The 113074-nt window shown below is 57.5% G+C and carries 114 protein-coding genes and 2 pseudogenes (1 of these 116 cut by a window edge); 48 read left to right on the top strand and 68 right to left on the bottom strand.

Features of this window, described 5'->3' with window-relative positions:
• A protein-coding gene (locus ACIQV9_RS17755) for an exonuclease domain-containing protein (RefSeq protein ID WP_403103940.1) crosses the window boundary here: on the top strand, positions 1 to 200 show its final stretch. 349 nt of this gene lie to the left of the window's left edge; only the last 200 of its 549 coding nucleotides appear in the window; its start codon lies off the left edge, out of view; its stop codon occupies positions 198 to 200.
• Positions 201 to 261: 61 nt separating this feature from the next.
• On the top strand, positions 262 to 546 hold the full coding sequence (locus ACIQV9_RS17750; protein ID WP_403103937.1) for a pyrimidine/purine nucleoside phosphorylase: 285 nt from the start codon (positions 262 to 264) through the stop codon (positions 544 to 546).
• A 74-nt stretch (positions 547 to 620) separates the two neighbouring features.
• Here the strand turns inward: ACIQV9_RS17750 and ACIQV9_RS17745 are convergent, their stop codons facing one another.
• Positions 621 to 1427 carry an MOSC domain-containing protein gene (locus tag ACIQV9_RS17745; RefSeq protein ID WP_403103935.1) on the bottom strand — a complete coding sequence of 269 codons (807 nt, stop codon included), beginning with the start codon at positions 1425 to 1427 and terminating at the stop codon, positions 621 to 623.
• Positions 1428 to 1557: 130 nt separating this feature from the next.
• On the bottom strand, positions 1558 to 2493 hold the full coding sequence (locus ACIQV9_RS17740) for a chemotaxis protein CheV (protein ID WP_131060074.1): 936 nt from the start codon (positions 2491 to 2493) through the stop codon (positions 1558 to 1560).
• Between the two features lie 462 nt (positions 2494 to 2955).
• Between ACIQV9_RS17740 and ACIQV9_RS17735 the strand changes: the two genes are divergently transcribed.
• From ACIQV9_RS17735 to ACIQV9_RS17725, 3 genes are all read left to right on the top strand, one after another.
• Positions 2956 to 3426, top strand: coding sequence for a hypothetical protein (locus ACIQV9_RS17735; RefSeq protein ID WP_403103932.1), 471 nt, complete (start codon positions 2956 to 2958; stop codon positions 3424 to 3426).
• 425 nt (positions 3427 to 3851) lie between these two features.
• On the top strand, positions 3852 to 4745 hold the full coding sequence (locus tag ACIQV9_RS17730; protein WP_403104002.1) for a sensor histidine kinase: 894 nt from the start codon (positions 3852 to 3854) through the stop codon (positions 4743 to 4745).
• A complete protein-coding gene (locus ACIQV9_RS17725; RefSeq protein WP_403103930.1) occupies positions 4742 to 5401 on the top strand; it encodes a response regulator in 660 nt (219 codons plus the stop codon). The genes ACIQV9_RS17730 and ACIQV9_RS17725 overlap by 4 nt, the downstream gene beginning before the upstream one ends.
• Here the strand turns inward: ACIQV9_RS17725 and yegS are convergent.
• Positions 5385 to 6302: a lipid kinase YegS gene (yegS, locus tag ACIQV9_RS17720; RefSeq protein ID WP_403103927.1), complete on the bottom strand. Its 918-nt coding sequence runs from the start codon at positions 6300 to 6302 to the stop codon at positions 5385 to 5387. The two genes, ACIQV9_RS17725 and yegS, sit on opposite strands and share 17 nt — an antisense overlap.
• 322 nt (positions 6303 to 6624) lie before the next feature.
• On the opposite strand from yegS, the gene ACIQV9_RS17715 reads away from it, so the two are divergent.
• Complete coding sequence (locus ACIQV9_RS17715; protein ID WP_403103925.1) at positions 6625 to 6933, top strand: hypothetical protein; 309 nt, start codon at positions 6625 to 6627, stop codon at positions 6931 to 6933.
• A 66-nt stretch (positions 6934 to 6999) separates the two neighbouring features.
• Here ACIQV9_RS17715 and glp read toward each other — a convergent pair whose 3' ends face one another.
• A complete protein-coding gene (gene glp, locus ACIQV9_RS17710; protein ID WP_403103924.1) occupies positions 7000 to 8226 on the bottom strand; it encodes a gephyrin-like molybdotransferase Glp in 1227 nt (408 codons plus the stop codon).
• A complete protein-coding gene (gene moaB / locus ACIQV9_RS17705; RefSeq protein ID WP_403103922.1) occupies positions 8210 to 8749 on the bottom strand; it encodes a molybdenum cofactor biosynthesis protein B in 540 nt (179 codons plus the stop codon). Before moaB ends, glp begins: the two co-directional genes overlap by 17 nt.
• A gap of 81 nt (positions 8750 to 8830) precedes the next feature.
• Between moaB and mobA the strand changes: the two genes are divergently transcribed.
• On the top strand, positions 8831 to 9433 hold the full coding sequence (mobA, locus tag ACIQV9_RS17700; protein ID WP_403103920.1) for a molybdenum cofactor guanylyltransferase MobA: 603 nt from the start codon (positions 8831 to 8833) through the stop codon (positions 9431 to 9433).
• A gap of 76 nt (positions 9434 to 9509) precedes the next feature.
• Complete coding sequence (locus ACIQV9_RS17695; protein ID WP_403103917.1) at positions 9510 to 9731, top strand: YgdI/YgdR family lipoprotein; 222 nt, start codon at positions 9510 to 9512, stop codon at positions 9729 to 9731.
• A 69-nt stretch (positions 9732 to 9800) separates the two neighbouring features.
• On the opposite strand, the gene ACIQV9_RS17690 is transcribed toward ACIQV9_RS17695, so the two are convergent.
• From ACIQV9_RS17690 to ACIQV9_RS17680, 3 genes are all read right to left on the bottom strand, one after another.
• Positions 9801 to 10691 (bottom strand): pseudouridine synthase, encoded by an 891-nt coding sequence (locus tag ACIQV9_RS17690; protein ID WP_403103915.1) that lies wholly within the window; start codon positions 10689 to 10691, stop codon positions 9801 to 9803.
• A 71-nt stretch (positions 10692 to 10762) separates the two neighbouring features.
• The gene (locus ACIQV9_RS17685; protein ID WP_403103912.1) at positions 10763 to 11080 is read right to left on the bottom strand and encodes a transcriptional regulator; all 318 of its coding nucleotides are present in this window, start codon (positions 11078 to 11080) and stop codon (positions 10763 to 10765) included.
• Between the two features lie 168 nt (positions 11081 to 11248).
• A complete protein-coding gene (locus ACIQV9_RS17680; RefSeq protein WP_403103910.1) occupies positions 11249 to 11485 on the bottom strand; it encodes a glutaredoxin family protein in 237 nt (78 codons plus the stop codon).
• 206 nt (positions 11486 to 11691) lie between these two features.
• Between ACIQV9_RS17680 and ACIQV9_RS17675 the strand changes: the two genes are divergently transcribed.
• Positions 11692 to 13404: a cation:proton antiporter gene (locus tag ACIQV9_RS17675; RefSeq protein WP_403103907.1), complete on the top strand. Its 1713-nt coding sequence runs from the start codon at positions 11692 to 11694 to the stop codon at positions 13402 to 13404.
• Position 13405: 1 nt separating this feature from the next.
• Here ACIQV9_RS17675 and ACIQV9_RS17670 read toward each other — a convergent pair whose 3' ends face one another.
• Positions 13406 to 14614, bottom strand: coding sequence for an ammonium transporter (locus tag ACIQV9_RS17670; RefSeq protein WP_403103904.1), 1209 nt, complete (start codon positions 14612 to 14614; stop codon positions 13406 to 13408).
• Positions 14615 to 14919: 305 nt separating this feature from the next.
• Between ACIQV9_RS17670 and ACIQV9_RS17665 the strand changes: the two genes are divergently transcribed.
• The 9 genes and pseudogenes from ACIQV9_RS17665 (at position 14920) to ACIQV9_RS17625 (ending at position 26764) form a co-directional block, all read left to right on the top strand.
• Positions 14920 to 15234 carry a YqjD family protein gene (locus ACIQV9_RS17665; RefSeq protein ID WP_109633587.1) on the top strand — a complete coding sequence of 105 codons (315 nt, stop codon included), beginning with the start codon at positions 14920 to 14922 and terminating at the stop codon, positions 15232 to 15234.
• 1 nt (position 15235) lies between these two features.
• A complete protein-coding gene (locus tag ACIQV9_RS17660; RefSeq protein WP_094468343.1) occupies positions 15236 to 15625 on the top strand; it encodes a phage holin family protein in 390 nt (129 codons plus the stop codon).
• Positions 15622 to 15963 carry a hypothetical protein gene (locus ACIQV9_RS17655; RefSeq protein WP_403103901.1) on the top strand — a complete coding sequence of 114 codons (342 nt, stop codon included), beginning with the start codon at positions 15622 to 15624 and terminating at the stop codon, positions 15961 to 15963. Before ACIQV9_RS17660 ends, ACIQV9_RS17655 begins: the two co-directional genes overlap by 4 nt.
• A gap of 126 nt (positions 15964 to 16089) precedes the next feature.
• Complete coding sequence (locus ACIQV9_RS17650; protein ID WP_403103898.1) at positions 16090 to 17253, top strand: EAL domain-containing protein; 1164 nt, start codon at positions 16090 to 16092, stop codon at positions 17251 to 17253.
• 67 nt (positions 17254 to 17320) lie between these two features.
• A complete protein-coding gene (locus ACIQV9_RS17645) occupies positions 17321 to 18652 on the top strand; it encodes a deoxyguanosinetriphosphate triphosphohydrolase (protein WP_219095302.1) in 1332 nt (443 codons plus the stop codon).
• 186 nt (positions 18653 to 18838) lie between these two features.
• Complete coding sequence (locus ACIQV9_RS17640; protein ID WP_403103895.1) at positions 18839 to 19231, top strand: response regulator; 393 nt, start codon at positions 18839 to 18841, stop codon at positions 19229 to 19231.
• Positions 19232 to 19487: 256 nt separating this feature from the next.
• Complete coding sequence (locus tag ACIQV9_RS17635; protein WP_094468347.1) at positions 19488 to 20114, top strand: response regulator transcription factor; 627 nt, start codon at positions 19488 to 19490, stop codon at positions 20112 to 20114.
• Between the two features lie 8 nt (positions 20115 to 20122).
• Positions 20123 to 23766 (top strand): annotated as a pseudogene (locus ACIQV9_RS17630) (transporter substrate-binding domain-containing protein).
• Between the two features lie 49 nt (positions 23767 to 23815).
• Positions 23816 to 26764: an HD domain-containing phosphohydrolase gene (locus ACIQV9_RS17625; RefSeq protein WP_403103891.1), complete on the top strand. Its 2949-nt coding sequence runs from the start codon at positions 23816 to 23818 to the stop codon at positions 26762 to 26764.
• On the opposite strand, the gene ACIQV9_RS17620 is transcribed toward ACIQV9_RS17625, so the two are convergent.
• Together ACIQV9_RS17620 and ACIQV9_RS17615 are read right to left on the bottom strand one after the other, a co-directional pair.
• Positions 26765 to 27247 (bottom strand): GAF domain-containing protein, encoded by a 483-nt coding sequence (locus tag ACIQV9_RS17620; RefSeq protein WP_403103889.1) that lies wholly within the window; start codon positions 27245 to 27247, stop codon positions 26765 to 26767.
• Positions 27244 to 28134 carry an ATP-binding protein gene (locus ACIQV9_RS17615; RefSeq protein WP_403103887.1) on the bottom strand — a complete coding sequence of 297 codons (891 nt, stop codon included), beginning with the start codon at positions 28132 to 28134 and terminating at the stop codon, positions 27244 to 27246. The genes ACIQV9_RS17620 and ACIQV9_RS17615 overlap by 4 nt, the downstream gene beginning before the upstream one ends.
• A gap of 168 nt (positions 28135 to 28302) precedes the next feature.
• On the opposite strand from ACIQV9_RS17615, the gene ACIQV9_RS17610 reads away from it, so the two are divergent.
• Positions 28303 to 30624, top strand: a complete 2322-nt coding sequence (locus ACIQV9_RS17610; RefSeq protein WP_403103884.1) for a response regulator — start codon at positions 28303 to 28305, stop codon at positions 30622 to 30624.
• Here the strand turns inward: ACIQV9_RS17610 and ACIQV9_RS17605 are convergent.
• From ACIQV9_RS17605 to msrB, 3 genes are all read right to left on the bottom strand, one after another.
• Complete coding sequence (locus tag ACIQV9_RS17605) at positions 30608 to 31069, bottom strand: MarR family winged helix-turn-helix transcriptional regulator (protein ID WP_403103882.1); 462 nt, start codon at positions 31067 to 31069, stop codon at positions 30608 to 30610. The two genes, ACIQV9_RS17610 and ACIQV9_RS17605, sit on opposite strands and share 17 nt — an antisense overlap.
• Entirely contained in the window at positions 31066 to 31551 is a 486-nt protein-coding gene (locus tag ACIQV9_RS17600; protein WP_403103880.1) for a glutathione peroxidase, read from the bottom strand. The genes ACIQV9_RS17605 and ACIQV9_RS17600 overlap by 4 nt, the downstream gene beginning before the upstream one ends.
• A gap of 187 nt (positions 31552 to 31738) precedes the next feature.
• Entirely contained in the window at positions 31739 to 32134 is a 396-nt protein-coding gene (gene msrB, locus ACIQV9_RS17595) for a peptide-methionine (R)-S-oxide reductase MsrB (RefSeq protein WP_403103877.1), read from the bottom strand.
• 226 nt (positions 32135 to 32360) lie between these two features.
• Between msrB and ACIQV9_RS17590 the strand changes: the two genes are divergently transcribed.
• Together ACIQV9_RS17590 and htpX are read left to right on the top strand one after the other, a co-directional pair.
• The gene (locus ACIQV9_RS17590; protein ID WP_008030363.1) at positions 32361 to 33572 is read left to right on the top strand and encodes a pyridoxal phosphate-dependent aminotransferase; all 1212 of its coding nucleotides are present in this window, start codon (positions 32361 to 32363) and stop codon (positions 33570 to 33572) included.
• Between the two features lie 316 nt (positions 33573 to 33888).
• Positions 33889 to 34776 (top strand): protease HtpX, encoded by an 888-nt coding sequence (gene htpX, locus ACIQV9_RS17585; RefSeq protein WP_109633611.1) that lies wholly within the window; start codon positions 33889 to 33891, stop codon positions 34774 to 34776.
• A 205-nt stretch (positions 34777 to 34981) separates the two neighbouring features.
• Here the strand turns inward: htpX and ACIQV9_RS17580 are convergent, their stop codons facing one another.
• On the bottom strand, positions 34982 to 35635 hold the full coding sequence (locus ACIQV9_RS17580; protein ID WP_403103873.1) for a thiopurine S-methyltransferase: 654 nt from the start codon (positions 35633 to 35635) through the stop codon (positions 34982 to 34984).
• 103 nt (positions 35636 to 35738) lie between these two features.
• Here ACIQV9_RS17580 and ACIQV9_RS17575 point away from each other — a divergent pair, with 103 nt between their 5' ends.
• Positions 35739 to 36506 carry a DODA-type extradiol aromatic ring-opening family dioxygenase gene (locus ACIQV9_RS17575; RefSeq protein ID WP_403103870.1) on the top strand — a complete coding sequence of 256 codons (768 nt, stop codon included), beginning with the start codon at positions 35739 to 35741 and terminating at the stop codon, positions 36504 to 36506.
• A gap of 237 nt (positions 36507 to 36743) precedes the next feature.
• On the opposite strand, the gene ACIQV9_RS17570 is transcribed toward ACIQV9_RS17575, so the two are convergent.
• Complete coding sequence (locus ACIQV9_RS17570) at positions 36744 to 38417, bottom strand: DEAD/DEAH box helicase (protein ID WP_008146183.1); 1674 nt, start codon at positions 38415 to 38417, stop codon at positions 36744 to 36746.
• Positions 38418 to 38851: 434 nt separating this feature from the next.
• Here ACIQV9_RS17570 and ACIQV9_RS17565 point away from each other — a divergent pair, with 434 nt between their 5' ends.
• Positions 38852 to 39643: a crotonase/enoyl-CoA hydratase family protein gene (locus tag ACIQV9_RS17565; protein ID WP_403103866.1), complete on the top strand. Its 792-nt coding sequence runs from the start codon at positions 38852 to 38854 to the stop codon at positions 39641 to 39643.
• Positions 39644 to 39780: 137 nt separating this feature from the next.
• Here ACIQV9_RS17565 and ACIQV9_RS17560 read toward each other — a convergent pair whose 3' ends face one another.
• Positions 39781 to 40536: a spermidine synthase gene (locus tag ACIQV9_RS17560; protein ID WP_403103864.1), complete on the bottom strand. Its 756-nt coding sequence runs from the start codon at positions 40534 to 40536 to the stop codon at positions 39781 to 39783.
• 149 nt (positions 40537 to 40685) lie between these two features.
• On the opposite strand from ACIQV9_RS17560, the gene ACIQV9_RS17555 reads away from it, so the two are divergent.
• Entirely contained in the window at positions 40686 to 42032 is a 1347-nt protein-coding gene (locus ACIQV9_RS17555; protein WP_403103861.1) for a class II 3-deoxy-7-phosphoheptulonate synthase, read from the top strand.
• Between the two features lie 89 nt (positions 42033 to 42121).
• Here ACIQV9_RS17555 and ACIQV9_RS17550 read toward each other — a convergent pair whose 3' ends face one another.
• Together ACIQV9_RS17550 and ACIQV9_RS17545 are read right to left on the bottom strand one after the other, a co-directional pair.
• A complete protein-coding gene (locus ACIQV9_RS17550) occupies positions 42122 to 43351 on the bottom strand; it encodes a winged helix-turn-helix domain-containing protein (RefSeq protein ID WP_403103858.1) in 1230 nt (409 codons plus the stop codon).
• 64 nt (positions 43352 to 43415) lie between these two features.
• Positions 43416 to 43631: a DUF1127 domain-containing protein gene (locus tag ACIQV9_RS17545; RefSeq protein WP_133838411.1), complete on the bottom strand. Its 216-nt coding sequence runs from the start codon at positions 43629 to 43631 to the stop codon at positions 43416 to 43418.
• 96 nt (positions 43632 to 43727) lie between these two features.
• Between ACIQV9_RS17545 and ACIQV9_RS17540 the strand changes: the two genes are divergently transcribed.
• A complete protein-coding gene (locus ACIQV9_RS17540; RefSeq protein ID WP_131060042.1) occupies positions 43728 to 44582 on the top strand; it encodes a LysR substrate-binding domain-containing protein in 855 nt (284 codons plus the stop codon).
• On the opposite strand, the gene ACIQV9_RS17535 is transcribed toward ACIQV9_RS17540, so the two are convergent.
• A complete protein-coding gene (locus ACIQV9_RS17535) occupies positions 44572 to 45321 on the bottom strand; it encodes a sulfite exporter TauE/SafE family protein (RefSeq protein WP_403103853.1) in 750 nt (249 codons plus the stop codon). The genes ACIQV9_RS17540 and ACIQV9_RS17535 overlap by 11 nt on opposite strands.
• Before the next feature lie 109 nt (positions 45322 to 45430).
• On the opposite strand from ACIQV9_RS17535, the gene ACIQV9_RS17530 reads away from it, so the two are divergent.
• From ACIQV9_RS17530 to ACIQV9_RS17515, 4 genes are all read left to right on the top strand, one after another.
• A complete protein-coding gene (locus tag ACIQV9_RS17530; protein WP_403103850.1) occupies positions 45431 to 46387 on the top strand; it encodes a LysR family transcriptional regulator in 957 nt (318 codons plus the stop codon).
• Positions 46388 to 46456: 69 nt separating this feature from the next.
• A complete protein-coding gene (locus tag ACIQV9_RS17525) occupies positions 46457 to 46918 on the top strand; it encodes a MarR family winged helix-turn-helix transcriptional regulator (RefSeq protein ID WP_403103999.1) in 462 nt (153 codons plus the stop codon).
• Positions 46919 to 47257: 339 nt separating this feature from the next.
• Positions 47258 to 47677, top strand: a complete 420-nt coding sequence (locus tag ACIQV9_RS17520) for an organic hydroperoxide resistance protein (protein WP_010461312.1) — start codon at positions 47258 to 47260, stop codon at positions 47675 to 47677.
• A gap of 33 nt (positions 47678 to 47710) precedes the next feature.
• Complete coding sequence (locus tag ACIQV9_RS17515) at positions 47711 to 48724, top strand: alpha/beta hydrolase fold domain-containing protein (RefSeq protein WP_403103847.1); 1014 nt, start codon at positions 47711 to 47713, stop codon at positions 48722 to 48724.
• 171 nt (positions 48725 to 48895) lie between these two features.
• Here ACIQV9_RS17515 and ACIQV9_RS17510 read toward each other — a convergent pair whose 3' ends face one another.
• Both ACIQV9_RS17510 and earP read right to left on the bottom strand, forming a co-directional pair.
• A complete protein-coding gene (locus tag ACIQV9_RS17510; protein ID WP_028619992.1) occupies positions 48896 to 49465 on the bottom strand; it encodes an elongation factor P in 570 nt (189 codons plus the stop codon).
• Between the two features lie 48 nt (positions 49466 to 49513).
• Positions 49514 to 50671, bottom strand: coding sequence for an elongation factor P maturation arginine rhamnosyltransferase EarP (gene earP / locus ACIQV9_RS17505; protein WP_403103844.1), 1158 nt, complete (start codon positions 50669 to 50671; stop codon positions 49514 to 49516).
• A 124-nt stretch (positions 50672 to 50795) separates the two neighbouring features.
• Here earP and ACIQV9_RS17500 point away from each other — a divergent pair, with 124 nt between their 5' ends.
• Both ACIQV9_RS17500 and ACIQV9_RS17495 read left to right on the top strand, forming a co-directional pair.
• Positions 50796 to 51206, top strand: coding sequence for a hypothetical protein (locus tag ACIQV9_RS17500; protein ID WP_403103841.1), 411 nt, complete (start codon positions 50796 to 50798; stop codon positions 51204 to 51206).
• A 2-nt stretch (positions 51207 to 51208) separates the two neighbouring features.
• Entirely contained in the window at positions 51209 to 51691 is a 483-nt protein-coding gene (locus ACIQV9_RS17495; RefSeq protein ID WP_403103838.1) for a GreA/GreB family elongation factor, read from the top strand.
• Positions 51692 to 51697: 6 nt separating this feature from the next.
• On the opposite strand, the gene cysB is transcribed toward ACIQV9_RS17495, so the two are convergent.
• The 5 genes from cysB to ACIQV9_RS17470 all read right to left on the bottom strand — a co-directional run bounded on the left by cysB (position 51698) and on the right by ACIQV9_RS17470 (position 55655).
• Entirely contained in the window at positions 51698 to 52672 is a 975-nt protein-coding gene (gene cysB / locus ACIQV9_RS17490; RefSeq protein WP_008148549.1) for an HTH-type transcriptional regulator CysB, read from the bottom strand.
• A gap of 114 nt (positions 52673 to 52786) precedes the next feature.
• The gene (locus ACIQV9_RS17485; protein ID WP_403103834.1) at positions 52787 to 53290 is read right to left on the bottom strand and encodes a universal stress protein; all 504 of its coding nucleotides are present in this window, start codon (positions 53288 to 53290) and stop codon (positions 52787 to 52789) included.
• 94 nt (positions 53291 to 53384) lie between these two features.
• Positions 53385 to 54290: a 5'-nucleotidase gene (locus ACIQV9_RS17480; protein ID WP_403103831.1), complete on the bottom strand. Its 906-nt coding sequence runs from the start codon at positions 54288 to 54290 to the stop codon at positions 53385 to 53387.
• A gap of 25 nt (positions 54291 to 54315) precedes the next feature.
• Entirely contained in the window at positions 54316 to 55272 is a 957-nt protein-coding gene (locus ACIQV9_RS17475; protein ID WP_403103828.1) for a putative 2-dehydropantoate 2-reductase, read from the bottom strand.
• Positions 55269 to 55655 (bottom strand): thioredoxin family protein, encoded by a 387-nt coding sequence (locus tag ACIQV9_RS17470; protein WP_403103825.1) that lies wholly within the window; start codon positions 55653 to 55655, stop codon positions 55269 to 55271. Before ACIQV9_RS17470 ends, ACIQV9_RS17475 begins: the two co-directional genes overlap by 4 nt.
• Here ACIQV9_RS17470 and ACIQV9_RS17465 point away from each other — a divergent pair.
• Positions 55654 to 56097 (top strand): PilZ domain-containing protein, encoded by a 444-nt coding sequence (locus ACIQV9_RS17465; protein ID WP_403103822.1) that lies wholly within the window; start codon positions 55654 to 55656, stop codon positions 56095 to 56097. The genes ACIQV9_RS17470 and ACIQV9_RS17465 overlap by 2 nt on opposite strands.
• A gap of 161 nt (positions 56098 to 56258) precedes the next feature.
• Complete coding sequence (locus ACIQV9_RS17460) at positions 56259 to 57335, top strand: 3-deoxy-7-phosphoheptulonate synthase (RefSeq protein WP_017339811.1); 1077 nt, start codon at positions 56259 to 56261, stop codon at positions 57333 to 57335.
• A 65-nt stretch (positions 57336 to 57400) separates the two neighbouring features.
• Here the strand turns inward: ACIQV9_RS17460 and ACIQV9_RS17455 are convergent, their stop codons facing one another.
• On the bottom strand, positions 57401 to 57688 hold the full coding sequence (locus ACIQV9_RS17455; RefSeq protein WP_109633645.1) for a GNAT family N-acetyltransferase: 288 nt from the start codon (positions 57686 to 57688) through the stop codon (positions 57401 to 57403).
• Between the two features lie 643 nt (positions 57689 to 58331).
• On the opposite strand from ACIQV9_RS17455, the pseudogene ACIQV9_RS17450 reads away from it, so the two are divergent.
• Positions 58332 to 58582: pseudogene (locus tag ACIQV9_RS17450) on the top strand (Lpp/OprI family alanine-zipper lipoprotein).
• 122 nt (positions 58583 to 58704) lie between these two features.
• On the opposite strand, the gene ACIQV9_RS17445 reads toward ACIQV9_RS17450, so the two are convergent.
• The 3 genes from ACIQV9_RS17445 to ACIQV9_RS17435 form a co-directional block, all read right to left on the bottom strand.
• Complete coding sequence (locus ACIQV9_RS17445; RefSeq protein WP_403103817.1) at positions 58705 to 59676, bottom strand: L,D-transpeptidase family protein; 972 nt, start codon at positions 59674 to 59676, stop codon at positions 58705 to 58707.
• Between the two features lie 102 nt (positions 59677 to 59778).
• Positions 59779 to 60072: a hypothetical protein gene (locus tag ACIQV9_RS17440; protein WP_003226812.1), complete on the bottom strand. Its 294-nt coding sequence runs from the start codon at positions 60070 to 60072 to the stop codon at positions 59779 to 59781.
• 56 nt (positions 60073 to 60128) lie between these two features.
• Entirely contained in the window at positions 60129 to 60734 is a 606-nt protein-coding gene (locus tag ACIQV9_RS17435; RefSeq protein ID WP_403103814.1) for an arylesterase, read from the bottom strand.
• A gap of 10 nt (positions 60735 to 60744) precedes the next feature.
• Here ACIQV9_RS17435 and ACIQV9_RS17430 point away from each other — a divergent pair, with 10 nt between their 5' ends.
• From ACIQV9_RS17430 to greB, 3 genes are read left to right on the top strand one after another with little or no spacing between them, the layout of a single operon-like run.
• Positions 60745 to 61428: an ABC transporter ATP-binding protein gene (locus tag ACIQV9_RS17430; protein ID WP_109633656.1), complete on the top strand. Its 684-nt coding sequence runs from the start codon at positions 60745 to 60747 to the stop codon at positions 61426 to 61428.
• Positions 61428 to 63932, top strand: a complete 2505-nt coding sequence (locus ACIQV9_RS17425) for an ABC transporter permease (RefSeq protein ID WP_403103810.1) — start codon at positions 61428 to 61430, stop codon at positions 63930 to 63932. The genes ACIQV9_RS17430 and ACIQV9_RS17425 overlap by 1 nt, the downstream gene beginning before the upstream one ends.
• Positions 63933 to 63966: 34 nt before the next feature.
• Positions 63967 to 64464 carry a transcription elongation factor GreB gene (greB, locus tag ACIQV9_RS17420; RefSeq protein ID WP_095196793.1) on the top strand — a complete coding sequence of 166 codons (498 nt, stop codon included), beginning with the start codon at positions 63967 to 63969 and terminating at the stop codon, positions 64462 to 64464.
• Between the two features lie 4 nt (positions 64465 to 64468).
• On the opposite strand, the gene ACIQV9_RS17415 is transcribed toward greB, so the two are convergent.
• The 3 genes from ACIQV9_RS17415 to ACIQV9_RS17405 all read right to left on the bottom strand — a co-directional run bounded on the left by ACIQV9_RS17415 (position 64469) and on the right by ACIQV9_RS17405 (position 66984).
• Positions 64469 to 64777 carry a hypothetical protein gene (locus tag ACIQV9_RS17415; protein ID WP_010461613.1) on the bottom strand — a complete coding sequence of 103 codons (309 nt, stop codon included), beginning with the start codon at positions 64775 to 64777 and terminating at the stop codon, positions 64469 to 64471.
• A 247-nt stretch (positions 64778 to 65024) separates the two neighbouring features.
• Complete coding sequence (locus tag ACIQV9_RS17410; RefSeq protein ID WP_403103805.1) at positions 65025 to 65459, bottom strand: DoxX family protein; 435 nt, start codon at positions 65457 to 65459, stop codon at positions 65025 to 65027.
• 103 nt (positions 65460 to 65562) lie between these two features.
• Positions 65563 to 66984 carry a transglycosylase SLT domain-containing protein gene (locus ACIQV9_RS17405; protein ID WP_403103802.1) on the bottom strand — a complete coding sequence of 474 codons (1422 nt, stop codon included), beginning with the start codon at positions 66982 to 66984 and terminating at the stop codon, positions 65563 to 65565.
• 235 nt (positions 66985 to 67219) lie between these two features.
• Here ACIQV9_RS17405 and ACIQV9_RS17400 point away from each other — a divergent pair, with 235 nt between their 5' ends.
• From ACIQV9_RS17400 to ACIQV9_RS17390, 3 genes are all read left to right on the top strand, one after another.
• Positions 67220 to 68029, top strand: coding sequence for a TatD family hydrolase (locus tag ACIQV9_RS17400; protein ID WP_403103799.1), 810 nt, complete (start codon positions 67220 to 67222; stop codon positions 68027 to 68029).
• 207 nt (positions 68030 to 68236) lie between these two features.
• Positions 68237 to 69718 (top strand): methyl-accepting chemotaxis protein, encoded by a 1482-nt coding sequence (locus tag ACIQV9_RS17395; RefSeq protein WP_403103796.1) that lies wholly within the window; start codon positions 68237 to 68239, stop codon positions 69716 to 69718.
• 209 nt (positions 69719 to 69927) lie between these two features.
• The gene (locus tag ACIQV9_RS17390; protein WP_403103793.1) at positions 69928 to 70293 is read left to right on the top strand and encodes a terminase; all 366 of its coding nucleotides are present in this window, start codon (positions 69928 to 69930) and stop codon (positions 70291 to 70293) included.
• Here the strand turns inward: ACIQV9_RS17390 and ACIQV9_RS17385 are convergent, their stop codons facing one another.
• From ACIQV9_RS17385 to ACIQV9_RS17375, 3 genes are all read right to left on the bottom strand, one after another.
• On the bottom strand, positions 70294 to 71091 hold the full coding sequence (locus ACIQV9_RS17385; protein WP_403103790.1) for an acyl-CoA thioesterase: 798 nt from the start codon (positions 71089 to 71091) through the stop codon (positions 70294 to 70296).
• A gap of 226 nt (positions 71092 to 71317) precedes the next feature.
• The gene (locus ACIQV9_RS17380) at positions 71318 to 72085 is read right to left on the bottom strand and encodes a CHAD domain-containing protein (protein ID WP_403103788.1); all 768 of its coding nucleotides are present in this window, start codon (positions 72083 to 72085) and stop codon (positions 71318 to 71320) included.
• A 43-nt stretch (positions 72086 to 72128) separates the two neighbouring features.
• Entirely contained in the window at positions 72129 to 72407 is a 279-nt protein-coding gene (locus ACIQV9_RS17375; protein ID WP_403103785.1) for a hypothetical protein, read from the bottom strand.
• Positions 72408 to 72630: 223 nt separating this feature from the next.
• Here ACIQV9_RS17375 and ACIQV9_RS17370 point away from each other — a divergent pair, with 223 nt between their 5' ends.
• Entirely contained in the window at positions 72631 to 73677 is a 1047-nt protein-coding gene (locus ACIQV9_RS17370) for a patatin-like phospholipase family protein (RefSeq protein ID WP_403103782.1), read from the top strand.
• Between the two features lie 141 nt (positions 73678 to 73818).
• Here ACIQV9_RS17370 and ACIQV9_RS17365 read toward each other — a convergent pair whose 3' ends face one another.
• The 6 genes from ACIQV9_RS17365 to kdpF all read right to left on the bottom strand — a co-directional run bounded on the left by ACIQV9_RS17365 (position 73819) and on the right by kdpF (position 81960).
• The gene (locus tag ACIQV9_RS17365; protein ID WP_403103996.1) at positions 73819 to 74517 is read right to left on the bottom strand and encodes a response regulator; all 699 of its coding nucleotides are present in this window, start codon (positions 74515 to 74517) and stop codon (positions 73819 to 73821) included.
• Positions 74518 to 74553: 36 nt separating this feature from the next.
• Entirely contained in the window at positions 74554 to 77205 is a 2652-nt protein-coding gene (locus ACIQV9_RS17360) for a DUF4118 domain-containing protein (protein ID WP_403103780.1), read from the bottom strand.
• A gap of 138 nt (positions 77206 to 77343) precedes the next feature.
• Positions 77344 to 77889, bottom strand: coding sequence for a potassium-transporting ATPase subunit KdpC (gene kdpC / locus ACIQV9_RS17355; RefSeq protein ID WP_403103777.1), 546 nt, complete (start codon positions 77887 to 77889; stop codon positions 77344 to 77346).
• A 210-nt stretch (positions 77890 to 78099) separates the two neighbouring features.
• On the bottom strand, positions 78100 to 80157 hold the full coding sequence (gene kdpB, locus ACIQV9_RS17350; protein WP_403103776.1) for a potassium-transporting ATPase subunit KdpB: 2058 nt from the start codon (positions 80155 to 80157) through the stop codon (positions 78100 to 78102).
• 10 nt (positions 80158 to 80167) lie between these two features.
• Positions 80168 to 81862 carry a potassium-transporting ATPase subunit KdpA gene (gene kdpA / locus ACIQV9_RS17345; protein ID WP_403103773.1) on the bottom strand — a complete coding sequence of 565 codons (1695 nt, stop codon included), beginning with the start codon at positions 81860 to 81862 and terminating at the stop codon, positions 80168 to 80170.
• 8 nt (positions 81863 to 81870) lie between these two features.
• Entirely contained in the window at positions 81871 to 81960 is a 90-nt protein-coding gene (gene kdpF / locus ACIQV9_RS17340) for a K(+)-transporting ATPase subunit F (RefSeq protein ID WP_007899818.1), read from the bottom strand.
• Between the two features lie 349 nt (positions 81961 to 82309).
• On the opposite strand from kdpF, the gene rfbC (ACIQV9_RS17335) reads away from it, so the two are divergent.
• The 3 genes from rfbC (ACIQV9_RS17335) (at position 82310) to ACIQV9_RS17325 (ending at position 84761) form a co-directional block, all read left to right on the top strand.
• The gene (gene rfbC, locus ACIQV9_RS17335) at positions 82310 to 82855 is read left to right on the top strand and encodes a dTDP-4-dehydrorhamnose 3,5-epimerase (protein ID WP_403103771.1); all 546 of its coding nucleotides are present in this window, start codon (positions 82310 to 82312) and stop codon (positions 82853 to 82855) included.
• A 250-nt stretch (positions 82856 to 83105) separates the two neighbouring features.
• Positions 83106 to 84470, top strand: coding sequence for an ethanolamine permease (gene eat, locus ACIQV9_RS17330; RefSeq protein ID WP_403103769.1), 1365 nt, complete (start codon positions 83106 to 83108; stop codon positions 84468 to 84470).
• Between the two features lie 123 nt (positions 84471 to 84593).
• The gene (locus ACIQV9_RS17325) at positions 84594 to 84761 is read left to right on the top strand and encodes a DUF2897 family protein (protein ID WP_007931351.1); all 168 of its coding nucleotides are present in this window, start codon (positions 84594 to 84596) and stop codon (positions 84759 to 84761) included.
• Positions 84762 to 84806: 45 nt separating this feature from the next.
• On the opposite strand, the gene ACIQV9_RS17320 is transcribed toward ACIQV9_RS17325, so the two are convergent.
• Positions 84807 to 85658 (bottom strand): urea carboxylase-associated family protein, encoded by an 852-nt coding sequence (locus ACIQV9_RS17320; protein ID WP_403103766.1) that lies wholly within the window; start codon positions 85656 to 85658, stop codon positions 84807 to 84809.
• 15 nt (positions 85659 to 85673) lie between these two features.
• A complete protein-coding gene (locus tag ACIQV9_RS17315) occupies positions 85674 to 86327 on the bottom strand; it encodes a GntR family transcriptional regulator (RefSeq protein ID WP_403103763.1) in 654 nt (217 codons plus the stop codon).
• A gap of 176 nt (positions 86328 to 86503) precedes the next feature.
• Between ACIQV9_RS17315 and ACIQV9_RS17310 the strand changes: the two genes are divergently transcribed.
• Positions 86504 to 87061, top strand: coding sequence for a TetR/AcrR family transcriptional regulator (locus tag ACIQV9_RS17310; RefSeq protein ID WP_403103760.1), 558 nt, complete (start codon positions 86504 to 86506; stop codon positions 87059 to 87061).
• On the opposite strand, the gene fabF is transcribed toward ACIQV9_RS17310, so the two are convergent.
• From fabF to ACIQV9_RS17295, 3 genes are all read right to left on the bottom strand, one after another.
• Positions 87058 to 88332, bottom strand: coding sequence for a beta-ketoacyl-ACP synthase II (gene fabF, locus ACIQV9_RS17305; RefSeq protein WP_403103757.1), 1275 nt, complete (start codon positions 88330 to 88332; stop codon positions 87058 to 87060). The two genes, ACIQV9_RS17310 and fabF, sit on opposite strands and share 4 nt — an antisense overlap.
• A 32-nt stretch (positions 88333 to 88364) precedes the next feature.
• Positions 88365 to 89159 (bottom strand): SDR family NAD(P)-dependent oxidoreductase, encoded by a 795-nt coding sequence (locus tag ACIQV9_RS17300; RefSeq protein WP_403103754.1) that lies wholly within the window; start codon positions 89157 to 89159, stop codon positions 88365 to 88367.
• Between the two features lie 201 nt (positions 89160 to 89360).
• The gene (locus ACIQV9_RS17295; protein ID WP_403103752.1) at positions 89361 to 89696 is read right to left on the bottom strand and encodes a ComEA family DNA-binding protein; all 336 of its coding nucleotides are present in this window, start codon (positions 89694 to 89696) and stop codon (positions 89361 to 89363) included.
• Positions 89697 to 90155: 459 nt separating this feature from the next.
• On the opposite strand from ACIQV9_RS17295, the gene ACIQV9_RS17290 reads away from it, so the two are divergent.
• Genes ACIQV9_RS17290 through ACIQV9_RS17280 form a run of 3 tightly spaced genes read left to right on the top strand, consistent with a single transcriptional unit; the run spans position 90156 to position 92920 of the window.
• The gene (locus tag ACIQV9_RS17290; RefSeq protein WP_403103749.1) at positions 90156 to 91637 is read left to right on the top strand and encodes a hypothetical protein; all 1482 of its coding nucleotides are present in this window, start codon (positions 90156 to 90158) and stop codon (positions 91635 to 91637) included.
• Positions 91638 to 91641: 4 nt separating this feature from the next.
• A complete protein-coding gene (locus ACIQV9_RS17285; RefSeq protein WP_403103746.1) occupies positions 91642 to 92568 on the top strand; it encodes a glycosyltransferase family 2 protein in 927 nt (308 codons plus the stop codon).
• Positions 92540 to 92920, top strand: a complete 381-nt coding sequence (locus tag ACIQV9_RS17280; protein WP_403103744.1) for a GtrA family protein — start codon at positions 92540 to 92542, stop codon at positions 92918 to 92920. Before ACIQV9_RS17285 ends, ACIQV9_RS17280 begins: the two co-directional genes overlap by 29 nt.
• A 296-nt stretch (positions 92921 to 93216) precedes the next feature.
• On the opposite strand, the gene ACIQV9_RS17275 is transcribed toward ACIQV9_RS17280, so the two are convergent.
• From ACIQV9_RS17275 to ACIQV9_RS17180, 20 genes are all read right to left on the bottom strand, one after another.
• Positions 93217 to 95211, bottom strand: coding sequence for a polysaccharide biosynthesis protein (locus tag ACIQV9_RS17275; protein WP_403103994.1), 1995 nt, complete (start codon positions 95209 to 95211; stop codon positions 93217 to 93219).
• A 415-nt stretch (positions 95212 to 95626) separates the two neighbouring features.
• Positions 95627 to 96565: an NAD-dependent epimerase/dehydratase family protein gene (locus ACIQV9_RS17270; RefSeq protein WP_403103741.1), complete on the bottom strand. Its 939-nt coding sequence runs from the start codon at positions 96563 to 96565 to the stop codon at positions 95627 to 95629.
• Between the two features lie 53 nt (positions 96566 to 96618).
• The gene (locus tag ACIQV9_RS17265) at positions 96619 to 97416 is read right to left on the bottom strand and encodes a Wzz/FepE/Etk N-terminal domain-containing protein (RefSeq protein WP_403103739.1); all 798 of its coding nucleotides are present in this window, start codon (positions 97414 to 97416) and stop codon (positions 96619 to 96621) included.
• A 305-nt stretch (positions 97417 to 97721) separates the two neighbouring features.
• Positions 97722 to 98849 carry a hypothetical protein gene (locus ACIQV9_RS17260; RefSeq protein ID WP_403103736.1) on the bottom strand — a complete coding sequence of 376 codons (1128 nt, stop codon included), beginning with the start codon at positions 98847 to 98849 and terminating at the stop codon, positions 97722 to 97724.
• Positions 98846 to 99760, bottom strand: a complete 915-nt coding sequence (locus ACIQV9_RS17255; RefSeq protein ID WP_403103733.1) for a glycosyltransferase — start codon at positions 99758 to 99760, stop codon at positions 98846 to 98848. The genes ACIQV9_RS17260 and ACIQV9_RS17255 overlap by 4 nt, the downstream gene beginning before the upstream one ends.
• Before the next feature lie 475 nt (positions 99761 to 100235).
• The gene (locus tag ACIQV9_RS17250; RefSeq protein ID WP_403103731.1) at positions 100236 to 101276 is read right to left on the bottom strand and encodes a glycosyltransferase family 4 protein; all 1041 of its coding nucleotides are present in this window, start codon (positions 101274 to 101276) and stop codon (positions 100236 to 100238) included.
• A gap of 266 nt (positions 101277 to 101542) precedes the next feature.
• A complete protein-coding gene (locus ACIQV9_RS17245) occupies positions 101543 to 102442 on the bottom strand; it encodes a glycosyltransferase (protein ID WP_403103728.1) in 900 nt (299 codons plus the stop codon).
• Positions 102443 to 102592: 150 nt separating this feature from the next.
• Entirely contained in the window at positions 102593 to 103858 is a 1266-nt protein-coding gene (locus ACIQV9_RS17240) for an O-antigen translocase (RefSeq protein WP_403103725.1), read from the bottom strand.
• 80 nt (positions 103859 to 103938) lie between these two features.
• Positions 103939 to 105039: a DegT/DnrJ/EryC1/StrS family aminotransferase gene (locus tag ACIQV9_RS17235; RefSeq protein ID WP_403103722.1), complete on the bottom strand. Its 1101-nt coding sequence runs from the start codon at positions 105037 to 105039 to the stop codon at positions 103939 to 103941.
• Positions 105032 to 105874, bottom strand: a complete 843-nt coding sequence (locus tag ACIQV9_RS17230) for a GNAT family N-acetyltransferase (RefSeq protein WP_403103720.1) — start codon at positions 105872 to 105874, stop codon at positions 105032 to 105034. The genes ACIQV9_RS17235 and ACIQV9_RS17230 overlap by 8 nt, the downstream gene beginning before the upstream one ends.
• A 92-nt stretch (positions 105875 to 105966) precedes the next feature.
• The gene (locus ACIQV9_RS17225) at positions 105967 to 106884 is read right to left on the bottom strand and encodes a hypothetical protein (protein WP_403103717.1); all 918 of its coding nucleotides are present in this window, start codon (positions 106882 to 106884) and stop codon (positions 105967 to 105969) included.
• Positions 106885 to 106895: 11 nt separating this feature from the next.
• Positions 106896 to 107570, bottom strand: coding sequence for an acetyltransferase (locus ACIQV9_RS17220; RefSeq protein ID WP_403103714.1), 675 nt, complete (start codon positions 107568 to 107570; stop codon positions 106896 to 106898).
• Positions 107557 to 108537 carry a dTDP-4-dehydrorhamnose 3,5-epimerase gene (rfbC, locus tag ACIQV9_RS17215; RefSeq protein ID WP_403103711.1) on the bottom strand — a complete coding sequence of 327 codons (981 nt, stop codon included), beginning with the start codon at positions 108535 to 108537 and terminating at the stop codon, positions 107557 to 107559. The genes ACIQV9_RS17220 and rfbC (ACIQV9_RS17215) overlap by 14 nt, the downstream gene beginning before the upstream one ends.
• A complete protein-coding gene (gene rfbA, locus ACIQV9_RS17210; RefSeq protein ID WP_403103708.1) occupies positions 108534 to 109427 on the bottom strand; it encodes a glucose-1-phosphate thymidylyltransferase RfbA in 894 nt (297 codons plus the stop codon). Before rfbA ends, rfbC (ACIQV9_RS17215) begins: the two co-directional genes overlap by 4 nt.
• Positions 109424 to 110317: a dTDP-4-dehydrorhamnose reductase gene (gene rfbD / locus ACIQV9_RS17205; RefSeq protein ID WP_403103705.1), complete on the bottom strand. Its 894-nt coding sequence runs from the start codon at positions 110315 to 110317 to the stop codon at positions 109424 to 109426. Before rfbD ends, rfbA begins: the two co-directional genes overlap by 4 nt.
• Positions 110314 to 111393: a dTDP-glucose 4,6-dehydratase gene (rfbB, locus tag ACIQV9_RS17200; protein ID WP_403103992.1), complete on the bottom strand. Its 1080-nt coding sequence runs from the start codon at positions 111391 to 111393 to the stop codon at positions 110314 to 110316. The genes rfbD and rfbB overlap by 4 nt, the downstream gene beginning before the upstream one ends.
• Before the next feature lie 229 nt (positions 111394 to 111622).
• Positions 111623 to 111862, bottom strand: a complete 240-nt coding sequence (locus ACIQV9_RS17195; protein WP_403103702.1) for a lipopolysaccharide assembly protein LapA domain-containing protein — start codon at positions 111860 to 111862, stop codon at positions 111623 to 111625.
• 11 nt (positions 111863 to 111873) lie between these two features.
• Positions 111874 to 112182, bottom strand: coding sequence for an integration host factor subunit beta (ihfB, locus tag ACIQV9_RS17190; protein WP_054051920.1), 309 nt, complete (start codon positions 112180 to 112182; stop codon positions 111874 to 111876).
• Between the two features lie 143 nt (positions 112183 to 112325).
• Positions 112326 to 112604, bottom strand: a complete 279-nt coding sequence (locus ACIQV9_RS17185) for a hypothetical protein (RefSeq protein WP_403103699.1) — start codon at positions 112602 to 112604, stop codon at positions 112326 to 112328.
• 216 nt (positions 112605 to 112820) lie between these two features.
• Positions 112821 to 113074 (bottom strand): S1 RNA-binding domain-containing protein (locus tag ACIQV9_RS17180; RefSeq protein WP_403103697.1); only part of this gene is annotated, 254 nt, incomplete at its 5' end.

Genomic DNA, 113074 nt, shown 5'->3' with positions numbered 1-113074 from the left:
TGGTCAGCGTTCTGGGTAGCGTGCCTCACATGAATCTCAAACAGCGCTTTGCCAAGGCCCTACGCCTGGAGCGCCCGCTGGGACTCAACGGGGCCCTGCAACTGGTGGGCATGCAGTTCAATGGCCAACAGCATCGGGCACTGGAGGACGCGCGCAATACGGCGCGTTTGTTGCCACAGGTTTTCCCCCAGGAGAGGTGACGGCATTCGAGGCCTTGTGCATACTGGCCGGCCCTTTTCAGCCCTTTTCGAGGAATCGCCCATGTTTAAAGTCAACGAGTACTTCGACGGCACCGTCAAGTCGATCGCCTTTGGCACCGCTGAAGGTCCTGCGACCATCGGCGTCATGGCTCCGGGCGAATACGAATTCGGCACCAGCCAGCGCGAAATCATGCACGTGGTGACCGGCGCCCTGAGCGTCAAACTGCCTGACAGCACCGATTGGGAAACCTTCGCCGCCGGCAGCCAGTTCAACGTACCTGCCAACAGCAAGTTCCAGCTGAAAGTGGCCGTCGACACCGCTTATCTGTGTGAATACCGCGGCTAAACCCCCGGGTTTTCACAGCGACAAAAAAATGCCCGGGTCCTTTTGGGACCCGGGCATTTTTTCATCCGGCGGGTTTATTCCAGGAGGGTCACTGGCATACCGACTTCAAGTTGGCCATTGCTGTCGTTGACCAGGTTCTGCCCGAACATCGCGCCGTCGGCTTCTGAACGGTATTTCTGCAACGTTGCCAGAGGTTCGCGATCATCGCTGCGCAGACCGGTTTGCGGGTCGATGGTGGTCAGGATGCAGCGCGAACAGGACTTGACTACACGGAACTCGACATCGCCAATACGGATACGCTTCCAGCGGTCTTCGGCATACGCCTCGCTGCCCTCAATCACCAGATTCGGTCGAAAGCGCAGCATTTCCAGCGGACGCCCGACCTTTTGCGACAAGTCTTCCAGGGACGCCTGGCCGATCAGCAACAGCGGGAAGCCATCGGCGAACGCCACTTGATCGTCATCCCTGCCGTAGCCCGCTTGCGTGGTGCGCGCGCGATCCAGTGGAATTTGCACCAGGCGCGTCGGCTTCCCAATGAATTCACTGACCCAGGTGCCCGCCTCATCGCCGGCATCGGGTACGCGCAGACTGTCTTTGAAGATCGTCACGCCCCGCAGTTCTGCATCGCTGGCGGGTAACGCAATGTCGATGGGGGAGCGGCCGGGAGCACTGAGGGTCAAGCCACCGTCGGCATTCCACAATGCCGACAACTGACTCATCTGCCCCACCACGCGCTGGGTCAGGAAGCGCCCGCTAGCCTCGTCCACGAGCATCCAGCGTCGATCACCGTCCAGACCGAGTTTGTCGAGGCTGGCCTGCTGCAGGGGCTCGGCCTTGCCGGATTTCAACGGATAACGGTAAAGCGCGCTCAGACGCAACATGGCCAGCTCCCTGATGGGCAAAAAATGCCACCCTATACGACCTTGGGCGCCGAATCAAAGGCTGAAAACCGATCTCTGTTTACCTTGTGGGAGCGGGCTTGCTCCCACAGGCTGGTTGCTCAGGTCGTGATCAGGCCGGCACTTCGTCGAGCATCAGGCGCTGGCGCACCACGTCGACGAGTTTGTCCGGCTGGAACTTGGAGAGGAAGTTGTCGCAGCCGACCTTCTTGACCATCGAATCGTTGAAGCTGCCCGACAGCGACGTGTGCAGCACCACGTAAAGTCCGCGCAGACGCGGGTCGTTACGGATTTCGGTGGTCAGGCGATAGCCGTCCATTTCCGGCATTTCCGCGTCGGTAAAGACCATCAGCAGTTTGTCGGTCATCGACACGCCCGTATCGGCCCAGGCCTTGAGCATGTTCAGCGCCTTCAAGCCGTCGCTGGCGATGTGCATCTTCACGCCCAACTGGCCCAGGGTGTCGCGCAATTGCGATAAGGCGACGTTGGAGTCGTCCACCAGCAACACTTCACGACCACGGGCGCGTTCCAGCACCGGGTCGTCGAGTTTTTCGCGCGAGACCTTGGCGTTGTACGGCACGATTTCGGCCAGGACTTTTTCGACGTCGATGATTTCAACCAACTGGTCGTCGACCTTGCTGATGGCGGTCAGGTAATGCTGGCGGCCGGCGCTGGTGGGCGGCGGCAGAATAGCTTCCCAGTTCATGTTGACGATGCGGTCTACGCCGCCGACCAGGAACGCCTGCACCGAACGGTTGTACTCGGTGACGATGATCGTACTGGTAGGGCTAGGCACCAGCGGACGCATGCCGATGGCCTGGGACAGGTCAATCACCGGCAACGTCTGCCCACGCAAGTTGACCACGCCGCAGACAAACGGATGGCGCTGGGGCATCAGGGTCAGCTTTGGCAGTTGCAGCACTTCCTGCACTTTGAAGACGTTGATCGCGAACAATTGCCGACCGGCCAGCCGGAACATGAGAATTTCCAGGCGATTCTCACCCACCAGTTGCGTGCGTTGGTCTACCGTGTCGAGAATGCCGGCCATTAATGACTCCTGGGCTAGTACTGATGAATTCACTAAAGAGGGTTATCGGCTGTTTTTGCCAGACCTTGACCCTGAGACAAAATGCCACGACCGGGCATTGATGTCACATTAACATCATGCTTTACTGGCGCCGTGATTTCATCTGCTTCACTCCCTGCGGCGCGACCTCGGTTTGCACGTTAGGTTCCCCTGTGTAAGGGATTCCCCTAGTAACAATCAGGCCCAACCTGATATTCGCAATATCCAATAGCCATTAATGTGACGCCATTCTCATTGCATGAACGGAGTCAGGCTTTTGTGTGCGATCGCAGGTAAGTGGCCATCCACCCTCTCGAGTTCCCCAGCCTGCGCCCAGGCCTGCCGGAGCGCGATCTCATGCCGGCACGGCAGCGTCGGGATGCTGGACGTCTTCGTCGACACACACGACATCCCCTCATTTGACATGACGTTGTGGAGATAAGCATGCCGAACGACCCTAAACAGTGGGCCCAGCGTTTACCGGAATTTCTTGTCGAAGCTGAAACACTCCTGGCCAAATCGGAGGAGTGCCTGAGCCATCTGCAGCTCATCAGCAATGACAAGGACGCAATCGATTGCATGCTCAGCAGTCTGCTCAAATTGGCCAGCAGAGCCGATGCCCTGGCGCTGGAAGCGGTGTCCGAATTTTCGCTGCACATCCACGGCTTGCTGAACCACGCCCAAAGCCACATGCAACTGCACGACCAGGCCTTGGGTGCACTGAAGGACTGCTTTACGTTGATGGCCTGGCAACTTGAACTCATCGACCAGACCACCGGCCAACTCAGCCTGGATGACAGTGAACAGACTTCCCTGATTGAAGCCTTTGCGTTTCAGGTCGGACAAAGTCATTTTCAGTTAGCGGTTAATTCCAAACCGTTCACGCTCGTTTCCTATTCTGAGCGACAGGCTTAATTCATCCGACAACTAGACCAGCGTTGCGTATTCTTATTGCCATGATGCCGCTCATCAACTTGGGTGCGCTCATGTCGCAATTGAATATTTCATACCTGTCAACGACAGTTCGATACAAACAATTACCCCATCCGTAAAACTTTTTCCATTGTGGAACTATCGTCCAGAGCTTTTAATTCCTGACCAAACAGACATATATAGCAAACGCGACCGACGGTACCTTAAGTGGTATTATGCCGACCATTAGTTGACGCCAATTAATGGCAGAGTGATTCCAGATGAGAGCAGTCCAATAAGTTGAAGGTTGTAGTTTCAACCCTGGACTGCACCCTGCTAAAGACGAGTCACTACAGATTTTCAGACAGAGACCCGTCAGCCACCATGGCCGGTCTGCCCGCAGCGAACATCCATTGGCTCCATCCGCTATGTACGCCAGTCTCAAGTCAATCACCCTATGGCCACCCTCTCAAACAAACGCGCGACGGTTCACGCTTTTGCTGTGCACCAGCTCGGCACTTGGCAGCTTGCTGGCCTTCAGCCTGTCTGTCCCACTGCCGGTTAGCCTGCTGGTACTCAATATGGCGGCACTCGCCTGCGTCTGGGCGCAACATTGCCTCTCGCGCAAGTCGATAAAATTTCAGCCGCAAGAACTGGCCGACCGTCTGCTGGAAGTACAGGAAAACGAACGTCACCGGCTCAGTCGTGAATTGCATGACGACATCGGCCAGTTGCTGACCGCTGCAAAACTTCAAAGTGAATGGCTCAAACGCCGGATGCCTGAAGACATGCAAGGCCAGTGCTCGGTGCTCTGCGACACACTGGACGAAACCCTGGCCAAGGTTCGTGATGTCTCGGCCATTCTCAATCCCAGGCAGTTGGCCAGTCTCGGGCTGGAAGCCAGTTTGCGTGCGCATTTGCTCAAGACTCTGGCCAATACATCGATGCACTGGAGCCTGGAATGCCATCAACGGCTGACCGGCATACCGGAAGAAATGGCGGTGGCCGCCTTTCGAATCACCCAGGAAGCGGTCACCAATATTCTGCGCCACGCCGAAGCAAACAATCTGTTGATCCGCCTGCAACGCACGCCCAAGGGTTTGGCGCTGTTGATCAGCGACGACGGCCTGGGGTTCGCGCCAGCCGCAGACCCCGGTCGAGAGGGACAACGCGGGATGGCCGGGATGGTGGAGCGGATCGATCAACTGGGCGGTACCCTGGTCGTGACCAGCGAGCCAGGCAAAGGCACTCAAATCGAAGCACTCTTTCCCTGGGCGCCCCGTGCGCTCGAACGGGCCAGTACGAATAAGGTTATGCATTGACTTGTAACTTACTTCTGGTGGATGACCACTCGCTTATCAGGGCAGGCGTGCGCGCTCTGGTGCTGGATATTCCCGGCTACGCGGTCATTGGTGAGGCCAATGACGGCTCGCAGCTACTCGAGATGGTCGAGAAGCTGTCCCCTGACATCGTTCTGCTGGATATCTCCATGAAGGAGACCGGCGGCCTTGAAGCCTTGCAGCGACTCAAGCGGGTCCGCCCGCAAAGCAAGGTGCTGATCCTGTCGATGCACACCGACCCGGGCCTGATCATGCAGGCGCTTGAGTCCGGTGCTCATGGCTATTTGCTCAAAGACACCACGGCCACCGAGCTGGAACATGCCCTGGATGCCTTGCGCAATAACGAACGCTACCTGAGCCCGGCCATTGCCCACACGGTCATCAATCAGGCACTGATCCGCAACCAGAAGCATCAGCCCGAGCCTGCGGACTCGCACAACCTGACGGCCCGCCAGCTGGAAATCCTGCGACTGATTGTTCGCGGCAAATCCACCCGGGAAATAGCCAATGGCCTGGGCCTCAGCATCAAAACCGTTGAAACCCACCGCTCGCAAATCATGAAGCGCTTGCAAATCTACGATGTGGCCGGCCTGGTGCTGTTTGCCGTGCGCGAGCAAATCATCAGTCTGGATGACTGACCGTTTTCGAAGCGCTCAGCAGTGGCGAGTTCTCCGGTAAATGCACGCGCAATGCCGCTGGACGGGCCGAGAATCGCAGGTTCTCGCTCTCGATAGGTTCGCCATCCAGATTGATGTAGAGGCCTTCCGCAACCTTGATCTCGACCCATGGCAGGCGAGCTCGCACAAACATATTGTCGATGCCGAAGCCATCGGCCAGCAGCGTTTTCAACGTACCGACCACTTCCTGCGGCGCAGGCAAAATGCTGATATCCAGCAGCCCATCGTCAGCCAGCGCCTCCGGGCACAGTACGTGACCACCACCAGCCTGCCGGCCATTGCCGATACCCAACGCCAATAGCTCACCACTCCATTGAAAGTCCGGCCCCTGCAACTCGCCGTAGGCGGCATGCAGCTCGCTGAAGCGCGATAACCCGGTGAACAGATAAGCCGCGCCCCCGAGGACTTTCTTCAAGTCTTCCGAGGTATTCGCCGTGACCTGACTGCCAAAGCCTCCGGTGGCCATGTTCAGAAAGACTTGACCGCCGACCTCTCCCAGATCGATAGCGTGCGGCGCGGCCTCCAGAAGGTCCAGCGCCAGAGCGGGCTCGAGCGGCACGCCGGCAGCACGCGCAAAATCGTTGGCGGTGCCCAACGGCATCAGCACCAGGCTGGCCTGCGTCGAATGCGCAGCCATGGCCTCGGCGATATCACGCAAGGTGCCATCACCGCCGCCGGCAACGAGTTGCGTATAGCCTGCGTTCAGCGCTTCTTCCACCATCCGCTGCGCGTCACCCGCCTCCCAGGTCACTCGGACCGCCAACTCCCAGCCTTGCTGGCGCTTCACGTCGACGGCCGCGCGGACCTCCTCGTTGAGTGCCTGCTTGCCATGCAGAATCAACAGCGCCTTGCGCTCACTCATCATTGTCGCTCCCATGTTTGGAATCCGTATGGGAGATATTGACCTCACCACCTCCTATAAAAGTCGCAAGGATTTGAATTTTTTTGACGCGTGCAGCTTTGCGGTCCTACAGCGCGGGAAATTTTCCTACAACATGTGCGGAATCGGCTCAATTGACCAACCTTGGCGATTGGTACACCTTGGTGTCCGCGGCATCAGTCATCAACATTAAATACACAGGGATGTGCAAACCATGAGTAGACCTTCTTCAAGGGCCACACAAAGCGCTATCAACAAGAGTGTCGGCCAACCAAAGGGCTTTAAGGCAAGGAGCATTTAGTCCATGCAAAGTCATGACATCAGGTTGCCGATCAGTCAGGTCGCGCCATTGGCAGAAAATCGCGCCAATCATCAGGCTGAATTCAATAACAGCGCAAAGCCCGCCGGAGGAGTTGATATGGAACCTCGCGTCATTGAACTAGAGACACACCTCAAATACATCCGAAGAGACATGGAAGAGGTCCGTGGCGATGTTAAATCCATCAAACACAGGCTGGCCTATTCTGCGGGTGGAACAGCCGTGGTCCTGGGGCTGCTGGGCTGGGTGGCCAACAGCCGCTTTGATCAGGTCGTGTCACTTCTGGTTCGTTAGTCGCTAGCCATGGACGCAAGCTCCGGCACGATCAACCGGGCTTGCGTGGCAAGACTTTCGCCAGAATCAGCTCAGGACTTCGCTCAGCGGAATGAAGTTCACGTAATCACCTTCGATCAACGTGCGGTCTTCCAGTACTTCAACCAGACCATCGGCCCACGCGGCACTGCGGAGCACCCCGGAGCTCTGATTCTTGTAGATGATTGCCCGACCATTCTCCAGGCGTCCACGCAAATACTCTCGGCGATTACCCGCCTTCGGCCAGTCGAACCCAGCAGGCACCTGAAACTTTAATGGCTCGACCTCCCTCACACCCTGGCGGCGCAAGAGATAGGGCCTGGCCAACAAGGCAAATGTAACCAGTGTCGATGCAGGGTTGCCGGGCAAGCCAATCACAGGCACGCCTCGAAAATGACCGAACGTCAGCGGCTTGCCTGGTTTGATGGCGAGTTTCCACAGGGTCAACTCGCCCTCTTCGCGCAAGGCAATGCCCAGAAAATCGGCCTCTCCCACCGACACGCCACCGGTAGAAAGGATCAAGTCGACATCCTTCAACTCGCCAAGGCGGGCACGAGTGGTCGCTAGATCATCGGGCAGAATACCGGCATCGATCACTTCACAACCCAAGCGCTGCAACCAACTGCACAGCAACACACGATTACTGTTGTAAATCTGCCCTGGCCCGAGGGGCTGGCCCGGCTCTATCAACTCATCTCCGGTTGACAGGACCGCGACACGAACCTTGCGAACCACGTTCAGCTCAGCACATCCCAGCGACGCCGCCAGGCCCTGCTCGATAGGTCCCAGGCGGGTGCCAGCCGGCAAGACAAGTTCGCCAACGGTGGTTTCCTGGCCTTGAGGGCGAATATTTTGACCCGGGGTCATCGTCTCGATGAAACGGACGCGCTCGTCCGCGTGGACCTCGGCGTTCTCTTGCATCTCGACGCAATCGGCACCTGCCGGTACAGGCGCGCCAGTAAAGATCCGGGCGCAGGTACCGGGCTTCAACGGTTCGGGTGCCTGGCCGGCGAAAATCTTCTGACTGACCACCAACGGTACTCCCGTCCAGTCAGCCACTCGCAAGGCATAGCCGTCCATGGCACTGTTCGGCCAGGGCGGCAGATCAAGCGTCGAGACCAGGTCATCGGCCAGTATGCGACCTTCAACCCGCGCCAACGGCAAGCGCTCACGCTCACCTATCGTTGATGCCTCAGCCATTTCCAGCAAACGCGCCAGAGCCACTTCGACAGCCATCAAGCTGCCAGTTTTGCCGGGCTTACCCACGGGATTCACAGGGGGCCGCCTGTTTCAGGTGAGCCACGAAATTGCAGGGACGGTGCCGCGAATCCAGCTGTTCGGCGAGGATGCCATCCCAGCCAGTGCGCACAGCGTTGGTCGAACCCGGCAAGCAGCAGACCAGCGTGCCATTGGCCAAACCCGCGAGAGCCCGGGACTGAACAGTTGAGGTGCCGATGTCCGCAACCGAAATTTGCCGGAACAGTTCGCCGAAACCGTCGACCTGCTTGTCCAACAGGCAGCTCACCGCTTCCGGCGTGCTGTCGCGGCCCGTGAACCCGGTACCGCCGGTGATCAACACCACTTGCACGACGTCATCGGCAATCCAGTTGGCGACTTGCGCGCGAATTTTGTAGAGATCATCTTTAAGCAAAACCCGAGCGGCCAGGTTATGTCCGGCAGCGCTCAAGCGGTCGACAAAAAGTTGTCCTGACGTATCACTTTCCAGGGTGCGGGTATCGCTGACCGTCAACACCGCAATGTTTAGCGGCGCGAAAGGTACTTCAGCCTTGGCTTTCATAGGCTCGTCCAGTTGTAGGATAAACAGCCCGGTGTTATATCACAGCGCCCCGTTTTTTCGCCGCCCCCATGGAGACATGGCATGACCTCGAATACACATTTGCCGCCCTGCTCCATTCTGCTCCTGGCCGGTGGCCGAGGCCAACGCATGGGCGGCCAGGACAAGGGTTTGCTGGAATGGCATGGCGAGCCGCTGATTGCCCATCTGCATCGCAAGACCCGTGAGCTGAGCGATGACCTGATCATCTCCTGCAACAGGAACCTGGAAAAATACGCGCCTTATGCCGACCAGTTGGTCCATGACGATCAAAGCGACTTCCCGGGGCCCTTGGCCGGTATTCGCGCCGGCCTCAAGGCCGCCCGCCACCCCTATCTGCTGGTGTTGCCGTGCGATGTGCCGCGCATCGATGCGGCACTGCTCCAGAGCATGCGCGAAACCGCCCGCCAGCATCCGGACAAACCGCTGATGCTGCGCCATGACGAACACTGGGAGCCGCTTCTGTGCATTATCCCGGTGGCGCTCTCGGCAGCGTTCGAAAGTGCCTGGAATGACGGCGAACGCAGCCCGGGTCGCCTCATGCGTAAACTGGGCGCTACCGCCCTGCAATGCCCCGATAACGATCCTCGCCTGGCCAACCTCAACACGCCAGAGCTGTTAAGTGCACACAACACTGTGTCAGACTGACACGAGAAGGAACTTGCGCGCGTTGTATACGTCTCAAGCTCAGTAACTAAAAGAATTCATATTCGGAGACACACTCATGACTCAACGGACCCTCGCCACTTTCATGCTCGCACTGGGCCTTGCGACCCTCGCCGGTTGCGCATCGCCTACAGTGATCACCTTGAATGACGGTCGCGAAATCCAAGCCGTCGACGCGCCGAAATACGATGAAGAATCGGGTTTCTACGAGTTCCAACAGCTGGACGGCAAACAAACCCGCATCAACAAGGATCAGGTTCGTACCGTTAAAGAGTTGTAATCTTTACGGCACCACCGGATACAGAAAAGCCCGCTTATAGCGGGCTTTTTCGTGCCTGAAGTAATGTGATCACCATTGCAGGGTGATGGTGCTCTCGAATTCACGTTGCTGGCCGGTGACCGGATCGACAAACCGCAAACCCTGAGCCAGCAGCTTCAAGGGATTGGCATAGTCGTCCTCGACATCCTTGAGCACCTGCGGGTAGAACGGGTCGTTGCAGATACTGGCGCCCAAAGCAGTCATGTGCACCCGCAACTGATGTTTCTTGCCGGTCACCGGATAAAGTCCATAACGCCAGAGATCGCCGTTCTTCTCACGAACCTCGACTGCCGTCTCGGTGTTGCTGGCACCCGGACCTTCCTGCATGCGAAAGAATGGCTCGCCATCGACCAGCCGACTTTTATGAACCAGTGGAAAGGTGAGTTCAGGCAATGCGCGGGCGATTGCTTCGTAGCGTTTTTCGATATTCCGTGTAGGAAATAATGACTGGTAAGCCGAGCGACTCTCAGGGTTCGCCGAAAACAACACCAGTCCTGCCGTATGCCGGTCAATGCGATGCAAAGGCACAAGATTCGGGTTATCCAGTCGACGGATCAACCGGCGCAACAACGTCTGCTCCACGTATTCACCAGCAGGCGTCACCGGCAGAAAATGCGGCTTGTCCGCCACCACCAGGTGTTCGTCGGCGTACAGGATCGACTCGACCACCGGGATCGGTTTTTCGTCCGGCACCTCACGGAAGTAATGAATCCTCAGGCCTTCCTTGTAACGCAGATCAAGGGCAATCGGTTGACCTTGCCCGTCTAGCACGCGACCGCGAGCAATTCTGTCCAGCCATTGTTCACGCCCGATGGCGCTGAAATGTTCGCACAGGCAATCGAGCACGGTCTGCCACGGACCCGGCGGCAAATAGAGCGTGCTGGCCTGGTTGTGGGCAGCAGAAAAAGATGAAGTGGACATACGAACGCTCTGACCCTCAATGCAGGACAGCATTATCCAACAGTGGCGGGAACGAACCTAGAAGAGAATCCTCACGCCGGTACCTGCTCGCGCGTCGCCGCCTCGGTGAACTCCTTGAGCCAGCGCAGCACATCGACCGCTTCCCAGCGGCCTGGATCATAAAGCGCATACAACAAGCCCTGATAACCCACGACATCGAGCTGGCGGTGATAACCCGCGCGCTGGAACAACGCTTCGATTTCGGCAAAACAGGTGTTGAAGTGCAGTTTGTTGAAGGGTGTTTTTCCTTCCGTGACCAGACCATCCAGACGCAATTCGAGGACCGCCTCGCGTACAACATCGACCGACATCCGGTTCACGCTGTTTTTCAATTGTTCGACATTGACCACGGTTTTCCCCTCTTACGCCCGAAACTGCCAGCTCGAACCTGAAAATCAGGAGCGAATGACAACATTACGAATAACTGTATACGCATACAGTATCCGAAGAGCATCGGTTAAGCCAAGGGGATCCTTCGCAAAGTTCGACAGACGGGACATCGTTACCAGAAAAGCCGCTTAACGCAGGAACGCTACCACCTCGTCGGCACTGAATGGCCAACCCAGCTCAGCGCCGGTATCAACCCGGCGCAGCACCGGGATACGCAGGCTGTAAGCCTCAAACCACGTCTCATCGTCAGCGATGTCTACCAGCTCCACCAGCAGACCACGCTCGACAAACTCCATCAGCATGGCTTCGGCCACTTCACAGAGATGGCACCCAACGGTACCGAACAGCTGACATTCAGGAGGCATGAGCGCTTACCCTAAAAAATTAAGAGACTATTCTAGGCCCGCCCCGAAAAACCGTCGAGCCGTTGAATTTTCTGCCCTAGAACATGAACGCATTAGCGACGGTAAAACCCTGATGCATATCAGCGGCCTCAAATCCCATTTACGCGATGCTCAGGTTTTTTTTACCTCTACGCTTGAGTAGCCAGAGCCCATCACCGGAGTTTTTTGTGTTTGCCAACCTGTTGATCATCCTCGCCTCCTCCCTCGTGGTCATTGCACTGTTCCAGCGCCTGCGTTTACCGCCAGTGCTGGGCTATCTGTGCGTAGGGCTGATGATCGGGCCGACGGCGTTCAACTGGGTGAATGAAAGCGAAGAGTTACCGGATCTTGCCGAGCTGGGTGTGGTGTTCCTGCTGTTCTCCCTTGGGCTGGAGTTTTCCCTGTCGAAGATGATCGCATTGCGTCGGGTGGTGTTCGGCCTTGGCAGCCTGCAAGTATTGGTGTCCGGAATTTTGATGGGCGCATTGCTGATGCTATTCGGAATGCCGACGACGCCCGCATTGTTACTCGGTGCCGGTCTGTCGCTGTCTTCCACTGCGATCGTCAGCAAGGAGCTGAGCAGCCTCGGCGAGATTTTCAGCAGCCACGGCCAGAATGCCATCGCCGTGTTGCTGTTTCAGGATGTGGTGGCGGTGCTGTTGCTGACCCTGGTGCCGGTGTTCGCCGGCAACAGCGATCAAGCCTGGTATTGGGCACTGCCGTTGACGCTGGGCAAGACCCTGGTGCTGTTCGGTGGCTTGCTCCTGGCCAGCCGATGGTTGCTGCCCCGCCTGTTCCATGAAGTCGCCGCCGCCCGCTCCCCGGAGCTGTTCGTGCTGCTGGCGCTGGTCATCGTTTTGCTGACCGCGTGGTTGACTCACCTGCTCGGCCTCTCCCCTGCCCTGGGTGCATTTCTCGCCGGCATGTTGCTGGGGGAAAGCCACTATCGGCACCAGATCGAGGCGGACATCCGGCCGTTCCGCGACATCTTGCTCGGGTTGTTTTTCGTCAGCATCGGCATGCTGATCGACTTGCAGCTGTTTGCCAGCCACGGCCTGCTGGTTCTCGGCCTGACGCTTGGGTTACTGCTCATCAAGGGCACCGTGGTCGCGCTGCTGGTCAAATGGCGCGGCAGCGACGGCGAAACCGCCTGGCGCAGTGGCCTGGCCTTGGCTCAGGGTGGCGAGTTCTGCTTTGCGCTGATGGCGCTGATGCAGCAAAACAAACTGATGCCCGCCGACTTCGGAGGTCTTCTGCTGGCCGCGACATTCTGCTCGATGCTGGTGACTCCGTTGCTGCTGCGCGCCGCCCCCCACGTTGCGACACGCCTGCATCGCAAGCCCAACGAAGAAGCGAAACTGGCGGAAATCAGCGCGCTCAACGCCGACTTGCACGACCATGTCGTGATCTGTGGCTACGGTCGCGTGGGTCAGTCCATCGGCCGGGCACTGCGCAATGCGCTGCAACCTTACATTGCACTGGACACCGATCCGGTACGTGTCCAGGAAGCCGCCGTGGGTGAAACCTGTGTGCATTACGGCGACTCGCGACGCGGTGAATTGCTGCTCGCGGTCGGGCTGGCGCGGGCCAGGCTGCTGGTGATTGCCGTGGACCAGACCGACATCGCGCTACTGATACTTGAGGAGGCACGCCGATTGAACGCGACGATTCCGATCCTGGTACGCACCCGGGACGACAGCCAATTGGCCGAGTTGAAGGCGGCCGGCGCCAGCGAAGTCGTGCCCGAGCTGCTGGAGTCGAGCCTGATGCTCGCCTCCCACGCACTGATCATGCTGGGCTTACCCGCGCATCAGGTACAGGAACGGGCCGACCAGATACGGCATGACCGCTATCGTCTGCTGCACGGCTTTTATCCCGGAAGCGACGATGAAGAAAAGTGAATCAGTCCTGGCTCACGGCACCGATCTTGTGCACCGACAAGTCCGCGCCGTAATACTCCTCTTCCTGGCTCAGGCGCAGACCATGCAACGCCTTGATCACGCCGTACACCACAAAACCACCGAGCAGCGCCACGATCACACCCAACGAGGTGCCGATCACCTGGCTGATCAGGCTCACCCCACCCAGACCACCCAATGCACTCTGGCCGAAGATGCCGCAGGCGAGTCCTCCCCAGACACCGCACAAACCATGCAACGGCCAGACACCCAGCACATCGTCGATGCGCCATTTGACTTGAGCCGCGGTAAAGCACCAGACGAACAAGGTCCCGGCGATCACCCCCGTGACCAGTGCGCCCACCGGGTGCATCAAGTCGGAACCGGCGCAGATCGCCACCAACCCGGCCAGCGGGCCGTTATGCAGAAACCCCGGGTCATTGCGTCCGACGATCAGTGCCGCCACGGTGCCGCCGACCATGGCCATCAACGAATTCACTGCGACCAATCCGCTGACGCCTTGCAGCGTTTGTGCGCTCATGACGTTGAAGCCGAACCAGCCGACAATCAGGATCCACGAACCCAATGCCAGAAAAGGGATGCTCGACGGTGCGAACGCCACCAGCCGCCCTTCGCGATAACGCCCCTGCCTTGGTCCCAGCAACAACACCGCCGCGAGCGCCAGCCATCCGCCCATGGCGTGCACCACGACCGAGCCCGCGAAGTCATGGAAGCTGGCGCCAAACTGCTCCAGCAACCAGGCCTGCAACCCAAAATTGCCGTTCCAGATCATGCCTTCAAAGAAGGGATAGATGAACGCCACGATCAGCGCCGTCGCACACAACTGCGGGACGAATCTGGCACGCTCGGCAATGCCTCCGGAAATGATCGCCGGAATCGCCGCCGCGAAGGTCAGCAGAAAGAAAAACTTCACCAGCCCGTAGCCATGGTCGGCGTTGATCACCGCCGCCGGTTGCATGAAGGTGACCCCGTAGGAAATCCAATAGCCTATAAAGAAGTAAGCCAAAGTCGAAATGGCGAAGTCGCTGAGGATCTTCGACAAGGCGTTGACCTGATTCTTTTGTCGAACCGTGCCGACCTCAAGAAAGGCAAAACCGGCGTGCATGGCCAGAACCATGACCGCACCGATAAGGATGAACAGCGTGTTGGAGCTATGGACCAGACTGTCCACAGCGCTTTGCAGATTTTCCATGGGGTTGGCAGACCTGAAGGCTAAAAAAAGCACCAAAGCGGTTCGCACAGAGAGTTTGTGCACCAAGTTGCGGCCCACAGGATCAAGACGTTGATCCCGACGGACCGCTTTGGCGCACAAGACTGAAACCCTGACGCGAGTTTTAATTGTTTGAATCAGGGTTTTCCTGAAATCATGCCCGGCAACAGCGCAACGGCGCGGGCTGATGCACCATGTCATAGCAAAAGTTGTACCAGTCATTTGTACTGAACCTTCACACAAGGCTCATACTCGAACGCTTCAGAAGCCACTTACGGAGATCACCAATGGCCAGCATCAAAGCAAAGACTGCTCAAGAAATCCTGATGAACGATTTTCAGACTCTGGTTAGCGACACCGAACGGTTGCTGGAACACACCGCAACCCTGGCTGGCGATCAGGCCGATGAGCTGCGCAGCCAGATCCACGACAGTCTGCTGCGTGCCCGGGAAACGTTGAAGCTGACCGAAGACTCCCTGCGCGAACGCGGCCAGGCCGCCGTTACGGCTGCCGAAGATTACGTCCAGACCAATCCATGGCAATCGGTCGGAATCGCCGCGGGTGTCGGCTTTCTGATTGGCCTGCTGGCCACTCGGCGCTGATATGTCTATCGGTGAATCCAGCTCGTCCGCGACGGGCACAAGCTCTTCATCGCGGCGCCTGGGTGCCGCTTTTCTTGGACTGTTGCACAGCCATGTCGAACTGTTCGGCATCGAGTTGCAGGAACAAAAAGCGCGCACCGTAAGCCTGTTGCTGTTTGCAGGCCTGGCGCTGGTCTTTGCGTTGCTGTTGCTGGTGGGCTTGTCGACGCTGGTGCTGATCCTGTTTTGGGACACCTACCGTCTGCCAGCGATCATCGGGCTCTGTGTGTTCTACACCCTGGCTGCAATATTCTGTGCCATGCGCCTGAAAGCGGCGATTTTCGATGAGTCCTCGCCCTTCCACGGCACCCTGGAAGAATTGGCCAACGACAGGGAGCGCCTGCTGCCATGAGCCTGCCTGAATTGCCCCATAACAGCTCGCGCACCGAAATGCGCAAGGCGCTGATCCGCCTGCGCATGGAAATGCATCGCCAGGAAATTCGCCACGAGTCCGCGCAACTGCTGCGACCCTTGCAGCGGGTACGCGGGATGACGCAAAACCTGCACGATGGCTTCGGCATCAAGCACGCCCCGCTCTGGGGCATGGCCGCCGTGACGCTGCTCGGTTTTCTGACCGGTAAAGGCGCCAAGAGCGGCGGCACCAGCAGCCTGACCCGGCTGGTTCGCCTGGGTACAACGCTGGGGCCCTTGATCAAACTGGTCATGCAGGGTTCTTCGCGCAGAGACTGAACAGCCGCTATCTGGCTGCATTCTTGCAACACCACCGGGATTAACCTCTTTATCGAGAGGTTCAATCCTGTGTGCCTACCCGGCGTACAGGTCAATCCAAAAACAAGACCTTACTAAGGAGGCCTCGTGATCGACGGGCAACCGCTCGCCTGCTTTCAGCCATTTATCGATACCGCCACGGGCCGTATCGCGGGTGTGGAAGCGTTGGGTCGACTGCGACAGGCCGACGGTCAACTGGCTTCGGTGGGTCCGTTGTTCGCCGACTCGCGAACGCCCGCCATCGCCCTTCGTCGTCTTGACCGGCAGATCCGCGACAACGCTCTGAGCCGTTTGCATGAAGCGCCATCGGACTGGTTTCTGAGCCTGAACATATCACCGCGATGGATCAACCGCTTACGGCCGGACCAGGCTCTGCCGAGCCTCAAGCAATTGAGCCGGCACACTGTCGACCCGCAACGCATCGTCTTCGAGATCACCGAATTGGGGGGCGATATCCAGCGCCTGGCCGACGTCGTGGCACGTTATCGACAAGCCGGGGCACGGATTGCCATCGATGATTTCGGTGCCGGTTACTCGCAACTTGATCGCGTGCTGGCCCTGCAACCGGACATTCTCAAGCTCGATATGCGACTGTTCCAGGCCGCGGCATTGGGCGGCCCCAGCGGCGACGTGGTGAAAGCCCTGGCGCAAATGGCCGAGAAAACCGGTTGCTGGATCATCGCCGAGGGGGTGGAAACCGACGCTCAACTGAATTTCGCCCTGGAGTGCGGTTCACGTTACGTACAAGGGTTTCTGTTTGCCCAGGCGCAAGCGGACTTCTTTGCGACCGACGCCTTTGTCGAACGGTTCGCGCAACTGCGCCAGCGTTATGTTCAGCAGAAACTGGGCGAACGCGGTCGACTGATGATCATGCGCCAGCAACTCTGCGAATTGATGGCGATCCTGCAAGCCTGGGCCCTGGCCCGAGCGCCACTGAGCGCCTTGCCACAATTGCAGGCGTTTCCCTGGCTGTTGCGCTTCTATCAATGCGACCGTCACGGCACCCAGTTGACGCCCAATCTGGAATGGCGCAACAACGGCTGGGAGGCCGATAACCGCTACCTGGGCCATAACTGGTCGTGGCGGCCCTATTTCTATCACTTGCTGGCCGAAGGCTGGGAAGAGCGGCGCCTGACACTGTCCACAACCTACCGCGATGCCACCAGCAATCAGTACTGCCTGACTGCCGGGCAATTTTTCGACAACGGCGAGCGACTGCTGCTCATCGACATCGACGCCGCGGGGCTTTAGTTCCGCTTGCAGGCGCAGGCCTGAACCCGGAAGCTAGGGGCACAGTCACCTGACGGAGAGTCCAGCCTTGGATTGGCAAACCCTGCTTACCCGCGAACGCCTCGGAAAGCCTCTGCACAGCCCGGAAGAACTCGGCCGCAGCCCTTTTCACAAAGACCACGACCGCATCATTTTCTCGGGTGCCTTTCGCCGCCTCGGGCGCAAGACTCAGGTCCATCCGGTCACCAGCAACGATCATATCCACACGCGCCTGACCCACTCGCTGGAAGTCAGTTGCGTCGGTCGATCGCTGGGCATGCGCGTCGGTGAAACCATTCGCAGTGCCTTGCCTGACTGGTGCGAGCCGAGCGACCTGGGGATGGTGGTGCAATCGGCTTGCCTGGCCCATGACATCGGCAATCCACCCTTCGGGCATTCCGGCGAAGACGCAATCCGTCACTGGTTCCAGCAGGCTGCCGGCCGTGGCTGGCTCGATGCCATGAGCGAAGTCGAACGCAATGACTTCCTGAATTTCGAAGGCAACGCTCAAGGCTTCCGGGTGCTCACCCAGCTTGAGTACCATCAATTCGACGGTGGCACCCGGCTGACCTACGCCACGCTGGGCACCTATCTGAAATACCCGTGGACGGCAAAGCACGCCGATTCATTGGGCTACAAGAAGCACAAGTTCGGCTGCTATCAGAGCGAACTTCCGCTGCTGGAGCAGATCGCCCTTAAACTCGGTCTGCCGCAGCTGGAGGAACAGCGCTGGGCGCGCCATCCACTGGTGTACCTGATGGAGGCCGCCGATGACATCTGTTACGCGCTGATCGATCTGGAAGATGGCTTGGAAATGGACCTGTTGGAGTACGCCGAAGTCGAGTCTTTGCTGCTCGACCTGGTGGGTGATGATCTCCCGGAAACCTATCGCCAACTGGGCCCACTGGATTCGCGTCGGCGCAAACTGGCGATCCTGCGGGGCAAGGCCATCGAGCACCTGACCAATGCCGCCGCCCGAGCCTTCGTCGAGCAACAGGACTCGCTGCTGGCCGGCACGCTGCCCGGCGACCTGGTGGAGCACATGCATGGTCCGGCCAAACGCTGCGTCTTGAATGCCAAAGACATGGCGCGCAAAAAGATCTTCCAGGACAAGCGCAAGACGCTGCACGAAATCGGCGCTTATACCACCCTCGAAATCCTCCTCAACGCGTTCTGCGGTGCGGCACTGGAACAACACAACGGTCGAACACCGTCCTTCAAGAGCCGGCGCATCCTCGACCTGCTAGGCAACAACGCGCCCGATCCACATGGTCCGTTACACACTTCGTTCCTGAGAATGATCGACTTCATCGCCGGCATGACCGACAGCTATGCCAGTCAAATGGCACTGGAAATGACCGGTCGCTCAAGCCACGGATAACCGTGTATCGATCAGCCGCGTCAGGGCTTCCTGACCGGCTGATCGACGTTCTGCGCATTTCTCGTTTCAATCCGCGCGTCAACAGAATCGCCCTACACCTTGTGCAGAGCCGACTGATCGAATGAACGGTCTGATCGCGAAATAATCATCGCCCCTCTGCTCGACAGATGAAGCATGAAAAATCCTATGTCTGAACACGATTGGCGTATCTTGCTGGTGGAAGACCATCCCTTCCAGCTCAGGGCAACCCTATGCCTGCTGGAGAGTTACGGTTTCACTCAACTGACCGCCACTGACAGCGCCGAAGCCGCCTTGCAGCAAATGCTCAAAGCATCGCAACCCTTCGACATCCTTTTGTGCGATCAATGCCTGCCCGACCTCCCCGGTCTTGATCTGATCGAATTCGCCAGCCAGCGGGGACTGATCAGACAGGCAATTCTACTGAGTAGTCTGACATCCATTGAACTGGACGGACTTGAAAGAATAGCCGGCGAACACGGGCTGCCCTTGTTGGGCTATTTGATCAAACCCCTGAAACAATCAGACTTTAGAAACTTATTGACCTTGGCTTCACTATAAAAACACTCCAACAAAGACACACTAAAAAAACATTCAAACACCTATCTAATGCTCTTCAAATAAACCTGTCCGGCCCGCCAAACACACATACAACACCTTCACTGATCCTCATGCAAAACCTAGTTGATCCGTAGTCCGATTCTTCTTCCACTGTAGGAATTATCTTATATTGCCACTACAGGCCTGTCAGTTCATACCCCCCTCAACTATCTGAGCTAAGGTGCGCGCTTTATTTGAGCGCGTATGGGATTTGATTATGAACTCCGTTTTTATTGTCGACGATCACCCCGTCATCCGTCTTGCCGTCCGAATGTTGCTCGAACATGAGGGTTACAAAGTCGTCGGTGAGACTGATAATGGGGTCGATGCCATGCAGATGGTTCGTGAATGCATGCCAGACCTGGTCATTCTTGACATCAGCATCCCCAAGCTGGATGGGCTGGAAGTTCTCTCCCGATTCAACGCAATGAGTACCCCCCTCAAAACGCTGGTGTTAACGGCCCAGTGTCCGACACTTTTCGGTATTCGCTGCATGCAATCCGGCGCGTCCGGGTATGTATGCAAACAGGAAGACCTTAGTGAACTGGTGAGCGCAATTAAAGCGGTACTATCAGGTTACAACTATTTCCCCAGCCAGGCCTTGAATCCTGTCCGTGCTGACGATGAGCGATACGCCGACCTCGAACTGTTCAAGTCAGTCAATGACCGAGAGTTGATGGTATTGCAACTTTTTGCCCAAGGCCGCACTAACAAGGAAATTGCCAAGGGCATGTTCCTGAGCAACAAGACTGTCAGCACTTACAAAAAACGTCTCATGCAAAAACTCAAGGCCAAATCACTCGTTGAACTCATTGATATGGCAAAACGCAACGCGTTAGTGTGAGAAACAGGATGCCCAGTCGTTTAATGGATTATCTGATACCGCTGACCGCGGGTTTATGCCTGAGCACCTCAGCGCACGCGGCACAGACGGCGAGCGAGCATTACACCCTGCTCAGTCGTTCAATGACCGGACACATGGAAGTCCGACTGGATAAATCGCAACAACAATGGCTTAACAATAAGCGTGAATTGATTCTGGGCACCTCTGCCCCCGACTACCCTCCTTTCGACCTGACCATCAGCGGCCGCGACTACGAAGGTTTCACTGCTGATTACGCGGGCATCCTGAGCAAGGCCACCGGCCTGCCAGTCAAGGTCCAGCGCTACGTTTCCCGGGGAGACGCGATCGAGGCCCTGGAAAAAGGCGAGGTCGACATGCTCGGTAGCGCCAATGGCTTTGAAGCCCGCAATGCCGACATCGTGCTGTCCTTGCCCTATGCCGTAGATCAACCGGTTCTGGTGACACGGGAAGGCGAAACCCGATCCCTGAGCGACGGCCTCGCCGGGCTGCGGTTGAGCATGGTGTATCACTACTTGCCGCTGGACGAAGTCAAAGCCCTGTACCCGAAAGCGATCATCACTTCCTACCCCTCCTACCAGAACGCAATCAATGCGGTGGCTTTCGACCAGGCCGATGTTTTTCTGGGCGACACCATTTCAACCCATTACATGATCAACAAGGGCTACCTGAACAACATCCGCATGGCGAACTTCGGTAAACACGAGGCCCACGGTTTCAGCTTTGCCGTGCATAAGGACAACCCGGCTCTGCTCGGGATCATTAACGCAATCCTCAAAGCGACCCCTGGCAGCGAGCGAGAAAACATCGCCAAACGCTGGAGTGCGGGCAGTGACATGCTTCTCACCGATCAGAAACTGCAACTCACCGACCGTGAACAACGCTGGCTGGCGCAACATCCAGTCGTGCGCGTCGCGGTCAACGAAGCGTTGGCGCCGCTGACTTTTTTCGACAGCGACGGCAACTTTCGGGCGTATCCGCCGACTTGCTCGAGCTGATCAGATTGCGCACCGGTTTGCGCTTCGAGATCCATCGCAGCCGCAACGATGACGAGATGATCGAGCAGGTCAACAGCCATCAGGCCGACCTGATTGCCGCTCTGCTCCCCAGCGCCCAACGTGAAACGCTGCTGAACTTCAGCCGTCCTTATCTGGAAAACTCGGTTGTCCTGCTCACCCGCAAAGCTGCCGACAGCCCGTCAAACCTGACACAACTCACGGACAAGCGCCTGGCCATCGCCCAAGGCAATCCAATGGTGGAATACCTGCGCCGCGAGTTCCCGCACATCCATCTGATCGAAACGCCGGACACCTTCAGCGCAGTAGAATTGCTCGCCGAAGGTCAGGCTGAAGGTGCCGTGAGCTCTTTGGTGATTGCCAACTACTTCATCTCATCGCGGGTTTTCGAGCACACACTTCAAATCAGCACCACCATCGGCACCCGGCAAGCCGCGTTCTCCCTGGCGACCGGGCGCGACGCCAAGGAGCTGGGTTCGATCCTCGACAAGGCACTGCTGAGCATCGCGCCGGAAGAGCTGGGCATTATCAACAGCCGCTGGCGAGGCTACTCGTCGGCCTCGCAAAATACCTGGCGCAACTATCACCGGGTGTTCTATCAGATCGTTCTGGGAGTCGGCGTGCTGCTGCTGATTTCCATGACCTGGAACGCTTACATGCGTCGCCAGATCAACCAGCGTCTGGCCGCCGAGCTCGCCCTGAACGACCAACTCGAATTCATGCGATCGCTGGTCAACGGCACGCCTCATCCCATCTACGTGCGTGATCGCCAGGGCTTGCTGCAAAGCTGCAACGACAGTTACCTGGAGGTCTTCTGCGCCAAACGCGAAGACGTGATTGGTAAAAACGTCATGCAGGGCAGCATGAGCAACTCATTTGAAGCGCAGGAATACCAGGCGGATTACCAACGCGTCGTGACCGAAGGGACGCCGCTGATTCTCGACCGGCCATTGCATATCGGTGGCCGCACGCTGACGATTTATCATTGGATACTTCCCTACCGGGACTCCAGCGGTGAAGTACAAGGCATCATTGGCGGCTGGATCGACATCAGCGAGCGGCGGCAACTGTTCGATGACTTGCGTGCCGCGAAAGAGCGTGCGGATGAAGCCAACCGTGCCAAAAGCACCTTTCTGGCGACCATGAGCCATGAAATCCGCACTCCCATGAACGCCATCATCGGCATGCTCGAACTGACCCTCAAGCGTATCGATCACCGCCACCCGGATCGCCCGGCCATTGACGTGGCCTACCACTCGGCGAAAGACCTGCTGAACCTGATCGGGGACATTCTTGATATTGCGCGAATTGAATCCGGACGACTGAGCCTGAGCCCGGAGCGCGTCAACCTGAGAGAAACCGTGGCGTCGGTGGTACGGATCTTCGACGGACTGGCCCGCCAGAAAAATCTGCGCCTGCGGCTGGACTTCAACCCGGCAGAACCACCCTCCGATGTCCTGCTGGACCCGATGCGCTTCAAGCAGGTGCTGTCCAACCTCGTCAGCAACGCCATCAAGTTTACCGAACAGGGTCAGGTCCGGATCGTGGTCGAGCTGCATCCGACCGACGAACCCGACCGGGTGCTGTTGCAGGTGCTGGTTCAGGACAGCGGGGTCGGGATCAGTGAACAGGATCAACGGCGTCTGTTCGAGCCTTTCGCCCAGGCCGATCAGTCCGGGCAGGCGGCCAGAGGCGGCGCGGGTCTAGGTCTGGTGATCAGCCGCAATCTGTGCGAGATGATGGGCGGCAACCTGCAATTGAGCAGCCAGGCCGGTATCGGCACTCAGGTCCGGATCTCGCTGAACCTTGCAACACTGCCAGCCGAGCGGGTGTCGAAAACCGCTGAACCGTCCCTCCAGACGACCTCGGCTGTACTGAACGTCCTGGTCGTCGACGACCATCCCGCCAATCGCTTGCTCATGTGTCAGCAACTGGAGTTCCTGGGACATCGCTCCAGCGCCGCACCGGATGGCGAAGCGGGGTTGAAGGCCTGGAAGGACGAGGTGTTCGATCTGGTGATCGTCGACTGCAACATGCCGATCATGGATGGATACGAACTGGCTCGCACCATTCGCCAACACGAACAGCAAACGCAGTGCCTGCCTTGTACCGTGCTGGGCTTCACCGCCAACGCACAACCGGAAGAAATACAACGCTGCAAACAAGCCGGAATGGACGACTGCCTGTTCAAACCCCTGAGCCTGACAGCCTTGAGTCAATGGGTTGAAGGCGTTGTGCCGACGGTCCGCGCCCCGGCCTTCAGCCTTGAAGGGCTGCATCTGCTAACGGGTGGCAGCCCGACACTGGACCAGCGCCTGTTGTCCGAACTGCTGAACAGCAACCGTCTGGATCGGCAAGAGTTGCTGGCGTTGTCCCCCACAAAAGATCGGCAGGCTTTCATCGAGGTTGCCCACAAAATCAAGGGTGCTGCACGAATCGTCCAGGCTTGCCGATTGATCGACAGCTGCGAGGCGCTGGAAAACGCCTGCCATCAAGTGTTCCACCCTGACGTAGTCGTCAACTGCACCAGGGCCATGGACCGCGCGATGCTCGAGCTGGAGCAGGCATTGGAGCAACAGATAGGCCACAACGACAAAAGCAGAATGATGGAGCCTTAACTATGCTTGGACGCTGAGCAGTGTGTTAACCATCATGGAGAGAACCGCAATGCCCAGCCCACTGCGCCCGGATCAACGCCGGTTTCCCCTGCACATCCATATCAGTGTGATGTTTACCTTCCTGCTTTTGCTGACCGGCGTGGTGTTGGGCATTTTCCACTACGGACAAACCACGCAGATCATTCTTTCGAGCAGTGAAAAGCTCTTCAACCGCATCGAGCAGGATGTCCGCCTGGACCTGCAAGGCACCTATGAACCGATTCGCCATCTGCTGAGCCTGCTGGCGGACTACCCGGCGACCCGGGCACCGAATCTGGAGCAGCGACTGGCGTTGCTTCAGCCCTTCAGCCAGTCGCTCAAGGACAACCCCAATCTGGCATCGTTGTACCTGGGCTACGGCAATGGGGACTTCTTCATGGTTCGCCCGCTGCGAACCACTGCCCTGAGAACCGAGTTAAAAGCCCCGGATTCAGCGGCGTTTCAAGTCTGGAGCATTGAACACGACGGCAGCAGTGGTCAGATCCGCTCTCAATCGCTGTTTTTTGATCAATCCCTGACACTCATCAACCGTCAGGACAATTCCGACGAAACCTATGATCCCCGCACCCGCGCCTGGTTCTCCAGCGCGCGCGGCGATGTGGATCAGATCACCACCGAACCCTACGTTTTTTTCTCCACCCGCAACGTCGGCACCACCCTGGCCCGGCGCAGTGGTGAAAACGCGGTGATCGGTGCCGACCTGACCCTGGCCGAATTGTCGGCCACCCTGGCCAAACATGTGGTGACGCCCCATACCGAAATCGTGCTGTTCGATGCCCAAGGCAATGCCATTGCCTACCCTGACAGCAGCAAACTGATTATTGATGACCAGACCGCTCACCTGAACAAGGCTGCCGACCTGAGCCCCGGCCTCGGCGCCCTGCTCACCCATCCTCCGGCCGGTAATCGGCTGGACGCCGCCGGTCGTCAATGGATTGTGGCGCGCAGCAGCATGTCGGAGGGCGGGCCTCAGGGGCTGCAACTGGCGTTGCTGGTGCCAGAGGACGAATTGCTCGCCGATGCCTACCGCATGCGTTGGCAAGGCGCGCTGATTACCCTGGCGACATTGCTGCTGTGCCTGCCCGTGGGATGGTTGACCTCCAGAGTCCTGGTCAAGCCCCTGCGCGCGCTGGTGCAGGAAGCCGATGCGGTGCGCAGTTTCAATTTCAACTTTCCGGTCGGCCGCAGTTCGCCGGTGCTTGAAATCGATCAACTCAGCGTGTCGATGGCGCGGATGAAGGACACCCTGGGCAGTTTTTTCCAGATTACCGACAGCTTGAGCGCCGAGACCCGTTTCGCGCCGTTACTGCAGCGGGTGCTGTTTGAAACGGTGAAGATCGGGCAAGCCCAGGCCGGTCTGATTTACCTGCGCGAACGTGACAGCGATCGCATGGAGCCCCAAGGCCTCGTCATCAATGGCACGTCACAGGCATTGCCCTCATTCGGTGTCCAGGCACACGATCTCCAGGATCCGCAGAGTCCTCGGTGGTTGCAGCAATTGTCGAACGCTGACAATGTCGTTATCAATCTGGGTTTCGAACAGGCGGGGGATTTGCAGAAGGTAATGCTCGCGATGGAATGCCCCCGAGCGCACCTTATCGGCATCCGCTTGCACAATCGGCACAACGAAACCGTGGGCCTGCTGATCCTGCTTTTGACCGACAGTGGCACCCAAAGCGACCTGGAAAAACTGCGCCCGGACCGCATCGCGTTTCTCCAGGCTGTATCCGGCGCCGCTGCCGTGAGCATTGAGAGCCAGCGCCTGCAAGCCAAACAGAAACAACTGTTGGACGCCTTCATTCAACTGCTGGCCGGTGCGATCGATGCCAAGAGCCCCTATACCGGAGGTCACTGTCAGCGAGTGCCGGAGCTGACCCTGATGCTTGCCCAGGCGGCTGCCGCCAGTCAGGCGCCGGCCTTCAGCGACTACCACCCCACCGAAGATGAGTGGGAAGCCCTGCACATTGCGGCCTGGCTGCACGACTGCGGTAAGGTCACGACGCCTGAATACGTGGTCGACAAAGCCACCAAGCTTGAGACCCTGAACGACCGCATTCATGAAATTCGCACCCGTTTCGAAGTCCTTAAGCGCGATGCCTGGATCAACTTTTGGCAGGCCATCGCCCTGGGCGGTGACGAGCAGCACCTGGCCCAATTGCGCAATGCCAACCTGGCCGGGCTGGATGATGATTTCGCCTTCGTCGCCCGCTGCAATCTGGGCGCAGAGGCCATGGCCGAGGCCGATCTGCAACGGCTGCGCAGCATTGCCCAGCGCAACTGGACCCGAACCCTGGATGATCGAATCGGCGTGTCCTGGGAAGAAAACCGCCGCCAGACACGAACCCCGGCCCCGACCTTGCCGGTCAGCGAGCCGCTGTTGGCGGATAAGCCCGAGCATTTGTTCGAGCGCGCCGAAAGCGAGCTGATCCCGGAAGACAACCCCTGGGGTTTCAAGCTCGATGTGCCGCGCTACAAATACAACCGGGGCGAGCTCTACAACCTGAGCATCGCCCGCGGCACGCTGACCCGCGAGGAGCGTTACATCATCAATCACCACATGGTGCAGACAATCCTGATGCTCAGCCACTTGCCCTTCCCCGGCCACCTCAACAACGTCGCGGAAATCGCCGGCGGCCATCACGAGAAAATGGACGGCACCGGTTACCCCAAACAGTTGAAGCGCGAAGAAATGAGCCTGCCGGCGCGGATGATGGCGATTGCCGATATTTTCGAGGCGTTGACCGCCGCCGATCGCCCCTACAAGAAGGCCAAGACCTTGAGCGAAGCGCTGGGCATCATGGCCACCATGTGCCGTGACGCCCATATCGATCCGGAGTTGTTCGGCCTGTTCATCAACGCCGGCATCTATCTGCAATACGCCGACCGATTCCTCGATCCACGACAGATCGATGCGGTCGACCCGTCAAGCCTGCTGGTCAAGGCCGGCTTGGGGGCGTGATCAGCAATCCGTCAGACGCAGGAAAATCGCCGCCAGTTGCTCGATACCGGCCTGATCCTCAGCGGTAAACCGCGCCAGGCTCGGGCTGTCGAGGTCCAGCACGCCGATCAGGCGACCGTCCTTGACCAGCGGCACGACCAGCTCGCTGTTCGAGGCACTGTCGCAAGCAATGTGCCCGGGGAACGCGTGAACGTCTTCGACCCGCTGGGTCTGTAAAGTCGCTGCCGCTGTCCCGCACACGCCGCGACCGAACGGAATCCGCACACAGGCGATCTGCCCCTGAAACGGGCCAAGCACCAGTTCTTCGTTGCGATTGAGGTAGAAACCGGCCCAGTTCAAGTCGTCGAGCTGGCTGTACAGGAACGCCGAAAACTGCGCGGCATTGGCGATAAAGTCACGTTCGTCTGCCAGTAACGACTCCAGCTGCGCCCATAACATGCCGTAACCGTCCAGGCCTTGGCCGCTCTTCTGTAAATCGATCATGCTTTGTGCTCCAACAGCTTCAGCCCGACCCAATAGCGGGCAAATTGATACGCGCAGCGTCCATTGCGGTTGCCCCGGCCCGTCGCCCAGCGCACGGCGAGGATGTCCAGTTCTTCGGTACGCTGCCACTCAAGGCCGGATTTTCCGGCCAATTGCCCGATCCAGTGCTCGACGACGTCAAGGAAGTGCTCTTGAGTAAACGGATAGAACGACAGCCACAATCCAAAACGGTCCGACAGCGCGATCTTGTCTTCCACCGCCTCGCTGGGATGCAGTTCGCCGTCAACCCGTTTCCAGTTTTCGTTATCGCTTTCCTTCTCCGGCACCAGGTGGCGACGGTTGGAGGTGGCGTACAGCAAGACGTTATCCGGCGCCTGCTCGAGCGAGCCATCGAGCACGCTCTTGAGCACGCGATAGTCGCCTTCGCCCGATTCAAACGACAGGTCATCGCAGAACAGCACGAAACGCTGAGGCAGCCTGGCGATTTGTTCGACCACGCGCGGCAGGTCCGCCAGGTGATCGCGCTCGATCTCGATCAACCGCAGGCCGGCCTTGGCGTGCTCGGCCAGCAAGGCGCGCACCAAAGACGATTTGCCGGTGCCGCGCGAACCCCAGAGCAGTGCGTGGTTGGCGGGCATGCCGTCGAGGAACTGCTGGGTGTTTCGCCCCAGTTGCTCCACTTGTCGGTCGACACCGATCAGGTCGGACAACCGCGTATCGAGGCTGACATGCAGTGGCAGCAGAAAACCGCTGCGGCCTTCGCGCTGCCAGCGCGCGGCCAGGCATTGCGTCCAGTCGATGGCTTGCCGAGGTGCAGGCAAGAGCGGTTCGATACGGGCCAGGACGGCATCGGCGCGTTCAAGAAAAGCATTCAATCGGGAATCCACGTCTTCTCCTCGGGCACGTTCACAGTGATGATGGCACTACAGCGACGCAACACAGCATTCGGCGCCCGGTTCATCCCTTGTTGCACAAGGGGTCGCGAGAACATCGGTATCCATGCATGATCGACTATGCTTGAGCAGCGAAGGGAAACGGAAGTGGTTCAACACCCCATGGATATCAAATTCACCCACCGGCTGTCATACAAGCAAGCCAGGCTGACCGTGCTTGTCGGTTTCATTCTGGGCACGCTGCTCAGTCTGCTGCAAATAGGCATCGATTATGCCAGCGAAGACGCCTCCATCAACCGCGAAATTCTGTCTTTACTGGAAATCAGCCATAACCCCGCGTCCCGCATCGCCTACAACATCGACGCCGAACTCTCCCAGGAACTGACCATGGGCCTGTTGCGCTCACCGGCGATCGTCGGTGCGCAACTGACTGACAACAACGGCACCGTCCTGGCCAGCGTCAAACGCCCGACCCTGCAAAGCAACTATCGGATGATCAGCGACTTCCTGTTCGGCGCCAACCGCCAGTTCGAAGACCGCCTCTACCTCGACAACTTGCCGGACGAATCCCTCGGCACCTTGCACCTGGAAGTCGATACGTACGCCTTCGGCAGCCGTTTCCTGCGCCGGGCCGAGGTGACGCTGCTCAACGGCTTTGCTCGCAGCCTGATCCTCACCGGCATCCTGTTGGCGCTGTTCTACGTGATGCTGACAAAACCGCTGGTGCGGGTCATCCGCGAACTCAGCGGGCGCGATCCGCGTAGCGCGGAACCGACCTGGCTGGAGTACCCGAAAGGGCATAAAAAGGATGAAATCGGCGTCCTGGTCAAAGTGGCCAACCAGCAATTTGAAAACATCGCCACCGAAATCCAGCAGCGACGCAACGCTGAAAACCGCCTGACCGACTACCTCGGGCAACTGGAAAACATCGTCTCGGCCCGTACCGCGGAACTCAAGGCGATCAATGCCCGGCTCGGCCAATCCAACCAGGAGCTGGAAGTCGCACGAAGCACCGCCCTGGATATGGCCGAAGCACGTTCGGTGTTTCTCGCCAATATGAGCCATGAAATCCGCACACCGCTCAACGGCCTGTTGGGCATGATCGCGCTCTCGCTGGACGGCCCGCTCAACGCCGAACAACAGCAACAGCTGTCCATCGCCCATGACTCGGGCAAAGTGCTGGTGGAACTGCTCAACGATATTCTCGACCTGTCGAAATTCGATGCCGGCCAGCTCGAACTCGAACACATTCCGTTCGACCTCGGGTCGCTGATCGAAGACACCGCCAACCTGCTGTCGCAGAACGCCGCGCCCAGCGTCGAGTTGACCTGCCTGATCGACCCGCACTTTCCGGCGTTGGTGCTGGGGGATCCGACCCGCGTCCGGCAGATCGTCAGCAACCTGTTGTCCAACGCCCTCAAGTTCACCCGATTCGGTCGGGTCGATGTGCGCCTTTCAACCTTTGAAGACGGCGTCAGAGTCGAAGTCTGCGACACCGGCATCGGGATTGCCCAGGATGCCCAGGTCAAAATCTTCCAGCCTTTCACGCAGGCCGGTGCCGGCATTACCCGACAATTCGGCGGCACCGGGTTGGGCCTGGCGCTGACCTATAACCTCTGCGAAGCCATGCAGGGGCGGCTGACCATCAGCTCGGAAGCGGGTTTCGGCAGCCAGTTCTGCGCCGACCTGCCGTTGCCCTGCCACACCCGAGCCATCCCCCCGCAGCCGTTACCGGGCAAGGTCATTGCCATCACCGCGGCCAACAGCGGCCTGGCGGAACTGTTGAAAAACCTGTTGCCCGGCTGGGGGCTCGAGTATCAGCAACGGTCCATCGACGACTCGTTCATCGGCCTCGATCCGGATGTGTTGATCACCGACTGCCCCGAATGCCTGTTTGGCCTGCGCCCGACCCTCGACGCTCCTATCTTGCTGGTAACCGCCTATGGCAGCTTCATGCCCAGCGAAGAAGCGAGCGCCCTGGCGCCCCTGCAACAACAGGCACGTCCTTTGGCGCGCAATGCGCTTTACCAGACATTGCGCCGGGTGCTGTTGCCTGAAAGCAACCTGATCAACGGTGCCCGGGTCGAAGCCCTTACCCCCCAACGGCGCGGACGTGTCCTGCTGGTCGAGGACAACCCGGTCAATCAATTGGTGGCCAAGGGCATGCTCGGCAAACTCGGTTGCGAGGTGATCGTTGCCGCTCACGGTGCCGAAGCCCTGGATCAGCTTGAGCACAGCGAATTCGATCTGGTGCTGATGGACTGCAACATGCCGGTGATGGATGGTTATGAAGCCAGTCGGCAAATCCGGCGCAGCGGGCGCTGGCCACAATTGCCCATCGTGGCCTTGACCGCCAACGCCATGTCCGAGGAACGCGAACGCTGCCGTGTGGCGGGCATGAGCGATTACCTGGCCAAGCCCTTCCGCCGTGAAGAACTGGCTGCCCTGCTCGACCTGTGGATACCGACTACGACAGCGCTTTGATTTGCCCCAGCAGGTGATCGAGACCGTCGCGCAGATCATTCAGGCGATCCAGATCGACGCCGCTGTCGCACAGCAACCGGGCCTTGAGCGGCCCGACCTGATCACGCAAGGCCTTGCCGGTTGGCGAAAGACTCAGGTGCACTTCTCGCTCATCGCGCGCCGAACGCTGGCGCAGCACCAGTTGCAGCTGCTCAAGACGCTTGAGCAACGGCGTCAGGGTGCCGGAATCCAGCGCCAGGCGTTCGCCCAGCGCCTTGACCGTCGGCTGCTCCGGCGCCGTCTCCTGCCATTCCCACAACACCAGCATCGCCAGGTATTGCGGGTAGGTCAGGCCCAGTTGATCGAGCATCGGCTTGTAGGCGCGGACCACCGCCCGAGAAGCGGCGTACAGCTTGAAGCAGAGCTGGCTGTCGAGCTTCAGCGAATCGACGGACAAGGTGTTCATTTGAGCAGGGCTTCGATCTCGCGCCTCAGGTCCTGCGGCTTGGTCGCTGGAGCGAAGCGCTTGACCAACTGGCCGTCTTTGCCGATCAGAAACTTGGTGAAGTTCCATTTGATGCCCTGGGAGCCCAGCACGCCCGGTGCGCGTTTCTTCAACTGCACAAACAGCGGATGAGCGCCGGCACCATTGACGTCAATCTTCTTGAACAGCGGGAAGCTGACACCGAAGTTCAATTCGCAGAACTCGGAAATCGCCCCTTCGTTACCCGGTTCCTGCTTGCCGAACTGATTGCAGGGAAAGCCGAGCACCACCAGGCCTTGATCCTTGTAGGTCTGCCACAACGCTTCGAGGCCTTTGTACTGTGGGGTGAAACCGCATTTGCTGGCGGTGTTGACCACCAGAACGGCTTTGCCGGCGAAATCGGCCAGGGTTTTTTGTTCACCTTTGATGGTGGTCACCGGGATGGTCAGCAGGTTGTCGCTCATGGGTTTGGCTCGAATTGAAGGAACAAGCCATGAACATAGCGAGCAATTGAATTGTGTGCAATTTAAATTGTTGAGCGCTGATCTTCTGTAGGAGCGAAGCTTGCTCGCGAAGGCGTCTTAACATTCAACGCAGATGTTGACTGACCGGGCGCCTTCGCGAGCAAGCTTCGCTCCTACAAGGCTCGCATTACTCGCGCGGCACCAGGTCCAGGCACACCGAGTTGATGCAATAACGCAGGCCGGTCGGCGGCGGGCCATCCGGGAACACGTGCCCCAGGTGCGCCTCGCACTTGGCGCAGACCACTTCAGTGCGGATCATGCCGTGGCTGACATCACGGATCTCGACCATGGCGCTGTCGCCGATCGGCGCGTAGAAGCTCGGCCAGCCGCAGCCGGAGTCGAATTTGGTCTTGGAGTCGAACAGCGGCTCGTTGCAGCAGATGCAGTGGTAAACACCGTCAGTCTTGGTGTCGTTGTATTTGCCGGAGAACGGCCGCTCGGTGCCCTTGAGACGGCAAACGTTGTACTGCTCTGGATCGAGCATCGCCTTCCATTCTTCCAGGGTTTTTTCCAACTTTTCCATCGTCACACCTCAGCAGCTGAAAAAGCCCGATCTGTACCTTTTCCACGGATCGGGGGGCACGTATGATTGCGCCTCGTCAAACGCCAGTCTGGCAGCCAGTCCACGCGCATTCAAACGGATTTATGGGTGCTGCATCTCAAGGCGTCAGGCCTGTGTGAATACGCAGGATTCCCAGTACGGTAGTTCATACGCCGCCTGGATCGTTCATTTTCGGGAACACATCGCCATGCAGGTCAGCAAATCGAACAAGCTCGCCAACGTCTGCTACGACATTCGCGGCCCAGTGCTCAAGCACGCCAAACGCCTGGAAGAGGAAGGTCATCGCATCCTCAAGCTGAACATCGGCAACCCGGCGCCCTTTGGTTTCGAAGCGCCGGACGAAATCCTCCAGGACGTGATCCGCAACCTGCCGACCGCTCAGGGCTACAGCGACTCCAAGGGCTTGTTCAGCGCGCGCAAGGCCGTCATGCAGTACTACCAGCAAAAGCAGGTGGAAGGCGTCGGCATTGAAGACATCTACCTGGGCAACGGCGTTTCCGAGCTGATCGTGATGTCGATGCAGGCACTGCTGAACAATGGCGATGAAGTGCTGGTGCCAGCCCCGGACTATCCGCTGTGGACCGCTGCCGTGAGCCTGTCCGGCGGCAACCCGGTGCATTACCTGTGCGACGAGCAGGCCAACTGGTGGCCGGACCTGGCCGACATCAAGGCCAAGATCACCCCGAACACCAAAGCGCTGGTGATCATCAACCCGAACAACCCGACCGGCGCCGTGTACTCCAAAGAAGTGCTGCTGGGTATGCTGGAACTGGCTCGCCAGCACAACCTGGTGGTGTTCTCCGACGAGATCTACGACAAGATCCTGTACGACGATGCCGTGCACATCTGCACCGCGTCCCTGGCGCCGGACCTGCTGTGCCTGACCTTCAACGGTCTGTCCAAGTCTTATCGCGTGGCCGGTTTCCGCTCCGGCTGGATTGCCATCTCCGGCCCGAAACACCACGCCCAGAGCTACATCGAAGGCATCGACATGCTGGCTAACATGCGCCTGTGTGCCAACGTGCCGAGCCAACACGCGATCCAGACCGCACTCGGCGGTTATCAGAGCATCAATGACCTGGTATTGCCGCAAGGTCGCCTGCTGGAACAGCGCAATCGCACCTGGGAACTGCTCAACGATATTCCGGGCGTGAGCTGCGTCAAGCCGATGGGGGCGTTGTATGCGTTCCCGCGGATCGACCCGAAAGTCTGCCCGATCCACAACGACGAGAAGTTCGTGCTTGACCTGCTGCTCTCCGAGAAGCTGCTGGTGGTCCAAGGCACGGCCTTCAACTGGCCTTGGCCGGACCACTTCCGAGTCGTGACATTGCCACGGGTGGACGACCTGGACATGGCCATTGGCCGGATCGGCAACTTCCTCAAATCCTACCGCCAGTAAGCTGACTGTCACCGTGCGACGCGCACATATGTCGCACGGTGATTAATTCAGCAACATATCTTCGCACCCCGCCAGACATCACGGCTTGTATCGCTGACTGATGCCACGTTTCGTGGCCGCGCCTAACAAAGACGGGGCCTGTGACGCGAATTGGCTGTCAAACGCGTCCGGCATCCCCGTCGGAAATGCCCTGCAAGCAGCTAGACTGTTGCCGTAGGACACAGTTTGAAATAGTCACTCGGTTGAATAGCCCGGTGCAGCACCTTATATACCCCGCAGTACGCTACATCTTTAGCATGAGGAGATTTCTACAACCATGATGCGCATCCTGCTGTTTTTGGCCACTAACCTGGCGGTCGTGCTGATTGCCAGCATCACCCTGAGCCTTTTCGGCTTCAACGGGTTCATGGCGGCCAACGGGGTTGATCTCAACCTCAATCAGCTGCTGATTTTCTGTGCGGTCTTTGGTTTCGCCGGTTCCCTGTTCTCGCTGTTCATCTCCAAGTGGATGGCGAAGATGAGCACCAGCACCCAAATCATCAGCCAGCCGCGCACCCGTCACGAGCAATGGCTGCTGCAAACCGTCGAGCAACTGTCCCGCGAAGCCGGGATCAAGATGCCCGAAGTCGGGATTTTCCCGGCCTACGAGGCCAACGCGTTCGCCACGGGCTGGAACAAGAACGACGCACTGGTCGCGGTCAGCCAGGGTCTGCTCGAGCGTTTTTCGCCGGATGAAGTGAAGGCCGTCCTGGCTCACGAAATCGGTCACGTGGCCAATGGCGACATGGTGACCCTGGCGTTGATCCAGGGCGTGGTGAACACCTTCGTGATGTTCTTCGCGCGGATCATCGGCAACTTTGTCGACAAAGTGATCTTCAAGAACGAAGAAGGCCAGGGCATCGCCTACTACGTGGCGACCATCGTCGCCGAACTGGTCCTGGGCATTCTGGCCAGCTCCATCGTCATGTGGTTCTCGCGCAAACGCGAGTTCCGCGCAGACGAAGCCGGTGCACGTCTGGCAGGTACCAGCGCGATGATTGGCGCCTTGCAACGCCTTCGTGCAGAACAGGGTCTGCCGGTGCACATGCCGGACACGCTGAATGCCTTTGGCATCAACGGTGGCATCAAGCAAGGGTTCGCTCGTATGTTCATGAGCCACCCGCCGCTGGAAGAGCGTATTGACGCGTTGCGTCGTCGGGGCTGAGAGGTTCCGCACTAAAGAAAAGGCCCGCAGTGAATGCGGGCCTTTTTTTGGTCTGCTGATTGATACGGTGCTCTTCATGGCCTCATCGCGGGCAAGTCGAATCGTCGCACCGCCGCTCCCACAGGGGAATGCGTTCCAATGTGGGAGCGGCGGTGCGACGATTCGACTTGCCCGCGATGAAGCCAGCACAAACAACACACATCTATCAGCTGGAAACCCGATAAACCCGCTCTTCAAGCCGAGTGACACCGCTCTCGACAAATTTCCAGCTCTCGCCCAGCACGTCCTGGTCTTCCAGAATCTTCAGCTCCCAGGTTGCCCCGAACAACCGTTGCACTTCTTCATCCAGCACAGCGAATGGCGGCCCGTCCATTTGCGCCTGATCGTAATCCAGCGTAATCAACAGCCCCAGAGAGTCCTTCGGCACAATCCGCTTCAGATGCTCGGCATAATCCTCCCGCATCTTCGGCGGCAAGGCGATCAGCGCCGCGCGGTCGTACAGCGCACTGCAATCAGCGACATCGCCAGCGGTCAACGCGAAGAAGTCACCGCACCAGATCTCGATCGAACCTGCCCGATAAACAGTGAAGGGCCCCTGATCACTGACGTCCGGGTCAAATTGGTGCTCGTGAAAAAAGTCCTCCACGGCTTTTTCCGACAACTCGACACCCAGCACCTCATGACCGCATTTCGCCAGCCACAGCAGATCCAGGCTTTTCCCACATAACGGCACCAGTACGCGCGCGCCCTCCTCCAGGCCGAGCTGCGGCCAGTACCGTTGCAGATATGGATTCACTTCCGGCAGATGAAAGCCGATCTGATTCGACGTCCACCGCTTGTGCCAAAACTCCGGCTGCATAATTAATCCCGAAAATTCGATCAAAAGACCCTAAAACTTATATTAGATTTAGATCAATGATCTGACTGAAGATGCTGCCATCTTACCCCTCAGGAGCTCTTTCATGTTCCCCAGCCTGTACATATCCCATGGCTCTCCCATGTTGGCACTCGAACCAGGCGCCAGCGGGCCAGCCCTCGCTCGCCTCGCCGCAGAAATGCCGAAACCGAAAGCCATCGTGATTGTGTCGGCGCACTGGGAAAGCAACGAGCTGCTGGTCAGCGGCAATCCCCGGCCTGAAACCTGGCATGACTTTGGCGGTTTTCCCAAGGCCTTGTTCGAGGTGCAATATCCGGCGCCGGGCGATCCGCAACTGGCGGCAGAGGTAGTCGAACAGTTGAAAGCCGACGGCCTGCCTGCACGCATTGATGCCAAGCGGCCGTTCGATCACGGGGTGTGGGTGCCGTTGTCATTGATGTATCCGCGGGCGGACATCCCAGTGGTGCAAGTCTCGCTGCCCACCCGTGGCGGCCCTGCCCTGCAAACCCGCGTCGGCCATGCCTTGGCCAGCCTGCGTGAGCACGGTGTGTTGTTGATAGGCTCCGGGAGCATCACCCACAACCTGCGTGAACTGGACTGGCATGCCGGCCCGGAAAGCGTCGAACCGTGGGCCCGGACGTTCCGCGACTGGATGATTGAAAAACTCGCGGCCAACGATGAAGTTGCGCTGCACGATTATCGTCAGCAGGCGCCGAATGCGGTGCGCAACCATCCCAGCGATGAGCATTTGCTGCCGTTGTACTTTGCCCGCGGGGCTGGGGGTGAGTTCAGCATTGCCCATCAGGGTTTCACCATGGGTGCGCTGGGGATGGATATCTACCGTTTTGGCTGACAGGTAAACCGAGTCGCCCCAATCGCGAGCAAGCTCGCTCCCACAGTAGATTTTGATCGTTCCCACGCTCTGCGTGGGAATGAATCAACGGACGCTCTGCGTCCGCTTTTGGGACGCGGAGCGTCCCGGGCTGCATTCCCACCCAGAGCGTGGGAACGATCAGCCAACAGCAGTCCAAAAAAAATCCCCGAACCAGTCGGGGATTTTTTATGTTCGATCAATCAGCCCGAGAGCAGATCAATCTTCGCGATAGCGACGCAGCTTCAACTGCTTACCGGCAACGCGAGTGTCCTTCAGCTTGGTCAGCAGACGCTCCAGACCATCTTCCGGCAGCTCGACGAGGCTGAAGCTGTCACGCACCTGGATACGACCGATTGCTTCGCGAGCCAGACCACCCTCGTTGAGGATAGCGCCCAGCAGGTTCTTGGCAGCGATACCATCACGCGCACCCAGCGCGGTACGGCAACGAGCACGACCTTCGGCCAATGGAACCGGAGCACGACGCTCACGATCACCACGGTCCGGACGGTCACCGGTACGCTCTGGACGATCGCCACGCGGTGCATTGTTCGGCACCAGTGGACGTTCTTTCTCGATCGCGGCCAGGGTCAGCGCCTGAGCGTTGGTTGCCTTGCGCAGCAGAGCAGCGGCCAGTGCACGCGGGGTGCAACCGATGTCGGCAGTCAGGCGATCCAGCAGATCACCGTGAGTCGATTCGGCATCAGCCACCAGTGGCGACAGGCTGTTGGTCAGTTTCTTGATGCGGGCATCGAGAACGGCCTGAGCATCCGGCAGGCGGACTTCGGCAACTTTCTGACCGGTTACACGCTCGATCACTTGCAGCATGCGGCGCTCACGCGGAGTCACCAGCAACAGCGCACGACCTTCGCGACCGGCACGGCCAGTACGGCCGATACGGTGAACGTAGGACTCTGGATCGTATGGCATGTCAACGTTGAACACGTGAGTGATGCGCGGAACGTCCAGGCCACGAGCAGCAACGTCGGTCGCTACAACGATGTCCAGACGGCCATCCTTGAGGGATTCGATCACGCGCTCACGTTGGTTCTGAGCAATGTCACCGTTCAGCGCAGCGGCTTTGTAGCCTTTGGCTTCCAGGGCACTGGCCAGGTCCAGGGTCGCTTGCTTGGTGCGCACGAACATGATCAGGGCGTCGAAATCTTCCACTTCCAGCAGGCTCAATACAGCCGAGGTCTTCTGGTCAGCGTGAACCAACAGGTGAGCCTGTTCGATCGCGGTAACGGTCTGAGTCTTGGTCTGGATCTTCACGTGTTGCGGATCGCGCAGATGGCGTTCGGCAATGGCACGGATCGACTGTGGCAGGGTGGCCGAGAACAATACGGTCTGACGGGTTGGCGGCAGAGCCTTGAAGATAACTTCGAGGTCGTCCATGAAACCCAGTTTGAGCATTTCGTCCGCTTCGTCCAGAACCAGGTGGTTCACGGTCGACAGGACTTTTTCGTCACGACGCAGGTGGTCGCACAGACGGCCCGGCGTGGCGACAACGATCTGTGCGCCATTACGGATTGCTTTCAGTTGTGGGCCCATCGGGGCGCCGCCGTAAACGGCCACAACGGTAACGCCCGGCATTTGCTTGGCGTAGGTTTCGAAAGCGGTTGCTACTTGCAGCGCCAACTCACGGGTTGGCGCCAGGATCAGGGCTTGCGGCTCGCGCTTGGCAGGATCGATGCGGTGCAGGATCGGCAGGGCGAACGCGGCGGTTTTACCCGTACCGGTTTGCGCCTGACCAATCATGTCGTGACCGGCCATGATGATCGGGATCGATTGCTGCTGAATAGCCGAAGGCTCTTCGTAGCCAGTCGCGATGACGGCTGCAAGAATATTCGGATTAAGATTAAAAGCGGCGAAGCCGCCGGTTTCCTGGGTCATGGGTCTGCCTCTAAGTGCATCCGCAAAGACCCATGCTCCAAAGCTGCGCATGCCGTGTAAGACTCAAGAGTCGCCCTGGCTGCTTTGTCGGCGGGGATTTGCGAAAACGAATGAATGAAAAAGATTCGTCAAGGGAGAGTCCGCTGTGCGGACGTGCAGCCGAAGCTGACTTCGGGAAATTGCGCTACCTAAACGCGGCCCGGTTAAAGGCCGGCGCGCACTATACCGGAATTCGGCCAAAAAGGGAGCATTATTTGTCGGAAAACTGACGTTTACACCGTTGTGCCACAGGCTTTGCGGATAATCGTGCAACGGTCTATTTTTCAAAGGCCCGGCCCTGCTGGCGATGGCGCTAAAACGGTTCATCCTTGTGACGCAGACCCGCGGTCTTGACCTGCGGTCTGGCACACCCTTCCCGCCCGAGGAAATGCTCTATGAATCAGCCCGGCTCCAGTGGTGTAACACGCGAACGACACGGTCATGTCCTGATGATCGGCCTGGATCGAGTGGCCAAGCGCAACGCCTTCGACCTCGAGCTGCTCAACGCGCTGAGCCTGGCCTACGGCGAGTTCGAGGCCGACAGCGAAGCGCGCGTGGCAGTGGTGTTCGCTCACGGCGAGCATTTCACCGCCGGGCTCGACCTGATCAATGCCAGCGCAGCCCTGGCCGAAGGCTGGCAGGCACCGCCCGGCGGTTGCGATCCGTGGGGCGTGTTCGCCGGGCCCCGGGTGAGCAAACCGGTGATAGTCGCCGCGCAAGGCTACTGCCTGACCATCGGCATCGAGCTGATGCTGGCCGCCGACATCAACCTCTGCGCCAGCAACACCCGTTTTGCCCAGAAGGAAGTGCAACGCGGGATCTTCCCCTTCGGTGGCGCCACGCTGCGTTTGCATCAAGTCGCCGGCTGGGGCAATGCCATGCGCTGGCTGCTGACTGGCGATGAATTCGATGCGCATGACGCGTTGCATCTGGGGTTGGTGCAGGAAGTCATGGCCAGCGAGGATCTGCTGCCGCGGGCGATTGAATTGGCGGAACGGATTGCCCGGCAGGCGCCGCTGGGGGTTCAGGCGACTTTGATGTCGGCCCGGCAGGCGCGTTACGAAGGGGAAACAGCGGCGGCGCAGGGATTGCCGCCGTTGGTGAAGAAGTTGATGGCGAGTGAGGATGCCCGGGAAGGTGTGCGGTCGATGGTCGAGAAGCGGCCGGGTGTGTTTAAAGGGGTTTGAGAGGTATGTCGTGAGCGATATCGCTTTCGCGGGCAAGCCTCGCTCCTACAGGTTTTGTGCCGTTCGCCGGCAATGTGAACAACACAAAACCTGTAGGAGCGAGGCTTGCCCGCGAAGAGGCCCGCACAGACAACGACTTATGTCGCCGGGCGAATCGCCTTGATCAACGACTGCAACGAATACCCCAATCGCGGTGCAAGCTCTTCGGCCCGGGCGATCAATCCGTCCATCTCCAGCTCCTGATCCAGTTCCGAAGGCACGATCAGAATCACGTTGCCCTCCTTCACCGGCAACTCCCAGTAATGCCGGTGATAGAGCCCGCGCAACAATGCAGCGCCCAATGGCTTGCCGTCGTCGGTGGCCCATTGATTGATCACCAGCCAGCCGCCCGGATTCAAGCGTTTCTGACAGTTTTCCAGGAAGCTCCAGGCCAGATGCCCGACGCCGGGACCGACATCGGTATAAAGGTCGACGAAGATCAGGTCCGCCGGTTCAGCGGTATCGAGCAACTCCAGCGCATCGCCGACGCGGATGTACAGTCGCGGGTCGTCATCGAGCCCCAGATATTCGATGGCAAGACGCGGCACGTCGGGGCGCAACTCGATGGCTTCGACATCTTCAAGGGGCAGAAACTTGAGGCACGCCTGGGTCAGCGTACCGGCGCCGAGGCCAAGAAACAGCGCGCTTTCCGGCTGTTCGTGGCACAGCGCGCCAATCAGCATCGCCCGGGTGTAATCGTACTCGAGCCAGCTCGGGTCAGCCGTGAACACGCAGCTCTGCTCGATGGCATCACCGAACTCGAGAAAACGGTAATCAGCCACTTCCAGCACGCGAATCACGCCGAACTCATCCTGTACCTCGGCGAGCAGATGCTCGACGCGCTCCTCAGTCATTTCGTCTCCTGATCGTCGCCTGGCCCGGCAACGCGATAAACCGCAACATGAAGCGGCAAAGGCGCGATTGTCCGCGAAGCAACCGGAACAGGTCACGCACTAATTTGCTGATAACATGAACGCCCGAGCGTAAAACAACCGAGACCGTGATGAGCCAACCCTGGAGCCCTGACAGCTGGCGCGCCCTGCCGATCCAGCAACAACCCCACTACCCCGACGCGGCGCATTTGCTGCAGGTCGAGCAAACCCTGGCCAGCTATCCGCCCCTGGTGTTTGCCGGTGAGGCCCGGGAGTTGCGCCGTCAGTTTGCCCAGGTCACCCAGGGTCGCGCGTTTCTGTTGCAAGGTGGCGACTGCGCCGAGAGCTTCGCCGAGTTCTCGGCCGCAAAAATTCGCGACACCTTTAAAGTCTTGCTGCAGATGGCGATCGTCATGACCTTCGCCGCCGGTTGCCCGGTGGTCAAGGTCGGGCGCATGGCGGGCCAGTTCGCCAAGCCTCGCTCGGCCAACGACGAAACCATCGACGGCGTAACCCTGCCGGCCTACCGTGGCGACATCGTCAACGGCATCGGTTTCGACGAAAAAAGCCGCGTGCCGGACCCGGAGCGCTTGCTCCAGTCCTATCACCAGTCCACCGCGACCCTGAACCTGCTACGTGCTTTCGCCCAGGGCGGTTTTGCCGACCTGCATCAGGTGCACAAGTGGAACCTGGACTTCATCGCCAACTCGGCGCTGGCTGAAAAATACAGCCACCTGGCCGATCGCATCGATGAAACCCTGGCCTTCATGCGCGCTTGCGGCATGGACAGTTCGCCACAACTGCGCGAAACCAGTTTCTTCACGGCCCACGAAGCGCTGCTGCTGAATTACGAAGAAGCCTTCGTGCGCCGCGACAGTCTGACCAACGATTACTACGATTGCTCGGCGCACATGCTGTGGATCGGCGACCGCACCCGTCAGCTCGACGGGGCCCACGTCGAATTCCTTCGCGGCGTGAATAATCCGATTGGGGTCAAGGTTGGCCCGAGCATGAACCCTGAAGACCTGATTCGCCTGATCGACGTGCTTAACCCGGAGAACGATCCGGGCCGCTTGAACCTGATCGCACGCATGGGCGCGAACAAGGTCGGCGATCACTTGCCGGCGTTGATCCGCGCGGTACAGCGCGAGGGCAAGCAGGTGCTCTGGAGCTCGGACCCGATGCACGGCAACACCATCAAGGCCAGCAGCGGCTACAAGACCCGCGACTTCGCGCAGATCCTCGGTGAGGTGAAGCAGTTCTTCCAGGTCCACGAAGCGGAAGGCAGCTACGCCGGCGGTATCCACATCGAGATGACCGGGCAGAACGTGACCGAGTGCATTGGCGGCGCGCGGCCAATCACTGAAGACGGGTTGTCGGACCGTTACCACACCCATTGCGATCCGCGGATGAATGCTGATCAGTCGCTGGAGTTGGCGTTTCTGATTGCCGAGACCTTGAAACAAGTCCGCCGGTAAAATCGCGTCGCCCCCTTCGCGGGCAAGCCTCGCTCCTACAGGATTGCGTTGTATCTGTAGGAGCGAGGCTTGCCCGCGAAGGCGTCCGCTCAGTCGCCACCAATCTGCACCAATGCCACCCGCAACCGCGCCGCACTCGCCCGCGGGCAATTCAGCTGAACCTGCTCAAGCCCCAACCAATCAGCCATCTGCCGCAGATTGACCGCCAACGCCAGCATCCCCTCGTCATCCAGCCCCGGCTCTTCCTCATGCACAGCGTGCACCGCCAGTCGGCCCAACGCTCGCTCGGCACGCAAATCCACCCGCGCGGCAATCCGTTCATTGTGCAAAAAAGGCAGTACGTAATAGCCGTAGACCCGTTTGTCCTGCGGCGTGTAAATCTCCAGTCGATAACGGAAATCGAATAACCGCTCGGTGCGGCTGCGTTCCCAGATCAACGAATCAAAAGGTGACAGCAATGCACTGGCCTCGACCTTGCGCGGCACTTTCGGCTCGGACAGGCAATAGGCCGTTTGCCGCCAACCCTGAACCGCGCAGGCCAGCAACTCCCCCGCCTCTACCAGTTCCGCCAGGCGCGGCCGGCTGTCTGCCGGATTCAGGCGAAAATAATCGCGCAGGTCCTTTTCCGTACCGACCCCCAATGCCGTCGCAGCATGCAGCAACAGCCCTCGTTGGGCCTCGGCCTCACTGAGCAAAGGCTGTTGCAGAACCGCCGAAGGAATCACCCGCTCCGGCAGGTCATAAAGCCGCTCGAATCCACGGCGGCCGGCGACCGTGACTTCACCGGCGGCGAATAACCATTCCAGCGCATGCTTTTCAGCGCTCCAGTCCCACCAGGGCCCCGCCCGCTCCTGGCGGGTCGACAAGCTTGCGGCCCCCAGTGCGCCGAGCTCCTGCACCGAGGCCAGCACCCGGCGAATCGTGTCCTGCTGCTCGCGACCAAAACGTGCCAGTTGCTGATAGATATCCTCGCCGCGCGTCGCACGCTGCATGCGCCAGCGCATCAATGGATACATCGACATCGGCAGCAACGAAGCTTCATGGCCCCAATATTCGAACAGCGTGCGCCGACGGCCCTGACTCCAGGCAGCCTGATCGAGCAAGTCGGGGGAGTAATTTCCGAGGCGGGAAAACAAGGGAAGGTAGTGCGAACGCACCAACGCATTGACCGAATCGATCTGCAGAATGCCCAGCCGTTCGATCAGCCGGTTGAGCTGAACCGGTTTGATCGCCGCTGGCGGTTGGCGCCCGTTGAACCCTTGGGCGGCCAGCGCCAGACGTCGAGCCTGTTTGTTGGAAAAGGACAGCGTTGCGGGCATGAATACCTCCGTGTCTGCTCGCAACCTACCTCACCAGAGAGGGGTTTGTGTAGCGATGGCCTCATCATTTATGCATCGGATCATCCCAGAACGGCCTGACCGATTCATGCTCTACATCGGCACGACTCACGCCAATGTCTTTCAGCGCTTCGTCGCTCAGGCTTGCCAGCAACTCACGTTCACGATGAAGTTCGTACCAGCGACTAAACTTGTGCAACAGATCGGATACCGCGTGGATTGAGAATTTTTCTGCCGTTACATGCTCGTGTTGACCTTTCATCTTGTTGTCCTCCGTTGGGGATGGCTCAAGTCTCGCCCCAGCGCTAAGATCAATCCAACGAATGTTTCTGATGGTAACCATCTCGGAGATTGATGGATGTCGGCGTACCCAAGTATCGATACGGATGTGCTGCGCACCTTCGTCGCCATTGCCGACCAGGGCGGGTTTACCCGTGCCGGTGAAATGGTCAACCGCACGCAGTCAGCGGTGAGCATGCAGATGAAGCGTCTGGAAGAAGACGTGTTGCAGCGCCAACTGTTCGAGCGCGATGGACGCCAGGTCAAGCTGACCGCCGAAGGCCAGGTATTGCTGGGGTACGCGCGACGTATCCTCAAACTTCACAGCGAAGTCTTCAATACATTGCGTGAGCCGCACATGGTCGGCACCGTGCGCATTGGCACACCCGACGACTACGTGATGCGTTTCCTGCCGGGGATCCTGTCGCGTTTCGCCAAGTTTTACCCGCTGATCCAGATCGAAGTTCACTGCGAATCAACCAAGCAACTGTTGCAGCGCCAAGACCTGGACTTGTCCATCGTCACCCGCGAGCCCGGTACTGAAATCGGCCAGTTGCTGCGCAAGGAGCGTTTCGTCTGGGCCGAAGCGCAATGCTACAGCGCCCACGAGCAGACGCCGTTGCCGCTGGCGATGTTCAACAGTGATTGTTTCTGCCGGCTGTGGGCGTGCAATGCGCTGGACGCCATGGGTCGCGATTATCGCATTGCCTACAACAGTTCGAGCCTGTCGGCGTTGATGGCCGTGGTCAGTGCGGGCCTCGCGGTGACCGCGCAACTGGAAAGCCTGATCACACCAGACATGCGCATTCTCGGGGCCGCCGAAGACCTGCCGTTGTTGCCGGAAGCCAGCATCATGCTGGTGCGCAACCTGCACAACCCTTCACCGATCACCGAGTGCCTGGCCGAGCACATTGTCGAAGGCTTCAAACTTTAAACGCGAGCATCACCGCGCACAGCACCAGGAAACCGCAGAATAACCCGCGCAATAGCCGCTCCGGCATGGCGTGGGCGATCTTCACACCCCAGCTGATGCTCATTAATCCGCCGACGGCCAACGGCAACCCGATCATCCAGTCCACTTGATGATGCATCGCGTACGTCACCAGTGTGACGCCGGTGCTGGGCAGTGCCAAGGCCAGCGACAAGCCTTGGGCCACCACTTGAGTAGTGCCGAACAGGCTGGTCAACACCGGCGTTGCCACCACCGCACCGCCAACCCCGAACATCCCGCCCATGGTGCCGGATGCCGCGCCGAGCACGCCCAACCATGGCCAGGAATAACGCATCTGTGCGCAGGCCGGTGCGTTGGCGGTGAACATGCGCACCAGGTTGTAGGCCGACAGGGCAATCAGGAACGTGACAAATCCCACGCGCATGGTTTGCGCGTCGATGCCTACTGCCCAGATCGACCCGATCCAGGCGAAGCAGAAGCCCATCGCGGCCAATGGCAGCGCGTGGCGCATTTCGATGCGATTGCGCTGGTGATAACGCCACAGTGCCAGCATCACGTTGGGCACCACCATGACCAACGCCGTGCCTTGGGCAATTTGCTGATCGAGACCGAACAGCACGCCCAGCAATGGAATCGCGATCAAGCCACCGCCAATGCCGAATATCCCGCCGAGGGTTCCCAGGGCTGCGCCGAAGATCAGGTACATCACGAACTCAATCACAAGCGATTTTCCTTTTGTCAGGCTGATCATCCTACGCAGTCGACGCTGGCGGGGAAACGCACAGCAACGCACAATGGCTGTGCCAACTTCGCACAAGCGCTGACGCACCATGAATCCGAATCAATTGACCGAACAGCTGGGCCTATTCCTTGATGTGCTGGAAACCGGGAGCTTTTCCGCGGCGTCCCGCCGACATCCGCTGACACCTTCGGCGGTGGCGCGGCGCATCGACAGCCTGGAAAATGCGGTCGGCAGCCAGCTGTTCATTCGCAGCACTCACGCGGTGCGCGCCACTCCCGCAGGCCTGGCGTTTGCCGAACGGGCGCGACGGATTGTGGAGGAACTGCGCCTGGCCCGCGCCGAAGCCGTGTCCCTGAGCAGTGCGCCGGAAGGCTTGATCAGGATCGACGCGCCAGCGGCGTTCGGCAGACGGCACCTGGCGCCGGTGATTGCCGACTTCCTGATGCTCTATCCGGGCCTCGACGTGCAATTGCATCTGATCGACAGTTTTGTCGACATGCAGGGGCTGAATCTGGGCAAGGTGGATCTGGTGCTGCGCGCAGGGCAAATGGCCGACACAAGGCTGGTGGCCACACCGCTGGCGAGTATGGTGCGCATTGCCTGCGCCAGCCCGGATTACCTGAAACGTCGCGGTATCCCGACCGAGCCGGCACAATTGATCGAACATGACGGCCTCGACTGGGACGGCCTGGCCCCGCCCTTCGCTTGGCGCTTTGAGCGCGACGGGCACATGCACCTGCATCGCCCGGCGCGCATCCGCATGAGCGCCAACAATGCCGAAGCGCTGGTCTGCGGTGCATTGGCCGGGCTGGGCATCGCCCATCTGCCGACCTGGCTGGCCAGCGAGTACCTGTTGCGCGGCGAATTACTGCCCTTGTTTTGTGAAAACGGCCTGCCTCCACCGGAGACCACCGGCATCTATGCATTGCGTCTGGAGCAACAACCCAACTCCCGAAGCCGCTTGTTGCTGGAATACCTGAAAACCCGCTTCAGCCCGATTCCGCCGTGGGACCTGGCACTGCAAAACACTCTGGACCGGCACTAGTCTAGAATTGTCTGGTGCATTAAAGATTCGCCCGCTAGATTCATGACGATCACTGATCAAGGCTTTGAAATGACCACCGAACGCAACACCCCGGATAACTGCGACCCGCTGCTGCTGGATAATCAGGCTTGCTTCGCCCTGCATTCCACTTCGTTGCTGATGACCAAGGTGTACAAGCCGCTGCTGCAAGCGCTGGGCCTGACCTATCCGCAGTATCTGGCGATGATGGTGTTGTGGGAGCGTGACGGGCTGACCGTCGGCGAAATCAGCACCCGACTGCTGACAGACCCCGGCTCACTGACGCCCTTGCTCAAACGGCTGGAGGTCGAGGGATTGCTGAGTCGTACCCGCAGCCGTGAGGATGAACGAGTGGTGATTGTCGAGCTGACCGAGCAGGGCCGTGCGTTGCGCGATAAGGCACGCAGCATTCCACAGTGCATTCTCGGTGCAAGCGGAATGACGCTTGAGAGACTGCAAAAACTTCAAGCGGAGCTGCAAGAGCTGCGCAGCAATCTCCAAAACAGCCTCTAATCTAAAAAATCATATACATCCCTGTTGGAGCGGGCTTGCCCGCGAAGGCGGTGTGTCAGTCGACAAAAATGTTGCCTGAAACACCGCCTTCGCGAGCAAGCCCGCTCCACATTTATGTGCTGTCCCTCCTGACCTCGTTACATCCCTGAAAAAAATTTCGCTGAAAAATCCTGCCGCAACGCTCTAACTCAACACATTCAATCCGCGCTTTCTTCCAATCCAAAACTTTTTCAAAAATTTATCTTGCACGCTAAATATTAGCGCTATACATTCACCTCGCACTTACTTAGCGCGCAAACATTTAGCGCAGACAAATCAAATCCGAACGAGGCTCACACCATGCAAACTCTCTACACCGCAATCGCAACCTCCACTGGCGGCCGTGACGGTCGTGCGGTTTCCAGTGACAACATCCTCGACGTCAAACTCGCCACCCCGAAAGAACTCGGTGGTGCCGGCGGCGCAGCGACCAACCCTGAACAACTGTTCGCAGCCGGCTACTCCGCCTGCTTCATCGGCGCGCTGAAATTCGTCGCCAGCCAGACCAAACGCAGCATCCCGAACGACGCCTCTATCACCGCCCATGTCGGCATCGGCCAGATCCCTGGCGGTTTCGGCCTGGACATCGACCTGCACATCAGTCTGCCGGGGCTTGAACAAGCCGACGCGCAAAGCCTGGTCGAGGCGGCCCACCAAGTCTGCCCGTACTCGAACGCGACCCGTGGCAACGTCGATGTGCGTCTGCACGTTACCGTCTAACCACTGACTACCAGGCCCGAACAGGAAATGAACATGAACACTTTCAGCAAAGTCTTGACCGGCACCCTTCTCGCTTTGTCCATCAGCAACGCATTCGCGGGCGATGGGGTTGAACACAACACCCAGGCGTTCCTCGATGTCCTGAATGCCGGCACCGGCAAACCGATGGAGCAACTCACCCCCAAAGAAGCCCGCGCGGTGCTGGTGGGTGCGCAAGCCTCGGTGAAACTGACACTGCCAAAAGCCGATGTCAGCGAGAAGACCATTCAAGTCGACGGCCAACCGCTCAGCCTGACCATCGTCCGGCCGGCCGGGGCCAAAGGCGAGCTGCCGGTGTTCATGTTCTTCCACGGCGGAGGCTGGGTGCTGGGGGATTTCCCGACTCACGAACGTCTGGTTCGCGACCTGGTGACGGGGTCGGGTGCGGTGGCGGTGTTCGTCAATTACACCCCGTCGCCGGAAGCGCATTACCCGGTGGCGATCAACCAGGCTTATGCCGCGACCAAATGGGTGGCCGAGCACGGTAAAGAGATCAACGTCGACGGCAAGCGCCTGGCCGTGGCCGGCAACAGTGTCGGTGGCAACATGGCGGCCGTGGTTGCGTTGATGGCCAAAGACAAGGGCACACCGGCGATCAAGTTCCAGGTGCTGCTGTGGCCGGTGACTGACGCCAGCTTCGAAACGGCGTCCTACAACCAGTTTGCCGAGGGGCACTTCCTCACCAAAAACATGATGAAGTGGTTCTGGGACAACTACACCACCGACGCCAAACAGCGTAACGAGATCTATGCCTCACCGCTGCGGGCCACCACCGCACAATTGAAGGGCTTGCCGCCTGCGCTGGTGCAGACGGCCGGTGCCGACGTGTTGCGCGATGAAGGTGAAGCTTATGCGCGCAAACTGGATGAGGCTGGCGTGCCGGTTACGTCGGTACGCTACAACGGCATGATCCATGACTACGGTTTGCTCAACGTGGTGAGCCAGGTTCCAGCAGTACGCTCCGCGATGCTGCAGGCGTCCGAAGAACTCAAACAACACCTGAAATAACACCGCCCCCTGTAGGAGCGAGGCTTGCCCGCGAAGGCGGCCTGTCATTCAACATCATTGTCGACTGACACGACGCCTTCGCGGGCAAGCCTCGCTCCTACAGGGGCAGTGTGTTTCAGACACAAAAAAGCCCGACTCAATGGTCGGGCTTTTTCATTCCTCAAGCGGTGCTTACTTAGCACGGCCTTTGTAGGAACCGCCTTCGCGGGTATCGATCTCGATCTTGTCACCGATTTCGATGAAGTCAGCAACTTGCAGCTCAGTGCCGTTGCTCAGCTTGGCAGGCTTCATCACCTTGCCGGAAGTGTCGCCGCGAGCCGAACCTTCGGTGTAGTCAACTACGCGCACGATGGTGGTCGGCAGTTCTACGGAAACCAGACGCTCTTCGAAGAAGATCGCTTCGCAAACATCGGTCATGCCTTCTTCAACGAAAGGCAGAACGGCTTCGATGTCTTCAGCGTTCAGCTCGTACATGGTGTAGTCGGTGGTGTCCATGAACGTGTAGGTGTCGCCGCTGATGAACGACAGGGTCGCTTCTTTGCGGTCGAGGATTACGTCGTCCAGTTTGTCATCGGCGCTGTAAACGATCTCGGTCTTGTAACCGGTCAGCAGGTTTTTCAGCTTGGTCTTCATGATCGCGCTGTTACGACCGGATTTGGTGAATTCAGCTTTCTGAACCAGCCAAGGATCGTTTTCGAGACGGATCACGGTACCGGGTTTCAGTTCTTTACCAGTTTTCATTGCGAATATCCGAATTTGGATGGGATTTACAAAAATCTAGGCCGCGTATCATATCCAATTTAGGTAAAACTGTACCAGCGCTGCGGCAAGATCGGCCTGCAAGGCCTGTTCCAGACACCACGCCTCAGCGTGTTTTTGCAGCTCCGGCCAGTGTTTACGGGTGGTCAGCCAGTGGTCGGACATATCATGACCTGCATTCCACGCCCGCCAAAGACCGCTGATCGCCTCGCGGGCAGGCTCGGACAGGCCTTTCGTGTAAAGAGTCAGGAAGGCGTCGAGCTTGTCCAGGTGGATATCTTCGTCCTGCTGATAGATGTGCCAGAGCAGCGGCCGCCCTGCCCATTGCGCGCGGACAAAGGAATCCTCGCCGCGTACGGCGTTGAAATCGCAGCACCAGAGCAGGTGGTCGTATTGATCCTGTCGGACGAACGGCAGGACTTGCACGGTCAACTCACCGCGCACATGCACCGCGCCAGGCGCCAGTTGATCAACACCCAGCCAGCGTTCGACATCCCCGAGAATCCGGCTTTCGGGCACCAGCAGATGCGTGGGGATCGAATCGGCGGCCATCGTGTCCAGCCAACTGGCCAAGCCACTATTTTCATACGCGAACAGTGAGATCAGTTGGGCGTTCGGTGCGCGATCAATCCCCAGGTCTTGCAGGAATTCTCGCTGTGCCTCGGGGCTTTGCTGAAACTGCCTGCGACGTTCAAGCAATCCGCTTTCTCGCAGCAAGCCACCCGTGCCTTTCTGAAACCCCGGAAAGAAGAAGTACTTCTGCACGGTCTTGTACTTCACCGACGGCAAACCGTGACAGCCGATCACCCAGTCTTCGGCGCTTAGATAGTCGAGGTTCATCCACAGCGGCGGCTTTTCCCGCGAAGCCATGGCGTCCATGTACGGGCTCGGCAACTGGCAGGCGAACGCGGCGATCACGACATCGGCGGCTTCAGCGGGTTGCCATTCGGTGGGCCACTGACGCACCTCGACACCCTGCTGCCATTGCTGCAAAGCGTGTATGTCGATTTCAGGACAGATACGTTCGAAGGCCCGCAAGTCATCGACCCACAAGCGCACCGACACGGCATGCTCGGCCACCAGCTGTCGGGCCAGGCGCCAGGTCACGCCGATGTCGCCAAAGTTGTCGACCACGGTGCAAAAAATATCCCAGCGCCAGCGGTTTTTCACTTGAGGCATTTCAGGCATTCCAGGCTCCCGTTGGCAAAGGCGCCGATTGTCCGCATAAATTACCTCGCGCAGAAGAGCCGACGGCGATTAATCTTCGTGCGACAATCGCCATTCGCCCGCGACCACCCGCCAGGAGGCAGCCATGCCCTACCGTCCCAACCCACGCCGCCCGTTGCCGATTCAGCTCAATGCGCTGCAATTGACCGGCAGCATTGCCCTCGGTCTGTGGCTTGGATTCCTCGCGATCGCGCTGACCTGCTGGCTCGCCTCGCGCCTGCTGTTCAGCGAGCAACTCGCGCCGGTCGCAGCCGCGGTAGAGCAACTGGCCAAGCCGCCGGTGGTGGTGCAACCGGTGCCGGACATCCCGCCGCAAAGCCCGCTGTTCGAACAGTACGAAGATAACCTGCGCAAGAACGAGCAGCAGCAACGAATGGATCAGGCCCGCAGCACCCGCCGCAACCTGTCCAATCCGAAATGCCAGTTCTGGCTGCAGCAGGACCAGAGCGCGCCGAGCGAAAAAAGCCGCGCCAACGTCCTGCAATTCTGCGACTGACCATGAATAAGCAAACCGTCCACCAATTGATTCTCGACAAGCTTCGAATCGATCTCGACATCGCCGAGCGTGCCGCGCAAACCGCTTACGAAACCGCGACCCACGAAGAAAATATCGCCGAAAACAAATACGACACATTGGGGCTGGAGGCGTCTTATCTGGCGGCCGGACAGGCCAGGCGTGTAGAAGAAATCAGGCAGTCACTCACGCTTTGCCAGAACCTGACCTTGCGTCCTTATGACGAACAACGGGGGATCGAAGTCGGCGCCCTGCTCGGCCTGGAAGACGAAAAGGGTCGTGAGCAGTGGCTGTTTCTGGCCCCTGACGCGGCGGGTCTGAAAGTCGATATGGTGGGGCAAATGATCACCGTTATCACCCCTCGCTCACCGCTGGGCAAAAGCCTGCTGGGCAAGTTCGAAGGGGACGAGGTGGAGATTCAGGTGGCGGGCGCTCGGCAACAGTTTGCTGTTACCGAGGTCACTTAAAAGGGATCAGTGGACCGGCAGTTCGACGCCGTCGAACAGCTCTTCCAGTTCCTGCTTGTTGTGGCACTGAATGGCCTTGGCCATGACTTCGCGGGTCAGGTGTGGCGCGAACTTCTCGATGAAGTCGCACATGAAGCCACGCAGGAAGGTGCCACGACGGAAACCGATTTTGGTGATGCTGGATTCGAACAAGTCGCTGGCATCGAGCATGACCAGGTCGCTGTCGAGTTTGGCATCGACTGCCATTTTCGCCACGATGCCCACGCCCAGACCCAGGCGAACGTAAGTCTTGATCACGTCGGCGTCGGCCGCAGTGAACACCACTTTCGGCGTCAGGCCGCGATGGCTGAAGGCTTCGTCAAGTTTCGAACGGCCGGTGAAACCGAACACGTACGTCACGATCGGGTATTCGGCCAGGGCTTCCAGGGTCAGCTTCGACAGCTTGGTCAGCGGGTGGCCCTGAGGCACGACCACGCAGCGGTTCCAGCGGTAGCACGGCATCATCACCAGGTCACCGAACAGTTCCAGGGCTTCGGTGGCAATGGCGAAATCCACGGTGCCGTCAGCGGCCATTTCAGCGATTTGCATCGGCGAGCCCTGGTGCATGTGCAGGGCAACGTCCGGGTATTGCTTGATGAAATTGCTGATCACCGGCGGCAAGGCATAACGTGCCTGAGTGTGCGTGGTGGCGATCGACAGGGTGCCTTTCTTCTCGTTGGAGAATTCCTGGGCGATCTGCTTGATGCTTTCAACCTTGCGCAGGATCTCGCCGGCGGTGGTGATGATGCGCTCGCCGGCCGGGGTGACGCGGGTCAGGTGCTTGCCGCTGCGAGCAAAGACCTCGACGCCCAATTCGTCTTCCAGCAGACGGATCTGCTTGCTGATGCCCGGTTGCGAGGTGTAAAGGCTTTGGGCTGTAGCGGAAACGTTGAGGTCGTGGTGCGCCACTTCCCAGATGTAGCGCAATTGTTGAAGCTTCATATGAATCCCTCAAAGCAAGGTAGACGCCACGGGCATCAGCGACGGTATATAACTATATTAATGGTTTGAAGAATAAATCTAGAACTTTTTTGTCAAATTGCCACTATTCTTGCTCTAGCGATCCCCTTGGCGACGACGCTCAACCAGCGGCACCAGATAAACCGGCACACGAGCCAGTTGCAACACCCGCGCAGCGGTGCGGCCCAGAGGTGTTTCCGCACCTGCGCCATGGCTGTGACTACCTACGATCAACAAATCCACAGAGAGTTTCTGCGCCTGGTCGAGAATCACCTGCGATGGGTCACCCTGCAGCACCCGCACCGCTTTGATCCGCTCCAGATCCTGCTCCCCTTCATCCCCCAATTCTTCACGAAAGCTGTCGAGCACCCGCTGCTCGATATTGGCGATCACCGTGCTCAAGCCCTGACTGTGAAACTCGTTCAAGGCCTGCTCATCGAGGTAACTCTGCAACACCGATTCGGCAAACAAACCCATGGGCTCAACCGCATGCACCACATACAAGTCGGCATTGAATGTCCGCGCCAGCGCCAAGGCATGCTGCATCACCAACGGTGCATACAGCCCGAGGTCAGTGGCATACAGCATCGAATGAATCATATGACCTCCTCGCGTGCCAACATGGCGGAGATTTGATTCAGCTTAGCAGTGCCTTGGCGAGTACGACGTTCGGTGTAACGCGTTGAACGGCGGCTTAAACTTTTTGCTCGTTGCTTATGCCGTGGGGCACGTGACCGGTGGCGACCACTTCGCGGGCCAGCTCGCAATGGCCGGCCTGGTCGTCGAAAAACACATCGGCGGCAAACGCTTCGAGAAACGCCGACTTGGTCAGCCCGCCCAGAAACAGCGACTCGTCCAGACGGATGTCCCACTCGCGCAAGGTGCGGATCACCCGCTCATGGGCTGGCGCCGACCGTGCTGTCACCAGGGCGGTGCGGATCGGACAGGCGTCATCGGGAAACTCGCGTTGCAACAGATTGAGGGCGGCGAGGAAGCCTTTGAACGGCCCTCCGCGCAAGGGCTCGCGGGCCGATTCCCGCTCGCTGGCCTGAAACGCTTCCAGGCCACCGGACTGATAGATCCGCTCAGACTCGTCGGAAAACAGCACCGCGTCACCGTCGAAAGCAATGCGCAATTCATCACTGGCCGCACGGCTGGCACCACCCGACAAAATGGTCGCCGCGGCGAACCCGGCGTCCAGCGCGCTGCGCACGTCTTCGGCATGGGTGGAGAGAAACAGGTCGCAGCCAAAGGCCTTGAGGTACGGATAAGGGCTGCGCCCACCGACAAACGCCGCACGGGAAATCGCCAGGCCATAATGATCAATCGAGTTGAATACGCGCAGGCCGGTGTCGGCGCTGTTGCGCGACACCAGGATCACCTCGACCCGGGCCCGACCGAGGCTGGCGTTTAGATTGAGGAGTTTTTGCACCAACGGAAACGCATCACCGGGCGCGAGGATTTCGTCTTCGTGTTCAATCTGATATTGCCGGTAGGCCTCGACGCCGCTCGACAGATAGACCTTGTGACTTTCGCTCAGGTCGAACAGCGCTCGCGACGAAATCGCCAGCACCAGTTTGTCGTCGATAGTCTTTGCCATGCCCTTCCCCCTCAGGTTGATCGACTCACGTGTTGCGCCGATCGATAAAACTCAAGCTGCGATACAAGGCTTCGATTCGCGGCAATTCACACCCCGCCGCTTTTGCCGTCGCCAGCGGTCGCGCATAAATCGCCTGTAGTTCCAGCGGTCGTTTGTGCAGGAAATCGTGGTACATGCTCGGCCAATAGTCAGGCATTTTCTCGGTCATCATGAACAGAAAGTCCGCGTAACCGGCCGGCATTTCGTGACCGCAAGCCTTGGCGCCCTGAACCACTTCGGCCATCAAGGCCTTGATCAGTTCCCGGCTGTCGGCATCGGCCATCAACGGCGTGGTGCCCGCGCCAAGCAGTACTGACAGGCCGTTGTAAGGGATATTCCAGACCAGTTTCTGCCAGCGCGCCTGATGCAGGTTCGGCATGGCCTGGGAGTCGATGCCGGCGCTGCGGAACAACCCGGCGCCCTCCTCGACAATCGCCATGCGCGCCTGTTCATCGGTGGCGGGGCCACTGTGGTAGCCGACATTCACTGCGCCAAGGGCCTGATGAGTGATCGCCCCCGGACCGGTGCGATGGACGCAAATCAGGCAGAGCCCGCCGAGCAGATGCAGAGTATCCGGGAGCAAGGCTCGCAGACTGTCTTCGACATCCAGGCCATTTTGCAGGAGCAAGACTTTGGCATTCGGCGCGGCGGCTTGAAGGATGGCGGGCGCCAAGTCTGCGTTGCTGGTGGTTTTCGCACCGACCAGCAGCCAGTCGCAAGGCGGCATGTCTTCGGCCGACGAATAGGCCTGGACCGGATTCAATGTCAGCGCACCGTGCACCGCACTGTCGACTTGCAGCCCGCGTTCGGCGACCGCTGCAAATTCACTGCGCAACAAAAAGTGCACATCGAAACCGGCTCGCGCCAGCATCACCCCGTAGAACCCGCCGATCGCGCCGGTTCCGATAATACCGATGGTCGGTTTGGCAACTGCCTCCATCATGGCAACTCCTCTGCATTGCGACTGAGCGCCTGGCGCACGGTTTCATTGAGCCCGGTGCTGGTCAGGCGCGACTGTACTGACCCGAAGAACTCGCCGTCGCGCACCACAAACAGCGCCGGCAAATGAAACACCTGATAACGCTCGACCAGCCCGCCATTGTCCCCGGCATCGATCCAGCACAGCCGGTCGATCGCCAGATCGAGTCCCGGTAGTTGCTCACGGGCAAACCGGCAACTGGCGCAGCCGACACTGGTGAAAATCACCAGCGACACACCGCTCATCGCCAGCAGCCGTTGGTCGGCGTCGAAATCGGTCAGTTCCAATTCGACCACTATACTGGGGGAAACAATGTCAAATGGCCGACACATGGAGTTTGTGTTCATGGGACGTTTTCTACCTCACCCTGACGATGTGCCCGTCGAGTTAACGTTGCTCAAGCATGAGTGCATTTCGCGACAACGGCTGCACACTATCAGCCTCGGCGGCATGGCTTGCAATTACCACCGCGCCTGGCGCCACGGTACAGCGCTGGAAGTGCGCATGCCCACCTTGAATCCCGATTTACGTTATCTGGGCTATGTCGCCTGGTGCCTGCGACGCAAACACGGCTATCTGGTGGGCATTGCCTTCGTCGATGAACAGATGCTGTTCAGTGCGCGAATGGGCGAGCAGGTCTGCCAGATCGAACGGTATTGCCGACTGCGTGACGCACACGAGGACCTGCAAGATGTTCAAGCCCTGGCCCTCGTCTGGGTCCAGCAGCATGCCGACGAGTTCTCCCACGATACGGTTCGCAAGGCATTTGCACAGCCTGCGCTGGGTTAGGCGCCGCTCTCAATTAGTGAGAATGCCCCCAAAACCGCTGTCTGCCCATTGTCGAGCAGGCGCGTAACGCGCTAAGGTTCGGCTCCCCGACGCGCTTAATTTGCTGTGCTCCGCCGCGCGGGTTCGCTGGCGGCCGGCACCCGTGACCTGACGAGTAAACGATGGCTGATTTACCGATCAACGACCTAAACGTCGCCTCCAACGAGACCCTGATCACTCCCGATCAGCTCAAGCGTGATATCCCTCTGAGCGACGCTGCCCTGCGCACCGTCACCAAGGGCCGCGAAGTCATTCGCAACATTCTTGATGGCACCGACCACCGCCTGTTCGTCGTCATCGGGCCTTGCTCGATCCACGACATCAAGGCGGCCCACGAATACGCCGAGCGCCTGAAAGTGCTCGCTGCGGAAGTGTCCGATACCCTGTATCTGGTCATGCGCGTGTATTTCGAGAAGCCACGCACCACCGTCGGCTGGAAAGGCTTGATCAACGACCCGTACCTGGATGACTCCTTCAAAATCCAGGACGGTCTGCACATCGGTCGTCAGTTGCTGCTGGACCTGGCCGAGATGGGCCTGCCGACCGCCACCGAAGCCCTCGACCCGATCTCCCCGCAATACTTGCAGGACCTGATCAGCTGGTCGGCCATCGGCGCGCGCACCACCGAATCCCAGACTCACCGTGAAATGGCGTCCGGCCTGTCTTCGGCCGTCGGCTTCAAGAACGGCACCGATGGCGGCCTGACGGTGGCGATCAACGCCCTGCAGTCGGTTTCCAGCCCGCACCGTTTCCTGGGTATCAATCAGGAAGGTGGCGTGTCGATCGTCACCACCAAGGGCAACGCCTACGGTCACGTCGTACTACGCGGCGGCAACGGCAAGCCGAACTATGATTCGGTCAGCGTCGCACTCTGCGAGCAAGCGCTGAACAAGGCGAAGATCAAGCCGAACATCATGGTCGATTGCAGCCACGCCAACTCCAACAAGGACCCGGCCCTGCAACCGCTGGTGATGGAGAACGTCGCCAACCAGATCCTCGAAGGCAACCAGTCGATCATCGGCCTGATGGTCGAAAGTCACCTGAACTGGGGCTGCCAGGCCATCCCGAAAGACCTCGCCGACCTGCAATACGGCGTGTCGATCACCGATGCCTGCATCGACTGGTCCGCTACCGAAAACACCTTGCGCAGCATGCACGCCAAGCTCAAGGATGTGCTGCCCAAACGCGCTCGCACCTGATCACGTTTCGCCGCACACAAAAACGCCGGGCTGAACCCGGCGTTTTTTGTGTTCGTATTTTGAGGTTACTGGCTCAGCTTGGCGGCATGCCGCTGGTGGCGCTCCATGTAGCGCTCGACGTAAGAGCACGATGGAATGACGGTGTAACCCATTTCTTCAGCGTACTGCAGCGCCTGTTCGGTCAATGCGGCCGCGATGCCGCGACCCCGCAATGCGTTGGGCACGAAGGTGCGATAGATATCCAGGGTCTGTTTCCCCAGATCCATATAGGTCAGGTAGGCACGATGACCGTCCACACTGGTCTCGAACTGATGACCAGCCTGGTCATGGTGGATGGACAACGCCTCGCTCATCACTACTCCTCGCGGGTCTGGAATTCTGACCCCTACCTTACCGATGTTTTTCCGGCGAAGGAACATCTACGCCACCCCGTGCCTGAATGGACACCGAGAAGAGCTGCACCGATCTCGCGCAACCGAGCACGTATCAAATAGTAGGCACCATTGGCAGAAAATGCTCAAGGTACGCTCGTCATCGCGCTCAGGTGACGGGTGCTGCTTCGGGTGACACAGGGACGGCTCGACCGGAGATATCCGCGGGTCGATAGCCTGAACATTGCCGGATGTTGAGACTTAAGACGAACGCGCCCTCTTAAAGTCACCATCAAGATGGATAAAGATTATGAGAGCCACCGCGCAAAATCCGAACAAAAGTATGGACGAATCCATGTAGACAGACTTTAGCCAAGAACGAGAAAAACAGCGGTGAGTGCACGGAACTTTTTTTCGGCGGCTCGCTCATCTCGGGCTTCCCAGCTGGATATTTTTTAAACAATGCAGTTAAAAGTTGCTCGAAAAAGAATCAACGCCTACAATTTTTTTTGCTTCTTGCTACACGTCAGTTTACTTACTAGAAGTAATGGGTAGTATGTACGCCGGCTATTTCCTCACTCTGAGGAGACAGCTACTTAATAGAAAGTCCTTGAAGGGGAACACGATGAACAACGTTCTGAAATTCTCTGCTCTGGCTCTGGCCGCAGTTCTGGCTACCGGTTGCAGCAGCGTATCGAAAGAAACCGAAGCACGTCTGACCGCTACTGAAGACGCAGCTGCTCGCTCCCAGGCTCGTGCAGACGAAGCTTACCGTAAGCTGATGAAGCTCTGGCTGCTGCTCAAAAAGCACAACAGACTGCTGACGAAGCTAACGAGCGTGCTCTGCGCATGCTGGACAAAGCTAGCCGCAAGTAATAATCCTTCGGGGTTGTTATCAAGCCGACCCATTTATGGGTCGGCTTTTTTTTGCCCGGTGCTTCCTGCCGGCAATAAAAAACCCGCCGACGCAGCCCGTGTCGGCGGGTTCTTTTCAGGCTTTACTGCAGCGGGTCGATCGGCGCACTCGTCACCATCGACGCGGAAGTGTTCGGCACTCCGATTTCCACCGGCAGGCCATCTTCAGCGGCAACCACGTCACGGACCACATCCCAGTTCATGCGCAGGTTATTGGTGATGTCCTCACGCTTGAGCATCGCATTGATCACCGCAGTGTGTTTGTCGACCACAGAAGGGTTGCCTTTGTCGTCCAGCGGAGTGTGCGCTTCCAGATACACCTTGCCCCCACTGACGCCAAACTTGTACGGGTCGCTGATAATGCGCACCGACGTCCCTACCGGCACCATGCCCGCCATTTCCAGCACGTTGTTATTGAACATGCGGAAGCAACCATGACTGGTGCGCATGCCGATGCCGAACTTCTTGTTCGAACCGTGGATCAGGTAGCCCGGCGTGCCGAGGGTGAACTTGAACGGCCCCAGCGGGTTGTCAGGGCCGGCCGGCACCACGTTCGGCAGCGGATCGCCATCGGCAGCGTGTTCGGCCTTGATCGACGCTGGAGGGGTCCAGGTCGGGTTCGGCGTCTTGGCGATAATGCTGGTGTGGGCAATCGGCGAGCCCCAGCCTTCACGGCCGATACCCAGCGGGAAGGTGTACACCACGTTCCGGCCTTTCGGGAAGTAATAGAGGCGGTACTCGGCCAGGTTGATGACGATGCCTTCCCGCGGGCCCGGCGGCAGGATGAAGCGTGTCGGCAGCACCACTTCGGTGCCAGCGCCTGGCAACCATGGATCGACGCCCGGGTTGGCCGCGACCATTTCCGAATAGCCCAGATCGTAGGTGGTGCCAAGGTCGGCGAAGGTGTCTTCGTACTTGGCCTTGATCACCTGGACCTGACCGATGATGTCTTCACCGGGTGGTGGCAGGGGCAGCTCCAATGCTGCTACGGGACCCGCCACACAGAGGGCGGCGAGAGACAGGTAGCGGGTGACGGCAGGAAAGCGCGGCAACATCCGGAAAATCCTTCGCATGATCGACAAGGGTATAAAAACGGGATTGTACACCGGCATCCGGAACTTCGGGGAGTTGGCCGATAGCAAGCTATCTTTGACGCTTTACAGCTCGAACCGCAGCTCTGGCCAGATCGGCGACGTGCCACGTTTCTGCGATTCGAGGATGGCGCGACACAGCGAGCACAGGCGCTGGTCCTGGAAAACTCGGCGATCGACGCTCGACCAGCGCGGTTGCGCCGGCAGCAGGCTGCCGCACAAGGTTCGATCCGCCGAGCCGCCCAACTCCAGTTGACGGGTCACCAGATGTACCCGCACTTCCTGGCAGGCAAACAGATCCAGCTGTTCGTCAGGCTCGATCAGTTGGTAGGCAAAAAGGGACCAGGCAGGACGCGGCATCGGGGGCTCCAAATCGGGGGCGCCACCTTAGCCGAAACACCGCCACTAGAAAAGCGTCAAAGCAGCGGTTTCAGTGTCGGCCAGACATTTTCCAGCAACTTGTCCTGAGCGCCCGCAGCCGGGTGCAATCCGTCGGCCTGCATCAGGTCCGGATGACCACCCACGCCGTCGAGAAAAAACGGCACCAGCGGGATGTTTTTCTCGCTGGCCAGCGTGCTGTAGACCTTCGCGAAGGCCTCGGTATAACGAACGCCATAGTTGGGAGGCAGCTGCATGCCGAGCAAAAGCACCTTGGCGCCACTGTCTCTGGAGCTGTCGATCATCGACGCAAGGTTTTGTTGCAAATTAGCGGGGGGCATTCCGCGCAACCCGTCGTTGCCACCCAACTCGAGGATCACCAGCTCAGGCTTATGCTCTGCAAGCAGCGCAGGCAGGCGCGCCTGGCCTCCGGCACTGGTGTCGCCGCTGATGGAGGCGTTGACCACCTTATCGTCGAAACCTTCGCGCTTGAGCCGTTGCTCAAGCAGCGACACCCACCCCAAGCGGGTATCCAGGCCGAAACCGGCGCTGATACTATCGCCAACGATCAGGACAGTACCCGCCGCTGCGTTCTGGGCCATGCACATCAAGGCCAGGCCAGCACTCAAAAACCACACACGCATCGGATTCTCCATGGGCGCAAGCATTCTCACCGCGAAGAACCTCAGCAAAGTGGTTCCCAGCGCGGAAGGTGAACTGACTATCCTGCACGAACTCAGCCTGGAACTGAACAAGGGCGACAGCCTGGCCATCGTCGGCGCCTCCGGTTCCGGCAAATCCACCCTCCTCGGCCTGCTCGCCGGCCTCGACCTGCCGAGCAGCGGTGAAGTCACCCTCGCCGGCCAGGGCCTGAGCAATCTCGACGAAGACCAGCGCGCGCGCATTCGGGCCGAGCATGTCGGGTTTGTGTTTCAGTCGTTTCAACTGCTGGACAGCCTCAACGCGCTGGAAAACGTCATGCTGCCGCTGGAACTCGACGGCCGCAAAGACGCCCGCGAACGTGCCACTCAGTTGCTCCAGCGCGTCGGCCTGGGCCAGCGCCTGACCCACTCGCCGCGCCAGCTCTCCGGCGGCGAACAGCAACGCGTGGCGATTGCCCGTGCGTTTGCCGCTGAACCCGATGTGCTGTTCGCCGACGAACCCACCGGTAACCTCGACAGCCATACCGGCGAGCGCATCAGTGACCTGTTGTTCGAACTCAACCAGGAACGCGGCACGACCTTGGTGCTGGTGACCCACGACGAACGCCTGGCACATCGTTGCCGGCGCCTGATCCGCCTTGAAGCCGGCCTGCTGGTCGCCCCTCTGGAGCCTTGATGGCACGCTTGCCGCTGTTGCGCCTGTTCAGTCTCGCCATTCGTCAACTCCTGCGCGACGCCCGCGCCGGTGAGTTGCGCGTGTTGTTCTTCGCCCTGGTGGTGGCCGTGGCAGCAAGTACCGCCATCGGTTACTTCGGTGCCCGCCTGAACGGCGCCATGATGCTGCGCGCCACCGAGTTTCTCGGTGCCGACCTGTTGCTAGAAGGCAGTTCACCGGCGCGCCCCGAACAGATCAGAAGTGGTACGGAGCTGGGACTCGAACACGCTCAAGTGGTGGAGTTCTCCAGTGTCATCGCCACCGACAACGGCATTCAACTGTCCAGCATCAAGGCCGCCGACGACGTTTATCCGCTGCGCGGCGAACTGAAAAGCGCCCCGGCCCCCTTCGCCCCGGAAGAAGCCGGTGGCGGACCGAAACCCGGCGAGGCCTGGGTCGAAGCACGGCTGCTGACCGCGCTCGATCTGAAAATCGGCGACAGCATCGATGTCGGCCTGCGCACCCTGAAACTGGCGCGCGTCCTGACCTACGAACCGGACCGTGCCGGCAATTTCTACAGCCTGACGCCGCGGGTGCTGATCAACCTCAGCGACCTCGCCGCGACCGGCGTGGTGCAACCCGGCAGCCGGGTCAGTTACCGCGAACTCTGGCGCGGCAAAGCCGAAGCGCTGGAAACCTATCGTCAACTGATCAAACCCGGCCTGGCCGCCAACCAGCGCATACAGGATGCTCGCGACGGCAACCGGCAGATCGGCGGCGCGCTGGGCAAGGCCGAGCGTTACTTGAACATGGCCAGTCTGGTGGCGGTTCTGCTGTCCGGCGTGGCCGTGGCGCTGTCGGCGACCCGCTTCGCCACCCGCCGCTTCGATGCCAGTGCCCTGCTGCGTTGCCTGGGCCTGTCGCGTCGGGAAACCATGGTGCTGTTCAGTTTGCAGCTGACGGTACTCGGCCTGCTCGCCAGCCTCGGCGGCGCCCTCCTCGGCTGGCTCGCACAACTTGGATTGTTCGCGTTGCTGCATGATTTGTTGCCGACCGACGTACCACCGGGCGGTCTGTTTCCCGCCATTGCAGGGATCGGCACCGGGCTGGTGGCCTTGGCCGGTTTTGCCTTGCCGCCACTGGCTGCACTCGGTCGAGTGCCGCCGCTGCGGGTACTGCGTCGGGACATGCTGCCGATTCCTTCCAGCACGTGGATGGTCTATGGCGCCGCGCTGGGCGCCCTCGGCCTGATCATGTGGCGCCTGAGCCTCGATCTAATGCTGACCTTCGCCCTGCTCGGCGGTGGCGTGATCGCGGCGGTTATCCTCGGCGGCCTGCTGTTGCTGCTGCTCAAAAGCCTGCGTCGGATGCTGGCACGCGCCTCCTTGCCCTGGCGCCTTGGGCTGGGCCAACTGCTGCGTCATCCGCTGGCGGCAGCGGGGCAAGCCCTGGCCTTCGGTTTGATCCTGTTGTCCATGGCATTGATCGCATTGCTGCGGGGCGAGTTGCTGGATACCTGGCAGAACCAGTTGCCGAAAAACGCGCCGAACTATTTCGCCCTGAACATCCTTCCCGCCGACAAACAGGCTTTCACCGATCGCCTGATCGAACTGTCAGCCCAATCGGCGCCGCTGTACCCCGTAGTGCCCGGACGACTGATCAGCATTAACGGCGAGCCGGTGCAGGAAATTGTCAGCAAGGATTCGGCGGGTGACCGGGCGATCCAGCGCGACCTTAGCCTGACCTGGGCGGCGGACCTGCCGGCGGGCAACAAACTGACGGCGGGCAACTGGTGGAGCGAACAGCCAGCCGATGAGATTCCCGGCGTGTCGGTGGAAGGCAAGGTTGCCGAAAGCCTGAAGCTCAAGCTCGGCGATCACATGGTCTTTACCGTCGGCGGGGCCAATCGCGAAGCGAAAGTCACCAGCCTGCGGGAGATCAACTGGGACAACTTCCAGCCGAACTTCTTCATGATTTTCCAGCCTGGGACGTTGAAGGATTTGCCTGCGACCTACCTGACCAGTTTCTATCTGGCGGCGGGTCACGATCAGCAGATTGTCGACCTGTCCCGGTCCTTCCCGGCGGTGACCATTTTGCAAGTCGAAGCCTTGCTGGAGCAGCTGCGCAGCATCCTCTCCCAAGTCACCCTGGCCGTGGAATACGTGCTGCTGTTTGTCTTGGCGGCGGGGATGGCGGTGTTGTTCTCGGGCTTGCAGGCAACCCTCGATGAACGCATTCGCCAGGGTGCGTTGCTGCGCGCGCTGGGGGCCGAACGGCAGTTGCTGGTCAAGGCACGGCGGATCGAGTTTGGCTTGCTCGGCGCGGTCAGCGGGTTGTTGGCGGCGTTGGGTTCGGAACTGGTGAGCCTGGTGCTTTACCGCTTCGCCTTCGACCTGCCGTGGCATCCGCATCCGTGGCTGTTGGTGTTGCCGTTGATTGGCGCGGTGCTGATCGGCGGCGCCGGTGTATTCGGTACCCGTCGTGCGTTGAACGCCAGCCCCCTGACAGTGTTGCGCGAGGGTTGATAGACTCAAGGCCTTTCCATCACAAGAAGTTGCCATGAGCCGTTATCGCCCTCCCCGCACCGCTGGCACCGCGCTGATCACCCCCGAAGGTGAAGCGCGGATGCGGGCCGAGTTTCATGAGCTCTGGCATGTCCGTCGGCCTCAGGTGACGCAATCTGTCAGCGAGGCGGCGGCACAGGGTGATCGTTCGGAAAACGCCGAGTACACCTACGGCAAAAAGATGCTGCGCGAAATCGACAGTCGCGTGCGCTTTCTCACCAAGCGTCTCGAAGCACTGAAGGTTGTCAGCGAGAAGCCCAGCGACCCGAACAAAGTCTACTTCGGCGCCTGGGTCACCATAGAAGATGAAGACGGTAAAGAGTCACGCTACCGCATCGTCGGACCGGATGAGCTGGACTTGAAGCAGGGCCTGATCAGCATCGACTCGCCGCTCGCCCGCGCGTTGATCGGCAAGGCGCTGGACGCCGAGGTTCGGGTCCAGACACCCACTGGTGAACAGTGCGTGTATATCGTGGCGATCGAGTATCTCTAAAGCTTCAGCGGCGCGTGATCAAACCTTGCCGGGCTACCCGGGTCAGTTGCCTGATCACCTCTGGCGCCTCTTCGACGCTGGGCGATTGAATCACCGCCAGATCAAAACTGTCGCTGGCAAATCGCGCCAGTGATTCACCGTCCTCGACAAACTGGATCAGGAACGCTGCGGGGCCGCCGGTACGACGTGGCCATCCATCGAGATAACGCAGGAGCGTCGGCTGATGTTTTCCGCCAAGCAGGATTTTTGGATTGCGCTGGGTGAGGTGTGCCGTGATCGGCGCGGGGCGTACAACGGGGCTTAGTGCATTCATTGGGTCGTGTCTCTGCCTCAAAAGTCTGCATGGCAGGTGAGAGGCAACACCGAACCAGCGCTTTAGCGGTATTTCGAAGCCTGTTTCAAGCTTCTATCGGCAACTGAATGAGTCACCTGGCGCCCCGCAAGTAGCTGTTTAAATCGGCGCATGAGCAGCATCCTAGAGAAGCTGACCGGACAGTGTCAAGAATGACGCGCAACAAAAAAGGCCCGCGCAAGCGGGCCTTTTCGTTGAGCCAGAGCGGTCAGTCAGCGATCGCGCGGTCTACCGACAGTTTGCCGGCACCCTCGATCAGTACCGCGATGCTGCCGCCGAGCAAGGCCAGGGCGAATTCATAACCGTTGTTGGTCATGAACAGACCGTGGCTGATGTGCACGGTGAAAATGGCGACCAGCGAAAGGAAGGTCAGACCCAGTGCTGCCGGGCGGGCCAACAGACCGATGATCAGGGCCAGACCGCCGAAGAACTCGGTACCACCGGACAGGATCGCCATCAGGTGACCCGGTGCCAGACCCAGGCTTTCCATGTACTGCGCAGTGCCGGCAATGCCGTAACCACCGAACATGCCGAAAAGTTTCTGCGCACCGTGAGCAGCGAAGATGATGCCGACGAAGATCCGCAGAACGGTCAAGCCGTAGCCCGCGCGGGTAAACAGTACCTTGTTGATCAGTGTGCTCATGCTGTGTCATCCATTGTGATTGTGTGTTGGTTGGCCGCCATATTAATCGATAAACCAAATGTTAAAAGCGCAATTTTTGCGACATAACAATCAGTTTAGTCGATCATTTCCGCGAGGCAACTTTCTGCCCCTGGGGCTCCAACGATTCCCTTTCACGATCGAACGCCAGGTAATACTTGTTCACGCTATTAACATAGCTGACGGCGCCCATTCCCACCTGCTCCATGGCGATGCGCTCGACCTGGAAGAACCACTGATTGGGATTGAGGCCTCGGCGCCGGGCTTCGGCGCGCATGCCCTGCACCCGTTCCGGCCCCATGTTATAGGCCGCCAGCACGAACGCCATGCGCTCGCGCTCGTTGAGTTTGGGGCTTGCGAAGAACTTGCGTCGGATCATCGCCAGGTACTTGGCCCCAGCCTGCACATTGGCATCGAGGTTCTGAATGTTGTTGACCCCGACGCGCTGGGCGGCGGATGGGGTGATTTGCATCAGGCCAGTGGGGCCGCTGCCGCTGCGGGCGTTGGGTTGCAGGGCAGACTCCTTGAAGGCCAATGCCGCCAGGTTCAGCCAGTCCATGCCTTGGGCATCCGCGTGCTTTTGCAGCACCGGGCGAAGTTTTTCCAGACGCTGCCGATCAGCCTTGGCCAATGGATAGTGCACTTGATACAGACGTCGATAGATGCGCAGGAACGCCACGTCCTGGTCCGACGGTTTCTTGTAGGTCGTCAGGAAGCGATCGATACTCGCGCGCAACATCGAGGCGTCGCGGCGCACGAACCAGAACTCCTCGCCCGGCTCGCTAATCGGCACCTGCTTATCGAAACGTAATTTGGTCAGGATCTTGCCCCAGCGCTCGGCAATCGGTTGCTCGACGATGGTCAGGTGAAAGATCCCGCCCTGGACCATTTCCAGAACGTCTTCGACCGCCAGACTGGGGTCGACCCATTCGATTTTCACCGGCGCCAATTTGTGCAATGCGAGTTTTGAATTGATCTGACTGACCGCATCCCCGGCCGCACTGCCGGTGGGCAGCGCCAGGGTTTTACCCGAGAGTTGTTCGACGCGGGTGTAACGGCGTTCACCCTTGATGCCCACCAGCACCAACGGGATGTTGCTGGCAATCGGTTCGCTGCTGCTGACCGCATGGCCCGGTTGCAAATCGAGCAGTTCCCCCGGCGCCACCAGGTCACCTTCCCCGCGCTGCAAGGCACCGAGCAGTTGATCCTTGCCTTTGGGAATGATCTTGAGGGTGATTTCCTGACCGTCCCGGGCGTGACCGTTGAGGTATTGCTCGAAGGCACGCAAGCGGTGGTACTCGACGCCGATGGCCTGGCCCTGGACTTCGCCGGAGCTGTTACGACTCTGGTTGACCAGTACCCGCAGCACACGACTGCTGCGGATCTCCGCCAGGTCACGGACCTTGGCCGCCGGCACGGCTTGCAGCGGGCCGGCCAGACGCGCGACCGCCGGCATCGGCAGCAGCAACGAACAGCACAGCAGTAACAACATCGAGGGACGTGTCATCCACTCTCCGGAAAGAATACTGGGCCGACCTCACGAATGTTCATGAAATCGAGCAACAGAAACAGAGCGCCTTGAGCGCTGACAAAGTGCGAAAGACTGGCACAGTGATGGCACCTTGGCCACCCCTGCGTGTCTCGCGGCATCAAGAGACAGCTTTAACTCTTTGTAGTTCTTGGCTTTTCTTATAAATCTACAGCTCTGATATGCTTTCCGGCCTTTGGTCCGAGGTAGCACCATGCAACTCATCGATATCGGCGTCAACCTGACCAACCCCAGTTTTGCGGATAAACACCAGGCCGTACTTGATCGCGCGTATGCCGCGGGGGTCTGCCAATTGGTCCTGACCGGCACCAGTGTCGAAGGCAGCGAGCAGGCGCTGGAACTGTGCCGGCAACTGGACGAAACAGCTCAGCGGCTGTTCGCCACCGCGGGCATTCACCCTCATTCGGCCAGCGATTGGAACGCCGACAGCGACCAGCGCCTGCGCAGTTTGCTCAAGGAACCCAACGTGGTGGCCGTGGGTGAATGCGGGCTGGATTTCAATCGCGATTTCTCGCCGCGCCCCCAGCAGGAAAAAGTTCTCGAAGAGCACTTGGCGATGGCGGTCGATCTGCAATTGCCGGTGTTCCTCCACGAGCGCGATGCCAGTCAGCGACTGCTGGAAATCCTCCGTGATTACCGTGATCAGCTGCCCGCCGCGGTGGTGCATTGCTTCACCGGGGAAAAGAAGGCGCTGTTCAGCTACCTCGATCTGGATTTGCACATCGGCATCACCGGCTGGATCTGCGACGAGCGCCGGGGCACGCATTTGCATCCGTTAGTCAAAGAGATCAAGCGCGGTCGCTTGATGCTGGAGAGCGATGCGCCGTATCTGTTGCCACGCAGCTTGCGGCCCAAGCCGAAGAACGGTCGCAATGAACCGGCGTATTTGACGGAAGTGCTGCGCGAAGTGGCGTTGCATCGGGGGGAAACGGAAGAGGATCTGGCCGCCCACACCACCGCCTGCGCTCGCACGTTCTACGGCCTGCCCTCAATCCCCCAGTAACCGCAAATCCCCTTGTAGGAGCGAGCCTGCTCGCGATAGCGCTCTGTCAGTCACATCAATGTTGGATGTGCCGACGCTATCGCGAGCAGGCTCGCTCCTACAGGGGACTTGTGATGATCATTGATCCACATCAAGTCCAGAATCCCTGCATAGCGGCACAATGCTGGCACCTTGCCAATGCTGTTTCCGCTATCAGAGAAGACCTCCATGGGTGCCTGGCTTAGCAACATCTCGCTGAAATACAAATTCTGGGCGGTCAATGCGGTCGCCTTCTTTACCACGCTCTTGCTGGTGCTGTACGCCGTGCAGCTCGAACAACAGGCCCGCAGCCACGCCTCTCAAGTGTCGGCTCAGGCGCAGGCTCGCTTGCTCAATGCCTGGCCTGCCGGACAACCGCTGCCCAAGACCGATAATCTGCTGACCTTCAGTCGCGGGCAGGCCCCGCTGCTGAACGAGCAGTCGGTGCTGGAACTGGCCGATGCCCATGGCTGGGTCGAAATCAACGTCCTACCACTGTTCGGCGATAACCCGTTGATGGGCGCCGAGGTGTTCTCTCGCCCCGACGGTCAGCAGGTCGCGGTGATCGCCCATGGCCCGAGCCTGAGCCAGGTGTTCGGCGAACGCTTCGCCAATTACGCGGTGGCAGTGTTCATCCTGATGCTGGCGATGCTTGGGGCTTCGCAGTTGTTGATCCGCTTCCTGCTGAGTCAACTCAACACCCTGAAAGACGTGATGCTCCACGTCGAGAAAACCGGCGACCTGTCAGCCCGTGTGCCGCTGGCCTGCAAGGACGAAGTCGGGCAGATGGCCAATGCCTTCAACGCGATGCAAGCCGGTTACCAGCGAGTGGTCAACACCGTCGCCAGCACCGCCCGGCAACTGGATGTCGGCGCGGCGCGACTGGCCTCGAGCATGAACGAGGTGCGTCACGGCATGCTCGGCCAGCAAAGCGAAACCGATCAGGCCGCCACGGCGATCAACGAAATGACCGCCACCGTCTATCACATCGCCCAGCACGCCGGCGCGACCCGCGACCTCTCGCAGACCGCTGATACCCTGGCCGGCAGCGGGCAGGAAGTGGTCAGTCGGGTGCAGAAATCCATCGCCGGGTTGTCCAGCGGTGTGCAGCAGACGGCCGAGATGATCCAGCGCCTGGCCGAGGACAGCCAGAAAATCAACGGCGTGGTCGGCGTGATTCACAGCATTGCCGAGCAGACCAATCTGCTGGCCCTGAATGCCGCGATCGAAGCGGCCCGGGCCGGCGAAATGGGCCGCGGCTTTGCGGTGGTCGCCGATGAAGTGCGCAACCTGGCCAAGCGCGTGCAAACCTCGACCGACGAGATCACGATCATGGTCTCCGCGTTGCAGGCCGGGACTCGGGACGCGGTGGACTTCATGCAGGAAAGCTCGTTCAAGGCCGACGATTGCGTGCAACAGGCCCAAGAGGCTGGCGTCGCCCTGGCGCAAATCACCAGCGCGGTGGCGCAGATGCGCGAAAGCAATACGCAGATTGCGGTGGCGGCCGAGCAGCAGAGCCAGGTCGCGGAAGAGATGAATCGGGCGGTGGTGAGTATTCGGGATGTGACCGAGAACACGGTGCAGCAGACGGTGGATTCGGCGACGACCAGTAATGAATTGGCAGCGTTGGCTGGGGAATTGAACAAGGCGATCGGGCAGCTCAAGCTTTGAGGGCCCCTTCGCGGGCAAGCCTCGCTCCTACAACATCAAGAGCGCGCAATTCCCTGTAGGAGCGAGGCTTGCCCGCGAAGGCGTCATACCGGTCAACATCAATCCTGACCATGACCGCTATCACTTCGATATTCAACCTCGATTCGCCGCCGGCATTAGCCAAGCCTATTCTTCAATCATGTGTTCAACATGGATCGAGGATTAGCATCATGGGCAAACGTCACCCCAACCTACCCGCCTGGCAATGGCGCGCCTACCCGGGCAATCACCAGCACCCGACCAATCTGGTGCTGCACCTGATTGCCGTGCCGCTGTTTATCGTGGCGTTTTTGCTGATTGTTTCCGGGGTGTTCGGCCTGAACTTAGTGAACTTCGCCATCGGTGTCATTGGCGTGATCGCCGCGTTGGGCTTGCAGCGCCACGGCCACACCCTGGAGGCGCAAACCTCCGAGCCGTTCAATGATCGTAAAGATGCGCTGTCGCGTTTGCTGGTCGAGCAGTTCCTGACCTTTCCCCGGTTCTTCCTCAGCGGCGGCTGGTGGCGCGCCTGGCGTGAGCGCCACCGTCGTCACTGATCAGGCGAAAATCGTCACCGTCTGCCGGCTCATGGCAATCAACTGACCGTCCGCGCTCCACAGTTTCGCGGCCGCGTGACCGTAACCGTCGGCACCATGCTCGATTTCAACCAGGTATTTGCACCAGTCCAGCGTGCTCAACTCGAGCAACGGCTGGACGAATTCGATGGTCCAGGTCAGCGTGCTGCCCATCGCGGGTTTGTTCAGGTGCGGCAACAGGGCCGGTGGCCAGGCGTCCACCAGCGCCAGAATATGCGACTCGCCGAGCGCCTCTTCCTTCACATCCCCACGCAAACGCACCCAGCCGCCCATCTCGCGGGATTTGTTGCCGGTGAACGGCAGACCGCCGACACTCCAGCGCATCGCCAGATGCTGCATGAATTCCGGTAGTACGCCTTTGATGTACGGCAATTCCTGGCAATCGTCCCAGTGTTTCATTTCAGGTGCAGGCTCGGCCGCGACCGCGACTTCGGAAGGTCGCGAGGCACCGAAGCTGCCCTGGATCAACGTCACCACTTGGCCCTTCTGCATCGCCCGGCCCAGCACCTGGCTGACGGCTTTGCCTTCACGCAGCACATCGACCTCAAAACTGACCGGCACTTCGGGTTCGACCGGCCCGACAAAGGTGATCGCCAGCGAACGAACCGGTCGATCCGCCGGGACTTTTGCGCGCATGGCTTCGTATTGCAACGCGGCCACCAAGCCACCAAAACTGGCTCGCCCCTGAGCCCATTCGGCCGGGATAGACAGCTCCAGCGGCTGGCTGCGGACGGCGTCGAGCAGATCGGAAAAGCGCATGGAAGTCCTCGCAGATAGAAAAAGTTGTTGTGATCTTAACCAGCTGACGGGTGCGACACAGCGCTTATTCCGGCCAAAAACACTGACAGATGAGCCGCTGGGATCAGGCTCAACACCAAACCACTGTAGGAGCGAGCCTGCTCGCGATGGCGGTGCATCAGTCGGCATCAGGGCTGGCTGACAGACCGCTATCGCGAGCAGGCTCGCTCCTTCAGTTGATTGGGGTTCAGGATTTGAAGCAGGCGTCGCTGAGTTTGTCGAGGACGCGGTCGGCGCGGCCTTCAGCCTTGGCCATGGTGGCTTTCCAGACGGCCACACAAGGTTGCAGATCGGGTTCCTGTTCAGCCTTGGCCAGCCACTGAAAACAGTCATGCCAGTCGCCCAAGGCACCTTGCGCCGACTTCAAGCGTGGCATCGCCGCGTTGGGCAATCGATCAAGTTCGGGATAGGCGTCGATGCCATAGCGCACGCGCTTGATCAGCAGGCGCAAGCGATGACGATCGTGGGCAGGATCGTGCAGGGCCTGATCGAGTTTCTTCCATTGTTTGGCGAGGCGTTTCTCGATGCGTTTGCGCAGGCCCTTGAGCAAGCCCTGACGCTGGGAGGCGCGGAGAAAACGCGGAAAGGCGTCGAGGATCATCAATAACTGCGTCACCTCGGGGCTTGTCGCCACCGCCGGATAAGCCGCAGCCATTTGCGCTATACGCCGTTGCGCCGCCTCGGGTTGATCGTGCTTGAGCAAGTAAGCCGCCAGCACCTCGCGATCACGCAAGGGCGTGGTCAGGTCGCCCACCCGGGACGCCGCCGCTTCCAGTTGCTCGACGCCGGGTAGCCCGCGCAACGGTCGCAACAGACTGCGCAAACGGCGAACCGTGGTGCGCAGGTCGTGCAACGCTTCCGGGTCGGTGCGCGCACTCAGACGCGCCTGGCAAGCCAGCAGGCGAACTTCCAGACCCAGAACATGCGCCACCAACCGATCAACCAAGGCAGACATTGTTTGCTCCCTGAAGCGAATTTCCTTAAGCCTAGATCATGCCTCAACGACCAGCGCGTGACTCACGAATATAGAAGCGCGCCTTCTCGGCTTTCTTGGTGCAGCCTTCAAAGCCTTCGAATTGCTGCTGAGTCTTGGCCGCGGTCAACAGCGACAGGGCCTTGGAGTAGCTGACGTTGCCAGCGAAACCCTCGGCCTTGGCCAGGTCCAGTTCACGCCACGCGGCATCGAGCCCGCTACCGCAGCTGTCACGATAAGCGGTTTTGCCGGCACAACCGGCGAGTGCCAGGGCAATCAAAGGCACACAGATCCAGGCTTTCATCACTCACACCTCAAAAATAGGAAAACAGTCGTGCAGGTAAGACGGTCTGGCACGTGAAAAGTGCCTTGGCCCCGCCGCGCAAACTTCAAGCGCCCGCGAGAATACCCATGCGCCGCCATGGAGTGTCGAAAAAACGACGCCCTCGGCCCGCCGAGCGACCTTAGCGATTGAAGCGCGGCCCGTGATGGGTGCATTGTTGAACCTTGTCAGACGAGGGCGATTCATGAAAAAGCGTGTCGCACTGGTGCTGGGCTCAGGCGGGGCCCGGGGCTATGCCCATATCGGTGTCATCGAAGAAATCGAACGCCGCGGCTACGACATCGCCTGCATCGCGGGCTGCTCGATGGGCGCCGTGGTCGGCGGAATCTACGCCGCAGGCAAACTCGACGATTATCGCGACTGGATTGAAAGCCTGGACTACCTCGACGTCTTGCGTCTGGTGGACGTCAGTTTTCGTCTGGGGGCGATTCGTGGTGAAAAGGTGTTCGGGCAGATCCGCAAGATCGTCGGCGAGATCAACATCGAAGACTTGCGCATCCCTTACACGGCGGTGGCCACGGACCTGACCAACCAGCAGGAAATCTGGTTCCAGGAAGGTTGCCTGCACCAGGCCATGCGTGCCTCGGCGGCGATTCCCAGCCTGTTCACTCCGGTGATGCAGGGCAATCGCATGCTGGTGGACGGCGGCATCCTCAACCCTTTACCGATCGTGCCCGTGGTGTCGAGTCATTGCGACCTGATCATCGCGGTCAACCTCAACTCCACCAACCAGCGCCACTATCAATTGCCGGTGATTCAGCGTCCGGCGGCGTTCAAGACGCGGTTCGACAGCCTGATCAATTCCCTGGGTTCAAAATTGCCGTTCCGCCGCAAACAGGCGGAACAACTGCTGCTGCTGGAAAAGGAAGCGTTGATGGCCGAAGCGGCCGATATCAATCCCTGGATCGAATCCGCCGAACCCGAAGCCCAGCAACCGGCGGCCGCTCCCGAACGCGAGGGCGCACCAAAGTCAGCCACAGGCTCGTTCATCATCGACAACGTGGGGCCGGCGTCCTTGCTGGACCTGATCAACCAGAGTTTCGAGGTGATGCAGACGTCGTTGGCGCAGTACAAGATCGCCGGGTATCCGCCGGATATCCTGATTAACGTGCCGAAACGGGTGTGCCGGTTTTTCGAGTTTTACAAGGCACCGGAGTTGATCGCGTTGGGGCGGGAGATTGCGCGGGATACGCTGGATCGGTATGAGAATGAGCAGAACCGGGACTCTTGAAGTTCTCGAGTGATTGATCCGGCCTCTTCGCGGGCAAGCCTCGCTCCTACAGGATTTGAATCGTTCGCGAGCTTTGTGAACGACTCAAATCCTGTAGGAGCGAGGCTTGCCCGCGAAGACAATAAACCGGACACCAAAAATCTAGAGGCTACCCTCACTCAACAACCGATACCCAACCCCCGCTTCGGTGACGATAAATCTGGGCTGAGTCGGATCATCCGCCAGCTTCTGCCGCAAATGCCCCACCACAATCCGCAAATAATGACTGTCCTCGGTATGCGTCGGCCCCCAGATATCTTTCAGCAGTTGCTGCTGCGTGATCACCCGCCCGGGATGCCGCGCCAGTTGCGCCAGCACCGCATACTCCTTGCGGGTCAACGCGACTTCGGTACCGTCGAGCAATACCCGGCGATAGGCCAGGTCGACGGTCAACGGGCCGAACGTCAACGCCGCTTGCTGAGCCTCGCCAACCGGAGCCTGACGCAACAAGGCCCGCACCCGGGCAAGGAATTCCTGAATACCGAACGGCTTGGTCACGTAGTCGTTGGCACCGCCATCGAGCGCTTCAACCTTCTGCCCTTCGCTGGCACGCACCGAGAGCACCAGCACCGGCACTGTCGACCATTCGCGAAACTCGCGCAGCACTTGCTGGCCGTCCATGTCCGGCAGGCCGAGGTCGAGCACCAGCAAGTCGGGTTTGTTCAACGCGGCCTGGGCCAGGCCTTCGTTGCCAGTGCCTGCCTCCAGCACTTTGTAGCCTTGGGAAGCGAGGCTGATGCGCAGGAATTTGCGGATCTGCGGTTCGTCGTCGATGACCAAAATGGTCGCGGTCTGGCTCATGGTTTCCGGTCGCGGCATGGAGATGTCCAAAGGGTATCAGGCTTCACTTTCAAAACCCGGTTGTTCCTGCAAGGGCAAGTGCAACGTGATGCAGGTGCCGCGCCCTTCGATGCCCTCGGCGACGCTGATCCGACCGCCATGGGCGCCGACCATGCCCTGACAGATCGCCAGCCCCAACCCCGTGCCCTGCCCGCCCCGATCACCGCGGGCGGCGGTGTAGAACATATCGAAAATCTTCGCCCGCTCCTCCTCCGGAATTCCCGGCCCCTCGTCGCTGACCGAGAAAAACAGTTCGCTGTCGTCAGCCCCGGCGCGTAATTGCAATCGACCGTGAGCCGGTGAAAAACGCGCGGCGTTTTCCAGTACGTTGACCAGCGCCTGCTCGATCAGCGCGGCATGCACGTACAGCAGCGGCAATTCGGCCGGCACTTCGGTGCTGACTTGCAACGGCGCCAGCACCGCGCGCAGGCGATTGAGTGCACTGCCGACGATGTCGGCCGGCGACACCCAGTCCCGCGCCAGCTTCAACGCGCCGTGACCGAGGCGGGTCATGTCCAGCAGGTTTTGAATGTACCGGTCGAGGCGCTCAGCTTCATCGCGGGTGCCTTCGAGCAATTCGCGACGATCCTCCAGCGGGATCGCTTCGCCGAGGGCCAGCAAGCTGTCGATGCTGCCGCGCATGGACGTCAGCGGCGTGCGCAAATCGTGGGACACCGACGCCAGCAAGGCACTGCGCAACTGTTCAGTTTCGCCGTGCAGACGCGCAGCTTCCAGGTCTTCGGCCAGTTGCGCGCGGGCCAAGGCCTGGGCCAGCGGCTGACTCAACGCCGTCAACAAACGCCGACGCTGACCGCTCAAGGTCTGGCCTTCTTTGGCGCATACACCCAGCAGCGCCAACGGTCCGTCCTCCACCGACAACGGCCACCACCACCAACGCCCGAACGGCAGCGTGCCGGTGCCCGCGCCCGCCGGCTGGTCGTGTTGCCAGGCCCAATCGGCAGCGGCACGCTCGGCTTCGGAAAACGCCAGCGGGCCACCGGTCTCGACCTTCCAGCCACCTTGGCCGTCGTGGTTGAGCAGACACAGTTGCAGATCGCTCCAACCGTTGAGGTGCTGAGCCGCCGCGCTGACCACGGCCTGGCGGTCGGTGGCGGCAGTGAGTTTGCGCGACAGGTCGAGCAGTTCGCTGGTCTCTTCCTGGGTGTCGCGCAATGCCTGCAATTGCCGCCGTTGCCGCGCAGCGAGGTTACCGGTGAGGGCCGCCATCAGCAGGAAGAACAGCAAGGTCAATACATCTTCTTCGCGCTGGATGCGGAAGGAGAAATTTGGTGGAATGAACAGAAAGTCATAGGTCAGAAACGACAGCGCCGCACAGGCCAGGGCCGGGCCGAGGCTGCTGCGCACCGCCACCAGCAGCACGGCAGCGAGGAACACCAGCGAGATATTCGGCAGCGGCAAGACACTCGCCACGGCCCAGGCCAAAGCAGTGGCCAACACCGTCGCCACTACCGCCAGCGCGTAGTCGAACCACACCAGCGAATGCGCCGCACGCTGACGCGGCTGATGCTGTTCGTGATCGCTGTCGAGGACGTTGATTTCCAATCCGCGCGCATTGCGCAGCAAGCGTGACGCCAGACCGCCACCGAATAGCCGACGACGCAATCGCTGTCGGGATTGACCGACCAGCACCAGGCTGGCGCGGCGTTCGGCGGCGTGCTGGATCAGGGTTTTGGCGACTTCGCCGGCACGCAGCAACACCACTTCACCGCCAAGGCGTTCGGCCAGTTGCTGGGCACTTTGCAGGCGCAGGCGCGATTGCTCGTCGCGCACGCTGCCGTTGTCCACATGCACCAGGCTCCACGGCAGATGCCGACGCTGGGCGACACGGCTGGCGTGGCGCACCAGGCGCTCGGCCTGGGCATCGCCATCGACCCCCACCAACAATCGACCGCGCACGGCTGGCGCGGCTTGGCCGAGTTGTCGATAACCCTGGGCGAGGTCATCGTCGACCTGCGCAGCGGCGGTTTGCATCGCCAGTTCGCGCAAAGCAGTGAGGTTGGTCTGGGTGAAAAAGGCGTCGATGGCCGCCCGCGCCTGCTCCGGCACGTAGACTTTGCCATCGCGCAGACGCTCGAGCAGCTCGCGTGGTGGCAGGTCGATCAGCAGCAGTTCGTAGGCTTCTTGCAGCACCCAGTCCGGCAGGGTTTCGCGAACCTGCACGCCGGTGATCCCGCGCACTTGATCGTTGAGGCTTTCGAGGTGCTGGACGTTGACCGTGGTGAACACGTCGATGCCGGCGGCGAGCAGTTCCTGGATGTCTTGCCAGCGCTTGGCGTGACGGCTGCCGGGGGCATTGGTGTGGGCCAGTTCGTCCACCAGCACCAGTTTCGGCTTTGCCGCGAGCAGGCCGTCGAGGTCCATTTCTTCAAGCATCACGCCACGGTATTCCGAGCGCACCAAGGGCTGTTGCGGCAAGCCGCCGAGCAGTGCTTCGGTTTCGGCGCGGCCGTGGGTTTCGACCACGCCGGCGATGACTTTCACGCCTTGGCGTAGTTGGGTATGGGCGGCTTGCAGCATGGCGTAGGTCTTGCCGACACCGGGCGCGGCGCCGAGGAAGACCTTGAGCCGGCCACGGCCATCGCGGGGCAGGTGTGCTAACAACGCGTCGGCGCGGCCGGAGTCACTCATTTGTCATTGCCTTATCTTGATTGATCGTTCCCACGCTCCGCGTGGGAATACAGCCCGGGACGCTCCGCGTCCCCTTCAGAGCCGAACGCGGAGCGTCCGTTGATGCATTCCCACGCAGAGCGTTGGAACGATCATCTTCTACAGGTTTTCCAGCGCAATGTTCAATGCCAGCACATTAACCACTGGCGGACCAACGAGCGGCTGCTCAATGTGCGCATTCATCAATTGCTGAAGCGTAGACACCGGCAAATTACGCGCCGCCGCAACACGCGCCAGTTGATAGGCAATTGCCGCCGGTGGCAAGTGTGGATCGAGGCCGCTGCCGGAGGTGGTCACCATCGCCAAGGGCACTGGCCCCTGACCGGGCACCACCAGTTTGCTGGCATCGTCAATCACGCGAGTCGCGAGCGCCGGGTTGCTCGGCGAAAGGTTGCTGGCACCGCTCGCCACGGTGGCAAACGCACCCGCCGATGGCCGTGGATGGAACCAGGCGTCGCCGACGAAATCCTGGGCGATCAGTGAGGAGCCGCGGATCTTGCCGTCGGCATCGCGCACCAGGCTACCATTGGCTTGATCCGGGAACGCGACCTGGGCGACACCGGTGACAACCAAGGGGTAAGCGACGCCGGTGATCAGGGTCATCAGCACGAGCAGGCTCAGTGCGGGACGTATCATTGTGGACATTTCAAAATCCTCGAATTCGGTAAATAACTCAGGCCTGGAAATCGCCACCATCCTGTGGCGAGGGGGCTTGCCCCCGTTGGGCTGCGCAGCAGCCCCAGAACCTGCAACTTCATTTCTTCAGGCATACCGCAGGCATCAGGTTGGCGACTGCTTCGCAGCCGAACGGGGGCAAGCCCCCTCGCCACAGAGACCGCGCCACCCGATAGAGCGTTAGACCAGATGCAACGCCGTCAACAACATGTCGATCGCCTTGATGCCCACGAACGGCACCAGAATCCCGCCCAATCCGTAGATCAGAAGATTGCGTCGCAGCAACGCCGCCGCACTCGCCGCCTGCACCCGCACCCCGCGCAGCGCCAGCGGAATCAGCACCACAATGATCAAGGCGTTGAACACGATCGCCGACAGAATCGCGCTCTGCGGGCTGGCCAGATGCATGACGTTCAGCACGCCCAATTGCGGGTAGATCGAAGCGAACAGCGCCGGCAAAATCGCAAAGTACTTGGCCACGTCGTTGGCGATGGAAAAGGTCGTCAGTGCACCGCGGGTCACCAGCAGTTCTTTACCGATCTGCACCACGTCCAGCAGCTTGGTCGGATCGCTGTCGAGGTCGACCATGTTCGCCGCCTCGCGCGCTGCTTGCGTGCCGTCGTTCATCGCCATGCCCACATCCGCCTGGGCCAGGGCCGGGGCGTCGTTGGCGCCGTCACCGCACATGGCGACCAGACGACCGTCGTTCTGCTCGTGGCGAATGCGCGCCAGTTTTTTCTCCGGTGTGGCTTCGGCCAGCACGTCATCGACGCCCGCCTCGGCCGCAATCGCCGCAGCGGTCAGCGGGTTGTCGCCGGTCACCATGACCGTGCGAATCCCCAGCTTGCGCAACTCGGCAAAACGCTCACGGATGCCGGGCTTGACCACGTCCTTGAGGTGGATCGCACCGAGCAATTTACCGTCGGCGCAGACCAGCAACGGGGTGCCGCCGCTCTGCGCAATCTTGTCGATTTCCCGGGACAGCGGCGCGGCCAAATCAGCACGTTTCAGGCCAACGAAGGCCAGCAACGAATCGACCGCACCTTTGCGGTACACGCGCCCTTGATAGTCGACGCCGGACAAGCGGGTTTCAGCGCTGAACGGCACAGCGGTCAACACCTCAGCCGAGGGCTCAGGTTGCGGCTGAGTCCCGCGCAGGTATTCGACGATGGACTTGCCCTCAGCGGTGTCGTCGGCCAGCGAAGCGAACAACGCACCCTCGGCCAGCTCCTTAGCGGTCACGCCGGGCGCTGCATAAACAGCGGTGCAACGACGATTACCGAAGGTGATGGTGCCGGTCTTGTCCAGCAGCAGGACGTGTACGTCCCCCGCCGCTTCCACGGCGCGACCGGATTTGGCGATCACATTCAAGCGCACCAGACGGTCCATCCCGGCGATACCGATGGCCGATAACAGACCGCCAATGGTGGTCGGAATCAGCGTGACCAATAACGCCACCAGGAACACCAGCGGCAGGCTGCCGTTGGCGAAGTGGGCGAATGGTTGCAGTGTCACGACCACCAGCAGGAAGATCAGGGTCAGGCCGATCAGCAGGATGTCGAGCGCCACTTCGTTCGGGGTTTTCTGCCGTTTCGCGCCTTCGACCAGGGCGATCATGCGGTCCAGGGTCGACTCGCCCGGGTTGGCGGTGATGCGCACCAGCAGCCAGTCGGAGACCAGTCGGGTGTTGCCGGTGACGGCCGAACGGTCGCCACCGGATTCGCGGATCACCGGCGCGGATTCACCGGTAATCGCCGCTTCGTTGACCGCCGCGATACCCTCGATCACCTCGCCGTCGCCGGGGATCATTTCCCCCGCTTCGACACGCACCACATCGCCTTTGCGCAGGCTGGTGGCCGGCACCACTTGAAAGCTGCCGTTGCTGGTTTTGCGGCGGGCGCTCAAGCCTTCGCTGCCGGCCTTGAGGCTGTCGGCGCGGGCCTTGCCGCGACCTTCGGCCAGGGCTTCGGCGAAGTTGGCAAACAGCACGGTGAACCACAGCCACAACGCGATTTGCGCAGCGACAAAGGTCGGCACGCTGCTGTCGGGAATGAAGCACAGCACGGTGGTCAGGATCGCGGTCAGCTCGACCACCAGCATCACCGGCGCACGCTGCAATTGCCGTGGGTCGAGCTTGACGAAGGCTTGCACCAGCGCCGGACGCCACAGGGCCGAGATCGCGGTTTTCGGTTGTTCCGGCGCCTTGGCGACGACGGTTTTGGTTACGGGCATATTCATCATCAGATCCTCAGAAGCCCATGCTCAAGTGTTCAGCAATCGGGCCCAGCGCCAGCGTCGGCAAGAAGGTCAAACCACCCACCAGCAAAATGGTCACGGTCAGCAAGGTCACGAACAGCGGGCCATGGGTCGGGAAGCTGTTCTGGCCGATCGGCGCGGTTTTCTTCATCGCCAGACTGCCGGCCAACGCCAGTACCGGGAGGATGTAACCGAAGCGACCGATCAACATGCCCAGACCGAGCATCAGGTTGTGGAACGCCGTGTTGGCACCGAAACCGCCGAACGCCGAACCGTTGTTGGCACTGGCCGAGGTGTAGGCGTACAGCAACTGGCTGAAACCGTGGGCGCCGGGGTTGCTCACCGCCGCTACAGGGCCAGGCAAGCTCGCGGCAATCGCGCCGAGCACCAGCACACCGACCGGCATCACCAGCAACGTCACCACCAGCAATTGCACTTCTTTGGCCTGCAATTTCTTGCCGAGGTATTCCGGCGTACGGCCGATCATCAGGCCGGCGAGGAACACCGCGATCAACACGTTGAGCAACATGCCGTAGAGCCCGGCGCCGACGCCGCCGAAGATCACTTCGCCGACCATCATGTTGACCATCGCGACCATGCCGCTCAGCGGGTTGAGGCTGTCGTGCATGCCGTTGACCGACCCGTTGGACGCCGCCGTGGTGGTCACCGACCACAGCACGGTGGCAGTGGTGCCGAAGCGCGCTTCCTTGCCTTCCAGCGGCGCGGTCTGTTCGACGGCGACGTTGTTCAGGGTCGGGTTCGGTTGGTATTCAGCCCACAACGAGGTCGCGCCGCCGATCAGGAACAGTGCCAGCATGCAGGCGATGATTGCGCGGCTCTGACGCAGGTCTTTCACGTAGTGGCCGAAGGTAAATACCAGCGCCACCGGGATCAGAATGATCGAGCCGACTTCAAACAGGTTGCTCCACGCCGTCGGGTTCTCGAACGGGTGCGCCGAGTTGACGCCGAAGAAGCCACCGCCGTTGGTGCCCAGTTGCTTGATCGCAATCTGGCTGGCGGCCGGGCCCAGTGGAATCACCTGATCGACGCCTTGCATCGTCACGGCATTCACGTACTGCGCGAAGGTTTGCGGCACACCCTGCCAGACCAGGTACAGCGCCAGCAGCAGGCACAGCGGCAACAGGCCGTAGAGGGTGGCGCGGGTCATGTCGACCCAGAAGTTGCCGAGGGTTTTACTCGACTTGCGACCGATACCGCGGCACAGCGCAACCAATACCGCCAGGCCGGTGGCGGCGCTGACGAAGTTCTGCACGGTGAGACCGACCATCTGACTCAGGTAGCTCAGGGTCGCTTCGCCGCTGTAGGACTGCCAGTTGGTATTGGTCATGAAGCTGACGGCAGTATTGAACGCTTGTGTCCACTCCTGACCCGGCAGGTTTTGCGGGTTCAGTGGCAAGTAATCCTGAAACAACAGAATCGCGAACAACAGCAAAAAGCCCGCGAGGTTGAAGGCGAGCAAGGCCAGGGTGTATTTCTGCCAGCTCTGTTCGGCCTGCGGATCAACGCCGGCCACCCGATAACAGCCACGTTCGACCGGTCCGAGGATCGGCGAAAGCAAAGTGCGCTGCCCTTCCATGACCTTGTAGTAGAACCGCCCAAGGAACGGTGCCGGAATCAGCACCAGGGCAAAGAAGGCGAGGATCAGCCAATAGTCATAACTGTGCATAGCCGCTCCTAGTTCCGGTCCGCGCGCAACAGCGCAACCAACAGATAAATGAACAGCCCCACTGCCAAAAGCAGTGACACCCCGTCCAGAACGCTCATGGAAGTTCTCCGTGTTACGGCGTATTGCCGCGTGTGGAGCCATTGTCGGCAGGGAGGCTGTAAAGGAACGAGACCGAGGGTGTTGGCTGTGCATAAAGAAAGCGTAAAGAGTGGGTTTGGCTTCGTTACAGCGGTGTTCGCACGAGCGGTTTCGCGGACCAGACGTTCCTCTAACGGATTTTGCGGGCTGCCTGGACGCCCGGTCTGACTAAAGGAGCTTGGCTTGCCCACGATGGGGACCACCCAATGGCGGCATCAACTGCCCGACCAACTAACCACGTCTGCCGCTCGCATCCGGTTGCAGTTTGAGCAAGAATGTCGGCCCCCGAAATCCTTTGCAGGAAAAACCATGAATATTGTCACCACCGATTTACCCGGTGTTCTGATTATCGAACCGAAGGTTTTTGGTGACGATCGAGGCTTTTTTTACGAGAGCTTCAATGCCAAGGCCTTTCAACTGGCGACTGGTCTGGATACCCGATTCGTTCAGGACAATCATTCGCGCTCTCTAAAAGGCGTATTGCGCGGGCTGCATTACCAGTTGGAAAACACACAAGGCAAACTGGTTCGCGTGACCGCTGGCGAAGTACTTGACGTCGCCGTAGACATCCGTCGCAGCTCGCCGCACTTCGGCAAATGGGTTGCGGTGCGCTTGTCCGCCGAGAATCACCGCCAGCTCTGGGTGCCGGAAGGTTTCGCGCATGGTTTTATGGTGCTGAGCGAGTTCGCCGAGTTTCTCTACAAAACCACTGACTACTACACCCCGTCTGCCGAACGCAGCATCCGCTGGGATGACCCGGACCTGGCCATCGATTGGCAACTGGACGAAGCTCCGCGGCTATCCGGGAAGGATCAGGCTGCGGAATTCTTCAAGGATGCCGAGGTTTTTTCCTAACCTCGGTACCTCGCTCCCACAGTTGGAGCGCGCCAGCCCGGATGACACCCTTCCCCTGTGGAGCGAGCCTGCTCGCGAAGGCGGCAAGATAGGCAATAACGCCCCTAACTGGCGCACAACCAAGACACATCCAGCAACCACCATCCCGAATGCGACGGCTTTAGATCCATAACGACTGCCGTCACAACGCTGGCACGCCCACTGCAAACGCCCTCCCTGAAGCTGTCCAAACCGTTCAGGGAGCAAACGCATGAACACACAACTCAAACCCACGCTGGGCACGTTGCACCTGTGGGGCATCGCGGTCGGGCTGGTGATTTCCGGTGAGTATTTCGGCTGGAGTTACGGCTGGGGCGTGGCCGGAACACTCGGGTTCCTGGTGACCTCGTTCATGGTCGCCACGATGTACACCTGCTTTATCTTCAGTTTCACCGAGCTGACGACGGCGATTCCCCATGCCGGCGGCCCCTTTGCCTACAGCCGCCGCGCCTTCGGCGAGAAAGGCGGATTGATCGCCGGGCTGGCGACACTGATCGAATTCGTTTTCGCGCCGCCGGCAATTGCCTTGGCTATCGGTGCGTACCTGAATGTGCAATTCCCGGCCCTTGACCCGAAACACGCAGCAGTCGGCGCTTACATCGTGTTCATGGGCCTGAACATTCTCGGCGTGAAACTGGCCGCAACCTTCGAGTTGATTGTCTGCGTATTGGCCGTGGCGGAACTGCTGGTGTTCATGGGCGTGGTCGCTCCGGCGTTCAGTTTCAGTAACTTCGCGCTCAATGGCTGGGCCGGTTCCGATGTGTTCGGGGCGCCGGCGATTGCCGGGATGTTCGCGGCGATTCCTTTCGCCATCTGGTTCTTCCTCGCCATCGAAGGTGCGGCGATGGCCGCCGAAGAAGCCAAGGACCCGAAACGCACGATTCCCAAGGCCTACATCAGCGGCATTCTGACCCTGGTCTTGCTGGCCATGGGCGTGATGTTCTTTGCCGGCGGCGTCGGCGACTGGCGCACCCTGTCGAACATCAACGACCCGCTGCCACAAGCCATGAAGGCCGTGGTCGGCGAAAGCTCGGGCTGGTTGCACATGCTGGTATGGATCGGCCTGTTCGGCCTGGTGGCGAGTTTTCACGGGATCATCCTTGGCTACTCGCGGCAGTTCTTCGCCCTCGCCCGCGCCGGTTACTTGCCGGCATCACTGGCCAAACTGTCGCGCTTCCAGACACCCCACCGGGCGATCATTGCCGGCGGCGTAATCGGTATCGCGGCGATCTACAGCGATGGTCTGATCAACCTCGGTGGCATGACGCTGACCGCGGCGATGATTACCATGGCGGTGTTCGGCGCAATCGTGATGTACATCATGAGCATGCTCAGCCTGTTCAAGTTGCGTAAAACCGAACCGAACCTGGAGCGCACCTTCCGCGCGCCGTGCTACCCGTTGGTGCCGCTCATTGCGCTGATATTGGCGGTGGTGTGCCTGGTGGCGATGGCCTGGTTCAACACGTTGATCGGGTTGATCTTCCTCGGCTTCATGGCGGTGGGATTCGTGTACTTCATGCTCACCGCGCAGCTGCGCGCGGATGCGCCGGCGGACGCGATGCTGACGGGCCTCTAATCAGCCAAGTGCGGCAGTCATATCAGGCATAGAATTGAACCACTGCGAAATGAAATCGCTCAAAGTGGTATGCACGATCGATTGGCGAAACCCGCCCATCGGCCTGCCCTCAAGGAGAGCCCTATGCCCTGGTATGCCTGGTTGATTCTGGTCGTTGCGATCGGCTCGATCGTTGGTGGTTTGATGATGCTGCGTGACACCGCCAACAAGGTCGAATTGACCGATGAGCAACGTAAACGCGTCGCGGAACGCAACGCGGAAGCGGACGCCAAGGATGCGCAGGACCGCTAAAAAAAAAACCCTGTCATTCTTCCCGAATGACAGGATTTTTGCGTTCTACTTTTCCCATTCGGCCTTGGCAATGTGCAGGCCGTGCAGCCCTTTGTACGCAGCCCGTTCAGGCTGGCTCCAGCCCTCAAGCAACGAATCCTCCAACCGGTAAATCTCCACCCCCAGCGGGCGACAGACGCTCAGCGGATCCTGCGCATCCGGCCCCCACATGGCCAGCGACAGGTCCCCTCCCGGACAGGTCGACAGCGCACACAGCAGATCGATCTCGGCAAAGAACTCCAGGTAATCGCCCTTCTGCGCCGGACAGGCCTTCATGAAGTACATGTCGTCGTGGTTCAGGCCCGTGCACTGGAAAATGTTCAGCACGTCATGCACATCGAACTCGGTCAGGCCATGGGGCAACACGGCGCGCGTCAGGTTGGAGTGGCAGTGATGATGGAAATCCTCGCCGGTAAGCATTTTGTTCACATAGGGATCGCAGCGAGTGCCCAGCAAATCGTGCAAGCGCCCGCCATGTTCGTCGATGCCGTAACCGGCCAGGCTGTCATCGGTGATGGTCACCAGCGGCCGCAAGAAAGGCAGGTTCGACCAGAGCCGGTCATGGGTGCTGACATGGGCGCCCTGCAGCTGCCGGGTCCGCGCCGCCCACAGACGTTCACGCGGGTCGTTGGCATTCCAGACATTGAAGTCGCCCACTTGCGGGCCGACCGGCGTGGTCACGCGAAACACGTGCCCGGCCGGTACGTTCCAGGCCCGCCCGGTGCGGATCGGCACTTCGAACTGCTCGATCAGCGTACGGCCCTGCTTTTTATCGCGGATCCGTTCGTAGAAGGCTTTGTCCACCTGCAAGGCCGAGCCTTTGCTGACTTGATAGGCCGCCGGATAGTCTTTGTACATGGCACAAATCCTCGATCAGTGATGGGAGGTTGGAGCAAGCATTAGCAGCAGAAGGTGTTCAGAGTCATCAAGATAAGCGCTCATGGCGTCCGCGGCCGCGCGCTTGTCGCCCTCGACAAGGAAGTCATGGATCTGCCGGTCGCGTGCCAGCCAGGGCGCCTGAAAACGTGATTCATCGGGCGCGGTGCAGAACGCCAGGCGCAGTTGCGCAACAATGTTGGTGAAAAACTCATCGAACAATGGGCTGCGCAGAAGCCCGACGATGTGTTGATGAAACGCGAGGCTGTGGGTGCCGACGGCGCGCCAGTCCTCGCGCTCCCGGGCCAGCTCGGTGGCCTCCAGCGCCTCGAGCATCCGGCCGGATTGGTCGTCGCGCAATGCCTGGCTCACGCTGATGGCTTGCAGCTCCAGGGTGCGGCGGACCTTGAACAGATCCCGAACATCATCAACGCCCAGCTTGCGCACCATCACGCCCTTGTTGCGCACGTAACGGGTCAGACCATCCTGGCCCAGGCGGTGCAACGCTTCACGAATGGTGTTGCGGGAAGCGTTGTAGGCAGACACCAGATCGTTCTCCACCAGCGCCATGCCGGGCAGCAAACGGCCGCCAATGATGTCGGCGCGCAACTCCAATGTGATGTGATCGGCCAGGGACAGTCCACTGTTCATGCTCATTGCCTCATGATTGTTCAACAATCGTCAGCTGATACGTAATCACTATTCGTGCCAGCTGAATCGATGCGGCAGGACAAAGTTGGACGCATCTGCATGCTTTTTAGAAGTAGAAGTACAGTCACCATCCCATTTTCATTAGTTAAGATGGCGCATTGTTGCGGAGATTCCAGATGCGTTACTCGCAGGACCATAAAGCCCAGACCCATCAACGCATCATCAAGGAAGCATCAGCGCGATTTCGTCGTGACGGTATTGGCGCGACCGGCCTGCAACCCCTGATGAAAGCGTTGGGTCTGACCCACGGCGGCTTCTACTCGCACTTCAAGTCCAAGGATGAACTGGTAGAAAAGGCTTTGCAGGCTGCCGGCGAGCAGTGCGACGCCATCTGTGCCGAGCTGTTCGCTCAGGATCGCCCGCTGGAAACGTTCATCGATACCTATCTGTCCGAATGGCACCAGACTTCACCCGATGAGGGTTGCCCGCTGCCGACCATGTCATCGGAGCTGGGTTTGCGCGGACAACCGAGTCCGACCTCAGACGTGGTGCTCAATTCAAGGCTTGAACAAGTGCAAGGCACACTGGAAGGTGAAGATGCCGTCGACCGCAGCATCTTCATCATGTCTGCTTTGGTCGGGGCGTTGCTGCTATCGCGCAGCGTCGAGAACCCAGAGTTGGCGCAGCGGATTCTCGACGTCACACGTGAGTTTCTCAAACAACCCCTGGCCTAATCCTGCCAGCGCTTGAACAACACGCTGGCATTGACCCCGCCAAACCCGAAGCCATTGGACAATGCGTACTCAATGGCCATCGGCCGCGCCTGACCGTGGACGATGTCCACACCTTGCGCCGCCGGATCCGGGTTCTCGAAATTCAGGGTGGGCGGCACGACTTGATCGCGGATCGACAACAGCGTGAAGATCGCCTCAATCCCGCCCGCCGCCCCCAGCAAATGCCCGGTGGCGGACTTGGTCGACGTCACCGCGATCTTGTTGTCCGAACCGAACAATGACTTGATGGCGGCCAACTCACCAAGGTCCCCAACCGGGGTCGAGGTGGCGTGAGCGTTGAGGTGCTGCACCTCTGCGGCAGAAATGCCCGCCTGGGCCAATGCCAGCGACATCGCCCGGCGCGCACCGCTGCCATCTTCAGGACCGGCAGTCAGGTGATAGGCGTCGGCGCTGGTGCCGTACCCGACCAGTTCGGCCAAGGGCTGAGCGCCACGGGCAAGGGCATGTTCCAGTGATTCGATCACCAGCAGACCCGCGCCCTCACCCATCACGAAACCATCACGACCACTGTCGAACGGCCGTGAGGCGCGCTCCGGGGTGTCGTTGTAACCGCTGGACAAGGCACGCGCCGCCGCGAATCCGGCAAGGCTGACCCGATCGATCGCAGCCTCCGCGCCACCGCACACGGCAATATCGGCCTCACCACAACGAATCAGCCGCGCCGCGTCGCCGATCGCCTGGACACCGGCCGCGCATGCTGTCACTGGAGCACCCAGCGGGCCTTTGAAACCATGCTGGATCGACACATGACCGGCCGCGAGGTTGACCAGAAATGATGGAATGGTGAATGGCGACAAACGTCGCGGGCCACGGCTATCCGTGGTCCGGACCGCATCGGCAATCGCGCCGAAACCTCCCACGCCCGAGCCGATAATTGTCGCGGTGCGCTCCTGAGCCTTAGCGTCTTGCGCTTGCCAGCCGGCCTGATCCAACGCCTGGCGCGCGGCCTCCATGGCAAACATGATGAAGCGGTCCATTTTTTTCTGCTCTTTGGGCGGCGTCGCCCGATCCGGGTCAAAACCCGCCTCGGGATCTTCCGCCACGCTGAGCACTGCGCCACCGACCTTGGCCGGCAGATCGGCGACCACGTTGTCAGGCAGGTTACGCAGCCCGGAGCGCCCGGCCAGCAGACGCTCCCAGACCGCCTCGATACCGCTACCCAGCGGAGACACCAGGCCCATTCCCGTTACAACCACTCGACGATCACTCATACCGCAATTACCTCAAGCCGATTGAAGGCGCCTCACTTGTAACGCGTGGCGGCCGTACTTTTGGAAAGATTCGGCGCCATCACCAGACGGGCTTTTACAAAGTCGTCCCATTCGGAGGCGTTCGGTAACGAGGGAATGGTGACCAGCTCACCCTGGTCCAGACCGGACAATGCAGCGTCCACCATCTCCCCGGCTTCCATCACCATGTCCGCGGGAATCTGAGTAGCGTCGATACCGGAGCGCTCCCAGATTTCGGTGCGTGTTACGCCTGGCAACACGGCCTGAACCTTGACCCCGGTACCGTCCAGTTCCGCGTTCAACGACTGGGTCAGACTTAACACATAAGCCTTGCTGGCGCTGTAAGTCGCATTGAACCGCTCAGGAAACAAGGCCACCACCGAGGCGATATTGATGATCGAGCCACGGCCTGCCTTGGCAAAAGCGGCGGCAGCTGCTGATGCCAGGCGTGTGACGGTGGTGACGTTGAGTTGAATCAGTTTTTCCATCTGGTCCATGTCGGAATTCGCCAACAGACCATCAGCGGCAACACCGGCGTTGTTCAGCAGCAGACTGATACTCGAGTCGCTGCGCAGACGTTGTTCAATCTTCAGAACATCATCTTTTTGTGTGAGGTCTGCCTTGAGTACTTCGACCTGGACGCCATGTTCGGTGCGCAGCTTGCTCGCCGCTGCCTGCAAGCGTTCCTCGTCGCGAGCGACCAGCAGCAGATCATAACCTCGGGCAGCCAACCGCTCAGCGTAGATGGCGCCGATACCGGAGGAGGCTCCGGTGACGAGGGCGGTTCCTTGGTTCTGGACAGAATTCATGAGCGTGCTCCTGTGAGGATGCGCCTGGAAGATAAATGCCTGAGCGCTTCGGCGGATTGAGGAATTATTATAGGCATAATCCAAAGGCAATATGATAGCCGTAATTTTTTATAGACCGATGGAAGGTACGACACCACTCCTTTACGCCAAAATGCAAAAAGGCCGGTCAATGACCGGCCTCTTGGGCGTTGATCTAAAAGCTTAGTTCACTTCCAGCTTCTCGCGGTTCTTATCCAGGATCGCCTTGCCTATCCCCTTCACTTCCAGCAGCTCGTCTACGGACGAAAACGGCCCATTACTGTCACGATAAGCAACAATCGCTTTGGCTTTGGCCTCCCCAATACCGGATAGCTCACGCTGCAGCGTCGGTGCATCAGCGCCATTGAGGTCGACTTTGCCAGACAGCGCCTTAGGCGCAACTTCCAGCACCATAGGCGCGTTGCCAGCCTCAGTTTTTACCGCAGGCGCGGCGATGGCAGCAATAGAGGCGCTGGTGAGCAGGGCAAAAACCAGAGAGTAGAAATAGCCAGTACGCATAAATGAAGCTCCATGACATCGATTGAGAAAGCAGCTTTTCCGAAGCTGCCCTCCAAACTTAGGCGATATGGTGGAGGTGTCAAAAGTGTGTCTGTTGCAGGATGTGAAACAATCAAGGTTCGAGACGCTTTTGTTGATGGCCCTGGCCAACTTTTGTGAGCTCATCTGTTTGCGGCCGGAAATGGCATCACCGAAATAGCATAGCCAATTTCTCGAAGATTCATTTTAGATACAGTGCTGGCCACTGCCTGCCTTGATTAGGCTATACCCTATCTGATATTGTTATCAGTTCTTGAAAAATGCATTGAGCCGTCAAAAGCAGGTAGTGTTTTGGGGCAACCAACATGATGTCCAAAACAGCACAAAATACCCAATGAGTACAATACACGCCTCCTCTATTGGTGGGTAAACTTCGTATCGCGGCCTACGGGCTGTGCACCACAAGAAAAACACATCGAAATGAATAAGCTATCTGGAATTGACCGCCATGCACTAATGGGCTGTGTAGGGGTCCTGTTCATGGTGTTCTGGCTCTCTTTTAATTTCAATCACGGCGAAAGAATTCAGCACAACAATGGCCTCGGCTGGGACGGCGCTGCCTACGCTGACTGGGCGCAACGTGACTCAGTAGAGATACTTACCAGTAACACAGTGTCCGAGTATTATATTGGACGCATGCTTCCCCCCATCATCATTCATAACGTCAGCAAGTTACTCGGCTACGATATAACTTCAACACCTCGAGTGATACACGCCTTCTACTTATTCAATGTCGGTCTACTTGTTATTGCAGCCGGATTACTTATCCTGATCGGCCGACATTATAAATGGCGAACGCCTATTTACTTTCTGGGTTTCAGTGCACTGTTCTTTAATTATCCTGTGCTCACCAACCTATCATACAACCCCACTCTTACAGATATTTCTGGCTACGTCTTAGGCCTCGGCATTTTCTATGCCTACATCAAAAACCGCTTCGCCCTATTGGTAGTGCTCAGCTTCCTCTGCTGCTTTGTATGGCCGACGATGCTTTACGGCGCTCTGCCGATGATCATGCTAGGCCGGGCCAGCGTTGCCAACCGCCCGCCCTCTCTGCATAGCCACCTGTTAGCCTTGCTGGTCGCCATCTCCCTGATTGCGCTTGCCGCCTACCTGTACGCCAATGGCCTACGGCAATCTCAAGGCACAACCGTTTTCAAGAGCGAGATACTCCCACTCAGCATAATTCTGTTCATTACCTATATTTACCTGGCCCTCAAGCCGATGATCGACGTGCCTGCCTACCTGCGGGCCTCCAGGCACATCAAGGTGCTTCCAGTGGTAGTGGGTATCCTCCTGTATGTATCGGTCAAAGCAATAGTCTTTCAATTTTCCGACCGGACGCCCGGCCCACTCACTATCACCAGCTATCTGGGCCTGTTTACGCAGGCATCCCTGTCGAACCCGCTGATTAACGTCGTTGCGCACGCCATGCACTACGGTCCGTTTTACATGATCGCCATCTTGCTCTGGCCGCGTATCGCTGCCCTGGCAAAAGCCGAAGGCCTAGGCCTCAGTGTCTACATTGCCTTGTTTGCCTTCTTGTCGATCGGGTCCGAGTCACGTCAGTTCCTCAATGCCTGGCCGGCTCTTGCAATGCTGACGTGCCAGGCACTGAACCAGTTGGGCGATGAGCGCAAGGTCGACTGGTGGTTTACTTATGCCGTCGCCGGCATGGCTCTGATCCTTTCCAGGTTTTGGCTGAGCATAAATGTCGGCCCCTGGACGGGTAATTTCCAGGCATTTCCGGACCAGATGCTCTACATGTATTCCGGCCCGTGGATCTCTCACCAGATGTATGGTGTTTTTCTCGCTGTGACGCTGCTCTGCTTCATTAGCCTGCTTACATTGCTGCGTCAGACGTCCAGTTCACCCGCGCGCGCATCGACACAGGAAGTATGATCCGATGAAAACGCTATCCATTGTGGTACCTGTCTATTTTAACGAAGGCTCCTTGCCGGATCTATTCAGCAAGCTTCTGTACATAGAGCAGTTACTCCAACAACAAGACATGCAGCTGGAACTGATTTTCGTCGACGATGGCTCCCAGGACAACTCACTGAATTTGCTCAGACAGTTCGTGATTACGCGCCCGGGCACCAAAGTGATCAAGCTGAGTCGTAATTTCGGAGCCATCAGTGCGGTAAAAACCGGACTGAATTACATCACCGGGGATTGCTTTCTATTCTTGGCCGCCGACCTTCAGGACCCGCCAGAACTCATCCCGGAAATGGTTAGCCGCTGGAAAAACGGTACCAAGTACATCATCTGTGAACGCACAGACAGACAAGACCCACTGGGTTCAAAAATATTCTCAGCAGTGTATTACCGGCTACTGCGCAAGTTCGTCATGGCGAGCTATCCGAAAAATGGTTTTGACCTCGCTCTCATGGACGGACAGCTTCTGCCCTATCTTAAAGACAGTGGCAAACACATCAACTTCCCTCTATTCCCGTATTGGCTAGGGTTCACCCCCGAAAAAATACCTTACGTTCGCGTGGCTCGTGAGCATGGGAAATCCAGATGGACGTTCGGAAAAAAATGGAAACTGCTGATCGACTCCATTTTTTCGTTTTCCTTCGCTCCGGTCAGACTGATTTCAGCAATAGGCCTGATAGTGTCGCTGGGAAGCTTTGCTTATGGCACCGTTGTGGTGCTGAGTGCATTGTTCGGCAAGGTTGAAGTGCCCGGGTTTGCGACGCTGGCCACCCTCGTCTCTTTCCTACTGGGCCTGATCATAGTAATGCTAGGTGTGATGAGCGAATATATTTGGAGGATATTTGATGAGGTCAACAGACACCCTCATGCAGTTATTGAAGAAGAAATTCTTTAATCTGGAATTCATCAAATTTCTTATCGTTGGCTGCATCAATACAGGCGCTGGATATATTTTCTATCTGGCGTTTATTCAGGTGATGGTATACACCTATGCATACTCTCTGTCGTATGCCTTAAGTATCGTGATTTCGTACGTTCTCAATGCGCGTTACGTCTTCAACGAGCCCCTCTCCCTTAAAAAGCTTCTCTCGTTCCCGCTGGTTTACATCGTGCAATACCTAAGCGGCTTATGCCTGATATACATCGCTGTAGAACAACTCTCTATCCCCGTCATCCTGGCGCCGCTCCTGGTTGTAGTTATCACCCTGCCGATCACGTTCTTACTTGCCCGGTTTATCGTGAAATAGCACGGCGCGGCGAAAACACCAGTGACAGGGTCGGCATATCGAGCTTCGGACTGAACGAACTCGATGTGCTGAACCCAAGTGCCAATGGTCAATCATCTATTCGAGGCATCATCGTCGCAACTTTAAGTACGCCGCTGTTTGAGGCTGTAGCGTCACCGCTGCCAGAATGCAAAAAGGCCGGTCAATGACCGGCCTTTTGTGTTGAGCAACAAGCTTGGTTCACCACGATTTTTTCGCGATGCTTATCCAGATCCGCCCCCATCACATCCCAAACTGCCGCACCGAGATGTAAACAATCAAGGTTCGAGGCGACGCTGCTGGTAAATCCAGTCGACGATCTCACCGTCGGGGGTGTAGCCGCTGACGGTTTCGCGTAGAAGTTGGCGAACACGTGAGTAGTCGTCTTTTTCCACCGCCGCCAGCAACTCAGTCAAGCGACCTTTCAGGACGTCCCAAGCGAGGTGATCTTCATTCGCGCTCATGATCATCGGGTGCTGGGTAGCCGAAACATTCTCGCCAATCAGCAGCTCTTCATACAACTTTTCGCCTGGACGCAACCCAGTGAACTCAATGCAAATGTCGCCGTGCGGGTTCTTATCCGAACGAATGCTCAATCCTGACAAATGGATCATTTTCTCCGCAAGCTCAACGATCTTCACCGGCTCGCCCATGTCCAGCACGAACACATCGCCGCCCTGCCCCATGGAGCCCGCCTGGATTACCAGTTGCGCTGCTTCAGGAATGGTCATGAAATAGCGGGTAATCTTCGGATGGGTGACCGTCAGCGGTCCGCCCGATTTGATCTGGCTGTGGAAAAGCGGGATGACGGAACCCGACGAGCCAAGGACGTTACCGAAACGAACCATTGTGAAACGTGTCTTGTTGACGCGCGAAACGTTCACCTTATCGCCGAACAATACGGGCGCAATCTCGCGGCTGAGCGCTTGCAATGTCAACTCGGCGAGACGCTTGGTGCTGCCCATTACGTTTGTTGGACGGACCGCTTTATCTGTCGATATCAGCACGAAATTCGACACACCCGTCTGTAGCGCTGCTTGAGCCGTGTTGAGCGTTCCAATTACGTTATTCAGCACGCCCTCAGCAATATTGTGCTCGACCATTGGCACATGCTTATAGGCTGCAGCGTGGTAGACCGTGTCGACACGCCAGGTTTTCATCACATCCAGAAGCTTGTCTTTATGACGGATGGACCCAAGAATCGGTAACAGTTGAACCGCAGACGACTCTCGAGAACTGCGCTGCTCAAGTTCGGAAAGGATGCTGTAGAGATTAAATTCACTGTGTTCGAACAGCAGCAGCGTGGTTGGTCTCAGAGCGAAAATCTGTCGGCACAACTCGGAACCGATCGAGCCGCCAGCCCCCGTAACCATTACGGTTTTGCCGCGGATACAGCGCTCCAGCAATTCAGGCTGGGCAGGCACTGAGTCGCGACCTAGCAAGTCGGCGATATCGACTTCCCGAATATCCTCAACCTTCACGCGGCCGCTGGCCAAATCAGTAAAGTTGGGAACGCTGCGCACGTGTAGCGGAAACCCTTCCAGCACATTGAGAATTTCACGGCGCCGAGCACGTGTCGAAGACGGCAGCGCAAGAAGGATCTCTTGCGCACCGGTGACATCGATCATCTGCTGGATGTGTTTGGGTTTATAGACATGCAGACCGGAAATGGAGCGATCGGCAATGCTGGAGTCGTCATCGATGAATGCAACCGGTCGCATGACACGACCCATACGCAATGCTGCTACCAGTTGGTTGCCCGCTACGCCCGCGCCGTAGATAGCGACCTTGGTCAAACCGTCATCACGGTTTGTGAAAGGAACGTGCTGGGCGGCGGTGAACCAGTCGCCCATGAAATACTGGCGCATGCATAGACGCAGGCCACCGATGATGACGAGGCTCAACCACCAGTAGTTGAAAATGACGGACCGGGGAACAACTGCTTCGTGATTGCTGTACCAGTAGACAATCAAAGCCAGGATCAGCGAGGAGAGGCTGACCGCTTTGATGATGGCAACAAGTGCATCGTTGCCGAAATATCGCATGACGGCTCGGTACATGCCGAACCGTATGAACAAGGGAATCGCGATAATTGGCGCACAGGCGAATAGCCATATATGAATTTTGAAAGGATTGATCATCTCGTCAATCCCCAAACGCACGATGAACGCCATCCACAGTGCCACCCAAACGAGAATCACGTCCGTGAACACTTGGATTAACCGCTTCTGCCGACGCGGAAGCCCCAGCAAAAACATCCTCAGCCTATCCATATAGCCTTGCCCCAAAGTGCCCTACTCCATCGCTTGAACTCGTTGAAGTGCATTGTACGTACGTAGGCATCGTCGTAACAGGAAAAAACGACGTATGTGGATCTACTGACAGGTTTGTGCCCCCCCCAGACCAACGTGGATTATCTAACGGGGAAGGGAATGCACGGCCATCACCGCCAAGGATGAAGAATGTGATCGCTAAATCGTTGTGACCAACGCTCATCAGCAAGCACCCAAAACGGATGCTGTTTCTGAGCAGCGTCAAGCGGCACGTAGCCATTCGCCGCGTTCCGAGCGCCAGCAGGGCGGGCGTGCACTTGACCTCAATGACTGCTTTCACCTTGCGGATAGCTGCAATCGTCAACCTGTTTGACGGTGTCGGTCTCGTCCCGTTCACCAACGACCGATATCTGTACTACAAACTTCGGTAACTGGCGCTCGCTTTTTGAAGGCTTGCCTCGATGTTACGTTCGGGAATCCAGCCCAGCGTCTGCTGGGCATTGGAGCTGTCCACTTCCAGCGAGCAGCAAAGTTGCTGATAAAGTGCCTGCTTGCCTACCAGTGATAACAATGTCTTCAGCAATACGGGCGGAACAGGCAACTGTATGCTCCGCTTGCCCATCCCCCGCGCCAGTGCTCGCACCATGGTTGCAGTCGATATTGCCGGCTCATCAGCAACCAGGAACAATTCCCCCGCCGCTTTCGGATGTTGTGCCGCGAGTGAGATGAAACTGCAAAGACTGTCAACGCCGATAATACTGCGACTGTTGGTTACTCCAGCGAACGGCATCGGCATGCCGCTGGCGACCAGTTTCAACAGACGCCGAAAATTCCCCGGCGCGTGAGCCCCGTACACAAGCGGTGGCCGGATAATCACCAACTCGGTAGGCGTATCTTTAAAAAGCGCAGCCAAACCCACTTCAGCTTCGTGCTTGGCAATCGCATAAGGAGCGTGAGGCGCTACTGGTGACAGCTCATTGAACGCCTTCCCGTGCGTTTCATTTCCGTTAACACCGATGGAGCTGATGAAAACAAACCGTTTTACACCACTCTGCAAGCAGGCTTCGGCGAGTCGAACGCATGCATCACGATTGACTTTACGAAACGCCTCCAGCGGGTTTTGCTCATGGGCCGTTTGCACATGTGCCCGCCCCGCCAGATGAATGACACAGTCGACTGTTTTCAGGCGGTCTGACCAAGCTCCAATGTCGTCGAGTTCACCAAGCACTACTTCCCCGCAAGCGACTTGTGGAGGTCTGCGATGCAGCGCTACAACTTCATGCCTCTCGGCCAACAGTTGCTCACATAAGTTACGACCAATAAACCCGGAGGCTCCCGTCACCAATAGCTTCATACACCCTCCGTAGCTAAACTGTCATGCGCCAGCTCTGCAACTGGAGCATGCGTTCAGTTTTTGCCAATACGCCTCAGACAAGCCGCCAAAAGCCCCACCAGCAACCCGGCAATAAGCCCCAAAAGAATCACAGGTGTCTGACGAGGAAATACGGCTTCAGGAGAAGGATAAAGAGAAACCAGCTGCGTCGGCACGTAACCCAATGCGTATTCGTATTTGCGCAAGTCCGCTTCGATTTCGTTGATGGCATCTCGGTGCGCGAGGTAGTTGGCCATTCCCTCTGTCAAGCCCCCCCCGCTCCCTAGTGCGTCTAAATGAGCTTGTCGCGACTTACGAAGATCGGCAACCATCTGCGAAAGACGATCCCGGCCGGGCTGGCTCAGGACATCCTGCTGCTGGCGAACCATCTCGAAGATACTTTCGGCGCATTTTGAAGCAAGCTCCGCGCCTTGACCTCGGACGCTGACCGTAAGGAAAGCGGGCTGACCTTCGGCGGTGTACCGAGCCAGTTTGGTCATCTTCTGTTTGGCCCCTGGTTCATCTTCGAAGCCACACCCACGCAGGACTTCATCCGAATAAGCAGCAGGGTTGTTCAACCGCGCAATGACCAAAACGGCAGACTCAATCTGATTAGGTCTCGGCAGGCCATCATCGTCCAACCCACGGTTTTCACCCATTTTTATTATCGCAGAGGCTTCGTACTCTGATGGGGTAAACGACAAATAGGCGACAGCCCCCAGCAAGCCCAAAACAGCGCCAGCAGTGATAAATTTCCAGCCTTGTGTCAAAAATTTCAGTAATGAAACAATTGTAAAAGCTTCCACATCATTTTTTACTTCAGGGTCGTACATAAAGCATCACTCGCGTAAATTGAAGTTAGGCTAGCTGGTCCGAACTCGATACCCGCCCCCTTCTCAAGGCCGTTGAGAAGATACAGGAAAAATGCTAAACCAGCATAAGCTCGCGGATAATTCGCACATCTGCAGGAGCAAGCTGGCCTAGCTGTCGAACCTAGGCGCGTCATCTAAAACCGCCCATGAAAATATTGTCTGCACTCGCGGGCAACGCCAGCCTGGGAATGTATGCCGCCTTAATAACACTGGCGATTTGCACAGCAGGCCCTGGCATGACTTGTAGCCCCAAACAGACTAAGTTTTTAGCTCTTTCTGTCGTAATTTGACATTGCGATCAAGGGCACCCGGTATGTGAATATTTGCATCAGTAGACACAATGCAATGAAGCCCAGATTGGTCCAAGTGTAGGCTTGGGGGGCGAAGCCCGCCATCACACAAGAGTAACTGATGCGCAAAAATATCAAGAATGAGATTATATTCGGGCGCACTCTGAAGAAATGAGCCGAGGCGACAAGTGACAGGTACAAGAACAATGCCGCCCCCACCGCACCCACCGACCCCCACGCCATCAGAAAGGGGAAGTATTCAGTTCCAACGTTAATGACAGGCTCATCAAATGGGATAGTAGAACCTAATGTTTCTACCCCTCCCGCTCCGGGAACCAATTGATTAATCAAAAAATCCGAATCGATGTAGCCTTTAGCCATAATAGAACTAAAGTTGTAAATTCCCGCGCCAATGTAGAGTAAAATCCACTTAAATCCGGGAGATGCCGCGGCGTAGAACTCCGTAAAAGGCAACGCCACCCAATCAAGGCGCCCTGACCGAAACTGCCCCAATTTAGCGAAAAGAAGCAGGGCTCCTAGCAAGCTGACAATAAGGGTTTTCCAGGGAATCTGCCGTTTGGAGAAAAAGACCATGGTTATGGCTAATCCATACACCGAGGTAAAAAGCCGGTTCCGGTCCAGCACTAGAACTGGAAATGCCAGTCCTACAGCAATGAAAAAAATTCTGATGCGTTTATCTGTATAGCAGAGCCATCCCACAATGGGGAGCACCCAGCACATATTCGAGATATGTCGAACATGCGATCGACCGCCGTCGAAGTTGGCGTAGATCTCCGGATGGAGTAATGGCAGCGGAAATAACGTCAAGTCGAGAACGCAGGCGAACAGTACCAACCAGGCTAACACCTTCACCCAATAGCATTCGGGCGAACGGTCAAAGGGCACGAGCTGTAGTTCGCGGCGCGCAGGCAAACGAACACCTAGCAACGCATCAAATACTATGGCTAACGCAGCGACAACCATCAATATTGAAATACCGACGCCGTAACCCTTAGGCAATTCAAATGTAAGTAGCGCAATAAGGCAACTGCCCAGCAAGGGCAGTGAGAAAAATACCGAGGGAGACCGATGGAAGTTTTTCACGCGCCGCCCTTTTTAGAGTTGCTCATGCTTTCCAACTCTCCCGCAATTCTAAATACAAAATATCGCGCCATATAAAATGAAGTCTTGAACCACTGGCGGTTTAAAAATGCGACCTTTGCATCCACCAAATGGCACTGTGCTTGAAGCATTTTTTTATAAGGGCCTTGGAATTTTTCAATGTGCCGTTTAGCTACTTTCCCGGACTCCTGGAGATTTCTGATTCTGGACTCAACGTCGGGAGTTCGGCAGGTATTGGTGCTGTGTACCCGGTATGCACATACCCGCTCATCGATGAAGCCAAGTCCACCTTGCGCCGCAATCCGGAGAAAAAAGTCCCAATCATCAATCCGTAGTGTCTCGTCCCAGCCTTCACCGCCAGTAACGAATGCTTTACGCACCATCGGGACAGGGCCCGCGACCGCCCAGTTGTTGATAACCGACGCAATAATACCTTTCTCAGAAAGGTATTTTTGTTTGTTCGCTCGGTGCAAGCCGGTCATGCCACTGTCGTGAATCACTTTGCCGTGCTCGTCGACAACAATGGAGTCACCAATAACAGCCAACTTATTCGGGAAGCTTAATAAATAGTCGACCAGCTTTTGACTGCCTCCCGACAAGAAATAATCATCACTGGCGCCCAACCTGAGAAACTCACCATTTGCCAAGCTTGTGAGCTCATTTATCGTCGCTGTTACACCTTTGTTAGGGCGACTCTTATAGATAACGTTTATGCTCTCTGCATGGAGTGACAACCATTGCTCGATCACCTTCGCGGTGTTATCGGTAGAACCGTCATCAATGATCACAATTTCTTTATTGCCATAAACATCGGCTAAAATACTATCAAGGCAACATTGTACGTATTGGTCATGATTGTAAGCAGGTACGATGTAGGATACTAAAGGTACCAATACGTCCTCCGGACATTGTTGCGACCGAAATAGGGCCTAATTGAATAATCGCAATTTATATACTATGGCATGCAGAGAGTCAACCGAAGGGCCCCCCTTTGAAACAATTGCTTGCTCCAGGTTCAGTCCATCCATGCTTCTTATGCGCGTGCTTTTTGCCGCCACGCGGTCTGCGGAAAGCTGATCTTTTAGTCGTTCCGCGGCGCCTTGCGCATCGTCCTTGTGCAGGCAACCAGGTGCGCTGATCTCCTGTGACGAGCATCCGACACGAAAAATTTCGATCATGCCAAGCTTGAGACAAGCTGAGCGACCGTTGCTCAGTGATGCTCGTAAAAGTGCCAAGCTTCGGATGGCCAGCCTCCAAATAGGTGGAGACCGCAATGGGCTACAGACAACTTGAAGCTGTCGCCTTTTACGGCACGACAGCCCAAGCCATATTTACAGTTTTCCGAGCACAACTTACCTAATCAAATCGTTAGATCCGACCACCACCGAGGTCGTCGTCCTTTTCCAATTCTCCAGCGTGAAATTTCACCGCTAGAATAATTAAAGGGACGTAGGCCAAAATCAGACCGAGCACACCATCCAGCCCTAGTAAAACTACACTCAGGGCTATTGGAAGTAGCCAGAACGTGTTTATAGCTGCCACCGTCAGCACTACTGGTAAATGCTTACCAAAGCGCCGCGATGCGAATTGATAGGCATGACTGCGATGTGCCTCATATACCTTGTCACCACGCAAACAACGACGCATTAAAGTAAACGTGGCATCTACGACGAACACGCCAAGCAAAATCAAAACCGCCCAAAACAATTGCGAAGAAGCCCAGGCAGAATTGATGGAAATTACTCCCAGTACAACCCCTAAAAACCCGCTTCCTGCGTCGCCCATAAAAATTCGCGCGGGTGGGAAATTCCAAAACAAAAAACCTGCAGTAGCGCTAGCGAGTGAGAGAGGAAGCCAAACCATATTCTCAAAACCGCTTACCCAATAAAGCAGACAGGCCCCCATACATACGCAGATAGCCTCGATACTGGCGATGCCATCGATTCCATCCATAAAATTATACAAATTCAGCATCCACACCAAGTACAGCGCAGAGAGAACGTACCCAAACCATCCCAGGTCGATACTTACCCCGAAGATGACGACCGCAGGCAAACCACCTAGCCAGAGCAATGCCCAGGCAGCGGCAGCGAAATGTCCTAATAAGCGCCATCTAGCAGCGACATGGCCATGATCGTCAATAAATCCGATCACTGCGATCAATGCTCCAGCTCCGCCTACCGCTACCAGCGTAGCGACCGGCACTAACTGCATCCACCCCAAAAACGGCAGGCTTAAGAGAAAGACCAAAACAATCGCCACTCCCCCACCACGAGGCGTTGGAACCGAGTGAGAACTTCGAGCATTTGGAACATCGATGATACTGCGCGCAAGGGCATAACGTCGCAGCACCTCAGTCAGCGCCAAAGACAGGAGAATAACGACAGGAAAGAACAACCACTGAATCATTATTTTTTATGCTCCATATATTGCTCCTCAGCAGCTTTCAGCGTTTCCTCAGCTGGCGCATGTGTAATCGATTGCATAAGAGCGTCATTTAATAACGTGCGAAATCTCTGAATCGCACAGATTTCGATAGGATTATACATTCCTAAAAATTCCACTCAAGGCTTCACCCGACTGAACACTCAAAATGACCTGCCTGCCCGTTTTTTTTTCGCTCTTAAACAGGAAATGAAAGTTACAGAAAAATCAGGCAACTCCAAAACCCATATTTAATAAATTCCCAGAACAACCATCACCAACAAAAAAATTCGATCGCGAAATCGACGACGCAAGCCAGCCCAGTTACGAATCAAAAAAGAGGAAGGAAGCTTGCCTTGTTTGACCAATGACACTGGCAATCCTTGAGCCTTGCCTGCCAACAAACCTGAAATTTTACTTACTTCTCCTCGATACCATCCGCTTCGCAATAAAGACAAACGGGAGATGAGAGCCTTAATACCAGTATTAGCCCCGAATTGATTGTTTGAATGTTGACGATAGAGCATATGAGAGACTGGATCGATGTACCAACTTAGACCGCTAGATCTAAACCAGGCGTACACCATCCAGTCGTGCAACGACACTTCACATACAAGCGACCAATTTTCAATTAAAAATTGTTTAAACTCAAGCGCATCAGGCACTTTAAGAACATAGCTGCAACCCGGCCCTGCTGCCTCGAAAAGAAAGTCATACTTACGTTGCGGTTGCGCTTTATCAAGTAAGACTTTTCGCCCATCAGGCCAGAACGCCGTGACATTACTCGAATACCCGGAGGCGTTCGTTTCCGAAATCTTCTCATGAGCAGCGATCAGTTTATCGTCTAACCAAATATCATCCTGATCAGCTAGAGCTATATAATCAAACTCAGTAAAATCCACATCACGGATCAGCCGATAAAAATTTCTACCCGCTCCCCCAAAGCGTTCGCCGTGAGGAAGAACGTTGACCCGAGGATTATTTAACGCCAGCTCGCTCGCCCATGACTCTGTTGCATCGCTAGAAGAATCAACACTAATAAAAATAGTCACATCAACATTTTTTTGCTGAAGAATTGATTCAACCTGTGCAGGCAACCACTTAACGCCATTATAGGCAGCCAACAGTACAGCGATTTTAACCCTATCCACCAAAACCTCCTTCTTGATCGCTGATTGCTCACTAACATCCCTTGCCAACAGCTATTCAAGCGGTTAAGAGATTTATTCTCGTCAGCAGTGAGTTTAGAATGACTCGATACGCTGCGCGTAGAGATATGACTTCAGCATAAATGCCCGCCCTCATTTCATGCTCACGATGAAGCGGCGAGCGACTACGAAGCTGAATATAAAGTAAATCGCATAATTCACAACAAACGCGTACATCGCTCCAACCAGTCCAAAGTGCTCCGTCAAAAAATACACCCAGGCCACATAGGTCAGGCTGAAAAACACCTCAGAAAAGATGAATAATTTCGTCATGGCTTTGGCGAGCATTATAAAAGACAGTATGAAGGACATTACCTTAATAACATCGCCGAGCAGTTGCGGAGCGTAAAGATAAAGCGCTTCCGAAAACTCGTCAGAGAATAGCACTTGCGTAATAAAATCACGGAATATATATATACCCAACGCAGACACAACAACCGCCGGCACCAAATACTGGTATGCAGTTCTAATTTCAGCGACAAATAACTTTTTATCCATAATTGCAGATAGCTTAGGCAGATAATAAACACTGATCGCCATAGTTATGAAAAGCAAATAGGCTTCCGAGACCTTGCTCACCGCTTGCCAATACCCAACTTGCTCCCAGGAAAACTTGCCAGCTAAAATATTTCGAGTTGCAATTTGAACTGCTGGAGCGAGCAGAGCTGAAGTTAATGTCATCACCGAAAAATGCGACAACTTTTTAACCATCTCGACATTCCAGACAAGCGAAAAATAGCTCCAGTTGAAATAGTCACTTTTCTTATAAAAAATAAAACTAACAAACAACAGACTCGCCTGAGCCAACAAAAAAGCCAGGAGTACACCATACAACTGAAAATAATAGCCCAATACCAATGGGGCGAGCACCCCAATAGCAGCCCCTCCTACGTGTATTGCAGCGAGGCGCTTGACATCCATCATGCCATTGACGATCGCGATGATTAAATTATGCAGGGCTACAAAAATCTGTGCGAACGCCAGTACTATAATCAGACTTTGATAACGCAGATCACCAAGCAACCAAACCGATAAGTGCTCACTAAAAGCGAGCACCATTACACACATCACAAACGACGACGCGAGGGAAAAACAAAATGCCGAGTTTAAAAGTATTTGTAGAGAGATATTTTGCTCACGGTATTCCGCCAAATACTTGACGACACCGGCACCCACTCCCCCTCCCGAAAACACCACCAGTAACGCTGTGAGGCTCATAAACTGGCCGAGTTGTGCGACCCCTTCTGGCCCAGCTAAAACAGCTACAAATTTCATCACCAAAAAACCCGACAATAATCGGGCAACTGTAGCGATAGAGGTTAGCAAACCAGTTCTTAGTATATTCAAAATCAAAACCATTTAACGCAGCATTGTAAAAATGTTAGCTTTAGCCCCTTCTAAAGCTAACTTATTTCTGGCCAAGCTAAAACAGAACGATTTTAAGAAAAGGCGTTCAAACGTTCAACGACCCTACTGACTTCATCAGCAGAAGTGACTGGACTTAATGGCAAGCTTAATACCGTCCGGTGTATAGCTTCCGTTACAGGATGATGCTCCGAAGCCAACGCTCGATAAGCGTTTTGCCTGTGTGGCGGAATAGGATAGTGAATCAACGTTTCAATACCATGGTCGTGCAGATAGCTTTTCAACTCATCACGCCTTTCGCTACGCACAACAAACAAATGCCACACATGTTGTTCCTGGAGAGACAGTGATGGAACCCGAATGAGAGCGTTATCAATGTTGGCTATGTATTGATTAGCTAATTCTTTCCTCACGCTTACTTCACGATCCAGATGACGCAATTTAACTCTCAACATCGCCGCTTGAATTTCGTCCAAACGACTATTAACGCCGCGGTATTGGTTTTCGTACTTCTTATAGCTTCCGTAGTTACCTAGTGCACGGACGACAGACGCAAGTTCATTGTCGTCGGTTGTGACAGCCCCTGCGTCACCGAGAGCCCCCAGGTTTTTACCGGGATAAAAACTGAACCCTGAAGCATCCCCCCAAGTACCTGCCTTACGGCCGTCAATGCTGGCACCGTGCGCCTGAGCGGAATCTTCCAGTACCAATAGGTTGTATTTCTTTGCCAGCGCGCACAGCAGCGGCATCTCTGCCAGTTGGCCATACAAGTGCACCGCCAATATGACTTTAGTCCGATTGGTTATCGCGCGCTCCGCCAATTGAGGTGACAAATTGAAGCTATGCTCATCGGGCTCGACGAGAACTGGCACCAAGCCATTTTCTGTGATCGCCAGAATACTAGCAATATACGTATTGGCGGGAACAATAACCTCGTCGCCGTCTGCCAGCTTACCCATTTCCTTCCAGGCTCTGAGGGTCAGACTCAAAGCATCCAGACCATTGGCAACACCAACACAATGCTTCGAACCGCAGTAGGCTGCAAATTCCTGCTCAAACTTTGATAGTTCTTGACCGCCAATATACCAACCAGAATCAATAACTCTTACGCAGGCTTCTTTCAATTCAACAGCGTAGGCGTGATTTACTTTTTTCAAGTCAAGAAAATTAATCATTTAGTTTAATCTCGTAAAAATCAATTGCCATACCACGGGCACCAAAACTTTCTTTTTGAGCAAGCAGACCGGAGTTGATGTATTTTCCACCGTCCTCAGTAGACACCCCGAAACTAAAATACTTACACCCGCTGTCTTGACTCTCTTGGATACAATTCTCAATAAGATAATCTAACGCCCCCACCTCTTTACCTTCGGAGCTTGTCGCTAAATACTGAGTATGGACGACAGTGCCGAATTTAAAAAGCAAGGTCGCAGCCAGCAACTTACCTTCAGACTTGACGATTCTGAGAGATATGTTTTCAGGAAAACGAGAGGACAATAACTCAAGTTCCTGTGGCGTATGAACTGCTACAGCCCCATGCTTCTCCAATACACCATTGAGCAAACCAATAAATTCGGCCCAGTCATTGGAGTCAGTCACAACTAAATTATTTTTCTTTGCTCGAGCAATAAGCCACTTTCTGCCTTTGGAAAGCTTCAATCGCCGATCCAGGAAAATAATGCTCGACAAATCCCTACGAACAATTTCAGCTCCGACCCTAAATAAAGAATACAGGTCTTCTTGTGCGCCATGAATTGAAAATATGTACGGGGTAGCCTTGTATAAAATCTTGTTAAACCCTTGAGTTCTAGCAAAAAGCATTATAGCTTCAACACTTTCTAGAACAGTTTCAGCCTTTACTTTTTGAGACAGAATCAAGCCGCCGTATGTCAAACCACCGTGGCTGACCAAAACATTCTCGTTACGAGACGCAGGTAACAGAGCGACCAGTACTTCTTCCTCATAAATCATCAATGAGGCATCAATAAATCGATCCGAGTGGTACTCCATGAAGTCTCTTTTAAACAGAAACATTGGAGTCTTGGAGTCTACAACAAAACTATCCCACTCATTTTTTTTGGCGGCCGAATAAAACTCGCAAACTACCATCCTAACAACTCCGCCACACCAAAACCCTCTGCTCCCATATTATTTCCATTATAAAAACAGAACGTCTTTTCTCCTGCAGCGACTAATCTTGGATAGCAAAGGTGTACAGAATCGAAGCCACTTTCAGAAAGTGTCAAACCAAAACTCGAATCACGACGCTCCCATTGCTTTCCATCGCTGGACACGGCCACACCCGGAAAATAGTCGCTGCCGGACGTGCCGCCCTTAGTATAAAACATGTAATACTGATCTTTTACTTTGTATACTGAGGGCCGCCCTATCCGATACTCATCCCCTTCCACATCTATACACAGCAACTCCTCCTGGTTAAATATCCGGCCGTCGACAGACTCTGTGTACCAAATATTGTAGTCAGGGTAGTGGTTGCCATTAATCAGTGTCCAAGAGTCACCCACCGCATACCATACTTTCCATACACCGTCTTCGAACAGAACAGAATGGATCGCTCGAATTGTTGTTCCGGCTTCAGCCCTGTCCATGACAGGTACTTCAGAAACACGCGAAAATGTCTCTCCGCCATCAGTGCTTTCTGCCAATCCTGTGAATGCTAAAAATTTTGCGCGCTTAACTATTTGAAAACCAACATAGTACATCCGCAGGACGTTACCATATTTAACGATGTCACCTAGAATAACGCCATTGTCATCAAAGCACCCGTCTCGCCCCCGGTCCAAAACTGGAGTCTCAGAAACCTTGAGGACTTTAGTCGGGTCTTGCGCATCGACGTCTACGTAACCAATCCTACTAATACCCTCTTCATCCCTGAACCCTGCATACACACGGATTACATTATCGTTCAGTAGAATCGGTGTAGGCGTCAGCGCAGAGTTTTTCTTCCAATCGTTAGTTCCGACTGGAGAAAAGACATGCCCTAGCTTGTTCCACTTCATGACGCCTTCCTCTACAATTTAACGCTGAGTGAACTTTTCTTGGGTAGTTCTTTTGCTGGAGAACCATAATAAATACGCTCAGGTTCTTTCAGGTCTTTCGATACTAATGAGCCGGAAGCCACAATACAGTCTCGAGCAACCGTCACATGATCATTAAGCGTAGAGTTCACCCCTAAAAAGCAAGATTCCCCGATTGTACAGTAGCCTGATACAACCACATGCGAGGAAATAAAGCAGTTGTCCTCAATCACCGAGCGATGACCAATATGGTTACCACTCCAGAGAATTACGTTATTCCCAATCTTAACGAAAGGCTGCACAGTATTATTTTCAAATATAAAACAATTTTCCCCAATTTCCGCATTGCGCCATACAAATGCACGAGAGCTGATATAAGTGGCACAGGTATAGCCTTTCTCTTTAACGCTCTGATACAACCGCGTTCTCAAGCGGTTAAGTTGTGACGCGGGAATCGCCACAAACACTTCAAACTCGTCAGGAGGGAATTGCTGCTTCACATCCTCCAAGGGGACGATAGGCAAGTCATAAAGCGTAGCGCTTTCGATATAGTCTCGCTCGACGGCGAATCCGCAAACTTCGTAAGCAGAATCGTATGTGAAATATTCATAGGCGATCATTGCCAATTCGCCCGCACCGGCAATTACCAATTTTTTATTTTTTTCCACAACTCACCTCCTTAATGAATTGGTCATAATCCCGAATATAGTCGGACTCATCATAGTACTCACTGGCCAAAACAAGTAGAACGCAATCATCACTGAACTCATGCATTTCACGCCATATCATATTACGGATGATCAAGGCCTTACTCGCCGAATCCAATCTTACTTGTTGCCTGCTGGCGCCATCATCAATGACTATGTTACAACTTCCGGATACACAAATTGCCATCTGTTCTAGACGTCGATGTGCGTGAAAACCACGACCAACATCAGAGAGAGTATCGTATATATAATAAACACGCTTTATCGCAAAAGGAATGTTCAAGCCTTGTTCAAGTGCGATCAAACTTCCGCGGTTATCACCGATTACTTTCAAGTCCTTTAATTCGGTAGTACCCTGGAGAAACTCCGAGTGCGGTTCACTGTTCTTCAAGAGAGGCGCAACTGCATCTTCAGCACCCGTGGTTTTTTCTGTAAACCCAGGCCAGTCTATGCCGATATCAGGGTCATTCCACCTGACGTTTCGCTCAGACTCCTTATGGTAACCATTAGTTGTCTTACAGAAAAAATGAGTATTATCCTCTAATGCAGCAAAGCCATGTGCGAAGCCCTCGGGAATCCACAACATACGCTGACTAACAGCGTCCAGCTCAACGCCAACCCATTTTCCGAATGTCAATGAATCGCGACGCACATCGACGGCCACAACATAAGCCGAACCATTGACTACTCTGATCAAATTGCCTTGCGCACGGGGAGGAAGCTGATAACGCAGGCCTCGAAGCACGCCCTTCCTTGAACAAAAATGGTTATCCTGGATTAAAGGTCGCGGTACCGGAAAACCGGCCTCTTTAAGTGCCTTGTGAAATGCAGGCTCATCAAAACTCTGCACCGACCCGCCCTGCGAATCTTCATAAATCGCGGGCTCTAGAATAGCTATGTCAGGCAAAGAAGTTTGAAGGAGCCTCACGAGTGACGGCCCTCATCCAGCATTTTTTGCAAATACTGCCCATATCCGGTTTTTGCTAATTTATCAGCTTGAACCTTCAGTTGGGCTGAGTCTATCCAACCATTATTGAATGCAATTTCTTCCAGGCAAGCCACTTTCAAGCCTTGGCGCTGCTCGATGGTGTGAACGAAGTGGCTCGCTTCCAATAGGGAATTATGCGTGCCGGTGTCGAGCCAGGCAAAACCGCGCCCCAGCATTTCCACGCTGAGCGTCTTGCGTTCCAGATAAGCCCTATTGACATCGGTGATTTCCAGCTCGCCCCGCTCTGAAGGCTTAATGCTCTTGGCGATTTCAACCACATCGTTATCGTAGAAATACAGTCCGGTAACCGCGTAATTGGATTTAGGCTTTGCCGGCTTTTCTTCAATACTCAGAGCACGTCCCGAAGCATCGAATTCAACGACACCAAATCGCTCAGGATCAGAAACGTGATAACCAAATACCGTTGCGCCTTCCTTTTGGGTCGTCGCGGAACGCAAGTTGTCAGAGAAGTGCTGACCGTAGAAAATGTTGTCGCCCAGGATCAGACAGCAAGGGTCTTTGCCGATGAACTCTTCACCAATGATGAACGCCTGTGCCAAGCCATCCGGACTAGGCTGTTCTGCATAGGTCAACTTAATGCCGTACAGGCTGCCATCACCCAGCAATTTGCGAAAACAAGGCAAGTCTTCGGGAGTGGAAATGATCAAAATCTCTCGCATACCTGCGAGCATCAGCACTGAAAGCGGATAAAAGATCATCGGCTTGTCGTAGATCGGTAGCATCTGTTTGGAGACACCGAGGGTCAATGGATGCAACCGCGTGCCCGAGCCACCAGCGAGGATGATGCCTTTACGATTTGTCTTGGTCATTTATTCAGAACTTCCCTAAGCATTCGGGTTACACCACTTCGCCAATCCGGTAAGTGTAGAGAAAAATTGTTGCGCAGCTTCTGAGTATTCAAACGCGAATTCAGAGGTCGGCGTGCAGGTGTTGGATAAGCGGTTGTTTCGATCGGATTGATTACGTTCACAGCAAGTTGTTCGCCATTGGCCTGCGCAAATTCGATCACATGGCGGGCATAGTCATACCATGATACTTCGCCTCCGGCAGCCAGGTGATACACCCCTGCCAGTTCCGGGCTCTTCAGTACTTGCCGAATGGCCAACGCCGTCACGTCGGCAATCAGGTCTGCCCCAGTCGGCGCTCCAACCTGGTCGGAGATGACGCTCAAGGTGTCGCGATCCTTGGCCAGACGCAGCATGGTCTTGGCAAAATTGTTACCACGACTGCCGTACACCCAACTCGTGCGAAAAATCAGGTGCTTGCATCCAGACGCAGTGATCGCCTGCTCACCTGAGAGCTTGCTGGCACCGTAGCGATTCACTGGCGCGACCGAGTCCGACTCTTGCCAAGGCAGTGAACCCTGACCGTTGAATACGTAGTCGGTCGAATAATGGATCAACCACGCGTCCAGGACAGCGGCTTCTTCGGCCAAGACTTGACTGGCCAGACTGTTCACACGGTCCGCCAGCTCGGTCTCGGACTCTGCCTTATCGACAGCCGTATAAGCCGCAGCATTGACGATAATGTCAGGCTTGACCCGGCGAATCGTTGCGCGCAGTGCATCGGGGTCAGACAAATCACCGCACAAACCGTCAACCACATGACGATCCAGTGCAATCAAGTCACCGAGCGATGCCAAGGAGCGTTGCAACTCCCAGCCTACCTGGCCATTTTTTCCCAGCAGTAGGATCTTCATGCCTTGCTCGAAGAACGATCCGCGTAATTCTGGTCAATCCACTGCTGATAGCTGCCGCTTTTCACATGAGCTACCCATTCGGTGTTTTGGAGGTACCACTCGACGGTCTTGCGAATACCGGTTTCAAATGTTTCTTCCGGCGTCCAGCCCAGCTCGCGTTGAATTTTGCTGGCATCGATTGCGTAACGCTGGTCGTGGCCCGGGCGATCCTGGACATAGGTGATCAGGCTGGCGTGCGGACGATGGGCAGAGTCCGGGCGCAACTCGTCGAGCAGTGCGCAAAGTGTGTGCACGACTTCAATGTTTTGCTTTTCGTTATGGCCACCGATGTTGTACGTCTCGCCGATAACACCCTCGGTCACAACTTTGTACAAAGCACGGGCGTGGTCTTCAACATAGAGCCAATCGCGAACCTGGTTGCCTTTACCATAAACCGGCAGCGGCTTGCCTTCCAGCGCATTGAGGATGATCAGCGGGATCAGCTTTTCAGGGAAATGGCACGGGCCGTAGTTGTTTGAGCAGTTGGTCACCAAGGTTGGCAAGCCGTAGGTACGGCTCCAGGAGCGAACAAGGTGATCGGAGCTGGCCTTGCTCGCCGAGTACGGTGAGCTTGGCTGATAGGGGGTGGTTTCGGTGAAGAGATCTTCCGGGCCTTCAAGATCCCCATAGACTTCATCAGTCGAAATATGGTGGAAGCGGAAGTTGGCTTTGCGCCCATCTTCCAGTGCAGCCCAGTAGTGACGTGCTGCTTCCAACAGGGTGTAAGTGCCAATGATATTCGTCTGGATAAATTCAGATGGGCCGGAAATCGAGCGGTCTACGTGGGACTCTGCGGCCAGGTGCATGATGGCATCCGGTTGGTGTTCACGCAGGACGCGGTCGATCTGATCACGGTCGCAAACATCAACGCGCTCAAACACATAGCGTGAGCTCTGGCTAACTTCGGCCAATGACTCAAGGTTACCGGCGTAAGTCAGCTTATCGACGTTAACGACGGAGTCGGCAGTGTTGGAGATGATATGACGGATGACTGCCGAGCCGATGAACCCGGCGCCGCCGGTTACTAGAATTTTCACGCGAAACCACACCCTTTGAGTTACTGACAGGGCCGCCAAACCGAGCGCTGTCTAATCCATGAATGCAAAAAGCCACATCTAAGCTGAGGCTTCTGACAAAACCAGTCTGAACCGACGCAGGAACGTGCCATTATCGGATAAGCGCAGCATTTTACAGCTTAATGACGCTTTTACTAATGGATATAGACAAGCTGTGAAGCAAAATTCGTGATGTTTACTCTTTTCGTGATCAGACAAGACGCTTGCGGGAAGATCTGGATGCCCGCCCTAAAACCCACCCTATAATCGGCCCAATCAGCATGCCGAACAGCAGCGCAAGAACCATCACCAGCGACACTGGTAATTGTGGACCTGACCAGCCCAGGAATAGCAGTGAAACCGATTGTTGATTTTCCAGCACAAAAGCCAGTACTGCCAGAATCAACAACAGGACAACCATGCCGAGGAGTACACGCTTGAGGTTACGCATGCGTCGCTCCTTTAGTTATGAAGGTCAAAACCTTCCTCCTCCTCTTCATTGACCCGATCACGCAATTCCTTGCCCGGCTTGAAATGTGGCACAAACTTGCCATCAAGGCTAACCGACTGACCCGTCTTAGGATTGCGGCCAACGCGCGGCGCACGATAGTGCAGTGAAAAGCTACCAAAACCACGGATCTCGATACGATCCCCAGTTGCTAGGCATTGGGACATCTGTTCAAGCATAGTCTTGATAGCCAGCTCAACATCCTTGGATGAGAGCAGCCCTTGATGGGTGACAATTCGTTCGATCAACTCCGACTTCGTCATATTTTTCCCTTCTTTTTCAAGCAGCTAGGAAAAGCGCTTCAAAGGTTTTAGCATGCCCGGAGGAATTTGAACAGCCCAGGGTTTCACATATCTTTACCAATAATGCCCTTCCTGATTTCAACGAACCTCAACACCAATCAGCCTCATCGACAGATAATCAGCATGGTGCGTGTCAGATAACCCGCTGGATTAAAACCAAAGGGAAACTCATCCTCATCCTTGGCATCATCAGACCTTGCTATAACCTTGTAGCCGGTCGCTTTACACTCTTTGTCCGCGCGCTTACGACACTTCTCCCATCCAGAACCCAATCCCGAACAATCTATCTCTACGCCACTGACACCACGCACGGCATGGGGCCTGGCATTCGTGCCACAACCCGCCAGCGTCAATACCGCCACTGCGACAATGAGCTTGTTCATTCACTTCCTTATGGCAGGAGCCCTGCCCGGCCTTCGTTCGCTTGAGTTAAGACTAGCTGCAAATAAGCGATTGATCCGATTAAAGAAAGAGACAACGTAGCAGGACCATTGGTTGCAAGGGCTGCCGGATCAGCACGATCCCATCAACAGGCTCACCAAATCCCAGGCACAAAAAAGGGCGACCGAAGTCGCCCTTTTTCTATGGTCTTACAGAACTTAGTTCTGTTTTTCCATTTGTGCACGCAACAGGTCGCCCAGAGTGGTAGGACCAGCAGCAGGTTCCGAAGTCGCTGGCTTGTCGCGCAGGCTCTGGATTGCTTCTTTCTCTTCAGCATCGTCTTTCGACTTGATGGAGAGCTGGATTACGCGGCTCTTGCGGTCAACGCTGATGATCTTGGCTTCTACTTCCTGGCCTTCTTTCAGAACGTTGCGCGCGTCTTCAACGCGGTCACGGCTGATTTCGTATGATT

Source organism: Pseudomonas sp. NPDC099000 (assembly GCF_044759925.1).
In the GTDB taxonomy this organism is placed as follows: Bacteria; Pseudomonadota; Gammaproteobacteria; order Pseudomonadales; family Pseudomonadaceae; genus Aquipseudomonas.
The sequence above is the reverse complement of the archived record's forward strand: the minus strand, read 5'-3'. Positions and strand labels throughout refer to the sequence as shown.

Bases quoted from the DNA above. Each gene is read 5' to 3' on its own strand.
- ACIQV9_RS17750 (WP_403103937.1), top strand. From the start codon at position 262: ATGTTTAAAGTCAACGAGTACTTCGACGGCACCGTCAAGTCGATCGCC.
- ACIQV9_RS17745 (WP_403103935.1), bottom strand. From the start codon at position 1,427: ATGTTGCGTCTGAGCGCGCTTTACCGTTATCCGTTGAAATCCGGCAAG.
- ACIQV9_RS17740 (WP_131060074.1), bottom strand. From the start codon at position 2,493: ATGGCCGGCATTCTCGACACGGTAGACCAACGCACGCAACTGGTGGGT.
- ACIQV9_RS17735 (WP_403103932.1), top strand. From the start codon at position 2,956: ATGCCGAACGACCCTAAACAGTGGGCCCAGCGTTTACCGGAATTTCTT.
- ACIQV9_RS17730 (WP_403104002.1), top strand. From the start codon at position 3,852: ATGTACGCCAGTCTCAAGTCAATCACCCTATGGCCACCCTCTCAAACA.
- yegS (WP_403103927.1), bottom strand. From the start codon at position 6,302: ATGAGTGAGCGCAAGGCGCTGTTGATTCTGCATGGCAAGCAGGCACTC.
- ACIQV9_RS17715 (WP_403103925.1), top strand. From the start codon at position 6,625: ATGCAAAGTCATGACATCAGGTTGCCGATCAGTCAGGTCGCGCCATTG.
- moaB (WP_403103922.1), bottom strand. From the start codon at position 8,749: ATGAAAGCCAAGGCTGAAGTACCTTTCGCGCCGCTAAACATTGCGGTG.
- mobA (WP_403103920.1), top strand. From the start codon at position 8,831: ATGACCTCGAATACACATTTGCCGCCCTGCTCCATTCTGCTCCTGGCC.
- ACIQV9_RS17695 (WP_403103917.1), top strand. From the start codon at position 9,510: ATGACTCAACGGACCCTCGCCACTTTCATGCTCGCACTGGGCCTTGCG.
- ACIQV9_RS17690 (WP_403103915.1), bottom strand. From the start codon at position 10,691: ATGTCCACTTCATCTTTTTCTGCTGCCCACAACCAGGCCAGCACGCTC.
- ACIQV9_RS17680 (WP_403103910.1), bottom strand. From the start codon at position 11,485: ATGCCTCCTGAATGTCAGCTGTTCGGTACCGTTGGGTGCCATCTCTGT.
- ACIQV9_RS17670 (WP_403103904.1), bottom strand. From the start codon at position 14,614: ATGGAAAATCTGCAAAGCGCTGTGGACAGTCTGGTCCATAGCTCCAAC.
- ACIQV9_RS17665 (WP_109633587.1), top strand. From the start codon at position 14,920: ATGGCCAGCATCAAAGCAAAGACTGCTCAAGAAATCCTGATGAACGAT.
- ACIQV9_RS17660 (WP_094468343.1), top strand. From the start codon at position 15,236: ATGTCTATCGGTGAATCCAGCTCGTCCGCGACGGGCACAAGCTCTTCA.
- ACIQV9_RS17655 (WP_403103901.1), top strand. From the start codon at position 15,622: ATGAGCCTGCCTGAATTGCCCCATAACAGCTCGCGCACCGAAATGCGC.
- ACIQV9_RS17640 (WP_403103895.1), top strand. From the start codon at position 18,839: ATGTCTGAACACGATTGGCGTATCTTGCTGGTGGAAGACCATCCCTTC.
- ACIQV9_RS17635 (WP_094468347.1), top strand. From the start codon at position 19,488: ATGAACTCCGTTTTTATTGTCGACGATCACCCCGTCATCCGTCTTGCC.
- ACIQV9_RS17625 (WP_403103891.1), top strand. From the start codon at position 23,816: ATGCCCAGCCCACTGCGCCCGGATCAACGCCGGTTTCCCCTGCACATC.
- ACIQV9_RS17620 (WP_403103889.1), bottom strand. From the start codon at position 27,247: ATGATCGATTTACAGAAGAGCGGCCAAGGCCTGGACGGTTACGGCATG.
- ACIQV9_RS17610 (WP_403103884.1), top strand. From the start codon at position 28,303: ATGGATATCAAATTCACCCACCGGCTGTCATACAAGCAAGCCAGGCTG.
- ACIQV9_RS17605 (WP_403103882.1), bottom strand. From the start codon at position 31,069: ATGAACACCTTGTCCGTCGATTCGCTGAAGCTCGACAGCCAGCTCTGC.
- ACIQV9_RS17600 (WP_403103880.1), bottom strand. From the start codon at position 31,551: ATGAGCGACAACCTGCTGACCATCCCGGTGACCACCATCAAAGGTGAA.
- msrB (WP_403103877.1), bottom strand. From the start codon at position 32,134: ATGGAAAAGTTGGAAAAAACCCTGGAAGAATGGAAGGCGATGCTCGAT.
- ACIQV9_RS17590 (WP_008030363.1), top strand. From the start codon at position 32,361: ATGCAGGTCAGCAAATCGAACAAGCTCGCCAACGTCTGCTACGACATT.
- htpX (WP_109633611.1), top strand. From the start codon at position 33,889: ATGATGCGCATCCTGCTGTTTTTGGCCACTAACCTGGCGGTCGTGCTG.
- ACIQV9_RS17580 (WP_403103873.1), bottom strand. From the start codon at position 35,635: ATGCAGCCGGAGTTTTGGCACAAGCGGTGGACGTCGAATCAGATCGGC.
- ACIQV9_RS17575 (WP_403103870.1), top strand. From the start codon at position 35,739: ATGTTCCCCAGCCTGTACATATCCCATGGCTCTCCCATGTTGGCACTC.
- ACIQV9_RS17570 (WP_008146183.1), bottom strand. From the start codon at position 38,417: ATGACCCAGGAAACCGGCGGCTTCGCCGCTTTTAATCTTAATCCGAAT.
- ACIQV9_RS17565 (WP_403103866.1), top strand. From the start codon at position 38,852: ATGAATCAGCCCGGCTCCAGTGGTGTAACACGCGAACGACACGGTCAT.
- ACIQV9_RS17560 (WP_403103864.1), bottom strand. From the start codon at position 40,536: ATGACTGAGGAGCGCGTCGAGCATCTGCTCGCCGAGGTACAGGATGAG.
- ACIQV9_RS17555 (WP_403103861.1), top strand. From the start codon at position 40,686: ATGAGCCAACCCTGGAGCCCTGACAGCTGGCGCGCCCTGCCGATCCAG.
- ACIQV9_RS17550 (WP_403103858.1), bottom strand. From the start codon at position 43,351: ATGCCCGCAACGCTGTCCTTTTCCAACAAACAGGCTCGACGTCTGGCG.
- ACIQV9_RS17545 (WP_133838411.1), bottom strand. From the start codon at position 43,631: ATGAAAGGTCAACACGAGCATGTAACGGCAGAAAAATTCTCAATCCAC.
- ACIQV9_RS17540 (WP_131060042.1), top strand. From the start codon at position 43,728: ATGTCGGCGTACCCAAGTATCGATACGGATGTGCTGCGCACCTTCGTC.
- ACIQV9_RS17530 (WP_403103850.1), top strand. From the start codon at position 45,431: ATGAATCCGAATCAATTGACCGAACAGCTGGGCCTATTCCTTGATGTG.
- ACIQV9_RS17525 (WP_403103999.1), top strand. From the start codon at position 46,457: ATGACCACCGAACGCAACACCCCGGATAACTGCGACCCGCTGCTGCTG.
- ACIQV9_RS17520 (WP_010461312.1), top strand. From the start codon at position 47,258: ATGCAAACTCTCTACACCGCAATCGCAACCTCCACTGGCGGCCGTGAC.
- ACIQV9_RS17515 (WP_403103847.1), top strand. From the start codon at position 47,711: ATGAACACTTTCAGCAAAGTCTTGACCGGCACCCTTCTCGCTTTGTCC.
- ACIQV9_RS17510 (WP_028619992.1), bottom strand. From the start codon at position 49,465: ATGAAAACTGGTAAAGAACTGAAACCCGGTACCGTGATCCGTCTCGAA.
- earP (WP_403103844.1), bottom strand. From the start codon at position 50,671: ATGCCTGAAATGCCTCAAGTGAAAAACCGCTGGCGCTGGGATATTTTT.
- ACIQV9_RS17500 (WP_403103841.1), top strand. From the start codon at position 50,796: ATGCCCTACCGTCCCAACCCACGCCGCCCGTTGCCGATTCAGCTCAAT.
- ACIQV9_RS17495 (WP_403103838.1), top strand. From the start codon at position 51,209: ATGAATAAGCAAACCGTCCACCAATTGATTCTCGACAAGCTTCGAATC.
- cysB (WP_008148549.1), bottom strand. From the start codon at position 52,672: ATGAAGCTTCAACAATTGCGCTACATCTGGGAAGTGGCGCACCACGAC.
- ACIQV9_RS17485 (WP_403103834.1), bottom strand. From the start codon at position 53,290: ATGATTCATTCGATGCTGTATGCCACTGACCTCGGGCTGTATGCACCG.
- ACIQV9_RS17480 (WP_403103831.1), bottom strand. From the start codon at position 54,290: ATGGCAAAGACTATCGACGACAAACTGGTGCTGGCGATTTCGTCGCGA.
- ACIQV9_RS17475 (WP_403103828.1), bottom strand. From the start codon at position 55,272: ATGATGGAGGCAGTTGCCAAACCGACCATCGGTATTATCGGAACCGGC.
- ACIQV9_RS17465 (WP_403103822.1), top strand. From the start codon at position 55,654: ATGGGACGTTTTCTACCTCACCCTGACGATGTGCCCGTCGAGTTAACG.
- ACIQV9_RS17470 (WP_403103825.1), bottom strand. From the start codon at position 55,655: ATGAACACAAACTCCATGTGTCGGCCATTTGACATTGTTTCCCCCAGT.
- ACIQV9_RS17460 (WP_017339811.1), top strand. From the start codon at position 56,259: ATGGCTGATTTACCGATCAACGACCTAAACGTCGCCTCCAACGAGACC.
- ACIQV9_RS17455 (WP_109633645.1), bottom strand. From the start codon at position 57,688: ATGAGCGAGGCGTTGTCCATCCACCATGACCAGGCTGGTCATCAGTTC.
- ACIQV9_RS17445 (WP_403103817.1), bottom strand. From the start codon at position 59,676: ATGTTGCCGCGCTTTCCTGCCGTCACCCGCTACCTGTCTCTCGCCGCC.
- ACIQV9_RS17440 (WP_003226812.1), bottom strand. From the start codon at position 60,072: ATGCCGCGTCCTGCCTGGTCCCTTTTTGCCTACCAACTGATCGAGCCT.
- ACIQV9_RS17435 (WP_403103814.1), bottom strand. From the start codon at position 60,734: ATGCGTGTGTGGTTTTTGAGTGCTGGCCTGGCCTTGATGTGCATGGCC.
- ACIQV9_RS17430 (WP_109633656.1), top strand. From the start codon at position 60,745: ATGGGCGCAAGCATTCTCACCGCGAAGAACCTCAGCAAAGTGGTTCCC.
- ACIQV9_RS17425 (WP_403103810.1), top strand. From the start codon at position 61,428: ATGGCACGCTTGCCGCTGTTGCGCCTGTTCAGTCTCGCCATTCGTCAA.
- greB (WP_095196793.1), top strand. From the start codon at position 63,967: ATGAGCCGTTATCGCCCTCCCCGCACCGCTGGCACCGCGCTGATCACC.
- ACIQV9_RS17415 (WP_010461613.1), bottom strand. From the start codon at position 64,777: ATGAATGCACTAAGCCCCGTTGTACGCCCCGCGCCGATCACGGCACAC.
- ACIQV9_RS17410 (WP_403103805.1), bottom strand. From the start codon at position 65,459: ATGAGCACACTGATCAACAAGGTACTGTTTACCCGCGCGGGCTACGGC.
- ACIQV9_RS17405 (WP_403103802.1), bottom strand. From the start codon at position 66,984: ATGACACGTCCCTCGATGTTGTTACTGCTGTGCTGTTCGTTGCTGCTG.
- ACIQV9_RS17400 (WP_403103799.1), top strand. From the start codon at position 67,220: ATGCAACTCATCGATATCGGCGTCAACCTGACCAACCCCAGTTTTGCG.
- ACIQV9_RS17395 (WP_403103796.1), top strand. From the start codon at position 68,237: ATGGGTGCCTGGCTTAGCAACATCTCGCTGAAATACAAATTCTGGGCG.
- ACIQV9_RS17390 (WP_403103793.1), top strand. From the start codon at position 69,928: ATGGGCAAACGTCACCCCAACCTACCCGCCTGGCAATGGCGCGCCTAC.
- ACIQV9_RS17385 (WP_403103790.1), bottom strand. From the start codon at position 71,091: ATGCGCTTTTCCGATCTGCTCGACGCCGTCCGCAGCCAGCCGCTGGAG.
- ACIQV9_RS17380 (WP_403103788.1), bottom strand. From the start codon at position 72,085: ATGTCTGCCTTGGTTGATCGGTTGGTGGCGCATGTTCTGGGTCTGGAA.
- ACIQV9_RS17375 (WP_403103785.1), bottom strand. From the start codon at position 72,407: ATGAAAGCCTGGATCTGTGTGCCTTTGATTGCCCTGGCACTCGCCGGT.
- ACIQV9_RS17370 (WP_403103782.1), top strand. From the start codon at position 72,631: ATGAAAAAGCGTGTCGCACTGGTGCTGGGCTCAGGCGGGGCCCGGGGC.
- ACIQV9_RS17365 (WP_403103996.1), bottom strand. From the start codon at position 74,517: ATGAGCCAGACCGCGACCATTTTGGTCATCGACGACGAACCGCAGATC.
- ACIQV9_RS17360 (WP_403103780.1), bottom strand. From the start codon at position 77,205: ATGAGTGACTCCGGCCGCGCCGACGCGTTGTTAGCACACCTGCCCCGC.
- kdpC (WP_403103777.1), bottom strand. From the start codon at position 77,889: ATGTCCACAATGATACGTCCCGCACTGAGCCTGCTCGTGCTGATGACC.
- kdpB (WP_403103776.1), bottom strand. From the start codon at position 80,157: ATGAATATGCCCGTAACCAAAACCGTCGTCGCCAAGGCGCCGGAACAA.
- kdpA (WP_403103773.1), bottom strand. From the start codon at position 81,862: ATGCACAGTTATGACTATTGGCTGATCCTCGCCTTCTTTGCCCTGGTG.
- kdpF (WP_007899818.1), bottom strand. From the start codon at position 81,960: ATGAGCGTTCTGGACGGGGTGTCACTGCTTTTGGCAGTGGGGCTGTTC.
- rfbC (WP_403103771.1), top strand. From the start codon at position 82,310: ATGAATATTGTCACCACCGATTTACCCGGTGTTCTGATTATCGAACCG.
- eat (WP_403103769.1), top strand. From the start codon at position 83,106: ATGAACACACAACTCAAACCCACGCTGGGCACGTTGCACCTGTGGGGC.
- ACIQV9_RS17325 (WP_007931351.1), top strand. From the start codon at position 84,594: ATGCCCTGGTATGCCTGGTTGATTCTGGTCGTTGCGATCGGCTCGATC.
- ACIQV9_RS17320 (WP_403103766.1), bottom strand. From the start codon at position 85,658: ATGTACAAAGACTATCCGGCGGCCTATCAAGTCAGCAAAGGCTCGGCC.
- ACIQV9_RS17315 (WP_403103763.1), bottom strand. From the start codon at position 86,327: ATGAACAGTGGACTGTCCCTGGCCGATCACATCACATTGGAGTTGCGC.
- ACIQV9_RS17310 (WP_403103760.1), top strand. From the start codon at position 86,504: ATGCGTTACTCGCAGGACCATAAAGCCCAGACCCATCAACGCATCATC.
- fabF (WP_403103757.1), bottom strand. From the start codon at position 88,332: ATGAGTGATCGTCGAGTGGTTGTAACGGGAATGGGCCTGGTGTCTCCG.
- ACIQV9_RS17300 (WP_403103754.1), bottom strand. From the start codon at position 89,159: ATGAATTCTGTCCAGAACCAAGGAACCGCCCTCGTCACCGGAGCCTCC.
- ACIQV9_RS17295 (WP_403103752.1), bottom strand. From the start codon at position 89,696: ATGCGTACTGGCTATTTCTACTCTCTGGTTTTTGCCCTGCTCACCAGC.
- ACIQV9_RS17290 (WP_403103749.1), top strand. From the start codon at position 90,156: ATGAATAAGCTATCTGGAATTGACCGCCATGCACTAATGGGCTGTGTA.
- ACIQV9_RS17285 (WP_403103746.1), top strand. From the start codon at position 91,642: ATGAAAACGCTATCCATTGTGGTACCTGTCTATTTTAACGAAGGCTCC.
- ACIQV9_RS17280 (WP_403103744.1), top strand. From the start codon at position 92,540: ATGCAGTTATTGAAGAAGAAATTCTTTAATCTGGAATTCATCAAATTT.
- ACIQV9_RS17275 (WP_403103994.1), bottom strand. From the start codon at position 95,211: ATGGATAGGCTGAGGATGTTTTTGCTGGGGCTTCCGCGTCGGCAGAAG.
- ACIQV9_RS17270 (WP_403103741.1), bottom strand. From the start codon at position 96,565: ATGAAGCTATTGGTGACGGGAGCCTCCGGGTTTATTGGTCGTAACTTA.
- ACIQV9_RS17265 (WP_403103739.1), bottom strand. From the start codon at position 97,416: ATGTACGACCCTGAAGTAAAAAATGATGTGGAAGCTTTTACAATTGTT.
- ACIQV9_RS17250 (WP_403103731.1), bottom strand. From the start codon at position 101,276: ATGATTCAGTGGTTGTTCTTTCCTGTCGTTATTCTCCTGTCTTTGGCG.
- ACIQV9_RS17240 (WP_403103725.1), bottom strand. From the start codon at position 103,858: ATGGTTTTGATTTTGAATATACTAAGAACTGGTTTGCTAACCTCTATC.
- ACIQV9_RS17235 (WP_403103722.1), bottom strand. From the start codon at position 105,039: ATGATTAATTTTCTTGACTTGAAAAAAGTAAATCACGCCTACGCTGTT.
- ACIQV9_RS17230 (WP_403103720.1), bottom strand. From the start codon at position 105,874: ATGGAGTACCACTCGGATCGATTTATTGATGCCTCATTGATGATTTAT.
- ACIQV9_RS17225 (WP_403103717.1), bottom strand. From the start codon at position 106,884: ATGAAGTGGAACAAGCTAGGGCATGTCTTTTCTCCAGTCGGAACTAAC.
- rfbA (WP_403103708.1), bottom strand. From the start codon at position 109,427: ATGACCAAGACAAATCGTAAAGGCATCATCCTCGCTGGTGGCTCGGGC.
- rfbD (WP_403103705.1), bottom strand. From the start codon at position 110,317: ATGAAGATCCTACTGCTGGGAAAAAATGGCCAGGTAGGCTGGGAGTTG.
- ACIQV9_RS17195 (WP_403103702.1), bottom strand. From the start codon at position 111,862: ATGCGTAACCTCAAGCGTGTACTCCTCGGCATGGTTGTCCTGTTGTTG.
- ihfB (WP_054051920.1), bottom strand. From the start codon at position 112,182: ATGACGAAGTCGGAGTTGATCGAACGAATTGTCACCCATCAAGGGCTG.
- ACIQV9_RS17185 (WP_403103699.1), bottom strand. From the start codon at position 112,604: ATGAACAAGCTCATTGTCGCAGTGGCGGTATTGACGCTGGCGGGTTGT.